We start from the raw sequence: 111843 nt of genomic DNA, 5'->3' as shown, positions 1-111843 counted from the left end.
CAGCAAGCCAAAGCCCTAACGGTGTAGCACGTACTGGCCGCTGAACTGCACAGCAGCCTCGCTGCTGCCGGCGTTGCTGACCTCGGTGTGCAGGTTCAGCCGTGCCCGGCCACGGCGCTGGTAGGTGGCGATGAAACGCTCCCAGATTTTGTCCTCCGGTGCCGCGCAGGTGGCAATGGCCGCGCCGGTAACCGGTAGCGGATAGCTGATCTGGCCTTCCTGGATGACGATATGCCCGTCATCGATCCCCGCTTCGCGCAGCCTCAGGTGCAACCAGCCCCAACCGACCAGCACCGCAGCGCAGTACAGGCTGCCGCCGAACATGGTGCTCTTGTGGTTGACGTTGGCTTCCAGCGGCAGTTGCAGGCGCAGGCAATGCTGTTGCCAGTCGAGCACCTGCAGGCCCATCTGCCGGGTCAGCGGGATGTCGCGGTGCAGCACCGATTCGAGGTAGTGACCGTCTGTACTCATGGCCGGTTGTCCTCCAGATCATCACTGTTGTGGTTGCTGTCGGCAAAGCTCAGGCCGTGTTTACGCAGCTTGTCGTGCAGGGTCTTGCGCGGAATGCCAAGGGCTTCGGCCAGGCTGCGCAGGGAGTTGTGCGAGCGGGCCAGTTCAGCGGCGATCAGAGAGCGTTCGAAATGCTCGACCTGTTCGCTCAGGCTGGCGTTGCCGACGGGGTAAGCGGTGTTGTCGCCAGCAGGCGGCATATCACCGTCCAGGGCCAGTTCCAGCCCCAAGGCGAAGCGTTCGGCGGCGTTCTGCAGCTCGCGCACGTTGCCTGGCCATTCATGGCGCAGCAGCAAGGCCCGTTGTGCGGGTTGCAGCGCATGGACCGGCAGGCCATGGCGCTCGCTGGCCGTATCGGCGAAGTGCTGGAACAGCACCAGGATGTCTTCGCCGCGCTCGCGCAGCGGTGGAATGCGCAGCGGCGCGACGTTCAGGCGGTAATACAGGTCGGCACGGAAGCGCCCTTGGTCGGCGGCTTGACGCAGGTCTTCCTTGGTCGCGGCAATGATGCGGATATCCAGCGGGATCAGCTGGTTGCCGCCCAAGCGTTCGACCACCCGCTCCTGCAGCAGGCGCAGCAGCTTGACCTGCACGTCCAGGCTCATGCTTTCGATTTCATCGAGGAACAGTGTACCGCCGTTGGCAAATTCGAATTTGCCGATGCGGCGTTTCTGCGCGCCGGTGAAGGCCCCAGGTTCGTGGCCGAACAGCTCGCTTTCGACCACCGATTCGGCCAGGGCGCCGGCGTTGATTGCTACGAAGGGGCCGTCACGGCGGCTCGACAGGTCGTGCAGGGCGCGAGCCACCACTTCCTTGCCAGCGCCGGTTTCGCCAAGGATCAGCACGTCGGCGCGGGTGCCGGCCAAGGCGCCGATCTGCTCGCGCAGGCGCAGCATTGGCGCCGAATGGCCGACCAGGCGCGTGCTCAGTTCTTGGCGATCGCTCAAGGCCAGGCGCAGGCTGCGGTTGTCCAGCACCAGGCGGCGCAGGGCCAGGGCACGGCGTACGCTGTCGAGCAGCGCATCGCTGGCGAAAGGTTTTTCCAGGAAGTCGTAGGCGCCATTACGCATGGCCTGCACCGCCAGGGGCACGTCGCCGTGGCCGGTAATCAGCAGCACCGGCAGTTCCGGGTCCTGGCCGCGAAGGTGTTGCAGCAGCTCCAGGCCGTCGATACCGGGCATGCGGATATCGCTGACCACCACGCCCGGCCAGTCGCGTTCGACACGCTCGGCCAAGCCCTGGGCATCACTGAAGGTCAGGACTTTCAGTCCGGCAAGGTCGAGGGTCTGGCTCAGGGCCTGGCGCAAGTGCGGGTCGTCGTCGACCAGGATCACCTGCGTGCGGCTGTCGATGAGCGGCTCGGTCGTCATGCCGATGGGTCCTCCGAAGTGGGTAGTGTGGCGCCGGGCTTGGCGATGCGCAGTTGCAGGGTGAGCAGGGCGCCGCCTTCAGGGTGGTTACCCAGCAGCAACTCGCCGCCCAGCGCACGCATCAAGGTATCGCAGATCGCCAGCCCCAGGCCAAGGCCCTGAGTGCGCGTCTTGGTGGTGAAAAACGGCTCTCGGGCGCGGGCCATGGCTTGGCTGGTAAAGCCCGGTCCGTTGTCGCGAATGTACAGGTAGACGTTGCCATCGCGCTGCTCGGCACTGAGCCAGAGTTTGCGCGGGTTGGCTTTTTCAGTCAGGGCATCCAGAGCGTTGGCCAGCAGGTTGCCGAGCACCTGGCGCAGACGGGTCTCACCGGCCTGGACCCACAAGGTCGCCTCGGGCAGGTCGCGCACCAGCTCCACGGCCATGGCCCGCCGGCGCTTGGCTAGCAGCGCCAGGGCATCGTCCAGAGCCGGCTGCAAGGCCACACTCTCTGGGGCATGGCGGTCGCGACGGGCAAAGGCGCGCAGATGCGCGATGATCGAGGCCATGCGCCCGGTCAGTTCGCTGATCAGCTTGAGATTGCTGCGGGCGTCATCGGTGCGCTGGTGATCGAGCAGGATCTCGGCGTTTTCCGCATAACTACGGATTGCCGCCAGTGGCTGGTTGAGCTCATGGCTGATGCTCGCCGACATGGTGCCCAGTACCGAAAGTTTGCCGGCCTGGACCAGCTCGTCCTGGGCGCGGACCAGTTCCTGTTGGGCCTGTTCGCGTTCCAGTACTTCGCTCTTGAGGCGGCTGTTGAGGCCTTCGAGGTCGGCGGTGCGCTCGATGACGCGCTTTTCCAGTTCCTGGCGGCCATGGGCTTCGAAGTCGATGCGGTCCATGTAGTGGCGCCGGCGCTGCATGATCAGCCCGAGCAGCAGCATCAGGACCAGCAAGGTCGCACCACCAATGGCCACCACTGTGCGCACCGAGCGATCGATCAGGGTGCGTGGGGCGAGGATGCTGACTTGCCAGCCGGTTTCCTCGATGGCCTGGGTTTGCGTCAGCCAGGCCTTGGGGTCCAGGCTCAGCGGTTTAGGTGACTGGGTCGGGTACGGCTGGATGGCGACGATGGCTGCGCGTTCGGCATCGCTTAGCGGCCGGGTGGCACGGAAACGCCAGTCGGGACGCGAGGTGAGGATGACCACGCCATTGTGGTCGGTCAGCAGCAGTTGCTCAGGGGTTTTGCCCCAGAGGGTTTCGGTGTGGTCGAGGTCGACCTTGACCACCAGCGCACCGATCACCTTGTCGCGGTCGCGCACGGCAGCGGCAAAGAAGTAGCCGCGCTTGGCCGAGGTGGTGCCTTGGCCGAAGAAACGCCCCAGGTGCCCGGCGATAGCTTCGCTGAAGTAGGGGCGGAAGGCGAAGTTGCGACCGACGAAACTGTCGCGCTTGTCCCAGTTCGAGGCGGCCAGGGTGTTGCCATTGGCGTCCATCAGGTACATGACCTCGGCGCCGGTCTGGGTGGCGATGTCCTTGAGCAGGCGGTTGGCGTTGGTCAGGGTTTCCAGGCGTAGCGGGTCGGCCAGCACCGCTCGCAGTGCTGGCAGGTCGCCGAGGATCTGCGGCAACGTCTCGTAACGATGCAAGGTGCCGAGCAGGTTGGCCACGTACAGGTCGAGGGTCTGGCGGTTCTGTCCGGCCAGCTCGTCCTGGTAGTAACGTTCAGCCAGGTGCTGCAATGGCCACAGCAAGGGCGCCAGGCATACGGCAAGCATGGCCAGGCTGCGCCAGCGAGGGCGGCGGGGTACGGGTGGGGTTATGTTCATCGCAACTGCGCCAGAATGATCTGGCGCATTATGCGCTACTTCAGGCAGTCGATCAGCGCCTGCTGCCAGTGCGCTTGGCTGACTTGCCACTCGCGTTGCAGGCGACTGCAATCGAGGCGCGAGTTCAGCGGCCGACGGGCGGGGGTCGGGTAATCACTGGAAGGAATCGGCAGCAGCTCGGCACAGGGCAGGCCCTGAGCCTTGAGTTGCTCACCGATAGCCTGGGCAAAGCCGAACCAGGAGGTTTCACCCTGGGCGGTCAGGTGATAGGTACCCCAGGCTCCGGCCTGGCCAGCCTGCCAGCGCTCGATCAGGGCGCGGGTGCTCTGGGCGATGGTGCCGGCCCAGGTCGGTGCGCCGATCTGGTCGGCAACGATGCGCAACTCGGGTTTCTCCTGCAGCAGACGCTGCATGGTCAGCAGAAAGTTGCGCCCATGGCGCGAATACACCCAACTGGTGCGCAGGATCAGGTGCTGACCAGCCACTGCGGTGATTGCCTGCTCACCGGCCAGCTTGCTGCGCCCGTAGACGCCGAGCGGGTTGGGCGCGTCGTCTTCGTTGTAGGGGCTGGCCTTGCTGCCATCGAACACATAATCGGTGGAGTAGTGGATCAGCGGGATGCCGAGCCTGGCGGCTTCTTCGGCAAAGATCCCCGGTGCCGTTGCGTTGATCGCAAACGCCAGCTCCGGCTCGCTTTCGGCCTGATCGACCGCAGTGTGGGCTGCGGCGTTGATGATCAGGTCGGGTTTGAGCGCTTGTACCTGCGCACGAATACCTTCTGGTTGCGCCAGATCCAGCGTGTCGCGCCCCACTACAAGCAGTTGGCCAAGATCGCCCAGGCGCTGTTGCAGCTCCTGGGAAACCTGACCGTGCTGGCCGACAATGAGTATGCACAGTGGAGTTTGAGTCACGGGAACAGCTCTGCTTCACTTAACAACTTGCCGACCTGATCCTTGGCAGAAAGCACAGGTGCGGCTTCGAGCTGCCAGTCAATACTCAAATCCGGGTCGTTCCAACGGATACAGCGTTCTGCAGACGGCACATAGTAGTCTGTGGTTTTGTAGAGAAACTCGGCAAATTCACTCAACACCACAAAGCCGTGGGCAAACCCCTTGGGTATCCACAGCTGGCGATTGTTCTGTGCAGACAGTCGGATACTGGTCCAGTGGCCGAACGTCGGTGAGTTGCGCCGGATATCCACGGCGACATCAAGCACTTCGCCCGCGGTTACCCGGACCAGTTTGTCCTGCGTATGCGTAATCTGATAGTGAAGACCACGCAGCACACCCTTTTGTGAGCCCGAGTGATTGTCCTGCACGAAGTGGGCATTGATACCCGTGGCTTCATGGAAAGAACGCTCGTTGAAGCTCTCGAAGAAGAACCCCCGTTCGTCACCGAATACTTTGGGTTCGATGATGAGTACATCGGGTAGCGTGCTGGGGATCACGTTCATTAGCGATTTCCTACAAGACCGAACAGGTACTGACCGTAACCGGTCTTACCAAACATTTTCGCTCGCTCGAGCAGATGTGCTTCATCAATCCAGCGTTGTTGGTAGGCGATTTCCTCAAGGCAAGCGACCTTCAGACCCTGACGATGCTCGATCGTCTGCACATACTGGGAAGCTTCCAGCAGGCTGTCATGAGTGCCGGTGTCAAGCCAGGCAAAACCACGTCCAAGCAGTTGCACATTGAGGTCGCCGCGCTTGAGGTAGGCGTTGTTGATGTCGGTGATTTCGAGCTCTCCGCGCGGCGAAGGCTTGACCGCCTTGGCGATCTGCACCACCTCGTTGTCGTAGAAGTACAGGCCCGTGACGGCATAGCTGGATTTTGGCTGGGCAGGCTTTTCTTCGATGGACAGCGCGCAACCCTTGGCATCGAACTCGACGACGCCAAAACGCTCCGGATCCTTGACCCAGTAGCCGAATACCGTTGCACCTTTATCACGCAGGATTGCCTGACGCAGTTGTGGGGTGAAACCCTGGCCGTGGAAAATATTGTCGCCGAGGATCAGGCAGACTGAATCGTCGCCGATGAACTCTTCGCCAATCAGGAATGCCTGGGCCAGGCCGTCGGGAGACGGCTGTTCGGCATAGCTGAGTTCGATACCGAACTGGCTACCGTCACCCAGCAGCTGTTTGTACTGCGGCAAGTCCTGTGGCGTGGAGATCAGCAGAATTTCGCGAATACCGGCCAGCATCAGCACCGAGATCGGGTAGTAGATCATCGGCTTGTCGTAGATAGGCAACAGCTGTTTGGAAACACCCAGGGTGATCGGGTGCAGGCGGGTGCCGGAGCCACCCGCCAGGACAATACCTTTGGTCATGCAATCAGATCCTTGAGTTCGCTGGCGCCCAGGCGCTGGCCTTGATAACTGCCGTCTTGTACCCGCTGGCACCACTCCAGGTTGTCCAGGTACCACTGTACGGTCTTGCGCAGGCCGGTCTCGAAGGTTTCTTCAGGGACCCAGCCCAGTTCACGTTCAATCTTGCTGGCGTCGATGGCATAACGCTGGTCGTGGCCAGGGCGATCCTGAACATAGGTGATCAGGTCGGCATAATTGGTAATGCCTGCCGGACGCTGTGGCGCCAGCTCTTCAAGCAGTGTGCAGATGCCGCGTACCACGTCGATGTTTTTCTGCTCGTTATGGCCGCCAATATTGTAGGTCTCGCCCACTTTTCCTTCGGTCACTACCTTGAACAGGGCGCGGGCGTGATCTTCGACGAACAGCCAGTCACGCACTTGCAGGCCATTGCCGTACACCGGCAGTGGCTTGCCCGCCAGGGCATTGAGAATCACCAGCGGAATGAGTTTTTCCGGGAAGTGGAACGGCCCGTAGTTGTTCGAGCAATTGGTGATCAGCACCGGCAGGCCATAGGTACGTTGCCAGGCGCGAACCAGGTGGTCGGACGCAGCCTTGCTGGCCGAATAAGGCGAGCTTGGCGCGTAAGGCGTGGTTTCGGTGAACAGGTCATCGACGCCATGCAGGTCGCCATACACTTCGTCGGTGGAAATGTGGTGGAAGCGGAACGCAGCACGTTCGTCGGCAGGCAGGGTCAGCCAGTAGGCGCGGGTAGCTTCCAACAAGCTGTAAGTGCCGACGATATTGGTGTGGATAAAGTCGGAAGGACCGTCGATCGAGCGGTCGACATGCGATTCAGCTGCAAGGTGCATGATCGCATGCGGTTTGAAACGCTCAAGCACAGCACTGACTGTAGCCTGATCGGCGATGTCTGCCTGGACGAACTCGTAGCGGGTATCGGTCGCGATGCTGGTCAGCGACTCCAGGTTACCGGCATAGGTCAGCTTGTCGAGGTTGAGCACTTCGTGCTCGGTATTGGTGATCAGGTGACGCACCAGCGCCGAACCGATAAAGCCGGCCCCGCCGGTGATGAGAATTCGCATGTCTGGCTGCCTTTCTTCCATAACTGACATTAAGCATAAAGTGCGTAGCTTGTGGCCGGGCGCAGGCGGGTGCAAGCAAAAAGCGCCGAAACGCTCGTTTATGCCTGGTTCAATCAGCCACTTAGCGGAATGTCAGCAATTTTACCTGTTGTTCTTGCTTATCGGCAGCCGCAATGGCGATATGAGCAATAAAAAACAGGTTTCTGCCCATGTCGCTCAGCACCCTGATTCATCGCTCCAGCCAGCCATGTCCTGACGTCAGCCCGCAGCAGGCAGCGACCTTGCTGCAGGACCATTATGGTCTCAACGGCTCGCTGCATGCGCTGGGCAGCCAGCAAGACCAAAACTTCCGTCTGCAGTCCCCGCAGGGACGCTTCGTGTTGAAAGTTTGCCATGGTGCCTACGCCGCTGCTGAGCTTGAGGCGCAACATGCCGCCCTGGGGTACCTGCGTGACCAGGGGCTGCCGGTGCCCGCCGTGCAGGTTGCTCGATCGGGCGAGCACCTGCTGGATGTCAATATCGACGGCCAGCCTCTGCGCGTGCGCCTGCTCGACTACATAGAGGGCCGGTCGCTGACCCGGATCAAGCACATGGAGCCGCGCCTGGTTGCGGAGTTGGGCCGTCTCTGTGCGCAAGTTGACCTGGCCCTGGCTGACTTCATCCACCCAGGCCTTGAGCGCACATTGCAGTGGGATCCACGCCATGCCCAGGCGCTGATAGGTCATCTACTGCCGGTACTGGACAGCAGTCCTCGGCAAGCGCGGGTCAAGGCCGCCGCTGATCAGGCTCGGGAGCACTTGCAACCGCTGATCGCGGCGCTGCCATGGCAGGCCGTGCACCTGGATATCACCGATGACAACGCCGTCTGGCTGCGTGACGAGCAACGCCAGTGGCAATTGCAAGGGCTCATCGACTTCGGCGATCTGCTGCACACCTGGCGTATCGCCGAGCTGTCCGTTACCTGTGCTGCGCTGTTGCATCACGCCGAGGGCGATCCGCTGCGGATACTGCCCGCTGTCGAGGCCTACCACGCACTCAATCCGTTGACCGAGGCCGAGCTCAAGGCGTTGTGGCCTCTGGTTGTGGCGCGCGCCGCCGTGCTGGTGCTCAGCGGCGAGCAGCAACTGAGCGTCGATCCGGGCAATGTCTACAGCCGCGACAACCTGGCCCATGAGTGGGAAATCTTCGATGTCGCCACCAGCGTGCCGTTCGAGCTGATGGAGGCGGCCATCCTGCAGGCTGCCGGGCAAGACCTGCCAGCCCTTGTGCTGCAAGACGCCGTTCCATTACTGACTGCTTCGCTCGCAGCCCAGGTGGTTACGGTAGATCTGGGAGTGCTCAGTGAGCATTACCAGGCCGGGAACTGGGAGCAGCCCGGCATCGATCAAAGGTTGCTGGCCGAGCAGGCTGCAACGTCAGGTGCGGCCTGCTCCTTGTTTGGCCAGTATCGTTTGTCGCAAACCCACATCGACAACCCGGCAGAGCCCGCGACTTTTGCTCTGCACGTGGATCTGCAGTTACCGTCTGCAACGCTGTTGCAGGTGCCTTGGGCTGGCACTTGGCGCCAATATGGCGAGGACAGTGGTTGCTTGGAAGGGCAGGCATGCAGCCTGTGGTTGCACGGCCTGGGCCAAGGCCCTGATGACGGTCAGGTGTTAGCCAAAGGGCAGTCGCTGGGTGCCAGCGGTGGGGTGTTGCGTGTGCAGTTGTGTCGGGTGATCGGGCTGTACCCGCCGGCATTTGTCGAACCTTCACGGGCCCGGGGCTGGCAAGCACTGTGCCCTTCACCGCAGGCGATCCTCGGCTTTGCCTGCGACGCCGAACCGCTGGCAGATGCCCAGGCGCTGCTGGCCCGCCGCGATGCCAGCTTTGCCCGCTCGCAGAAGCACTACTACCAGCAGCCACCGCATATCGAGCGCGGATGGCGCAATTACCTGTTCGACATGCAGGGCAGGGCCTACCTGGACATGCTCAATAACGTCGCGGTACTGGGCCACGGTCATCCGCGCATGGTTGCTGAATCGGCGCGGCAGTGGTCGCTGCTCAACACCAACTCGCGCTTTCACTATGCCGCTATCGCCGAGTTCTCCGAGCGCTTGCTGGCATTGGCACCCAGCGGCATGGACCGGGTATTTCTGGTCAACAGCGGCACCGAAGCCAATGACCTGGCGATTCGTCTGGCCTGGGCCTACAGCGGCGGGCGCGATCTGCTCAGCGTGCTGGAGGCGTACCACGGCTGGTCGGTGGCCACCGATGCGATTTCCACTTCCATCGCCGATAACCCGCAGGCCTTGAGCACCCGGCCGGACTGGGTGCACCCGGTGATTGCGCCCAACACCTATCGTGGTGCTTACCGTGGTGCCCAGAGCAGCGCTGACTATCTGCGCGATGTTGATGCCAAGCTCGACGCACTGGCTGCTGAGCAAAGGCAACTGGCCGGCTTCATTTGTGAGCCGGTGTACGGCAATGCTGGTGGCATCTCGCTGCCGCCAGGTTACCTGCAACAAGCGTACGCAAAGGTACGGGCAGCGGGCGGCGTGTGCATCGCCGACGAAGTGCAGGTCGGCTACGGGCGGTTGGGTACCTGGTTCTGGGGATTTGAGGAGCAGGGGGTGGTGCCGGACATCATTACCATGGCCAAGGGCATGGGTAACGGCCAGCCTTTGGGCGCGGTGATTACCCGTCGGGAGATCGCCGAAGCGCTGGAGGCGGAGGGTTATTTCTTCTCATCCGCCGGCGGCAGCCCGGTCAGTTGCCGCATCGGCATGGCCGTGCTGGATGTCATGCAAGAGGAGGGGCTGTGGGAGAACGCCCGGGAAGTCGGCGGCTACTTCAAGGCGCGGCTGCAGCAGTTGGTCGATAAACATCCGTTGGCAGGCGCTGTGCATGGCTCTGGTTTCTACCTTGGGCTGGAACTGGTGCGTGATCGCCACACGCTTGAGCCGGCGAGCGCCGAGACCACCCTGTTGTGCAACCGCTTGCGCGACCTGGGCATCTTCATGCAGCCCACGGGGGACTACCTCAATATTCTCAAGATCAAACCGCCGATGTGTACCACTCGGGCCAGTGTCGACTACTTCGTCGACAGCATCGATAGGGTGTTGTCGGAAGACCTGTAATACCTGAGCTAAAGCCGTCTAATTCGATTGTTATCGGATTAGACGGCTTTTTGTTGGATTTATTTTTATTTGTTCGCTTTTAAAGTCGATATTTATCGGATATAAACTTCTCTTGGTGCATGCTTTCGACCTCAATAAACTTGAGCACATTCGCAGTGCCTGGGGCACCTTCGGTGACCGTCGTCCGCATCTGTACGACCCGCTGAAGACCCTCGACGGCGCGCTGCAATCCTGACAGTCCAGCAAGGATCCTTTATGAAAACTCTCACCAGTACCCCGCGCGCCGACGGCTTTCACATGCCTGCCGAATGGGCACCACAAACCCAGGTCTGGATGGTCTGGCCCGAGCGCCCGGACAACTGGCGTCTGGGCGGCAAGCCGGTGCAGGCTGCCCACGTAACCTTGGCCAAGGCCATCGCCCGATTCCAGCCGGTGACCGTTGCGGTCTCCGCCGCACAGTACGATAACGCCCGAGCGCGCCTGGACCTGCCGAACGTCCGCGTGGTGGAAATCAGCAACGACGACGCCTGGGTTCGCGATACCGGCCCGACCTTCGTTATCAATGACAGCGGTGAAGTACGTGGCGTCGATTGGGGTTTCAACGCCTGGGGCGGCTTCGAGGGTGGGCTGTACTCGCCGTGGAATCGCGACGAGCAACTGGCCAGCAAGGTACTGGAGATGGAGCGCTGCCAGCGCTACCACACCGAAGGCTTCGTGCTCGAAGGTGGCTCGATCCACGTCGACGGTGAAGGCACGCTGATCACCACCGAAGAATGCCTGCTCAACCACAACCGCAACCCGCACCTGAGCCGCGAGCAGATCGAAGCGATCCTGCGCGATCACCTGGCGGTGGACAGCATCATCTGGCTGCCGGATGGCCTGTACAACGACGAGACCGACGGCCATGTCGACAACTTCTGTTGTTACGTTCGCCCAGGTGAAGTGTTACTGGCCTGGACCGATGATCCGCAAGACCCCAACTATGCGCGTTGCCATGCGGCAATGGCGGTGCTGGAAAACAGCCGTGACGCCCAAGGTCGTGCCTTTACCGTGCACAAGATGCCGATTCCTGGGCCGCTGTTCGCCACTGAAGAAGAGTGCGCCGGGGTCGATCCGGTGGCCGGCAGCCAGGAGCGCAACCCATCGGTGCGCCTGGCCGGATCCTACGTCAACTTCCTGATCGTCAATGGCGGCATCATCGCACCAAGCTTCGACGACCCTGCAGATGCTGAGGCTAGAGCGATTCTGGCGCGAGTGTTCCCTGACCACGAAGTGGTGATGATCCCCGGGCGGGAGATGCTTCTGGGTGGCGGCAACATTCATTGCCTGACCCAGCAGCAACCGGCGCCCGCCAAGGGCTGAAGTGCAGTACGCAAAAAGCCCGTCATTTGACGGGTTTTTTTTTGCGTGGACGACGACTGGCATGCGCTTCTGGCACACCTCTTGTATTTGTTTTGCATTGTATTTCAAACAGATAGGCCAGCATGGTTCTGTCACAAAGTTTGAGTAGGTTTGCCGCTCACGGCCCCAGGGAGTACGTGTGAAAATGAATGCAGCAAGTGAGCCGGCTTCGCCCCCATCAGCGATGAATCACGAGTCCCTCCAGCGCGTAGCGCAGTGGTTGAAACACCATGGAGCAAACCGGGTCAGGAAGGCCGACCAGCGTCGCACGCTGCTGGCGCGATATCCAACAGGCCTGCTTACCGAAGCAGAGCTGGAGGCGCTGTTGGGTGATGGCAGCCGCTAGGTGGTTCAGCAACAGAAATGAAAAGGGCGGCATTGTCTGAACAATGCCGCCCTTTTTCGTTGTTTGCGTTTAGAAGCTGTAGGTGCCAGTGACGATCAGGCTGCGTGGGTCACCGAACTGGATCTGCCCGGCGCTGGTGGCCGAACTGTAGTAGGTCTTGTCGGCGATGTTGTTGAGCGCCGCGCGCAGGTCCCAGTCCTTGGTGCGGAAACCGGCCAGGGCATCCCAGCGGCCATAGCCAGGCAGGAGCGCGGTGTTCTGGTTGTCGGCGTAACGCTCGCCGACCAGGGTCAGGCCGGTTTCACCGTACCAGCCCATCTCCGGCTTCCAGGTCACGAACAGGCTGCCGTTACGCTTGGCGACGTTGCTCACGCGGTTGCCTTCCTGGCCGTTGTTGTCCTCGACAATAGTTGCATCCTGAATGCCGATGCCGCCGCGCACATACCAGTTGCCAACGATGTTGCCCGTAGCGGTCAGCTCTACACCGCGCGAGCGCTGCAGGCCGGAGAGCAGGGTGATGCCAGGGTTGTTCGGGTCGCTGGTACGGCGGTTGTAGAGTTCAAGCTCGTAGACCGCCAGGGTGGTGCTCAGGCGCTCGTCGAGCCAGTCGCTCTTGACCCCGATTTCCTTCTGCCGGGTCTGCTCCGGGCTGGTTTCGTTGGTGTTGCCGGCTGCACCCGGGGTGATGCCGATCAGGCCACCGCCCACTGGCGAGAAGGTCTTGCTCCAGGAGGCATAGAACGAGTGTTCTTTCCACGGTGAATAGACCACGCCCAGGCGTGGACTGGTGCTGTTGCTGTCCTGTGTTTCGGCGATGCCGCGGACCTTGTTGGTGGTTTCCACCTCGAACTGGTCGAAACGCACGCCGGCCAGCACTTGCCACTGATCGTTCAGGCGCAGTTGGTCCTGCAGATAAAGGCCGCGGCTGTCGACCACGGTGTGGTTGTTGCTGGAGACCACCATGGTGCCGGTGTGCTGCAGGTTATGGTTGGGGTTGTACAGGTCCAGGCCTGGTACCGGGCGAGCGCCGGCGCCCGAGGTCGCTGCCGTGTAAAGAATCGGATCGCGGCGCTGGTTGCCGAACTCAAGGCCGGTGAGTAGGGTGTGCTGCAGGCCGAAGGTGTCGAAGTTGCCTTCCAGCTCAAGGTTGTTGAACAGGTTGCGGGTGTTCAGGTCCTGCTGCCAGCGCTGGCGGGCGACTTGCTTGGTGGTGGTGTTGTAGCCGGTCAGGTAGGTGTTGTCGAAGTCGCTGTTGAGCTTGAACAGGCCCAGGGTATGACGTACCTGCCAGTTGTCGCTGAGCTGGTAGTTCAGGCGCGAGCGCAGGGACTGCGCCTTGTCGTCGATGAAGTCGCGCTGGGTGTCGCCGTAGGTGGTGTCGCGGCCAACGTCTGCCGGGCGGCCATTGACGCTGGGAATGCCGCGATCGGGGGTGCGGTTGTAGCGACTGTACTCGTACTGCACCAGCCAGTTCAGATCTGGCGTCAGCTGCCAGCTCATCGACGGCGCGAACAACTGGCGGCTGCCATCGATACCGTCGCGAAAGCTGTTGTTGTCCTGGTTACCCATGTTCAGGCGCAGGCTGATGTTGTCGGTCGGGTCGGTGCTGAGGTCGGCGTACAGGCTGCGCAGGTCTTCGCTGCCGCCCTGGGCCTCGATGCTGGAGCGCCGGCCGGCTTCGGGCAGCTTGCTCACCCGGTTGACGATCCCGCCCTGGCTGCCACGGCCATAGAGTACGGCGGCGGGGCCCTTGAGCACTTCGATGCGTTCGATGTTGTGCAGGTCGCGTACGTATTGGCTGTCGTCGCGAATACCGTCCAGGTAAAAGTCGTTGCTGGCGTCGAAGCCGCGGATGCGCACGCTGTCAAAGCGGGTATCGGCGCCGCTGCTGACGTTGGGGATGCCGTTGAGTGCCTTGCCCAGGTCGTTGCTGCCGTAGTCCATTACGTTGCTGGTTTTCACCGAATCGATGGCCTGAGGCACATAGCGGGCCGGTGTGGCGGTACGGGTTGCGGTGCTGACTTCACGCACCCGCGGATCATCGCGCTCGCGATCAGACTCGGCGGTAACCGAGACTTCGGGCAACGTGGTGGTGGCAGCAGTAACCAGGCCTGAGCTGAAAAACAGCGACAAGCCCAGGGTCAGGGGGGAAAGGCGGCAGGGGGCAAACATGACGGACATCCGGGGATTTATTGGAGTGGGAAAATTTTGCGCGAATGATAATGCTTGCCATTTACTAACGTTAATTGTTTCTGACTTTGTCGACGAGCTGTATATTTCTAAATGTTTCTGTCTATAGGTCTTTAGTCTCACCTCTGATTTGTGTGGTTTTTCGCAACAAAGCTGTAACCCACGCAGCGTTTTTCGCAATCATCATCCGGCCTACCCTGATGCCATCACTTTTCCCTGGAGGCATCCATGCCGGTGCAAACCACGCTTCACTATGTTTTCGACCCGCTGTGCGGCTGGTGCTATGGCGCCGAGCCGCTGATCAAGGCAGCCAGCGGCCTGATGCCGATCGTGCTGCATGGCGGCGGAATGATGGCCGGGGCCAACCGGCAGAGGGTTTGCGCCAGCTTGCGCGACTTTGTCATGCCCCACGACCGGCGCATCGCCGAGTACACCGGGCAGCCTTTTGGTCGCGATTACTTCGAAGGCTTGCTGCGTGACAACGAGGCGCTGTTCGACTCGGAGCCGCCAATCGCCGCCGTGCTGGCGGCAGAGCAATTGGCAGGTCGTGGCTTGGAGCTGCTGGCGCGGTTGCAGCGCGCGCACTATGTCGAAGGGCGGCGGATTGCCGATGTAACCGTCCTTGCGGCCATCGCCGATGAGCTCGGCCTGCCAGAGCAGGCGTTTGCCAGCGCGTTGCGGGACGTCGACACCCAAGGCCATATGCAGGCCAGTCGCGCCTTCCTGGCCAATGTCGGCGGGCAGGGTTTCCCCACCCTGGTGCTGGAGCGCGAAGGGCGCTTGCAGGTGATCGACATCGGCCCCTATCTGGGCAAGCCCGAGGCCTTCGTGCAGTGGCTGGATCGAGAGTTCTACCTCAGCGCCGAGGCCGAGGCGTCAAGCGCAATGGTTTGCGCTGCGGATGGCTGCTACTAGCAGCCGGAAAGACTTCCTTTTCACGAAATTTTGACATGCTGATCCGCACGCGGATAGGATTCGGTCAACGCCTGTAGGTCCATCGGCCAAGAGTCCAGAAAAAAGGCCCCCTGCGAACATTCGCAGGTGGGCTTTTTATTTTCAGACCCGTGAGCGTCAACCCACGCAGGGGGCGTGGTTTTTGGCGTTTGGTCACAGAGCGTCTTTGACTAAGTAATAAGGAAAATAAAATGTTGAAAACCAGGATCAGTCTGATCGCGCTGGGGCTTATGGCAGCGACTCAGGCTATGGCCAATGACCAGGCCGAGGCCAAGGGCTTCGTGGAAGACAGCAAAGCCAGCGTTCTGCTGCGCAATGCCTTCATCAACCGCGACAAGAAGCACCATGCCAAGGACCAGAGCGAATGGGGCCAGGCCTTCATCGGCAAGTTCTCCTCTGGTTACACCCAAGGCACCGTGGGTGTCGGTGTTGACGCATTCGGTCTGTACGCTGTACGTCTGGACGGCGGCAAGGGCCGTAATGGCGGCGGCGGTATCGACTTCTTCAAGCCGGGTGAAGGCGACACGCAAGATAACCCGCAAAACTCCCCGCACAACCTGGCCCGTGGTGGCGCAGCAGTCAAATTCCGCCTCTCCAATACCGTACTGAAGTACGGTGACCAGATGCCGGAACTGCCAGTACTGAATTACGACGACGGTCGCCTGCTGCCAGAAAGCTTCACCGGTACCCTGATCACCTCCAAGGAAATCAAGGGTCTGGAACTGAACGCCGGTCGTTTCACCCAGGAAGCGCGTAAAAGTGCCGAGGGCCGTGACAGCGGTGGCCTGAAGTCGATCAACGTCTTCGGCGGTAGCTACAAGTTCACCGACAACCTGTCGGCTTCCCTGTACGGCTCCGATGTTGAAGACGTGCTTAAGAAGCAGTACCTGGGCGTCAACTACGTTCAGCCGATCGCCGATGACCAGTCCCTGACGCTGGACTTCAACGGCTACAAGACCAAGCTGGACAAGAAGTTCGCCACTGACGACCGTCGTGACAACACGATCTGGAGCCTGGCCGCGACTTACGCGTTTGGCCCGCACTCGGTCACCCTCGCTCATCAGCGCAGTACTGGCGACACCGGTTACAACTACAGCGGTTATCAAAATGCTGGTGGTGTAGGTGATGGTGGTTCGACCATCTACCTGGCCAACTCCTACTGGTCCGACTTCAACAACGAAGACGAGCGTTCCTGGCAGATCGCCTACGGTCTGGACTTCGGCGCCTTTGGCGTACCGGGCCTGACCTACAAAGTAGCCTACGTGCGTGGTGACAACATCAACACCCGTGGCTTGGGCGAAGGTACTGAGCGCGAGATTTTCAACCAGTTCAAGTACGTGGTTCAGGAAGGCCCGGCCAAGGATCTGTCCGTCAAACTGCGTAGCTCGTTCCTGCGTACTTCTGACAACCTGCGTCAGGCTGACATCAACGACGACGGCAACGAAGTCCGCGTGTTCATCGAGTACCCGATCAGCATTCTCTGAGTGCTGTTTGTGTCTCCAGCAACCCCGGCCTAGGCCGGGGTTGTTTTTTTTGTGCTGTCAGCCACGTCGCATCGTGGGTCAGTCGCGAGGATGCGCAGAAATTCATCGGCCGCCGGTGAGCGCCGATGTCGATGGCTCATGGCGAGCAGGTCGATACTGGCTGCGGCCTCGCTCAAGGGGCGATAGCACACACCGGGCAAGTGCAATGCCCGAGTACAGGCCGGCACCAGGGCGATGCCCTGGCCGGCGGCCACCAGCGCAATGATCGAGGTGATCTGCCGTCCCCTCGGGCCGCGCAGCAAGGGGAGTTGGCAGTGCTGGAACAGGCGCTCGATGGCATCGTTGAGCCCGGTACCCTGTTCGTCGCTGTACAGCACTACCGGATGCGCCTGCAACTGCGCAAGGCTCACACGCTCCAGGGCCGCCAGCGGATCATCTGCGGCCAGGGCCACCAGTAACGGTTCCTGATCCAGGGGCTGAACCTGCAGCGCGTCGAATTCCTGAGGCGGCAACAGCCGGCTCAGACCGATTTCCAGAGTGCCTTCGGCAATGTGCTGCCACTGCGCACTGGAGGGTTCCTCGACCAAGGTCAGGCGCACGGCGGGATAGGTGTGGGAAAACTGCTGGATGGCCTGGGTGAAACGTTCACTCAAGGCCACGGAGCTGGCATAGCCGATGCTCAATTGCCCGGCCGTCCCGGCAGCCAGCCTGGCGGCGAACTGCTCGCTGCGTAGCAACTGCTCCACAACGCCACGGGCATAGGGCAGGAACTGCTGGCCTTCGCAGGTCAGGTTGACACTGCGACTGCTGCGCTCGAACAGACGAAACCCCAGCTGGCTTTCCAGCGCCGAGATCTGCCGGGTCAATGCTGGCTGGGCCAGGTGCAGACGCGCAGCGGCGCGGCCGAAATGCAGGTCGTCGGCGACGGCAATGAAATAGCGCAGCTTACGCACATCGAGCATGGTGCACCCTGAGGTATCAATCGGTCGGGATTCGGTATTGGCCAGGCGGGACGACCTGGCCCTATAAAGACGGCTCTTTACTGTAACGAGTTTTGCCATGCCAGCGCATTCGTCTGCCGCCCGCATCGCCCTGTTCCTGTGCGGCTGCGCTGCGTTCCTACCGCTCTATGCAACCCAGGGCATTCTTGCTGAACTCGCCCGCAGCTTTGCCGTAGACACCCGGCAAGTGAGCTGGAGCATCACCTCGACCACCCTGGCCGTGGCCTTGGTCGCACCCTTTGTCGGGGTGCTGACGCGACGCTTGCGCCCGAAGACGGTACTGGTTGTGGCGTCGATGCTACTGAGTGTGCCGGGCTTGATGCTGGCGTGCGCCCAGGACCTCAACAGTCTGCTGCTCTGGCGCTTCGTGCAAGGCATGCTGATACCGGTGATCTTTGCCACCAGTGTCGCTTACATCGGCGAGCGCTGGCAGGGCGCGCAGGTTACAGAAGTCACCAGCCTGTATGTTGCCGGGACCATTCTCGGCGGTTTCGCCGGGCGCTTTGTCACCGGCCTGGTCACTCAATACCTGGGCTGGCGCGAAGCCTTCGTGCTGCTGGCGATGCTGACGGTGCTGCTTGGCTTGTGTATCCACTGGTTGTTGCCTGGCGCGGCGCGGCGGGTCGAGGATGCTGTGGGTGGCAACCGCCTGAGCACGCTGGGCAACCCGCAGTTGTTGGCTGCCTGCCTGGTAGGCTTTTGCGTGCTGTTTGCACAGATTGCCACCTTCACCTACGTCGGCCTGTATCTGTTGGCAGCCCCCTTCAAGCTAAGTGTCGCCGCCCTGGGTTCGGTGTATGCGGTGTTCCTCCTAGCGCTGGTGGTTACGCCAATTGCCGGGCGTTTGGCGGGCGCCAGGCCGCCTGCGCATTTGGTGGTGATCGCGGGTGTTTTAGGGCTAGTGGGGTCGTTGCTGACGTTACTTGCCAACCTGTGGTGGATCATCCTCGGGCTGGCACTGAGTTCCACCGGCGTGTTTCTGGCCCAGGCCGCCGCCAATGCGTTCATCACCACCACCGCCAGGCACAACAAGGCCGGCGCCGTAGGTTGCTACCTGACGTTCTACTACCTGGGCGGCAGTGTCGGGGCGCTGCTGCCGGCGCTGTTGTGGGCACGTTGGGGTTGGACGGGTTGTGTGCCGCTGATCATGGGCGCGCAATTGCTGGTGATGGTGATTGCCTGGTTTGGCTGGCGGCGCCGCGATGCAGTTGCTACAGCGCAACTGCATTAACCGCCGAATGCGTTGTTACTGGTCAGGCGCGATGGCAAACATCAACTGGTCGACTTCCAGATAAACGATGGCTTCGCGGCCATTGACGTCTACCGGGCGGGCGGCAACGGCTTCATGCTCGGGGACGATTTTCTCCAGGCGCTTGCTGACCAGGTCGACCCGCCAGACACAGGCGAAACCACCGTTGTTGTCGAAGTACAGCACTGGCCGGGTCGGGTTCCAGGTCGGGTTTACCAGGCTCCAGCCGCCGGCGTCCTTGTCCATCACCCGGTCGTAAGGATTGTCGCCCTTTACATGCGGGTAGTAGAGCAACAGGCCGGAGTTATCCTGGTTCAGGTCGCCGCTGATCCGCGCCTTGGCGAAGCGCGTGCTGTTGGACTGGGCCGCGTACAGTTGCGTCGAGGGCTGCGGCGTGGCCTTGGAGCCCAACTTATAGGCCATGCTCTGCTGGGCTTCGCCGGTGGTCTTGTGTCGGTAGTAGAACATGCCGTCAATGATCCCGGCGTAACGCTGGCCCTGGTCATTGGCGGAGATATTGCTCCAGCCGTCGAAGCGTACATCGTGGGCGAACGCGTGCAGGCCAGGGCGGGCATCGGAGTATTCGTAGAGCGTGCCGACAGGACGGCTCTCGTAGATATTGCCCGGATTGCTGGCCTCTTCATCCTGCTTTTCGGCGACAAACAGCACCACGTTCAGCACGCCATCCAGGGTGACGGCGTCCACCAGATAGACAAAATGCTCGTCGCTCTTGTTCGGGACGGTGGCCAGGGCAAAGCGCTGCCACGGCTCATCTTCGATCTGCGTATAGCGCTGTTCGCGAGAAAGAGGCTGGAGGGACTGTGGATCGATGGGCGTCACGGCCGGAGCGGGCGTCAGCAGTTTGATCTGTTGATCGTAGGCAACGTCCAGGCAGTCGGCTTTCTCGCAACGGTTGCGCACTTCCTGCAGCCAGAAGCTCTCCAGTTCACGGAAGATCTTGCGATCCTTCAGCGGCTTGTAGAGTTCGTTGAGCTTATCGTCCTTGGCCGACAGCGATGGCGTGGTACAGATGGCGGTTTCCACCAGGGTGCTGGCCTTGCTGCAGTCAAAGCCTGCGGCGACGGTGGTGGGGCTGTGCAGGCAGGCAGCGAACAGGGCAGCAGGAAGCAGGCGCGCGGCGGATTTCATCGGACGTCCATGTGAGTTTGAGCGGGGTGCGGATGATACTTCAGCGGCAGCGGCGAAGGAATTGGGCCGTTGTAGCGTTAGATAACCTCGAGGCTTACCGACTAATTTTGTCCAGGTTCCCCAAGGCATAGCTGCACGTCCCTTTGGCGCCAGGTTCAATCTTCTGCAGGTGGGTAAAAAATTGGCGGGCGTGTTCACTCATGACCCTGACAAACTCATCTGTATCGACTGTAACCGAGACCTCGCGGTGGCAATTGACACTCAGCTGCAGGCGACCCTTGCTGGGCGTCAGTTTGACTTCGATTGGCTGGTCAGGGAAGAAACAGCTGAATGCTTTACCCTCACTGACGTGCTGCAATCCTTCCGACAAGTAACTCCACAGGTCATCGACATAATCAAACATGCTCTTGTCGATCAGCGACGTACCATTGATGGAGAGAACCAGTGCGCCCTCAATGGAGTCTTGGCTATTGAACCCTCCTTCGTACTCGAAGAAGTCGATAAAGCGTTCACCCGTCTTTACATAAGTTTCAATTGTAATTCGATTTTTCATTTGGGATACAGTTGTCCTACTCTGCCGTTATTGAATCCGACCACATATTCTACGCCGTTCGAAGTGCCACTGATCTGGTACTTACCTACGGTGCCCTTGTTTGTCAGCACGCCTCGGTTTTGTTGCATGACATCGCGCACAACATTCGAAACATCTTTGATCGACAGTTTCGGGGACAGGAAACTTTGCCGCGCCTTTACAGAACCATCCCAGTATTTAGGGTGATGGCGCTCAAGAATATGCTTCATGCCACTCTTGTCAAGTTTGAACGTATTGCTGCCAAAGCGGAAACGTTTACCGCTAAACGCTTTAAGGTCATTAACTACTTTTGACGGGTTCGCGGACTTTCTCGGCGTGCCGCAACTGGTCAGGCCGAACGGGTCGAGCCAGGTAAAAGGATTGGGCGCGTAATAGTATAGGTTCAGCCCGCCTTCAAGCCCGATCGGATCGGGCTGGGTAAAACGCCCGATATCCGGATCATAGAAGCGAAACGTGTTGTAGTGCAGCCCGGTCTCGCGGTCCAGGTACTGGCCCTGGAACCTCAGGTTCTGCTCTTCGATGTACTGCGCTTCTCGCCTTTCCTCCAGGGTATTGCCCCAGACCTGGTAACGCGCCTGCCAGACAGTTTCGCCGCTGGTGTCGGTCAGTTGTTCGGGCAGGCCGTTGAGGTCGTTGTGGTAGTGGCGCACTTGCTGGTGCGCCCCGACACCGTCCACCCGGGCCAGCGGTTCATGGCTGTCTTCGACGTACAGGTACAGGCTGGTCTGGCTGTGCCGGTGTTCTTGCAACAGGCGCAGGCCGTCCCAGATGAAGCGGGTCTGGCCGAGCAGGTTGCCCTGGTCATCGTACTCACGCTTCTCGATACGCCGGCCCAACGGGTCGTAGCGCATGTTCAGCACACGCTCGCGACCGCCGTGCTGGCTGCGTACCTGGATCAGGCGATGCTCGGCGTCGTAGCTGAAGTGCTGGGTGCCGCGCCGGCTGCTGCGTTTTTCTATCAGGCGGCCAAAGGCGTCGTAGCGGTAGCGTTTGTCCTGATAGGTCAGCAGGCGGTTGTGGCGAACCAGGCCCACGCCGGCCTGGGTGCTGTCGAGCAAGTTGGCGGCGCCGTCGTAGGCGAAAGCTTCGCTTTGGCCGCGGCTGGCCTCTTGACTGGCCATGACTCGACCGCTGGCATCGTAGTGCAGTAACTGCTGATGCTGGCTGCCAGGTTGTTGCTGGAAGCGGTTGATCAGGTTGTCGGCCGGATCGAAGTCGAAGCGTTGCTGCACGGCGGCCGGCAGTTGCGGCGGTTGCTGGCCGGGGCGGCGCAGGCGCGAGCGCAAGCGGCCGCTGCGGTCGTACTCGCTGCGGGTGCTGATGCGGCCCTGGCTGCGCAGTACCTCACGGTGCAGGCGGTCGCGTTCGAAGTCGCTGATCAGCGTGCCGTCGAGGTTGATCTGGTGCAGGTGACCGCTGCCGTAGTACAGGCGGTTGAGCCAGCGGCCATCGGGCAGCTGGGTCTGGCTCAGGTTGCCGAGTTCGTCGTAGTGATGCTGTAGCACACCAGCGGCGCTATGTTCTTCCAGCAGTTGGCCAAGCGCGTCATAGGCGAAGGCCAGTTGTTCGGTTTCCCCGACCGTGTCGGTGAAGCTGATCGCCGTGAGCTGATCCTCGTCGTCATAGCGATACTGCGTGTGGCCATCGTCGGTCTGCTTGTTGATCAAGCGGCCAGCGGCATCGTGACTGAACTGGTGGATGATGGGCGGCAGGGCTGGGGCGTCCGCCGACGGTGCAGGGACAAACGCCAGGCGGCTGATACTGTCCAGCGCTCCGTAGGCATAGCGTTTGATGCTGCCGTCCAGATCCTGCTGCTCGATCAGACGATCGAGCAGGTCCCAGCTGAACCTGTAGCTTTCGCCGTTCTCGTTGCTCAGGGTTTGCAGGCGACCATAGGCGTCATAGCTGAACTGCACCAGCCGGCCATGGGGGTCGATACGTTGTTGGACCTGGCCGCGACGGTTGTAGCGGTAGCGGGTTGTGTGCCCGGCGGGGTCGGTATAGCTATTGAGCTGGCCATCGCGTTCAAGCTGGTAGTGCTCGCTGCGCCCGTCCGGCATTTGCGTGGCAAACAGCTTGCCTTGGGCATCGTACTGGTACTCGGTGCGCTCGCCGAGTGCGTCGGTAACGGCCTGCAGATGCCCGCGCCGGTCATAGCTCAGGCGGGTTGGATACCCTGAGCAATCGACCTGTTCAACCAGCAGGCCCTGCTCGTTCCAGCGCAGGTGCTTGTGCTTGCCCGCTGCATCGATAATCTCCACCACCTGGCCGCGTTCGTCATAGCGGTAGCGGGTAATGTTGCCCTGTGGGTCGGTCGTGCTGCTGCAGTTGCCACGCTGGTCGTAGCGGTAGCGCCAGCGATTGCCGGCCTTGTCGGTCTGTACCCGGGGCAGCGACCAGTGTTGCAGCCACAGGGTTGATTCGCTGCGGCCCAGCGGGTCGATGCTTTGGCTGAGGTTGCCGGACTCGTCGTAGTGGTATTGCCATTGCCCGCCTTGCGGGTCGGTAGCGGCCAGCAACTGGCGTTCGTCGTTCCACTGGAAGTGCCAGGTCTGGCCAAGGGCGTCGGTGTACTCGGTGATCTGGTACTGCGGATTCCAGTGACGGCTGCTGACCCGTTGCAAGCCGTCGGTGACCCGGGTGATACCCGCTTCGATGTCATAGTCGAAACGGTACTCGTCACCCTCGTCGGTCCAGTGCCGGGCCACGCGCCAGTCATCGGCAGTCCACAGCCACTCATAGAAACAGCGCAGGCCGCCTGGCAATTGGTGCTCGACCATGCGCCGGCCCTGGTCATAGGCGAAGCGCCGTTGCACCTGGTCATTGGCATCGCGTACTTCGGCAAGATCGCCCGCGTTGTCGTAGCTGTAGCTGGCCAGCCGCTCGCTCGAATCGTCGCTATAAAGGCGTTCGATCTGGCTGACCCGTCCCGGCCATTGGGCACTGTAGATCAGCTGTACACGGACCTGGTCGAAGGTGTCGCGCAGTGTGTACAGGCGGCCACTGGCGTCGTAGTCCAGGTAAAGGCGATTGTCGTTGCGGTCGCCCAACTGTGTCAGGCGCAGGCGCTGCGGGTTGCTCGGGGTAGGCTGGAACAGGCGGTAGAGGCCGTCGGCGCTTTCGATCAGGAGCTCGCCATTGAGGGCGCGGCGTACGCTCAGGCCTTCGCCAGCGCTGAACACCGCCTCACCCCGGGGGATGTCGCCCATGTCGATCACACGTGCCTGTTCGTCGGTGAACAGCAGGCGCTCGCCGCCTTCGGGGTGGGCCTCAATGGCCACGAAGACTTCGTAATCAACGCTCCAGCCAGCACCGAACAGGCCATCACGGCGCTCGTCACGGCTGTTGTAATAGCGCTGCCAGTCCAACGGGATCAGCCCTGGCAGGCTGAAGTCGAACTCTTCTTCACCACCGAGGATCTTCGCCCCGGTGGGCACATGTACCGGGTTGGGTGAGCCGGCGATGGCATTGGTTATTGCCCCGCTCACCTGGCTGGTGATCGCGCTGGCTATACCACCAATCGCCATGCAACCGAACTTGCTGTAGAACTTGCCGCCACGCCCGCGCAGCATCATCAACGCGGTAATCGCCAGGCCGATGCCCGGGGTCTTGCCGCTGCGAATCTCGCGGACCACGATCGAGCCGCCGCCAATGCGCACGTTGTTGGAGATCAGCCCGGCGTCGACGATCACTGCCTCGCAGGTGCTGCGATCACCACTGCGACAGGCCGGGTGGCCGTTGATGGTGACCTTGCTCGAGCCTTCGGCCAGGTACTGCGGCGGCATGGGCGGGTGCTTGCTGCAGAGGATCTTGTCGTCGTCGGCAGGCTCGGTGTTGGGCGCTGGGCTGGTGACCGTTGGCCGCCACATCTGCGAGAAAAAGCCCTTGGCCATGTCCAGGAAACTTTCTTCTTCCTCTTCGCCAGGCGGCTGAGCGGCATCACTGCCTGCGGGCGCTGCGGCTGCAACGATGACGCCAGCAGCGCGGGCGGCCGGCTTGCCATTGGTGTGGGTATTCTTCGAACCGGTGAGGATATTGGCCTGCACCGAGGGTGGGAACAGGGCGTTGCCGATGCCCTCGCATAAACTGCTCAAGCCTTTGTCGGCTCCGGTCTTGCTCATGGCCACGCCAACCACGATCCCGACCACTGCGCCAAGCACGAAACAGCCCAGGCCGCCGGTCACTACGGTCAGGCCCAGCGCTGCGGTCACCGCTGCGGTAGCGACGATGCCGATGGCGACGTTGGCCGCGACTTCCAGCACGCCGCTGACGATGTCGGCCATCATCGAGGTGTGCATCAGCGCATCGCCTTGGCGGGCGGCCCATAGAGCGTCAGACATGCAAGGTGCTCATCAGGCCGTGGCGTCGAAGTTCAGCGATTGCTTGATTGCCGCCCAGTGCGCAGCTTCTGCATCGCCCAGTGGCTGGCCCTTGACGTAACTCAGGGCGAACATCTTGCGGGTACCTGGCAGCACCAGGGCTAGCTGGTACTGGTAGACCTTTTCATTGCCCTTGCTGAACTGGCTACGCAGCTCGATACCCTCCACCGACTGATCGACGCCCAGGCGCACGGCCTGGCCGGGTTGAAAGCGCAGGTCCTTGACCTGCTGCTGCAGACGTTCGAGTTGGCCGTCGAAATTGCTCTGCAGGGTTTCGCCGTCAGCCAGCAGGCTGCGGCTGACGATCAGCGAAGTACCCAGCTCGGCAAAGCGCAGGATGTTGATCGTCGTGTCCTGCACCTGAGCGTCGGGCAAGGCAAACTGGAATTCGTTGAGGCGATAAGTCATGACGCAGGGATCTCGTTATTGGCTGGCTTTGGGCTTGGGGAAGATCGCTTCCACGGCACCATCGATGGTGCCTTTGACGCCTTGCCCGTCCGCTGTGGCGCCGGGGGCGCCGCCGATGTTCAGGTCAAGGGTGCCGCCGGTGTTGAACTGGGCGTTGCCTTCGGCGTTGAGGTTGAACTGCACGCCGGTGAGGTTGATCTGGCCGCTGGCGTTGAGCTCAAGCACGCTTTTGCCGCAGACCAGGCGCAGGTTCTCGCCGACCTCGATCAGGTAGCTGCGGCTGATGCTGTCGGTCTTGGTCGAACCCACCAGCAGGATGTCATCGCGCTTGACCGCGCGAATGCGGTCTTCGCCGATGGTCGCCACCTCGCTGAAGTCCACCACCTTGTTGCGGTTGTGCCCTACCCAGTGGCTCTCGTCGTTCTCGACGGCGATGTCCTGGTTGCGCTCTGCATGGATGTACAGCTGCTCGGCGCCCTTCTTGTCTTCCATGCGAATTTCGTTGAAGTTCGCAGGCGTGCCGCCCTTGCTCGAACGGCTTTTCATCCCGCTCTGGGTGGCATTGGCCGGCAGGTCGTAAGGCACGGTCTGCTCGGCGTTGTACACCCGCCCGGTGATGATCGGGCGGTCCGGGTCACCTTCCAGAAAGCTGACAATCACTTCCTGGCCGATACGCGGGATCTGCATCGAGCCCCAGTTCTTGCCGGCCCAGGCCTGGGATACGCGAATCCAGCACGAGCTGTTTTCGTTGGACTGGTCATGACGGTCCCAGTAGAAGTGCACCTTGACCCGACCATACTGGTCGGTCCAGATCTCTTCACCGGCCGGGCCGACCACGATTGCCGTCTGCGGGCCCCTGACCTGGGGGCGCAGGGTACTGGCCAGGGGGCGAAAGCTTTGCTGCCCGTCGATGCAACTGAGGTTGCTTTCGAACTGGGCGTTGCCGCCACCGCCGCCGGTTTCCAGGCGCTCCTGGACAATGTAGTAACGGGCGCCGACGATCAGGTATTCGCGGTTCTGGTCCTGGCGGCTGAAGCCGCTCATGCTGAACAGGTTGCCTGCCGCGAGGCCCCGGGCGTTGCCGCGCAGTTCGATGCGTTCATGCAGGCTTTGCAGCGCCTCGATGCGGGTGCGGGCGTAGTGCTCGCCGTCCTCGCTCTGCACGTAGGTGCCGGGGTAGTCGTACAGCGGATAATCGCCTGCGGTGTGCGGCCGCGGCATTTGTGAGCGCACGTCGATGCGTGCGCTGGGGCGCTGGAAGTCGTAGTCGTTGAGCTCCAGCGAGCCGGATTGCACCTCCTGGGCCAGGTGCCAGTCGTTGAGGTGATCACGCTCGCGGTGCTGGCCATCGGGCGGAAAGTACGGCACCGACTCGTAACCGGGCACCACCTGGTGGGCGCCATAGGCATCGGCCAGGACCAGCACGTGGCGGTCCTTTTCATGGCGGAAGTAGTAGTAGATACCTTCCTGCTCCATCAGCCGGCTGACGAAGTCGAAGCTGGTTTCGCGGTACTGCACGCAGTATTCCCACTCGCGGTAAGGCCGGCTGAGGCTGTCTTCGAAGTCGGAAAACCCCAGGTCGCGAAACACCTGCTTGATGATCTGCGGGATGGTCTGGTTCTGGAAGATGCGGCAGTCGGTCGTCTTGCTCAGCAACCACAGCCACGGCCGCAAGGTCACCCGGTAACTGGCGAACTGGCCGCGGTCGATGCTCTGGCTGCAGCGCGAAACGATGCCATGAAAGTACCGCGAACGGCCCAGGCCCAGCTCCAGGCTCAAGCTCATGGGCTTGCCCAGCAGTTGGTTGAGGTCGATTGCCGAGTTGTCCGAGGTCAGCTGCAATTCGTAATCGAACAGCCGCCCCAGCTCTTCGCCGCCGCCCATTTCCGCCAGGATCAGCGCATCCGGGCCCAGGGGGCTGTTGATCTGCGCCAGTCGGGTGAATTGCTTGAATAGCATCGTCTATCTCGTTGAACTCGCCATCACGGCGCGTCGCTGAAGTGGTAGTGCAGGTCGTTGTCGCGGCGGCTGATGCGCACCCCAGTCAGGGCTTTGCCTTCGAGCATGCGGGTGAGGAACTCGCGGCTCATGTCCGGCAGCAGGCTGTTGGTCAGGATCGCGTCAATCATCCGCCCGCCGCTTTCGGTCTCGCTGCAGCGCGAGACGATCAGCTCGACCACCTCGTCGTCGTAATCGAAAGCGACCTTGTGGGTGCCTTGCACGCGCTTGCGGATGCGTTCGAGCTGCAGGCGGGTAATGGCCTTGAGCATGTCGTCGCTGAGCGGGTAGTAGGGGATGGTCACCAGGCGTCCGAGCAACGCTGGCGGGAAGATCTCCAGCAACGGTTGGCGCAGGGCAGTGGCGATGGCCTCGGGTTGCGGAATGTTGTGCGGATCCTTGCACACCTGGGAAATCAGCTCGGTACCGGCGTTGGTGGTGAGCAGGATCAGGGTGTTCTTGAAGTCGATAACCCGGCCTTCGCCGTCTTCCATGACGCCCTTGTCGAACACCTGGAAGAAGATTTCGTGCACGTCCGGGTGGGCTTTTTCCACCTCGTCCAGTAGCACCACGCTGTAGGGCTTGCGTCGCACCGCCTCGGTCAGCACGCCACCTTCGCCGTAGCCGACATAGCCAGGCGGGGCGCCCTTGAGGGTCGAGACGGTATGGGCTTCCTGGAACTCGCTCATGTTGATGGTGATGACGTTCTGCTCACCGCCGTACATGGCTTCGGCCAGGGCCAGGGCGGTTTCGGTCTTGCCCACCCCGGAGGTGCCAGCAAGCATGAACACACCGATTGGCTTGTTGGGGTTGTCGAGGCCGGCGCGCGAAGTCTGGATGCGCTTGGCGATCATCTGCAGGGCATGGTCCTGGCCAATGATGCGCTTGGCCAGGTGCTGGTCGAGCTTGAGCACGGTTTCCAGCTCGTTGCGGGCCATGCGCCCAACCGGAATGCCGGTCCAGTCGGCAACCACCGAGGCCACCGCCTGGTAGTCGACGGTCGGCAGGATCAGCGGGCTTTCACCTTGCAGGTCGCTCAGGCGTTGCTGCAGGTCGAGCAGTGTTTCGCGCAGCTCATGGCTTTGTGCGCTGCCTGTATCGCGGTCGACTTCGCCGACGTTTTCGCGCAACTGCGCGCGGGTGGCCAGCAGTTCGTCGACCAGGGTTTTCTCTTCGGCCCAGCGGCTTTCCAGTTCGAGCAGGCGCTCGCGCTCGGCAGCCAGCAGGGTGTGCGCCTGTTGCTGGCGGTTGCCGATGGCGATACCGATCGCCTGTTCCCGGGCGATGATCTGCAGCTCGGTGTCCAGCGCCTCGATACGTCGGCGGCTGTCGTCCACTTCTGCCGGTACGGCGTGCAGGCTGATGGCGACGCGGGCGCAAGCGGTGTCGAGCAGGCTGACGGACTTGTCCGGCAACTGCCGTGCAGGAATGTAGCGGTGGGAAAGCTTGACCGAGGCTTCCAGGGCTTCATCGAGGATCTGCACCTGATGGTGCTGTTCCATGGTCGAGGCCACGCCACGCATCATCAGCAGGGCTTTGTCTTCGCTCGGTTCGGCAACTTGCACCACCTGGAAGCGGCGGGTCAGGGCCGGGTCTTTCTCGATGTGTTTCTTGTACTCGGCCCAGGTGGTGGCGGCCACAGTGCGCAGGCTGCCGCGAGCCAGGGCTGGCTTGAGCAGGTTGGCGGCATCACCGGTGCCAGCTGCGCCGCCGGCACCGACCAGGGTATGGGCCTCGTCGATGAACAGGATGATCGGTTTCGGCGAGGCCTGCACGTCTTCGATGACCTGGCGCAGGCGCTGTTCGAACTCGCCTTTCATGCTCGCCCCGGCCTGCAGCAGGCCGACGTCCAGGCTGCGCAGTTCGACGTCCTTGAGCGATGGCGGGACATCGCCGGCAACGATCCGCAGGGCAAAGCCTTCGACCACCGCGGTTTTACCTACCCCGGCCTCGCCGGTGAGGATCGGATTGTTCTGCCGGCGGCGCATGAGGATATCCACCAGTTGGCGGATCTCTTCATCGCGGCCGACAATCGGATCAAGCTTGCCGCTGCGTGCTTGTTCAGTGAGGTCGACGGTAAAGCGCTTGAGCGCTTCCTGCTTGCCCAGGGCGCTGGGGGCCATGGCGCCGCTGGCTTCGCCCGGCACGGCGCCGGCATTGAAACCGTCGCTGGCGCCCAGGGCGTTTTCTGGCGAATCGCCGACGTACTCATCAAAGCGCTCGCTGAGGGCTTCGACCTTGATCTTGGCGAACTCCGACGACAGGCTGAGCAAGGCATTGCGCAGGCTCGGGGTCTTGAGGATGCCCAGCACCAGGTGGCCGGTGCGCACCTGGCTTTCGCCGAACATCAGGCTGCCGTATACCCAGCCACGCTCCACCGCCTCTTCGACGTGGGACGACAGGTCGGTGATCGAGGTCGAGCCGCGCGGCAGGCGGTCCAGGGCATCGGTCAGTTCGCGGGCCAGGCGCGCCGGCTCAAGGTTGAACTGGCGGATGATGCGGTGCAGGTCCGAATCCTGTAGTTGCAACAGTTGATGGAACCAGTGGGCCAGTTCCACATAGGGGTTGCCCCGCAACTTGCAGAACACCGTGGCGGCTTCGATGGCCTTGTAAGCGACGCTGTTGAGCTTGCCGAACAGCGCGGCGCGGCTGATTTCACCCATGTTCCGGACTCCTTGTGGATTGCGATGCGCTTGTCTGCTCGGCGTAGTACCGAGCCAGTGTCAGGTCGCGGGCATCGTGTTGCGGGCGGCCGAGCCAGGTATCGAAACCCAGGCGCCGGCCAGTGTTGAGTTGCAGGGCGGGAATTTCGTCCTGTTGCAGAATCAGCTGCAGGTCCCAGTCCAGCTCATGCCCCTGGTGCTCGGCGACCCAGGCCACCAGTTCGGCAAAGGCAGCGCCGTCGGGCAACAGCGACAGGTACTGGTCCAGGCTCAGCGGCCCCAGGCAGATGCGAAATTTGTGCTGGCGGTCCCAGACGTGGCTGCCCAGGCACAGGTCCACCCCCAACTGGTTGGCGCTCGCGCCCAGGCGGCTGCGCTCGGGCAACTGCAACCATTGGCCGACATATTCCTCGATGCTCACCGGCACGCCGAAGTACGTCCCGAGAATGCCGCGCAAGCCATCGGGGTAGCGGGTCTGGGCTGAGAGGTGGCCGCTGTAGTGCAGTTTGGCGTTGTCCGGCAACGGTCCCTGATCGCGTAGCGCCGGGGTGCCGCGCCCACTCAGGGCGGCCAGGCGAGCAGCCCAGTAGTCCTCATCGGGACGGTCATGGCTGACGGTCGGCCGTGCCTCGGCCCAGGCGCGATAGAACAGGCTCAACAGGCGATGGTGAAACACATCGAGAAAGCGTTTGCTGGTGCTGTCGGCGTTGTTGCGCTGGCGCTCGCGCATGTATTCGGTCAGGTGCAAAGGCAACGGGCCGTTGGGGCCGCCCAGGCCGAAGAAAAACTGCTCCAGGCGCGCCGGGCCCTGATCGCTGGCCGGTGTCAGCGCCGCCAGGGTCGCCGGTGCAAACGCACAATCGAGCTGCTGGCCAAGGCGAACAGGGTCATCGACCAGGCGCAGCGAATGGCCGAAGCGTGGCAACTGCGGCGATTGGCACTCAAGCCGGCGCAGGGCCTGGAAGAAATCATGCTTCCAGGGCGCGGCCTGCATCTGGCTCAAGATATTCACAGGGTCGGACGGCGTCCGGGCTTGGCTTTCCATCGCATGATCTCGCCGCGTTCGGTGGTACGGAGCACCGTTTCGGTAAAGCTGTTGATCGACACGTAACGTGCCAGGAAACGCTCGAACACCGCACCCAGCAGGAACACGCCGGTGCCGCGGAAGGCGTTCTCATCGAACTCCAGGGTGATTTCCAGGCCACGGCCAAAGACGATCGGCCCGGGCATCGGCAGGCGTCGTGTGCACGCCTTGCTGCTGACCTCGCGCAGGCCGTCGATCTGCAACTGCAGGGCGGCGTCATGGCTGTCGCCATACAGGCGCAACAGCTCACGCAAGGCGGCCGGGCCCTGGCCCTGTTCGGTCAGCGACAGGTAGTTCAGCGACAGTTGGCTGATCAGGCGCCATGCCTTGTTGTCATGGGCGTGGCTGGCGCGCGGCCGGCTCGGCCCGGCCAGGCAGCGAATGGCCGCTACCGGCGCGCTGTCGGCCAGGGTGAAATCGCTGCGGCCGTCGCCAACGTTCATGAACAGCGGCAAGTCGCGGTTGGTGCACAGGGCGCTGACGCCCAACTGGCGCAGGTCGTGGCGATGGGGAGCCTGCTGGCCATCGACCAGGCTGATGAAGGTTTCGCTGCCCATGTAGGTCGAGCGGGTGCCGTTACGGCGTTGCTCGCTGGACAGCATGCGCGGCTCACGGCGGACGATGTAGTAAGCCTGGTCACGACCATAGCGCGAGGGGTCGCGCACCGCATAGAAGGGCAGGAAGCTTTGGTCGGGGCCGGTGCCGTGGCCGGTCACGCTGCTCAGCGAATGGATTTCGAAGTCGGTCGGCCGGGTGCGGTCGGCGATCACATGGTGTTCGTTGACCCGCTCGCTCAGGTGAATACGGTCGACCCGACGCGGGAACAGGTTGATCGCCGGGGTACAGAAGGGCACGAACTGCTCGGCACCGACGCTGCCTTCCAGGGTATGGTCGTAGCGCTCGAACAGTACGATCAGTTCCAGCTCCTGACCGTCGCAGCGTTTCACTGCGCGATCGAGCTCGGCGAATTCGACGAACAGGAAGCGCTGCGGCAGGGCAAAGTATTCCTGCAGCAGGCGGTAACCCTGAAACGCCTGCGGGACTACCGGCAGCGCCGCTTCGCGGTCATCGAAGCCATAGGGGCGCAAGGCTGACAGCGGAATGCGCTCGACCCAGTCGCGACCCGGCTGACGGGCGAACACCGCGCAAGCGTTGCCCAGCAGCTGCTCGTACAGGCGGAACGGCAGTTCATCGGCACCGTTCAGGTACAGCGGCAGGCTACTCAGGCCAAGGCTGTTGAATGCCAGCTCAGCGCCGGTACGCAAGGTGATACGCAACCCGGCGCGAGCTTTCGGCTCGCTGGCGGCAAGGCGCCCGAGGCTGGCTGCGGGGTTGCCGAAGTATTCGGCCTGGGCGACTTGCAGTGGCCACAAGGTAACCGGATGCGCGCTGCGAAATTCGCACGGTGTTTGTGAGTCACGGCCAAGGGTGGCGCGCAGCACAGTGCCACGCGGCAGGGTGAAACCGGCACTGAGCGAGCCTTCGTCCGGGTCGGCCTGCATCTGCACCACGGTCATCGATGGCGTCGGTGCCAGGTAGTGCGGGTAGGCGATTTCCAGCAGGTTGTGGGTGAAGGTCGGGTACTCGGCATCGAGCTTGAGCTGGACCCTGGCTGTCAGGTAGGCAAAACCTTCGAGCAGGCGCTCGACATAAGGGTCGGCGCAGTCGATGCCGGACAGGGTCAGGCGCCCGGCGATCTTCGGGTATTCCCGGGCAAATTCTGCCGCGCTTTCGCGGATGTGCTGCAGTTCCTGGTTATACAGCTCGAGCAGGCGCGGGTTCATGAACGTCTCCGGCGCTCGGCAGGGGCAACCCGGACATGCCCGGATTCCAGGTCAAGGTCCGTGCGCAGCAACAATGGCAGCGCCGCCGGCTGGGCCCAGAGGTCGCCTTCGATCTCGAAGCTCAGGGCATTGTTGTTCATTTCCCCCGCCGCGACCTGGGCGCGAACTCGCAGACTGTTGCGCAGGATGCGTGGCTCGAAGGTGGCGATGACCTGGTAAATGATGCTCTCCAGTGCACTGATATCGATGTTCGAGGCGCTGTTACCCGCCAGTGCCGGCAGCCCGTAATTGACCACCGAGGTGCCTGCCGGGGTGTTCAGCGTGGTGGCGGCATCGAGCAGCGATGTGGTGTTGAGCAGCCAGGTGAGGTCGCGCAGTACCGAGGCCTTCAGCTGGTTCAGCGACAGCACGCGTTTGTCATTGGCTTCTTGCAGGTTGCCGGGCTCATCGTCGGTCAGACGATCGAGCAGCGAAGGCTGCAGGCGGTCACGTGCAGCGATTTCGGCTACCAAGGGGCGGCTCCGGTGGCGGGGTTCGGGATTGCGTCGCGCCTATCGCGGGGCAAGCCCGCTCCCACCTTTTTGTAGGAGCGGACTTGCCCCGCGAAGAGGGCGAAACGCATCAGGCCTTGATGTTCTGGCGCACGTTCCAGCCGTACTTGACCGGGCCGCCGTCTTTGGTGCCGTCAGCTTTCTGCGGCTGGTAGTCGACCTTGACGATGCCGAAGTTCAGGGTGACGTTCTCGGTCAGGCGGTCATCGCTGCCCGAGCCGCCGGTGCTCAGCGAGGTGATCAGCACCTCTTCGAGGTTGATGACCAGGTAATCGACCTGACTTTCGCCGCCGGCCTTGCGCACGGTCAGCGTGACCTTGTCGATGTGCTTGCCGCTGGAGCAGTGCATCATCAGGTTAGGGCTGGATTTGTCGACGTACTTGGTCAGCGACAGGTCCTGGATGTTGACCTTGCCGGCACCGCCGCCACCACCCATGTGCATGTTGCCGGACTGGGCCATGCCCCAGCTCCAGTTCAGTACATCGATTTCGTCCTTGTGGGCCTTGTCCATGGACTCGCCCTTGATGTCGCCAATCTTGATGAAAATATCAACTGCCATGTTGTCTCCAGAGTGTGGCATCTACCACATTGTTTTTCAGTGCACGCCCCGCAGTACGGGGCGTTTTAGCGAGCCTGGGCTCAGGCGCCCTTGGCCGATGGCAACTTCGAGACCAGGCGCAGCGACACGGTCAGCCCTTCGAGCTGGTAGTGCGGGCGCAGGTAGAAGCGCGAGTTGTAGTAACCCGGGTTGCCTTCGACTTCTTCCACCACCACTTCGGCGGCTGCCAACGGGTGCTGGGCCTTGGTGGTCTCGGTGGAGTGGGTCGGATCGCCATCGACGTAGTTGAGGATCCAGTCCTGCAGCCAGCGCTGCATCTCGTCCTTCTCTTTGAACGAACCGATCTTGTCGCGCACGATGCACTTCAGGTAATGGGCGAAGCGGCAGGTGGCGAACAGGTACGGCAGGCGCGCGGCCAGGTTGGCGTTGGCGGTGGCGTCCGGGTCGTCGTACTCGGCAGGCTTTTGCAGCGACTGGGCGCCGATGAAGGCGGCGAAGTCGGTATTTTTCTTGTGCAGCAGCGGCATGAAGCCGTTCTTCGCCAGTTCCGCTTCACGGCGGTCGGAGATGGCGATCTCGGTCGGGCATTTCATGTCTACGCCACCGTCATCGGTGGGGAAGGTGTGCGCCGGCAGGTTCTGCACTTCGCCACCCGACTCGACGCCGCGAATCCGCGAGCACCAGCCGTAGTACTTGAACGAGCGGTTGATGTTCACCGCCATCGCATAAGCGGCATTGGCCCAGGTGTACTTGGCGCTGTCGGCGCCGTCGGTGTCTTCTTCGAAAGCGAAGGCTTCCACCGGGTCGGTCTTGGCGCCATAGGGCAGGCGCGCCAGGAAGCGTGGCATGGTCAGGCCGATGTAGCGCGAATCTTCCGACTCACGCAGCGAGCGCCAGCCGGCGTACTCGGGAGTGGTGAAGATCTTGGTCAGGTCGCGCGGGTTCGACAGCTCCTGCCACGAGCCCATGCCCATCACGGTCGGCGAGGCCGCGGCGATGAACGGCGAGTGCATGGCGGCGCACACCTTGGACAGCTCGCCCAGCAGCTCGACATCCGGTGGCGACTGGTCGAAGTAGTAATCGCCGACCAGGCAGCCGTAAGGCTCGCCGCCGAACTGGCCGTATTCTTCTTCGTACATCTTCTTGAACAGCGGGCTCTGATCCCAGGCAGTGCCCTTGAATTTTTTCAGGGTCTTGTGCAGGTCAGGCTTGGAGATGTTGAGCACACGAATCTTCAGTTGCTCGTCGCTCTCGGTGTTGTTGACCAGGTAGTGCAGGCCACGCCAGGCGCTTTCCAGTTTCTGGAACTCGGGGTGGTGGATCACCTGGTTGACCTGGGCGGTGAGCTTGGCGTCGATGGCGGCGATGATCGATTCGATCGACTTGATCGCGTCATTGGACACCAGGTCGGTTTGCGCCAGGGCCTGTTCGGCCAGGGTGCGAACCGCAGTTTCGACGGCTTCGCGAGCACGCTCGGTCTTGGGTTTGAATTCTTGCAGCAACAGCGAAGCGAATTCGCTGGCTTGCTCGGTGGCCGCGGGCAGGGCCTGGGTATCACGCATCGGATCGGTCATGAGGCTATGTCCTGGTTAAGCGTTCGGCTCGGCGTCCTGGGGCTTTGGCGCACTGGCCAAGGCCTGGAGCAGGGCCGGATCCTTGATGGCTTTCATGATGATTTCTTCGGCGCCAGTCTTGCCGTCCATGTAGGTCAGCAGGTTGGCCAGCTGGGTCCGCGCTTCGAGCAACTGGTTCAGCGAATCGACCTTGCGCGCTACGGCGGCAGGGCTGAAGTCGTCCATGCTTTCGAAGGTGATGTCCAGGCTCAGGTTGCCTTCGCCGGTCAGCTCGTTGGGCACGTGGAAGGCCACCCGGGGCTGCATGGCCTTGAGGCGCGAGTCGAAGTTGTCGACGTCGATTTCCAGGAACTTGCGCTCGGCAACCGGCGCCAACGGCTCGGCAGGCTTGCCGGCGAGGTCGGCCATAACGCCCATGACGAATGGCAGCTGGACCTTCTTTTCGGCGCCGTAGAGCTCGACGTCATACTCGATCTGCACCCGCGGCGCGCGGTTGCGCGCAATGAATTTCTGAGAACTGGGGTTCGCCACGTTGTTCCTCCTGGTCGCAGGTGCGACGGTATTGGCGTCATCGATCGTTGCCGGTAACGGTGGTGCGTAATTGCGTTGGATCTTGCCCGCAGGCGTCAGTCGGTCTCGGGGCCACGCAAGGTTTCGAACTGCGACAGCCCATCGGGAATCAGGTCGCGGACGATTGCGGCAAAATCGGCGTTCACCAGATTTTTCGCGCGGTTCAACAGTACCGGCAGCGGGCTCGAGGGCTCGTGACGGGCGTAGTACTTGAGAATTTGGTCGAGGCTGCGCAGCACCTCGTCACGGCTGGCGATATCGGCCGAAGAACGGGCAACGGCGGGCGTAGGCGCAGTGCTGGCAAGCTCTGTCGGGCTGGCGTCGGGGCTGCTGGTTTCGCTGGCGTCGTTGGCGGCTGCCGGCGCATGCTCTGCAAGAATCTGTGCGGCCTGGCGCAGCGGTTGCTTGAGGGCACTCAAATCAACTCCGCTGGCCGAACCGACCTGCTCGTTGACGTACTGCTCGATTGCCTCGGCGGCCTCACGGGCTTGCTGTAGCGCCTCGCGGATGGCCTGCAACTGCTCGCTATCGCTGTCGCGCAGGGCACCGCCGAGCTCGTCGGCGTTCAGTGTCTCGCTGGCAAAGTGCTGCAGGCCGCTGGCGTGCAGGGCCGCGCGCAGGCTGACCGGGCCAAAAGCACGGGAGCGGGTCAGCAGGCTTTCGCGCAGCAGGGCAATATTGCTGTCGCAGACCAGTCCGGCGAGGGCGTTGATACGCACCGTGGGGTCGTTGTCGTCATCGGCGTCGAGCTGCGGATGAACCTGCGGCCAGTATTGGCGCAACAGCTCGTTGATCAGTTGCAGAGTGCTGGCCAGGCCGGGAATACCGTGCAGGGCGAGGGCACTTTGCACCAGAAAATGGGTGACACGCAGGTCTTTGCTGCGTTGCAGCAGGGCGGTGCAGGACTGTTCGATCTGCCGCCATTGGGGAGTCTCGGCAGGCTGGATGGCATCCCCCATGACACGCTCGGGCCGGCCTTGGGCATCACGCTCCAATTGCAGGAAATCCGGGTCGTATTCAAGGTCGTCGCCGCAGGGGAAGTTTTCCGAAACGGCAGCGAGCAAATGCACTGAGTTCACCAGATATCGATCTCCATATCGTCCCGTGGCGGGGGTCACTAATGTGCGCAAGTTGGTTTTGTGACATAGCGCACATTATTTGCCGAGTTATCCTTAATTGATATCAAAGTGATATCACTGTTGTTCAGCAAGTTGCGCATTTTTGGTTTATTTCCAATTGGCTGTCAAGGTAAGCTATTGGCCCACCGTGACCTGCATACTGGGCCAAGCAAGCTTACTGACCTGCTGGTCAGGGCGGCGGTGGATGCCGTTTGCACGTGACACTGTTCAGTTAAAAGCGGTGAAAATTGGAAGATCGGTAGACTTTTTCAGGGATTTGAAGCGAATCGCGCTATGTGTGGCAGGCCTGCGACGGGTCAGCGAGCGATTCGGGATGTTGCTAAGGAGGCGTGATGTCGCTGAGTCTTACTATTACCAGTTATCACAAGATTACCCCTGGCCAATGTCCTGAGAAGTTCATCGAAACGGGTGCCATCAGTATTGGGCGCGGCCCCGGTAATGACTGGGTGTTGCCCGATCCGGAGCGCCTGGTTTCTTCGCAACATTGTGTTGTTCAATATAAAGATGGCCGCTATTACCTGACCGATAACAGCACTAACGGTGTCGAATTAATTCACGCCGGTATTCGCTTGCGTCGTGGTAACAGCGAACCGCTGATGGACGGAGAGGTTATCCGCATTGGCGAGTACGAGATCCAGGCGCGGATCGATTCCAGCTTTCAACTGGGCGACAGCCATCTGCCTGGCGCGGACGCCGCCAACAGTTTCGAGGCCCTGATGGCCAACCAGGCCAGTACGGCCCCCCTGCCAGCAGGCGATAGCGCACCGGCATTCATCCACGGCGCTTCGAGCAACGATACCTTGCCGGACCTGTTCGACTTTCTGGCACCGGCAAGCATTGCGCCGGTCACCCAGGCCGATCATGTACCGGCCCAGCAGCATGACTTTCGCCCGCCAACGCCTGTCATGCCTGCTCCTGTACCTGCGGCGCCGAGCCCTGGCGTCATTCCCGAAGACTGGGACCTGTTTGCCGAACCTGCGGCCCCCGCACCCGTGCCTGTGGCCACACCTGCCGCAACCGCTATGCCCAGCCCGGTGGCAATGCCCGAAGCGCCTGCGCCGGCCAGTGACTCAAGTGCACTGGTGCAGGCGTTTCTACGCGGTGCAGGCCTTGAGCACCTGCGCATCGACAGCGCCCAGGTTGAGGCGCAGATGGAAGCGCTCGGCCGCAGCTACCGCTTGATGGTCGAGGGCCTGATCGATGTGTTGCGCGCACGCAGCAGCCTCAAGGGCGAGTTCCGCATGCAACAGACCATGATTCGTCCGGCCGAGAACAACCCGCTCAAATTCGCTCCGAATGCCGATGAGGCCTTGCTGTTGCTGCTGCGTCACGGCAATCACGCGTTCATGGCTCCGGATCAAGCGGTACGCGACAGTTTTGACGATCTGCGTGCGCATCAGCTGGCGGTAATGGCCGGGGTGGAAGCGGCGATCAAGCACTTGCTCGGCCGTTTCGAGCCTACGCAGCTGGAGTCGCGCCTGGGCGAGCCGGCCGGTCTGTCGAAGTTGTTCGGCAGCTCGCGCCAGGCGCAGTACTGGCAACAGTTCACCGAGCTGTACAGCAAGATTTCCCAGGAAGCCGAAGACGACTTCCAGGACCTGTTCGGGCGCGAGTTCAGCCGCGCCTATGAGGCGCACAGCGCGCGTTTGCAGCGCTCCTGAAACAAACGGAAAGTGCCACGTCATTGAGGACGCAGGATGATTCGAACAATGCTGATGGCAGCGGTAGCCGCACTGCTGCTCAGTGGTTGTAGCAAGGATGAAGTCGTAGCACCGGTCCAGCCTGAACTGGCAGGGCCTACCAGCATCACCTTGTACTTCAGTGCCGCCGCGGGGCTCAACCCGGGCGCCAACGGTCAGGCCGCGCCTGTGCGCGTGCGTATCTACGAGTTGAAGAACAGTGCCAATTTCAATCGTGCAGATTACTTCGCCCTGGCCGAACGGGCGTCCACGACCCTGGGCCCGGACCTACTTGACCAGGATGAAGTGCTGGTGCAACCGGGCGAACAACTGCGTATCGAACGTGCGCTGAGCCCGGCCACCCGTCAGATCGGCCTGGCCGTGGGCTATCGCGAAATCGACCAGGCGCAGTGGCGCAGCCTGTTGCCGGTGCCGCCGCTGGACTACCAGATCAGCCTCGATGTTCGTGCTGTGCGCAGCGCTGTCCATTCCTCCCCAACCAGCACCGCCCAATAGGCAATCGGAGAAACCATGTCCTGGAACAATCGTGTGGTCTGGTCGGAAGGCATGTTCCTCGCAACCCAGCACTTCCAACAGCATGACCGTTACCTGGAGAACCTTATCGATGCCCGCAGCCGGCCGTTGTCGGCGGGCGCCTGGGGTTTTTCCGAACTGTTGATCGACCAGGGCCTGCTGGCCCAGGGCAAGCTGGCCATTATCTCGGCCCGCGGTCTGCTGCCAGATGGCACACCGTTCAACATCCCCCAGGATGACCTGGCGCCGAGCCCGCTGAGTATCGATGACAACCTGCGTGATGGCCTGGTGTACCTGGCGCTGCCGCTCAAGCGCGCCGGAGCCCGCGACACGGTGGACGAGGGTGAGCTTGCTGGTGGTGCGCGCTATGTCAGCCGGGTGGCCGAAGTGCGCGACGACAACGCCCCGTTCGAGAACCGGGCGCCGGTCGCGCTTGGCTCTCGCGCCCTGCGCCTGATCACTGCCGAAGAGGGCCTGAGCGATTACGCCGCGCTGGGCCTGGTGCGTATCAAGGAAAAGCGTGCCGACCGTGCCCTGGTGCTGGATGACAGCTACATCGCGCCGGTGCTGGATGTGTCGGCGAGCAAGAGCCTGTCGGCCTTTCGCAGCGAATTGCTGGGCCTGCTGCATCAACGCGGCGAGGCCCTGGCTGGGCGGGTGGTGGCCTCGGGCGCGGGCGGCGCCTCGGAAATTGCCGACTTCATGCTGCTGCAACTGGTCAACCGCGCCCAGCCCCTGGTCGAACACTTGAGCCAGGTCAGCCCGCTGCACCCGGAGCGGCTGTACAGCGAACTGCTTGGCCTGGCCGGTGAGTTCGCCACCTTCTGCGCCAGCAATCGGCGCCCGGGTGAGTTCCCTGTTTACCAGCATGATGACCTGGCCGCGAGTTTCACCCCGGTCATGCAGGCGCTGCGCGAAGCCCTGTCGATGTTGATCGACAGCAAGGCCACGCCGATTCCGATTGTCGAAAAAGCCTACGGCATCCATGTGGCTATGCTTGCCGACCGCAGCCTGCTCGATAACGCCAGCTTCATCCTTGTGGTGCGCGCCGATGTGCCGAGCGAGACCCTGCGCGGGCGTTTCGCTCAGCAAAGCAAGATCGGTGCGGTCGAGCACATCCGTGACCTGGTCAACCTGCAGTTGCCGGGCATCGGCCTGCTGCCATTGCCGGTGGCACCACGGCAGATTCCGTTCCACGCCGGTTCCACCTACTACGAACTCGATCGCGGCAGTGAGCATTGGCAACAACTGCAGAATGCCGGGGGCTTTGCCTTCTACGTCGCCGGCGAGTTCCCGGGGCTGAACCTGGCCTTCTGGGCCATCCGAGGATAAGCCGCGATGCAGCCTAACGACCCGTCGGCGCCACCGGCCAACGACCGCACCCAGTTCATGCCGCGCCCCGGTGGCCGCAGCCCGCAGGCGAACACGCCAGAGCCGGCAGCAGCGCCGTCGATACCGGCACAACCGTTGCCCGACGGCCAGGCCCTTGGCCTGAACCCGCTGGAAAGCGCCGCCGGGCCGTTATTGGCGTTGCTCACCCGCTTGCGCAGCACCATCGCCCATCCGGCCCCGGCCAGCCTGCGTGCACAGCTGCTGGCTTATCTGCGTCAGTTCGAAGAGCGCGCCGAAGCCGCTGGTGTGGCACGCAACGAAGTGCTGCTGGCCCGCTACGCCCTGTGCACCGCGCTCGATGAAGCGGTGCTCAGCACGCCCTGGGGCAGCGGCAGTGATTGGGGCAAGCAAAGCCTGCTGATCACTGTGCACAACGAAGCCTGGGGCGGCGAGAAAGTCTTCCAACTGCTTGAACATTGCCTGCAGAGTCCGCGCGAGCGCCTGTACCTGCTGGAGTTGTTGTACCTGTGCATGTGCCTGGGCTTTGAAGGCCGCTACCGGGTGATGAACGGCGGCCGTGCCCAGCTTGAAACGCTGCGCGAACGCACTGCTGCCGCCATTCGCAGCGCCCGTGGCGAGTTCGAGCGTGAGCTGTCGCCGCACTGGCGCGGGGTTAGCGTCAGCCGCGATCGGCTGTCGCAGTTCATGCCGCCGTGGGTAGGCCTGGCCATTGCCCTGGCGTTGCTGCTGGCCTTGCTGTTCGCCCTGCGCTTGATGCTCGCTGCAGACGCCGAGCCGGTATTCAAGAACATTCATGCCCTGGGCGAAATCCCGGTACAGGCCATCGACCGTCCGGTGACCCAGCCCAAACCGGTGGAACGCCCGCGTCTGGCGGGCTTCCTGGCCAGCGATATCAAGGCCGGGCGGGTCAGTGTCGAAGACGCCGTCGATCGCTCGGTGGTGACCATCCGTGGCGATGAGCTGTTCGCATCGGCCAGCACCAGTATCAACGACAGCCTGCAGCCGTTGATGCTGCGCATCGCCGACGCCATCGGCCAGGTCAAGGGTCAGGTGCGGATCACCGGCCACAGTGACAACCGGCCGATTGCGACCTTGCGCTTCCCGTCCAACTGGGCGCTGTCCCAGGCCCGTGCCGAGCAGGTCCAGCAGATTCTGGCCGCCAAGACCGGCCAGCCGGCACGCTTTAGCGCCCAGGGCCTGAGCGACACCGAACCGCTGGCGCCGAACAACACGGCCGAAGGCCGGGCAAAGAACCGCCGGGTTGAAATCACTGTATTGGCGGAGGGGGTCGAGTGAAGGCGTTTTTCGGTTTTGTCATTCGCTGGGTCATCCCGCTGCTGGGTCTGATCGCCCTGAGCCTGATCATCTGGTTTGTCGGCCCGTTGTGGGATGTGCTGGTTCCGGCGGGGCGCCGCTGGGCGCTGATTGCACTGCTGTTTGCAGGGTGGCTTGGCTATCGCCTGTGGCGCTTGATCCAGGCCCGTCGCCAGGCAGCAGAAGTCATGCGCAGCCTTGCCGCAGAAACCGCCCCCGACCCTGCCAGCGTCGCCACCGCCGAAGAGCTGGCCACCCTGCGCCAGCGCATGGACGAGGCCCTGGCGTTACTGAAAAAGGCCCGCCTGGGTGGGGATGAACGGCGCAGCCTGTACGAGCTGCCGTGGTACGTGATCATTGGCCCGCCGGGCTCGGGCAAGACCACGGCACTGGTCAATTCCGGCCTGCATTTCCCTTTGGCCGCACAGCTTGGCGCAGGGGCGATTCGTGGCGTTGGAGGCACCCGCAACTGCGACTGGTGGTTTACCGATCAGGCAGTGTTGCTCGACACCGCTGGCCGCTACACCACCCAGGACAGCCATGCCCAGGTCGACAAGGCGGCTTGGCTGGGTTTCCTCGGCCTGCTGAAAAAGCAGCGCGCGCGCCGGCCCATCGATGGCGCTTTCATTGCCATCAGCCTGTCCGATCTGTTGCTGGGCAGTGACGCCGAGCGGGCCGCCCATGCCGCAGCCATCCGCTCGCGTATTCAGGAACTGTACAGCCAGTTGGGCGTGCGCTTTCCGATCTACCTGATGCTGACCAAGCTCGACCTGGTGCCGGGCTTCATGGAGTTTTTCGACACCCTGAGCAAGGAAGAGCGTGCCCAGGTCTGGGGCATGACCTTCGGCCTGGACGACGGCACCTCGGCGCAAGGGCCGCTGGCGCAGTTCAACAGCGAGTTCGCCGGTCTCGAGCAGCGCCTCAACCAACGCTTGGTCGAGCGCCTGCAGCAGGAACGCGACCCTGCGCGACGCGACCTGGTCTATGGCTTTGTCCAGCAGTTCGCGGCCTTGCGCTCGAACCTGCAGAGCTTTCTCGACGGCGTGTTCAAGCCCAACGCCTATGAAGAGCGCGCGCTGTTGCGCGGCGTGTACTTCACCAGTGGCACCCAGGAAGGCAGCCCGATCGACCGCCTGATCGGTGCCATGGCCCAGAGTATGGGCCTGGACCGGCAGCACCTGGCGCGCCAGAGCGGTACGGGTCGCAGCTACTTCATCGAAAAGCTGTTCAGCGCCGTGGCCTTTGCCGAGCGTGGCCTGGTCGGGGTCAACCCGCAGGTCGAGCGCCGACGCAAGTGGCTGGCCCGCGCAGCGCTGGCTGCAAGCGTTGCCCTGGTGGTGCTGGTTGGCACCCTGTGGGCGGTGAGTTATCGCGCCAACCAGGCCTACATCGCCCAGGTCGAGCACAAGCTCCAGCCGCTGGGGCCGGCCCTGCAAACCCTGAGCCCGGCCCAGCGCGACGTGCTGGCCGTGCTGCCGCTGCTCAATGCCGTGCGCCATCTGGCCGAAGATCCGCCCGGCTGGGCCGAGGGCCTGGGGCTGTACCAGGGCGACATGCTCGAAGCCGAGTCGGCCAGCGTCTACCGCAAGTTGCTGATCGCGGTGTTTGCCCCGCGCCTGGTCACGCGCATTGAAGAGCAACTGCACAGCGGTGGTGGTTCCGACTTCCTCTACGAAGGCCTCAAAGCCTACCTGATGCTGGCCGATGGCGAGCACTACGACCCGGATTTCATCAAGGCATGGGTCAGCCTCGACTGGGAACAGAGCTTGCCGCGCGACCTGGCCCCCGAGCAGCGCGCAGCCTTGGGTGAGCACCTGCAGGCGCTGTTCGAAAAGCGTCCGCCCAATGCGCGCCTGGATACCAGCCTGATCGAAGACCTGCGCCGCCAGTTGCAACAGTTGCCAGTGGCCCAGCGCGTTTATGACCGGGTTAAACGCCAGAAACTGCCGGCTGGCGTCAGCGATTTCCGTCTGAGCGAAGCCGCTGGCCGCGATGCTGCACTGGTGTTCAGCCGCAAGAGCGGCAAGCCGTTGGGCGAACCCTTGAGCGGGTTGTTTACCGTCGAGGGCTACCGCAAGGCGTTCCTCGCCACCAGCCTGCAACACAGCAATACCCTGGCCGAAGAGCGTTGGGTGCTGGGCCGCGAGCAGGCCGATGAAGGCGATGTCAGCAGCCTTGCCGCCGATGTGCGCCGCCTGTATTTCGCCGACTACATCCGCCACTGGGACGCGCTGCTGGCTGATATCGACTTTGTGCCGATTACCAGCGTGGCCCAGGCTGCCGATGTGCTGCGGGTGATTTCCGGGCCGACTTCGCCGCTGAAAAAGCTTCTGAGCGCCGTGGCCAAGGAAACTAACCTGCAACAGCAGGACCCGCTTGCCGCCGCCCAGGCCAAGGCTAGCGAGGCCGGTGTCGACCAGCTCAAGCAGCGGCTGGGCAACTTGCTGGGCCAGGATGCACCCGCCGATACTCGTCAGGCCCAGGTGAATGAGGATCCGGTCAGCGCGCACTTTGCCGACCTGGCCAGCCTGGTCAGCAAGGGTGAGGGCGAGCCTGCGGCAATCGACGGCCTGCTCACCGACATGAACGCCTTGTACGTGCAGGTCAGCGCCATGGTCGGTGCCAGCGGCGATGCCTTGCTCGGCGAGGCCAAGAACCAGGCCACTGCCGCCGCCAGCCGCGTCAGCCTTAGCGCACAGCGCCAGCCACCGATGGTCCAGGGCTTGGTCAAGTCGGTGGTCAACTCGACCACCAACACCATGATGGGCGGGGTGCGCAATCAACTGAACGCGGCCTGGACCAGCGAAGTGGTCAACGTTTATCGCCAGTCGCTAAGCGGCCGTTATCCGCTGGCAGCGGGCAGCTCGCGGGATGCCACCCTGGACGATTTCGGCCAGTTCTTCGGGGTCGGTGGGGTGATGGACAGCTATTTCCGCAAGTACCTGCAGCCGTACGTCGATACCTCGGCCAACCCGTGGCGCTGGCAGCCGGGCGCGGCGCAGAAGCTTGGCATCGGTCCTGGTGTGCTGCACACCTTCCAGCGTTCGGCGGCGATTCGTGATGCGTTCTTCCGCTCCGGCGGCATGCAGCCAACGGTACGCTTCGAGCTCAAGCCGGTGGCCATGGACGCCTCGATCACCCAGTTCCTGCTTGATCTCGACGGCCAGCAGATCAGCTACGACCACGGCCCGAGCCGCCCGGTGGCGATGCAATGGCCGAACCCCAACAGTATCGGTGTGGTGCGCCTGTCGATCATGCCGCCGGCAGCCAGTGGCCGTTCCGGCTTGACCCTGGAAGGGCCGTGGGCCTGGTTTCGCTTGCTCGACCAGTCCGATCTGGTCGCCGGCAACGGCCCGGACCGTTTCAGCCTGCGCCTGCGGGTCGATGGTGCCAGCGTGTCGTACGAGTTGCGCGCCAACAGCGCGTTCAACCCGTTCAAGAGCCGCGTGCTCAGCGGCTTCAGCCTGCCGGAGCGGTTGTGATGGGTGAGGTTGGCTTCTACGGCAAGCTGGCTAGCCGTGGCGACTTTGTCAGCCGCGGCTTGCCGCACAGTTTTATTCAGCCTTGGGATCAGTGGCTTGCGGCGGGGCTGGTGGCCAGCCAGCAGCAACTGGCCGAGCGCTGGTTGCCGGCGTATCTGGTCAGCCCTTTGTGGCGCTTTGCCTTGGCCCCGGGCGTGTGCGGGCCGCAGGCTGTGGTGGGCGTGCTGATGCCCAGCATCGATCGGGTAGGGCGCTACTTCCCTCTAACCCTGGCCCAGCTTCTGGCGTCGGATGAGTCGCTGGCGGCGGTGGTCAGTGGCCCGGATGACTGGTTCGAACACTGCGAAGCGCAGTTGTTGGCAACCCTGGAGCCGCACGCTGCGTTTGAAGCCTTCGACGAGGCGCTTCGAGGTGTTGCCGTGCCGCGCCTGAATGTGCTGTCGACCCCGGCGGTGGCCGGCTTGCAGCGTTTCGCTGCAGTGACTCCCGAGGCTCGCCAGGCGGCCCTGGCCGAAAGCGCCTGCGCTGGCATGAGCCTGTGGTGGGGGCGCGGCTCGGAACGTATCGAGGCGGGGTTGTTGCGTTGTGCCGGCTTGCCGCGCAGCGAGGATTTCGCCAGTTTTCTTTTGGGTAGTGAGGCGGCGCGCTAGATGACGGCTTTGCATTACACCGCAGCCAGCTACAGCCATGTTGGCATGGTGCGCAGCATCAACGAGGACGCCTGCCTGGACCTTGCCAGTGAAGGCCTGTGGGCGGTTGCCGATGGCATGGGTGGGCATGCGGCCGGTGATTACGTCAGTTGCCTGATCGTCGATACCTTGCGCCGGTTGCCGGCCACGCCGTCCCTGGATGAATACACGCAGGTGCTGCGCGAGCGGCTGTCGGCGGTCAACGCGGCAGTGCGTGAGGAAAGCGTCCGGCGTGGCGTGGCGATGATGGGCAGCACTCTGGTGTTGCTGGCAGTACGCGGTGATCAAGGCATCTGCCTGTGGGCCGGTGACAGTCGCCTGTATCGCCTGCGCGACGGGCGTCTGGAAAGCATTTCCCGCGACCACAGCTACGTCCAGGAACTGCAGGACAGCGGCCTGCTCAGCGAAGCCGAAGCTCGGGTGCACCCGCGCGCCAATATCGTCACCCGGGCCATTGGAGTCGAACCTGCGCTTGAGCTTGAGGCCGTACCCCTGCAGATCTTCCCCGGCGATACCTACCTGCTGTGCAGCGACGGTCTGAACAAGACCGCCGAAGACCATGAAATCCGCGAAGTGCTGGGCCACAGCGACCCCTACCAGGTGGTCCGCAGCCTGGTGCACCTGGGCCTGACCCGGGGCGCCCCCGACAACATTACCGCCGTCGTCATCAAGGCCGGCTGAAGACCCTGCACATGGACAAAGTGATCCCCGGATACGACATCGACGGCGAGATTGGCGAAGGCGCCATGGCCACCGTCTACCTGGCCACCCAGCGTTCATTGGAGCGCAAGGTGGCCTTGAAGGTCATGGCCGCCGCCTTGGCTGCCGACCCGACCTTCTGCGAGCGCTTCTTGCGTGAAGGCCGCACCCTGGCGCGGCTGTCGCACCCGCACACGGTGACCATCCACGACATCGGCAATGTCGGCGAGCTGTACTACATGGCCATGGAGTACCTGCCCAACGGCACGCTCAAGGAACGTATCGCCGCCGGGATCACGCCGGAGCAGGGCCTTGTGTACATCCGCCAGATTGCTTCGGCGCTGGGTTATGCCCATGCCCAGGGCCTGGTGCACCGTGATGTGAAACCGGCCAACATTCTGTTTCGCGCCGACGGCAATGCAGTGCTGTCGGATTTTGGCATTGCCAAGTCACTGGATGACCGAACCCAGTTCACTCAGGCCGGCTTTGCTGTCGGCACCCCCAGTTACATGAGCCCGGAGCAGGCGCGCGGCCAGGAGATCGACGGCCGTGCCGACCTCTATGCCCTGGGTGTGGTGTTTTACGAGATGCTGGTGGGCAAGCTGCCGTATAGCGGCAACGATGCGCTGTCGACGGCACTGGCGCATTTGACTGAGCCGTTGCCGGAGTTGCCGATCGAGCACGGTCGATACCAGGACATCCTGTGCGGCCTGCTGGCCAAGGACCCGGCTGAGCGCTTTGCCGATGCCCGGACCTTGCTGGCGGCGCTCGACCGCTTGCCTGTGCAAGAGGCTGAAAGCACCTTGATCCAGCCCCTGCCGATTGCCGGCCCGGTAGCCGTTGAGCCGCCACAGGCGCCTCCCGCACCGAAGCCGGACCCCATCGCCAAGGCTGCGCCACCTGCCGCCCCACGCAAGCGTCCGGCACTGGCTTTGCTCGCCATTGCCGTTGCCGCCGCGCTTGGTCTGGGCGGGATTGGCTATTGGGCCATGAATGATGATGAACAGGTGGTTGAGGCGCCGCCGGTGCAAACCCGCGAGCCAGTGCCGCAGACACCTGTAACCGCGAGCAACGACGGCAATCGCCCGCTGCTGATGGCCGGTAAGAAAACCCTGTTCCAGCGCGTGCTGAGCAGGCCCGGCGCGCAGGTGGTCAGCCAGCCGGGGGCCACGCCCAGCGACACCTTGCCGGCCTTCACCGTGCTTTACGTCTACCAGCGCCAGGACTTCAACGGCAGCCCCTGGCTGCAGGTTGGCACCGCCAGTGACGGCCGTCGTGATGGCTGGTTGCCGGCCTCCCAGGTCAGCGACTGGAAGCAGAGCCTGGTGCTCAAGTTCACCGAGCGCTCGGGGCGTGCGCCGGTGATGTTCCTGCGCCAGGCCGATGAGCTTGAGCGCTTGCTCGGCGATACCTCGGCGGCCCGTGCCGAATTGCTCAAGGCGCAGAACACGCCGGAGCAAGTGCCGCAGGTGATAGCCCTGGAACCCAGTGCCAGCGCTGTGCCACAGGATCAGTTCTACCTGATGCCGATTTTCGAGGCGCGCGAGAGCTTCGACGAAAACGGCCAGCCGTTGCAGCTGCTCAATGTTGCCTCCATCGATCCGGGCAGCAGTGCCCGCAGCAGCGAGCCCAAAGCTGCTGGCGTGGCCACCTCCAGCGATGCCTTCCGTACAGCCGTGGTGCTGGTGGTGGACACCTCGGTATCGATGCAGCCCTATATCGATCAGGTACGCCAGGTGGTGCACGAGCTGCACGGGCAGATCTCGCGCCGTGGCGAGCTGGACAACGTCAGCTTCGGCCTGGTGGGCTTTCGCAACAACACCACGCGAACCCCGGCCCTGGAATACCTGGCCAAGACCCTGGTGACCCTGGACCAGGGCCGCGATCCGGAGCGTTTTCTGAAGCTGGCCGAACAGGTGAAAGCCACCAACGTCTCCAGCCACTCGTTCAACGAAGATGCCTTCGCCGGGATCATGCAGGCAGTCGATGGCATGGAGTGGTCCGGCTATGGCGGGCGCCTGATTTTGTTGGTCAGCGACGCCGGCTCGCTGCGCAAGAACGACCGCTACAGCAGCACCCAGATGAACGAAGCCGAAGTGCGCCAGGCGGCCCTGAGCAAGCAGATCAAGATCTACGCCCTGCACCTGCGCACCGACGCCGGCAAGAAGAACCACGCGTACGCCGAGCAGCAGTACCGGGTGTTGACTGCTGACGCCAACCCGAAGATCGGCGACCTGTACGTCTCGGTGCCCGGTGGCGATGTGAACAAGTTCGGTGAGCGGGTGCGCGAAATCGGTTCGAGCTTCGCCGACCTGGTCCACCAGGTGCGCAGCAACCCGACGCAACCCGCACCGTTGCTGGCGGCTGCGCCAAGCGTTGTGGATAAATCAGCGGCCATTGGCTATGCCATGCACATGGACTTTCTCGGCCGCAAGAGTGCAAGCCAGGCCCCGCAACTGGTCAGCGCCTGGACTTCCGACCGCGACCTGACCAACCCGGCGCTACCTACCCTGCAGGTCTGCGTGATGCTCACCAAGCTGCAACTGAACGATTTGCAGCAGTCGCTGAAACTGATCGTCGATGCAGCGCGCAAGACCCGTACCTCGCCCAGGGACTTCTTCCAGGAAATCGCCAGCGCGAGTGCCTACATGAGCCGCGACCCGGCCGCCCTGCGCAAGGGCGCCAACCTCGCCGAAGGCGGTGTACTGGGCGAATACCTGGAGGGCCTGCCATACCGCAGCAAGTCCCTGAGCATGACCCAGGACCTGTGGTTGTCGCTCAGCGTGGCCGAACAGGAGGACTTTATCGACGAGCTGGACTCGAAAATCCGCCTGTACGAAACCTTCCACAACGACATGGCCAACTGGGTGCGCTTCGGCAACGCCGAGCCGGGTGACGCCTTGTACCGTGTACCGTTGTCGACGCTGCCGTGATGATCAGTCTTCAGGCGCTGCGCAAGACCCGCGGCCTCGGTACCCAGCGCTTCAGCCTGGAAATCGAGCGCCTGGAGCTGCGCGCCGGTCAGCAGTTGGCCCTGGTCGGCCCCAGCGGTTGCGGCAAGAGCACCTTGCTCGACCTGCTGGCCATGGTTCTGCAGCCAGACCATGCGCAGCAGTTTGTGTTCAGCAGCGACTCGCAGGCCTTCGATGTTTGTCAGCTCTGGCAGGACCAGCGCCAGGACCCGTTGGCCCAGCTGCGCCGGCGGCATCTGGGCTATGTGCTGCAGGCGGGCGGCCTGTTGGGGTTTCTTGATGTGCGCAGCAACATTGCCCTGCCGCGCCAGGTGCTTGGCCTGGGCGACGACGGCAGCGTGCAGCGCCTGGCCGAGCAACTGGAGATCGCTGATCAGCTGGACAAGAAACCGGCGGCGCTGTCGATCGGCCAGCGCCAGCGGGTCAGCTGCGCCCGCGCCCTGGCGCACAACCCCGAGCTGCTGCTGGCTGATGAGCCGACCGCAGCCCTGGATCCGGTCAATGCCGAGCGGGTGATGCAGTTGTTGCTGCGTCAGGCCCAGGCGCGGCAGGTGGCTTGCCTGATCGCCACCCACGACGAGACACTGGCCCGCGCTGCCGGGCTGCAAGTGTTGCGCATGGTCTGCCGCCGCGATGCCGATGGCGGTGTCACCGCCACGCTGGAGCGCCAGCCATGATGCGCCCGCTGCTGATCGCCGCCCTGGCCTGGCAGGACTATCGTAACGACGCACGCCTGTCCGCCTGCAGCGTACTGGCGTTGGTGGCGGTGATCGCGCCGTTGCTGGTGCTGTTCGGTTTGAAGTTCGGCCTGGTCAGCAGCTTGACCGAGCGACTTGAGCGCGACCCTATGGTGCGTGAAATCATTCCGCTGGGTGGTGGCCGCTTTAGCGCCGACTTCGTTGCCGAACTGGCCGAACGCGACGATGTGGCCTTTGCCTTGCCGCGCACCCGGCAAATTGCCGCGACTGCCGACCTGGTGTTGCCGGCGCGCAAGGTGCTGGTCAACGTCGAGATGATTCCGACGGCGCTTAACGACCCGTTGTTGCAGGGGCTTCAGGTACCCAGCGCTATCGATCAGATCGTCCTTAGCCGCACGGCGGCAGAAAAGCTCGGCGCGCAGGCGGGCGATCAACTCGATGCCGCGTTCACCCGTCAGCTGGCGGGGCAGCTTCAGGTGCAGCGCAGCACGTTGCGGGTGCTGGCTGTTTTGCCATTGGAGGCCTTTGAACGTGATGCGTTGTTTGCCCCGCTGGCACTGCTGGAGGCCGCAGAAGACTACCGCGATGGCCGCGCTGTACCGGCGCTGGGCTGGGAAGGCGAGACTGATGTTGGCAAGGCGCATCGAGCCTATCCAGCCTTTCGCCTGTATGCGCGCAACCTCTCTGACGTCGAGCCGCTACGCCGCTTCTTTGCCGACCGCCAGTTGCTGGTCTCGACCCAGGCCCCGGCCATTGCCCAGGTGCAGTCGTTGAGCCGCAACCTGACCCTGGTGTTCTGGATCATTGCCGCCCTGGCGCTTGCCGGCGCGTTTGCCGCGGTTTGTGCTAGCGCCCTGGCGGCGGTCGAGCGCAAGCGCCGCGAGCTGTCGGTAATGCGCCTGCTGGGCTTCAGCACAGCGGCCTTGCTGGCATTCGTGGTGCTGCAAGCGCTGTACAGCGCCGTGTTTGCAGCCGGCATTGGCGCTGCGCTGTACGCCCTGGCCGAAAGCGGCCTCAACCAATTGTTCATGCAGATGCCCGGCGAGTACGCCAGCCATCTGCTCCCGTCGCATTACCTCGTCGCCCTGCTCGCTGTGCTGCTGGCCAGCGCGGCCGCTGCTGCCCTGGGGGGCTGGCGCGTGGCGCGAATAGACGCTTGTGAAGGAATTCGAGATGTTTGACCGTCGCCTACCCGCCCTGGCGCTGATCGTTGCCGCCCTGAGCCTGGTGTCTTGCGCTCAGGCCGAAGACGAGCCCAAGCCCGCCAGCAGTAAACTGGACAACCCCAAGCCCCTGGCTGACGACATCAGCCTGCCGTTGCCCTGCGACGGAGAGATGGTGTTCCGCCACGTCTATGTCCTGGCCCAGGGCAGCCTGGATGATCGCGAAGTAAGCCTGGGTTACCCCTTCAGCGAAGGCGAGGCGGGTTACAAGCAGTCGTTTATTTCCGGTTATCGCCGCGACTTCATCAACGGCCAATTTAGCCTGCAGGACCTGTCTGCAGAGTGGAAAAAACGTATCAGCCCGAGCTTGCCGAAAACTGATGCCGGCAGCCCGCTGAAACCGATGATGTACTTCATCGGCAAGTACGAAGTCACGGCCCAGCAGTACGCCCAGGTGATGGCCCAGGCCCAGTCGCTGGCCAGCGGTGAACCGGCGCCGGCCTGTGAAGCGCCGAGCGGCATGGCCGGGCGCCTGCCCAAGGTCAAGCTGTCGCGCTTTGAAGCCGAGCGTTTTTCGGCGGTCTACAGCGCTTGGTTGATGAAGAACCACCGTGACCTGCTGCCGGTCAGTGGCCGGGGCAAGCAGGCTGAAGACGGCGGTATCGGCTTCGTCCGCCTGCCGACCGAAGTGGAGTGGGAGTTTGCTGCCCGTGGTGGCTCCGCCGTCAGCCGTCAGGAACTCGAAGGGCGGTTGTTCCCGCGACGTCTTGAGGGCAGCGAAAGCGACGGCCCGCTGGCCGACTGGGCAGTGTTCAACCAGGTCGCCGGCGGTACCGGCCAGGCCGCACGGCTGACCCCGATCGGCACCAAACTACCAAACCCCTTGGGGCTGTTCGACGTGATCGGCAACGCTGCGGAAATGGTTCAGGAGTCGTTCCAGCTGGTGCATGCCGGACGCCGTCAGGGGGCCTATGGCGGCTTCGTGGTCAAAGGTGGCAATTACCTGGAGGGCGAGGGCACGTTGTTCACCGGCATGCGCCGCGAGTACCCGTTGTTCGGCGCCGATGGCACTGAGCAAAGTAATGAAACCACCGGTTTTCGTGTCGCCATCGGCGCCCTGTCGGCGCCGCGCTCGCGCTACGAGGAACTGTTCGAACAGTGGCAGAAAGAAGGCCGCCTGGCGGCGCTGACCGACGCCATCGACGACGCCCAGGACCCGACCAAGCGCCTGGACAGCATCATTGCTGCGAGCGTCGACCCACAGCTGCAAGCCGAGCTTGGCCTGGTCAACGAAGAGCTCAAGCGCAACGTCTCGCTGATCGCCCAGCAACGCGAAGAAGCGGCCGGCAACCTGATCCAGTCCGCCGCCCTGGTGGCCGAAACCATCAACAACTACAACATCCGCCTGACCAACCTGCAAAAGACCCAGCAGCAGGCCAAGGCCTCCGGTGACGAGACCAGCGCCAAGCTGTTCGCTGCCGCGATCAACAACGGCCGCAGCGCTCTCGACGGCGCCGTGGCGATCTACATCGACAACCTTGCCACCGGCACGCGCTACACCGACGCAGTGATCCAGGCGCAGTTCCAGCGGGTCAAGGAAGAACTCAATCGCAAGCCGGTACTGGGCAAGAGTCTGCTCAGCCGCGCGACCCTGTTCGTTCGCCATGTCGGGGATTATCGCCAGCAACGGCGTGCAGACCCGGCGACGATTTTGAAAGAACTGCTCGCATCAGCCGCTGTGCAACCTTGAGTGGCTGTGGAGCGAACATCGTAGTGACCGGGGCGGCATGAGGCAGTCCCGAGCGTGTTTCAACAGAGAGAGAACCTGACCATGCTTTCAACTCGCAAGCCCTTCTTCACAGCTTCCAACGGCCGGGCCGCGCTGCTGCTGGCGGCCGGTTTCAGCACCGTCTTGCTGACTGGCTGCGCCAGCTCGCCGGCATCCAAGGTCGGTGCGACGACCAAGGTCGAGTACTACCCGAGCTGCTACGAACCGGTCCAGCACCTGCGTTCGACTGATTCGGACATGACCAAGTCAGTCGCCACCGGCGCCCTGATCGGTGCAGTCGGCGGTGCCCTGACCGGCGCCCTGACCGGCGACTCCGACACCCGTGGCCGAAATGCCGCCATCGGTGCTGCTGGCGGTGCCCTGGTTGGTGGTGCAGCGGGTTACTACACCGAGCGCCAGAAGCAGATCAGCGACGACAACCAGCGCATCGGTTCCTACGCCACCGACATCAACAAGAGCGCGGCCGACATGGACCGCAGCACCGCTTACGCCAAAGCCTCCCAGGCTTGCTACCAGCGTGAGTTCGCCAACCTGATGGACGGCCGCAAGAGCAACACGATCAACGACAGCGAGGGCCGCAAACGCCTGGCAGAAATCATCGCCGGCCTGCAGGAGTCGAACAACCTGATCAGCGCGGTCAATGGTCGTCTGGGTGAGAACCTGAACAACTACACCCAGGCCTACGAGCAAGACCTCAAGCAGGTCGGCGTTCAGCGTAACGACGTCGTGGTGGTTGCCGAAGCCGAAGCGCCAGTACTGGCCACCGGCAACGCCAAGAAAGCTACCCCTGCCAAAGCCAAGACCAAAGCCCCGGCCCAGGCGAAGAAAAAGCTGCCTGAAGTGCCGAAGGAAGCCGTTGCCACCGAGAAAACCCTGCAGGACGCCAACGCCAAGAAGGCCGAAAGCCAGAAGGTTGCCAGCGCCGGTCAGAGCCAGGTCAACAACATGTGCAAGAACCCGGACATGGGTGACTGGGCACCGGTGCCTTGCCCTAACGTGTAAGGCTTGAGCAGCGCGGTTGCCCGCTACCTTGGAGGCAAGGCGGTGGGTGACCGGTGCTGCAGGTTCAAGGAAGCGAATCAATGAGCAGCTCCATCCCCCGTTTTGGCTACATCGATCCCCAGTTCAACGCGCGCCAGCGCATTCAGTCCACCATCAACCTGCCCAGGTTGTTTGCCGGCATCGATGCCGACCCCTCGATCGTCGGTGCTGGCGTGGTGTACATCGACCTGGACTACAACGTTGTTGTATTGCGCGAGTTTCAGCCGATTTGCAGCATCCGGCCCAAGCGCATCATTTTGCGTGAGCTCAAGCGTTACCAGACACCTGACCAGTACACCCAACAGCTACAGAGCAACCCGCGCGAATCGAAGGCACTCAAGGAAGGCGTCAACACCACCTTGTCCTGTGCGGGTGCGGTACTGGGCTGGATGGTGGTGGTCAGCGGCACTATCGCCGCGCCATTTTCCGGGGGTGCGAGCATGGTTGTGACCTACATCGGCATCGCTGCGGCCACGGCCAGTAGCGTGCAGTGCGGTGTCGGGGTCATGCGTACCGTGCGTGAAGCAAACAACCCAGGCGCCAACGACGCGCTCGACCAGGAAGAGTGGTACCAGAACGCTAGCATGGTGCTGGATGCGGTGTCTTTGCTGGGCGTCGGCACCTCAGGGCTGACCACCTTCAAATACCTGCAGATGCACAAGGCCGCCACCGGACGTAAGTGGTTCGAGCTGAGCAAGGGTCTGAGTCGTCAGCAACGCAAGGCGCTTACCGATGAACTGTTGTCGGTCAAGCACCCGTCACTGACCGCCAAGCAGCTCAAGTTGCAGCAGAGCGCAGGCTTGCTGACCAAACGCTACACCCCGACCGAAATCAGCCATGCGACCAAGACTCTGCTCAAAGACTCGATCGGAGCCGGTTTCGGCCTGGCTGGGAGTTCTTCCGTACAGGGGGTTGTAACCTCCGCGAGCAGCGAGATCAAAACCATCGCCATCGGTTTGTACGAGGAGTTCTGAGCATGAGTGTGAGTCAGGATTACGCCGCGTTCATGACCCGTTACTTTCCGACGTTCATCTGTACGTTCTTTCTTTCGCTGTTTTCCCTGGCCTGCGCAGTGACCTTGTGGACCGACACTCACTTGCGCAACCACCCCGATAATTCGGCCTACAGCGTTGGCTTGATGGCCGGCAGTATCGTACTGCTGTGCCTGGGTAATTTCCTGATCATTCGTGGCAGGGCCTGGAGCCTCTGGCTGGTCGTGTTGTTGTTGCTACTCAGCCTGCTGACAGTCATCAGCCTGTTCGATGAGCGAATCAACAAAGGTCTGTTTGCTTTTGCCTTGTTGTTGCCGCTGCTGGCCGGGCTGATGCTCAATGGCAAGCGTCATCGGCAGATGCGCGAGTACCTGGTCGAGCTCCGGCAAAAACGCCAGAACCATTGACCCTGGTTAATAGTTGCGCAAAAGCCACCCCCTAGACTGAGGTCTCTGCACCCTCAAAGGGGGACATGGCATGACCATAATCGTCACCGGCGCCGCCGGCTTTATCGGTAGCAACCTGGTTCAGGCCCTCAACCAACGCGGCGAAACCGAGATCATCGCCGTTGATGACCTGAGCGATGGCGACAAGTTTCGCAACCTGGCTGATTGCGAAATCGCCGACTACCTGGACAAGGACGACTTTCTCCACCGCTTTCGCGCCGGCCAGTTCGGCAAGGTACGCGCCGTGCTGCACCAGGGCGCTTGTTCGAGCACCGTCGAAAGCGACGGGCGCGTGATGATGGACAACAACTACCGCTACAGCCGCGACCTGCTCGACGCCGCCCAAGGCCTGCAAGTGCCGCTGCTGTATGCCTCGTCGGCGGCGGTGTATGGCGCCGGGCGCGATTTTCGCGAGCAGCGTGAATGCGAGCGGCCGTTGAATGTCTACGGCTACTCGAAATTCCTCTTCGACCAGCGCGTGCGCCGGCAACTGCCCCAGGCCCGCAGCCAGATCGTCGGCTTGCGTTACTTCAACGTCTACGGCCCCCGCGAACAGCACAAGGGCGCCATGGCCTCGGTGGCCTTGCACTGCTTCAACCAGTACCAGGCCGATGGCAAGGTCAGCCTGTTCGGCAGTTATGGTGGCTATCCCAGCGGTGGCCACCTGCGCGACTTCGTCGCGGTCGAGGATGTGGTCAGGGTCAACCTGTTCTTCCTCGAACGGCCGCAGCTGAGTGGCCTCTTCAACGTTGGCAGCGGCCGCGCCCAGCCGTTCAATGACTTGGCCCTGGCAGTGATCAACCGCCTGCGCGAGCAACAGGACCAGCCACCGCTTTCGCTGGAGATGGCCCTGTTGGAAGGCGTCCTTGAATACAGCGAATTCCCCGAACACCTGCGCGGCAAGTACCAGTGCTACACCTGCGCCGACCTTGAGCGCTTGCGTAGCGTTGGCTATCAGCAGCCAATGCTGACGGTGGAGCAGGGTGTGGCGCGTTACTGCGCGTGGTTGCAGGGTTCGCAGTGTTAAAGGTCAAGAGACTGCACCGGGATGCCGAGGGCTGCAGCGATCTTCTCGCGTGTGGCCTTGCGTGGCCGCTCGGCGGCTTCTTGCTGAGCGTAGGCTGACTGGGATATGCCCAGGCGTTCGGCTACCTCTGCTTGCGTCAGGTCCAAGTGCTTGCGCCATGCGGCTATGGCGCTCAGCCCTTCCTTGACCATGTACCCCACCACTGCATTGGGCACCAGGTCCTCCTGGGGACGGCTTGCAATGTAGTCGGCATAAGGCAGCACGACAAAGGCGGGGCGGCCATCTGGCCCGTTGATGATCTGTACGTTAGTAGGTGTGTTCATCGCGTTTCTTGACCTCCTCGATGTTTACAATCTTCACCCCGCCATCCCAATCGAAAAGGATGCGGTAATTGCCCACTCGGAGTCGGTAGCCGTATGGGTGGTTGACCAGTGTCTTGATGTTCTGGAAGTGCGGCATATGGGCCGGCGCTTGGGCGGCATCGTAGATCTTTGGCTGATCGGCCTTGTTGACCTTCCTGAACTGCTTGACTGCTTTGCGAGACCAGTTGATTACATTCATGTCCGCCCCGTTTACAATAAGTAAATCATAAGTATTTTATAAGTATTGGCAAGAGGGTAGGGGGCAGGTGTAACGTAAAGCTGCTGAGCGGCTGGATTCCAAGCATGCCCACCTGATGGGCTGAATTTGCTGACTTGAGAGGTTGGGTGTTACGCCCTCGAGCTCATGCGCCAAGCGCTGCAGTACGTCGCCGAGCGCGGGCAACTGCCCTTTAACCTGGCACTGATGACCGATGAGAATGAAGCGCTGCTTGCGACCGTTCGCGAGCGTCTTGCCGACCCTCAGCGTGTGAAGGTTTCTCTGGATGACCTATAGCCTTGAGTTCGATGCGTGAGCGCTGAAGGAATGGCAGAAACTGGGGGATACGGTCCGGAAGCAGTTCAAGAAAAACTCATTTCATTTTTGCTCAACCCGAGAGTCGAGGCGAACCGGCCTTTCGTAAAGCGACAGACGACGAAAAATCGTGAAATATCGTCGCGACGACCTGCTAATCCAAGTGAGTGCTTGCCGGTGTAAGATGCTTATCAACCGCTCACCATCGAGGCTGCCATGACCGGGATATCCCTGAACCTTCCGGAAGACCTGTCGAACTCGCTATCCGATCTGGCTAAGACGAATGGCCAAACCGTGAGCTACCTGGCGATGGATATTCTTCGCGACTACATCGAGCACGAGAGGGCTTTGACTGCGCAGATTGAACTGGCGGTAGAAGAGGCTGATCAAGGTAAATTTGCCAGCGATGACCAGGTTGCTGCAATGCGTGCCCGCCGCTGGAGCAGGAATGCGGGTTGAGTGGCTTGAAAAAGCCCTCAAAAACCTGGAAGACGAAGCGAGCTACATAGCCCTTGAAAACCCCAAGGCTGCTGATGACTTCTCAGATGCTATTTTCGCCAGCGTAGACAAACTGGCCCGGTTTCCCGCCATGGGCCGTGAGGGTCGAGTGAAAAATACGCGTGAATGGGCAGTGCCCAACTGGTCCTATCTCATCCCCTATCAGGTACGTGGTGACCGCCTGCAAATCCTTGGGGTCTTTCATACGCGGCAACGCCCTCGTACGCAGTGGTGACGGGGCGTAAAGCTAGGACAAAGTACTTCCTCCAGACTCATCTAAAGGTTGAGTTGCCAGGACTTCCTAACCGTATCGTAAGCAACCGCACCGTCAGCACGAAGTAATAGCGTGTCCATTCCGCATGCTCATTCAGGTGGTGATTTAAAAAGCCACACTAGGTGCTTCTGCTGCCCTGGAATATCTCTTTGAACCACTCTGAACGCTGCGAGGCCGCATGATCCATGGTTAAAACTGTCCGTTTACCCAAACCCGCACCGGATCTGTTGCTGCTGCACATTGAGCTGAAGTGGATCACTCCGACAATCTGGCGTCGGTTCGCGGTGCCCGAAAACATCACCTTGGGCAAACTGCACCATGTCATCCAGGTCGTGATGGGCTGGAGTGACAGCCATTTGCATGAGTTTGAAATCGCCGGTGAGAATTACGGTATGCCCGATCCTGAGGGCTGGGGGCCGCCGGTGAACCCGGAAGCCCGTAAAACGCTGATCAAGGCGCTGAACGGAAAGCGGACATTCAACTATCTCTACGACTTTGGTGACAGCTGGCATCACAGTATCAAGGTCGAAAAAATTCTACCCGCTATTGCCTGTCCTCAGGTGCCGTATTGCATTGAGGGCGCCAATGCTTGCCCACCGGAAGACGTGGGTGGCGGGCCTGGTTATGAGGATTTTCTAGAGGCGATGGCCAACCCCAAGCATCCAGAGCACGACGCGATGGTTGAATGGCATGGAGATGTTTTTGATCCAGCAGCATTTGAGTGCGAACGCGTGAACCAGTGGTTTAAACGAATTTAAGTTTGAGTGGCACGTCGGCGTGCTCGGACGCTTACCTTGCTTGTTGCACCGGACAAAATATCGACCAAGGCTGGTGTGTGCCTCTGGGTTGTTGAACGTGACACTAAGGGGACTCCCTTTAAATCGGTTGGCGCCCCCCTCCCCGGATTCCGACGGAACGCCAAAACGAAAAAACCCGCCAGAAGGCGGGTTTTTCGGGGGTTCCAGAGATTTTGAAAGCTTTCTATGGAACCTTGTATGGTGCCGGCACCAGGAATCGAACCCGGGACCTACTGATTACAAGTCAGTTGCTCTACCATCTGAGCTATACCGGCACAGGGGCGTCATTATAGCGATCAGTTTGCGTCTGTAAACTACTTCTGCAACTTTCCTCGCGATACCTGCTTTGGGCGGGTATCGCGGGGTGTTTTCTTACCAGTCGCGGTGCATTGTCGTGGCGCTGGGTTCGGCTTTGGTGGGGTCGAATATCAGCGGTTTGTAGCGGCAATCGTGCTTTTTACAGTGCTCTCGGCAGCCGTGCTTTTTCTTGCAGGTGTAGGCCGGGCCCGAGTAGCCCTTGTCGCCGTATAGCTGCATCTGCGGGATTTCCCAGCCGGACATGGGGGTGTAGTCGCCGTTGGTGCAGCCGCTCAGGTACAACGCGCACGTCAGCAGGATGAAGGATCTGATGATAGCCACAGGCAATTCCGTTTGGTCGAAGTGTCAGTGTTTGTGTGTGTCGAGGTAGCGCTGGATGGCCATGTGGTCTTTGCTGAAGTCCGGCCCGGGGAAGCTGCTGGTGCCGTACGTCTGCAACGGCGGTTGCCAGCCGGACTGGGGAGGCGGGAACTGCCAGTCGGACATGAGGGAGCAGCCGCTTAGGTAAAACGCGCACGCAAGCAGGGCGATGGATCTGATGATATCCACAGTCAATTCCGTTTTATCGAGGTGTCAGTCTTTGTTGAGGATGCGCTGGATGGTGCCGCCGCAGGCCTGGTAGCAGCTGTCGTAGTCGCTGCCGCACGAGTAGCTCGAACCACTGCTGAACGGGTAGCTGGGGTAGTAGCAGCTTTTGCGCGCTTCCTTCTTGCTCTTGCCGACCTGGCAATGCTGGTAGCTTCTGAGGTTGGCCTGGTACAGGGCCTGGTCGCTGTTTTCCTGCAGGCGCGCCATCTGTTTGCAGTGGTTGCGTTCCATCGAGCAGGAGTTGATGCAGTTCATGCCCGCCATGCTTGGCGGAGGGGAGTATCTATAGGTGTAGCTGGGGCCGCAGCCGCCGAGCAGGCCGACGGCCAGCAGCAGCGCGGCGCGCCACTTGAGTGAATTGCTCACGAGTTGCCAGTTCCTTGTTCATTCCTCGCTGAACTCCAGCAGGTCACCTGGCTGGCAGTTCAATGCGCGACAGAGCTTCTCGAGGGTTTCCATTTTGAAACCCTTGATCTTGCCGTTTTTCAGCAACGACAGGTTCGCCTCCGTAATACCGATAATCTCGGCCAGATCCTTGGAGCGGATCTTGTTTTTGGCCATGACTACATCGAGTCGAATAATTATCGGCATAGGGGCAAGCTAGACATAACAGTTGTGTTCATCGCTGATGGTTTTGGCGTCACGCATGAGGAGTGAAAAGGCGCACAGGAAGATGCCTTTCATGATCTCGTAAACCGCCTGGGATGATACACCGATCGATACGCTGAAGCTTCTTTCGCCTTTGGGCAGGTCGATGGAGAACGCCAGGCCCTGCAAGGTGCCGATCATGGGCCAGACCATCGGCAAGCCGATGCACAGCAAGCCCACCCACCAGAGCATCTTGATGTTCTGCGTCGTCCAGGTTTCGCCCCGGGACAGGCGCAAAAAGAACAACCCGGTCAGGTACAGGGCAAAGGCCGAGAGGCTGGCGGGGATGAGTTCCAGGCCGATGACCAGGCCCAGGGCCAGGTGCGAGGGCTGGTAGTCCGGGGCCAGCAGCAGCGGCATGTTTTCGCCGAAGCTTTGCAGGTAGGCGCCTTGCACCTGGGCTTTTTCGAACACCCACAACAGTACGTTGCCGCCGAACTCGACGATCGCTGTACCCCAAGCGAGTACCGCGGCGAATGCACCGATCACTCGCAGACGCGATCTCGCGTAAGCCACTGTTTTACTGTTCATGGTTTCCCTCCGTGCTAGTTGAGCGGGGCACATTATTTGTGAAAAATTATCGTATTACAATAATTAATTATGTTTTTGATGAGGGTGCGACGTTTTGACACGAGGGGGAGCAGAGGAGTGCCAGGGGCTACGAGGTGGCTGCATCGCTGGCAAGGCCAGCTCCCACAGGGTGCAATGTGCCATTACTGTGGGAGCCGGCCTTGCCGGCGATGGGGTGCGCAGCAGCCCCAGAATGGCCGGGTAATATAATTTACGAACCTTTCTGCAACCTTTAAGGGCTTTCAGCTAAATACGGAATAAAAGACAGGAAAATTAATTAGCCATTTTCTATCGATTTGACTTTAACGATGCCTTGAGCTAATTTGTTGTTCATTATGTTGAACACTAAAGCGTTTCCGCTCTTCACCTCCCGCCTGGTTTCCCGTGAACGTCACTGGACTGGCGACCTCTAGCGCCTCCCCCGACAAACAGCCTCGTTTCTCTATTTGTCTGCAGCCGTCAGCGTGATTTCGCTCGGCTTGTGTCGCCCGTGGGAGGGCATCATGCGTTCCTGGATCTATCTGTTTATCGCCATCACCGCCGAGGTGATCGGCACCGCGTCGATGAAATTCGCCGCCAGTCATTACCCGATTCTTGGCCACGGGTTGATGTACCTGATGATCGGCCTGTCGTACTTCTTCCTGGCGCTGGCAGTAAAACGCGTGCCAGTGGGCGTGGCCTACGCCCTGTGGGAAGGTATCGGCATCGTTCTTATCACCCTGATCAGTGTCACCTGGCTTGGTGAAAGCCTGGGCCTGCTCAAGGCCGCCGGCCTGGGTGTGATGATCGCCGGTATCTTGCTGATCAAGTCGGGTACCCGCGCCGCACCTGCCCCGCGTAACACGGAGGCCCTGCCATGCTGAGCATGAACTGGATTCCCTTCGCCTGGCTGGGCCTGGCGATAGTGCTGGAAGTGATCGCCAACCTGCTGCTCAAGTACTCCGACGGCTTTAAGAAGCGCGGCCTGGGCATTGCCTCGATTCTCTGTGTGCTGGCCGCCTTTACTGCGCTGGCTCAGGCTGTGCGAGATATCGAACTGTCGCTGGCCTACGCCATCTGGGGTGGTTTTGGCATTCTCGCCACCGTGGCCATGGGCTGGGCGTTGTTTGGTCAACGTCTGGTGGGCCGTGGCTGGTTGGGGCTGGCCTTGCTGCTGGTGGGCATGAGCCTGCTGAAACTGGCCTGATTCGGTCTGTTTAGCGCGATTGGTTCGAAGGCTTATGCACAAGGCGCATGCCAAACGTGAGGGCTTTGCATCGGAGCAACGCCCGCCGTTGGTCTTTGCGCAAATGGCTGTTTTTGCTCGTGATTAGTTAATGAACAAAAAATGACCAGCCTGTTAAAGCGCTTGGATCCACGAATTTGCAGGGGTTTAGCGCAAGTTTGCGCACAGACTTATCCACAGGCTGCGAGCTATTACGAGCGTTCAGCCAGCAGCAGCAAATTGCGTGGAGTGAGAGGCTGTTCACAAAACACGCCGAGCTGTACCTCGTAGGACTGTTCCTGCAGAAACAGTGCACGGTCGAGCACCAGCCACAGTTCCAGCGGGCGGCGGAACAGATTGCGTAGCAATTCCAGGTTGCGCACCTGGGCCAGGCGTTGCCAGCCGGCAGCTTGCAGCGCGTGCCAATCAGGCTCGGTACTTACCGGCAAGCCCTTGAGTTGGGCCAGGCCCAGGCAGTAGTCGGCATAGGGCTTTTGCAACCAACTGACTGCAAGCGACGGTGTCGGCAGGTAGTCATCCACCCCGCGCACCTGCCGTTGCCACAGATCGAAACCCAGGCGCCTGGCCATGGACTCATCACGCTGGCGACGTACCCGTGCACCGGCGGTCACCGTTTCGCTCAGCGGCAGGCCAAGATCATCGATCGACAGCTGCAGGCCAGAGGTTTTGGCGGCGGTGGATAACGGCTGGTACTGCGAAGCCTGGATGCGGTTGTAGCAACACGGCGCAATGGCCAGTTGGCGGCAACCCTGGCGGCTGGCCAGTTGCATCAGCCGTACATGCAAATCGCCACAGGCGTGCAGGGCCACTGCCGTGTGCCCGGCATCCAGGTGCAACGCGGCATCCTCGGCCAGTACATCCTGCAGGTGGTGCTCGGCAGGCAGGTGGTGATGCTGGCTCAGGGCGATGCCGGCCTCGACCAGCGCTGGGTCGTATTCCAGGCAGGTCATTTGTTGGCTGTGCGGCTGCAGCAAGCGCCGGCCCAGGTGACCTTTGCCAGCGCACCAGTCCAGCCAGTGCCGTGGGCTGTGGATAAAACCCAGGTGGCTGGCGAAGGCTTCGATCTGCTGCCATTTGCGCCCTGGTACGTCGACGTTCAGGCGCTGGCCCGCCGCCGGCAGGGCCACGGTGGGTAACTCGCCGACTGCAGACAGCGCTGTGGCCATGCGTGCCAGGTGTGGAAAAGGCGCTGGTGCGTCCAGTTGCCCGGGATCATTGTGCGCCGCTTCCGCCTCGCTCAATGAGCGCTGGCGCAACCAGCCGGCAAGGGTTGGATGCTCGGCTTCCCAGGGCAGCTCAAGCTGGGTGAAAGGCCGTGGCCGCCAGAGTGCCTGATGCTCGCGCAGAAAATCGTCCAGCGCCTGGAAGCGGCTGAGCAGTTGAGCGCCTGAGAGAGGAAGAGGGGAGGTCATGGGCAGAGACGAAAACGGGGCTGAGATCAGCCCCGTTATACAGGTTTATCGACCCTGGCAGGCATCGACGCGTAGCCAGCGTTCCAGTTGTTTGAAGGCTTGCACCAGCAGGAAGGAGATCAGCAGGTAGAACAGCCCCGCAGCGAAAAAGATCTCCACCGGCAGGTAGGTTCGAGCAATGATGGTCCGCGCCATGCCGGTCAGTTCCAGCAAGGTGACGGTGCTCGCCAGGGCGCTGGCCTTGAGCATCAGGATCACTTCGTTGCTGTAGGCCGGCAGGCCGATGCGCGCGGCGCGTGGCAGCATGATATAGAGCATCGCCTTGGCCCGTGACATGCCCAGGGCTCGGGCTGCTTCAATCTCGCCACGGGGAATGGCCTGCAAGGCGCCACGCAGGATTTCGGCAATGTAGGCCGCTGTATGCAGGGTCATGGTCAGCACCGTGCACCAGAACGGGTCCCGCAGGTAGGGCCACAAGGCACTGCTGCGCACGGCATCGAACTGGGCAAGCCCGTAGTACACCAGAAACAGCTGGACCAGCAGTGGCGTGCCGCGGAAGAAAAAGATGTAGCCAAACGGCAGGGCGCGCACGTACCAGTGCCGCGAGGAGCGGGCGATACCCAGCGGGATGGCGATGATCAACCCGGCAATGACCGCGATGGCGACCAGCTCCAGCGTCAGCGTGGCGCCTTGGGCCAGGCGCGGCAGCCATTTGATGATGATTTCCCAGTTCATTGGTTGGCCCTCGCGAAGCCGCGACCGGCGCGTTTTTCCATGAAGTGCATGCCGATCATGGCCAGGACGGTCAGGCCCAGGTAGATGACGGCGGCGACCATGTAGAAGGTGAAGGGCTGCTTGCTCACCGTCACGGCGATTTGCGAGTGACGCATGATTTCTTCCAGGCCGATGACCGAGACCAGCGCGGTATCCTTCATCAGGATCATGAACAGGTTACCCAGCCCCGGCAGCGCGATGCGCCACATTTGCGGCAGAACCAGTTTGGAGAAGATCCGCCCTTTGGACAGGCCGAGTGCCAGGCCGGCTTCCCGGTGGCCCTTGGGGATGGCCAGGATCGCACCACGGAACACTTCCGTGGCATAGGCGCCGAAGCACAGGCCCAGGGCAATGACCCCGGCGGCAAATGCATTGAGCTCCAGGCCAGGCATATTCAGAAGCTCGCCAAGCCGGTTCATCAGGCTGACGGTGCCAAAGTAGATCAACAATACCCAGAGCAGTTCGGGTACGCCGCGAACGATCGTCGAGTAGAAGCCACCCAACCATTGCAGGGGTTTGTACGGCGAGGTCTTGGCCAGGGCGCCAAGCAGTCCCAGTACCAGCCCCAGAAGCAGGGCCGACAATGCGAGTTTGACGGTCATCAGTGTCCCGGCCAGCAAGGCCGGACCGAATCCGTAAAGATCAATATTCATGGGCAGGTTTGTTCAAGGGACCGGCATTGCCGCCAGGGCAATGCCGGTCGGGGCGAATCAATAGATGCTGAACGGGAAGTACTTGTTGTTGATCTTCTCGTAGGTGCCGTCGGCAACGATTTCTTTCAGTGCGGCGTTCAGCTTGTTGCGCAGTTCAGTGTCGCCTTTGCGCACAGCGATGCCGACCTTGTCGCTCTCGTTGACCGGATCGCCTTTGAACTCGTAGTTCTTGCCAGCTTCGGATTTGAGCCAGTCGTAGTTGGCGTATTTGTCGGCGAGGATGGCATCGACCCGGCCCGAGGTCAGGTCCAGGTAGGCGTTTTCCTGGCCGTCATAAAGGTTGACCTTGAACTCACTGTCGAAGCCGCCGTTGTCGTCCAGCCAGGTTGCGGCTTGAGTGGCGCGCTGGGTGCCAATGGTCTTGCCCTTGAGTGAGGCGCGGTCGGTCTTGAAGTCGACGTTTTTCGGGGCGATGAACTGTTGCTTGTTCGAATAGTACGGGTCGGTGAAGTCTACGGCCTGCTTGCGCTCGTCGGTGATCGACAGGGACGAGACGATGAAGTCGGATTTTTTCGCGTTCAGGGCAGGAATGATGCCGTCCCAGTCAGAGACCACGACTTCACACTCGACCTTCATCTTGGCGCACAGGGCGTCGCCGATGTCCTTGTCAAAGCCAACTACCTGGCCGCTGGCATCCTTGTTGTTGAACGGCGGGTAGGCCGCCTCGATGCCCATCTTCAGTTTCTCGGCAGCCATGGCATTGGCCGAAAACACCAGCGTGGCGGCAGCGGCCAGGAGGAATTTCTTATAGCTCTGCATGCGTGTTGCTCCGTTAGCGGTTGCTGGACATGAATTGTTTACAACGCGCCGAGGTCGGGTTTTCAAAAACCTGCTGCGGCGTTCCTTGCTCTTCGACCAGCCCCTGGTGCAGGAAGACGACTTCGCTGGACACCTGGCGGGCAAAGCCCATTTCGTGGGTAACCAGTAGCATGGTCCGGCCTTCTTCGGCGAGGGCGCGGATGACGTTGAGCACTTCCTGGACCATTTCCGGGTCCAGGGCCGAGGTCGGTTCATCGAACAGGATGACCTTGGGCTTCATTGCCAGGGTACGGGCGATGGCCGCACGCTGTTGCTGGCCCCCGGACAGTTCGGCCGGGTAGCTGTGACGCTTGTTGTGGATGCCGACCTTGTTCAGCAGCGCTTCGGCATGCTCGATGGCCTCGGCCTTGCTCTGGCCCAGCACCCGGCGCGGCGCCTCGATGATGTTGTCGAGGATGCTCATGTGCGGCCACAGGTTGAAATTCTGGAAGACGAAGCCGATCTCGCTGCGCAGGCGATTGATCTGCTTGTTGTCGGCGGCCACCAGCTCGCCGTTTTTGGCCGCTTTGAGCTTGAGCTCTTCGCCAGCCACCAGGATCTGGCCCTGGTGCGGGTTTTCCAACAGGTTGATGCAGCGCAGCAGAGTGGACTTGCCGGAGCCGGAGGATCCCAGGATCGAGATCACGTCGCCATCACGCGCGGTCAGCGAAATTCCCTTGAGGATTTCCTGGTCGCCGTAGCGTTTGTGCAGGTTGCGGATTTCCAGCGCGGGCGTGGCCTCAGCCATGTGCGGTCCTCATGTGTTCTGGTGCGCTCCTGCTGTTAGCGGCCTTCCTGGCGAGGCGCCAAGCTAGCATAGCGGTCCGAAGACAGCCAATAACGTCGGGAGAGGCAAGCGGTTGGTAGGAGGGCGGTTGTCGCATCGTTGCAGTGGACTGTCGCGCGGATGTCCGCCTGCCCTCGTTTCCTGGGCCGGAGCCTTGATGAAAAAAGGCGCGATGGTGCCAGTTTTGGCCGGTGCTGGGAAGTCGTTTCTGTCTTTTACGCTTGAGGTTAACCCGCGCAACAGACGCCAGTTGCGCCTTCGGGTTGCGCCTTTTTGTCCTGGATTTGTGCACGGGTGTTACCTATGGATTCATTTGGTGCATCTGTAACTGGGTATTTCAGTAATTAATTATTACCAGGTATTTTTAAGGGGCTTTCGGTCAAGGAGTGGCAGAAAGGCCTGTAAGCCTTGTTGCACGGGGGCGTGAGAAATTCCGAACGAACGGTCGTGCACATGGCGCAGTTATTGCCTTCTAGGTAGCCCACAGGATGTAGCACTCTTTTACTGGAGCCTGCGACCCCGGTTGCTGGCTCGGAACGCCATTCCTTTAAAGGTAGTTTTATGAGCGGTACGCACAATTCCAATGACCTCGCTCAGGGGCTCAAACAGCGGCATGTCACCATGCTGTCCATTGCTGGCGTAATCGGTGCCGGCCTGTTCGTCGGCTCCGGCCACGCCATTGCTGCCGCCGGCCCGGCGGTGCTGTTGGCCTACCTGGGGGCTGGCACCCTGGTGGTGCTGGTGATGCGCATGCTGGCCGAGATGGCCGTGGCGTCGCCGGATACCGGCTCGTTCTCGACTTACGCTGACAAAGCCATCGGCCACTGGGCCGGCTTTACCATCGGCTGGTTGTACTGGTGGTTCTGGGTGCTGGTGATTCCGCTGGAAGCCAACGCCGCAGCGACCATCCTGCATGCCTGGTTCCCGGACATCGGCATCTGGGTGTTTACCCTGGTCATTACCTTGCTGCTGACCGCGACCAACCTGTTCAGTGTGAAGAACTACGGTGAGTTCGAGTTCTGGTTCGCCCTGCTCAAGGTCGTGGCGATCATCGGCTTCATTGTCTTGGGTGTAGCGGCTGTTTTCGGCCTGCTGCCTAACAGCCAGGTCAGCGGCGTCAGCCACCTGTTCGACACCCAGGGCTTCATGCCTAACGGCATGGGCGCGGTGCTGGCTGCGATGCTCACCACCATGTTCTCGTTCATGGGTACCGAAATCGTCACCATTGCTGCTGCTGAGTCGAAAGATCCGGGCAAGCAGATCACCAAGGCCACCAACTCGGTGATCTGGCGGATCTTCCTGTTCTACCTCGTGTCGATCTTCCTGGTCGTGGCCCTGGTGCCGTGGACCAACAGTGACCTGGCCGAAGTCGGTTCGTACCAGACCGTGCTGAACCTGATGGGCATTCCCAATGCCAAGCTGATCGTCGACATCGTCGTGCTGGTCGCGGTGACCAGTTGCCTGAACTCGGCCCTGTATACCTCCTCGCGCATGCTCTTCTCCCTGAGCAAGCGTGGTGATGCCCCGGCCATGGCCCAGCGCACCACCTCCAGCGGTACTCCGTATGTAGCGGTGGTGCTGTCGACTGCGGCCGCGTTCCTCACCGTAATCGCCAACTACCTGGCGCCTGCCCAGGTGTTCGAGTTCCTGCTGGCAAGCTCCGGCGCCATTGCCTTGCTGGTGTACCTGGTGATTGCCGTGTCGCAACTGCGCATGCGCCGTCAGCGGATGCAGCGTGGCGAGAAGATCGCCTTCAAGATGTGGCTGTTCCCGGGCCTGACCTGGGCGACCATCGCGTTCATCGTTGGCATTCTGACCGTGATGCTGATCCGTCCGGATCACCGGATCGAGATCGTTGCGACCGGATTGCTGTCTATCGCTGTAGTGGCCGCAGGGCTGCTGGTGGCGCGCAAGCGCAAGGCTGCAGCAGCCGGGCAGGTCGTGCTGGATAACTGATGCAGTGTTGCTGAAATGAACAAGGCCGCGATCTGTGAGGATCGCGGCCTTGTTTTTGTGGGCGCCCGCTCACTCTTGAACTGCCTACACCCAATCTGTGGGAGCTGGCCTTGCCAGCGATTCGTGCGCGCAGCGGTCGCAATCCCGGCAACACCCGATGTGTTGACTGTACCGGCCTCATCGCCGGCAAAGCCGGCTCCCACAAGGGCTCTAGCTGTCCCTGCGCCTTCAGCCGAACTTCTTCTGCTGCTTGGACACCGCTTCCGATGCTGCGATATAGGCTTCCTGGAACTCGTCGCTCTCGAGCCAGGCCATGGTCGTGGCTTCGTCGGTGCCGTCCAGCCAGGCGCGGTAGGCGGTGAAGACCATGACGATGTAGTCGGTGGCGTGTTCTTCCTTGTGGCCCTTGAGCACCAGCGTCAGCAGCGGGTCGACCAGGAACACCGAGATCAGCGCCACCAGGCCGTTGTCCTGGGCTTGCTTCATTTTTTCGAACAGGGCGTCGTAGCTGCCCGATTCCATGGCCTTGTTGAAAACTTGTTCAACGCTGGCGCTGGAGCTCTCGCCAGAGCTCTTGACCGCCTGACCGCTACGCACCATGCGGTTTTCACGCGCTTTGTTGGCGGCGCGTTTGGCGCGTTTCTGTTGTTTGCTGCTGGAGGCCATCAGTGAACCCTTGTGCTGAGCCGGATAAATTCTGCGTATTGAATCGCAGTTGGCCGGGAAACCCAAGTGCCGCCGATGGCCTGGGTCAAGCTCAGGCCGGCTGGGCCAGTTCGCCGCGGTCCTCTTCTGCCAGTACGCGTGAGGCGCGGTCTACCAGCAGCGGGTCAGGCTGATGGGCGACGCTCAGGTCCTTGCCGGGGTAGTCCAGCGAATTCAGGAAGTGGCGGATGCAGTTGATCCGTGCGCGCTTCTTGTCGTCGGACTTGATCACCGTCCACGGTGCGTCGGCGGTGTCGGTGTGGAAGAACATCGCTTCCTTGGCGGCGGTGTATTCGTCCCACTTGTCCAGCGACTTGATGTCGATCGGCGACAGTTTCCAGTGCTTGAGCGGGTCGTCGCGGCGCGAGATAAAGCGGCGCAGCTGTTCTTCGCGGTTGACCGAGAACCAGTACTTGAACAGCAGGATGCCGCTGTTGCACAGCATGCGTTCGAGGTCCGGCGCCTGGCGCATGAACTCCAGGTATTGCAGCGGCGAGCAGAAGTCCATGACCCGCTCAACCCCGGCGCGGTTGTACCAGGAGCGGTCGAAGAAGACCATTTCACCGGCTGTGGGCAGGTGCTGGACATAGCGCTGGAAATACCACTGGCCCTTCTCCTGCTCGGACGGCTTCTCCAGGGCGACGATGCGTGCACCGCGTGGGTTCAGGTGCTCCATGAAGCGCTTGATGGTGCCACCCTTGCCCGCAGCGTCGCGGCCTTCGAACAGGACGACGATGCGCTGGCCGGTTTCCTTGACCCAGCTTTGCACCTTGAGCAGCTCGATCTGCAGTTCGTGCTTGGCCTTCTCGTACTCGGCGCGGCGCATGCGGTTGCGATACGGGTAGCTGGCCGGCAGTTTGGCCAGGGCGCTGTCTTCGTTGGAGCCACGTGGCGCCGAGGCGACCTTCAGCGCTGCCGGTTGCTGGCTGATGGCGCTGATTTCAGCGTCTGCGGCGGCAGGTTTGCGCGGGGTGCGCGGACGGCGTGGGCGGGTGCTGGCAGCTTTGCGTGCTGGGCTTGGGCTGGTGCTCGCGGGTGTTTCAACGGTAGGCGAGGGCAGAGGCAGGGCAGTGGATTCTTCGCTCATGGGGAGGCCTGTTGGTTCCTTCTAATATCCTCAGAGCATTTTATCGGGGCGGGCCAAGGGCATATTGACGGTGGTCAACAGCCCGTGGCGTTGCGCTATCAGTACCAGTATTTCGGGTAGCTGTTGGCCTGGCGTGCATTGTTCAGGCACCAGGCCACAGCGACGATCACCAGCGAGCCGGCCAGTACCGGGGTCACCACGAAGCTTAAAGGGGCATGGCTGGCGATCACCACCAGCGGATTGGCCCCGGCGGGGGCGTGCAGGGTGCGGGTCTGCTGCATGGCGGCCAGGGCCAGACCCACGGCCAGGGCTGCGCTCCACCAGCTGTCGCCAAGGCTGTACAGCACTGCCAGGCCCACCAGGGTGGCAATCACGTGCCCGCCGATGATGTTGCGTGGCTGCGCCAAGGGGGAGTCGGGCATGCCGAAGGCCAGCACGCAACTGGCACCGAACGGCGCCATCAGCCACAGGGCGCCGGACACCTGGCTGAGCCAGCCAGTGGCGCCGATCGCCAGGGTCGCACCAAGCAGTGACAGCAGGCTGAAGTGCAGGGAAGGGGCGGCGGGCGCCTTGGATTTGAACGGCATGGGCACAGTCTCCGGTTGGGCAATTTGCGCCGAGGATACCGATCGGTTTACCTGCAAGTCAACCGATCGGTATACACTGCTCGCAACTGTCCTGAGCCAAGGTGTGAAATGAGTACGTCCGAGAAAATCGCCGAGTCGGCGCTGCAACTGTTCTACCGCCAGGGTTACCACGGTACCGGGGTCGAGCAACTGAGTCAGGAAGCCGGGGTAACCAAGAAAACCCTGTACCGGCATTTCCCCAGTAAGGAGTTGTTGATCGAGGCAGCGCTGCAGCGGCGTGATGTGGATTTCATGACGCGCCTGCAAAGCGCTCTGGCGGCCGCTCCGGCAAAAGCACGGCCGCTGGCCTATATCGACTTCATCGAGGCCTGGGCGCGCTCTGAAGGCTTCCATGGTTGTGCCTTCATCAATGCCTCGGCCGAGTATGCCGGGCCGGGCGAGCCGCCCCATGAGCTGGCGAAGCAGCACAAGCACAAGGTGATGGTGGCACTGGAGCAGGCGTGCATTGACGCAGGATGCAAGCCGCAGGCAGCGCAGCAGCTGTTTCTGCTGGGTGAGGGGCTGATTGTTGCGTCCCAGGTCAGCGGGCCGCAGGCGCCGCTGTTCGAGGCGGCGCGGTCGATGGTGGTTGCGCTGGCTTAGCGCATCATCCCGCAGATCTGATTGCCTTCGTAACCATGGATGATCGGCGCGAGGATCATCATCGGGCCGCATGCGTACATGGGCGAGCTGATGGTCTGCCGGGCGTTGAACAGCACGACCTGGTCGCCATCGATATCAGGGCCGTAGGCCACTTCGCTGTAGGTCCTGCACACCGGCAGTAGCAAAGGCACCGGCACGACCACTGCCCAGAGGGTGACGCCGCACCATTCGCGGGTGACGTTATATTTCTCTGATTTGCTGACCTTGGGGGTGATGTTCTTCAGGCGCAGGATGCGATGGGCCGCAGTGGGAGAGGTCTGTTTTTCCGGCAGCACGACGGTGGCGCCGACGCAGCCAGTCAGGCTCAACAGTATGGCGACGACAACGGCAATCGATTTCATCCCTGGCTCCGATAGGCTCGCGGTATTTCCGTGCGCGAGTAAGGCCTGCGTTCGCGGATAAATCGCAGGCATGAAAAAAGCCCCAAGGAATCAATTCGCTTGGGGCTTTTCGGTATTAGTGGTGCCCAGAGACGGAATCGAACCGCCGACACGGGGATTTTCAATCCCCTGCTCTACCGACTGAGCTATCTGGGCAACGGGGCGCATTAAAAGACTTTTTCGGGGTTACGTCAACGACTTTTTGAAAATTTATTAAATTAATTCCGTCGCTTACGATTTTCCGGGGTTACTCGGCAGGTGGAACGTAACCTTCGGCCTTTTCGTAATCCTGACCGGAGAAGAACTTGTCCATCTCGCCCTGGAGGAATTTGCGGTCCTCGGCGTTCATCATGTTCAGGCGCTTCTCGTTGATCAGCATGGTCTGTTCTTTTTGCCAGTCGGCCCAGGCCTTCTGCGAGATGTGATCGAAGATGTCCTGGCCCTTGGCGCCCGGGTAGGGTGGACGCTCCAGGCCTGGCAGTTCTTCGTTGTACTTGCGGCACATTACGGTGCGGGTCATCGCGACTCTCCTGTAAGCAATACGTCGGCCGCGCGTTTGAGCAGTTTTTTCACCGGGGCGGCAAGGCCCAGGCGCGGCGGGGTGGCGAGGTTATACCAGAGCCAGTCGGCCTCGGCCACGTGCTCGGTGGCGCTGTCGACGCGTACCAGCCAGGGTTCGATGGCCAGTTGGAAATGGCTGAAGGTGTGGGTCAGGCCGTCCAGCGCCTGGCTGCCGGACAGATGCAGGCCGTGCTGGTCGGCCAGGTCATCGATCTGTTCGAGGGTGTCCAGCTCCGGCAGGCTCCACAGGCCGCCCCACAGCCCGGTGGAAGGCCGCCGGTAAAGCAGGATGGCGCCTTCATGGTTGGCCAGCAGCGGCATCAGGGTGCGCTTGCGCGGCAGTTCCTTGCGCGGTTTGGGCACCGGGTAGCGGATTTCCTGGCCGAGCATGTGTGCCTCGCAGCCCACCTTGAGCGGGCACAGCAGGCAACTGGGCTTGCTGCGGGTACACAGGGTGGCGCCGAGGTCCATCATTGCCTGGGTATAGTGATTCACCCGGCTGTGCGGCGTATAGCGTTCGGCATTGGCCCACAGCGCCTTGGCCACCTTCGGCTCGCCCGGGTAACCCTCTTGCGCGGTGTAGCGGGCCAGCACGCGCTTTACGTTGCCGTCGAGGATCGGCGCACGCAGGCCCATGCTGATGCTGGCGATGGCGCCGGCAGTGGACAGGCCAATGCCGGGCAGGTCGGTGAGCTTCTCGACATCGCGCGGAAACTCGCCTGCATATTGCTCGACGACGATCTTCGCGGTTTTTTGCAGGTTGCGCGCCCGGGTGTAGTAGCCCAGGCCCGTCCACAGGTGCAGCACTTCGTCTTCGGGTGCCTCGGCCAGGGCCTGGACCGTGGGCAGGGCGTCCATGAAGCGGCCGAAGTAGTTGAGCACGGTGCTCACCTGGGTCTGCTGCAACATGATCTCCGAGACCCACACCCGGTACGGGTTGATGCCCTGTTGCCAGGGCAGGTCGTGGCGGCCGTTGCGGTCGTACCAATCCAGCACGGCGCTGGAAAACTGCTCGGGACTCATCGCTTGAACAACCCCTTGAGCGCGTCTTTAAGTTCAGGGCTGACCTTGTCGCCGAGCTTTTCGTCGATCTTCTCGCTAAGTTTTTCACTGACCTTGTCGCCAGCAAGTTTGGCCGCGACCTTGCCCAGGCCGTCCTTGTCCAGGCGGCAGGCTTTGGCGCCCAGCTCCAGCGGGCCACGGCAGCGCAGCGGCAGCTCAAGGCCGACATAGCGTTCGCCCACCTGGCAGGCCGGGTCGGGCATGTCGCGCTTGTCGCCTTCGACAATAACGCCAATGCGGTAGTCCATGCCCAGCACGCGCAAGTCGAGGTCGCCATGGCCGTTGACGGTCAGGCCCGGAATGCGTGCCTTGAGGTCAGGGTTGCTGGCTACGCCGTTACGCATTACCAGGCTGCCTTTGAGCTCCTGGAACGGTGTGTCCTTGCCACGTGGTTCACCGCTCAAGGCCTTGCGGTTGAGGGTGGCGATGGCCTGACACAGCTGCTGTTCGAGGTTGGCGTTGACCAGGATGCCGTCGTTGATGACGAAGCTGGCGTTGCCATTGAGGGTGTCGACCAGGGCCTTCTGGCTGTTGCCGGTTGCGGTCAGGTCGCTGCTCAGGGTCAGCAGGCCCTTGACCGGTGGTGTGCCGCTTTCACTCTTGATGAAGTGCTCGACCGGTACCCGGTTGATGCGGGTATTGAGGCCGATTTGCGGCACTGCGGGGCGCACGTCGAGGGTGCCCTTGGTTTCGAAGTCGCCGTTGTACAGGCCGCCTCGCAGGGTTTCCAGGGTGATCAGGCCACCCTGGCCCTGCGCCTTGAGGTGGGCGTTTTCGATCGGCAGTTTGTCCAGGGTCAGTTGGCCAAACGTCAGGTCGGCCTGCAGGTCGATTTTGCGCAGGCGATCAACCGGCAGCAACTTGTCGCTGCTCCAGGCCACCTGGGTCGGCGCGTCGGGCAGTGGCGTGGTGCCGGCTCCGGCCAAGGCCCCGGCTTCTTTGCTCTGCACTTCGGCCTGGCGCGCGGCCTTGGCGCCTTTGGCCGCATCGCTCTTGGCCAGCGCGTAGCGATCGGCATCGAACTTGTCGGCCTTGAGTTGTACGCGCAGGGCTTGCTTGGCGAAGTCTTCAATCGCCAGGCGGCCGCTGAAGGTGCTGTCATCAAGCTTGATCGCCAGGTCTTCCAGGGCCAGGCTGTTTGGCGTGCCCTGCAGGCGGGTGACCAGCTCGACTTTGCCCAAGGTGCTGGCGTCGGCCGAAGCCGGCAGCGGGTGGCCGATGCTGTCGAGGAAATTGCGCAGGTCGAACTGGGCAATCGACAGGCCGCCGCTCAGTTGCGGGGTTTTGTCGAGATCGCGCAGGTTCAGCTCGCCAAGGGCGCGCAGCTGGTTGGCCGAGAGCTTCAAACCATTCCATTCGGCGACGTTGGCTGCCAGATCAACCAGCAGTTGGCCTTGGGCTGCGAAGGTCATGGTCTTGCCTTGCAGCGGCTCGCCCGAGGCTTCGCCGCTGAGCTTCATGTCTTCGAACTGATAGCGCTTGAGCTTGCGGTCGAAGCGCAGTTCGCCGTTAAGCTCGGTGCGCGCCTTGACTACTGGCTGTCCGGAGCTGAGGAAGGCGGTCATCTTCAGTGGGATGTTCACCCCTTCATGTACCGCACCGGTGCTCAGCTGGATGCTTTCGGCGCCGAAACTCTGCCCGGTGCGGGCATCGTTGTACTGCACACGGGCGTTGTTGACGGTCAGGCTGTCGATATCGAGTTTGACCAGGCGCTCGCTGGCATTGTCGCTGCTGGCTGGTGCCGGGGCGTTGGCGGGGGTTGCGCTGCCCGTCTCGGCCGGGGCCGCTGTTGTGGCGGGCAGGGGCTTGCCGATGTCTTCCCAGTTGCCGTGACCTTTTTCGTCGCGGCTCAGGCTCAGGTTGAGGCCCTCGACGCGCACGTCGCTCATCTGCACCTCACGGCGCAGCAATGGCAGGACGCGCACCGACAGGCCGAGCATCTGCAGGTCGGCAAACGGCACTTTCGGGTTGTTCAAGGTGGCGATGCTGGCTTCATGCAGCTCAAGGCCGAGCCAGGGGAACAGGCTCCAGCCGATGTCGCCATTGAGCGTCAGCTCGATGTGGGCCTTGTCGCGTGCCAACTGGCGAATCTCGTCTTTATAGTCGTTGGGATCGAAGAGGTGAGTCAGGGCAAAGCCCAGAGCCACAATGATCAGCAACAACCCGAGAAGCACCAGCCCCAGGATTTTGCCGAACGCTTTCATGGGCGAGTCCTTGTAGTCCGATTTCTAAATTCAGCCGCAGAGTATAGCGCTGCGGTTATCACCACTGTGTGATATGGCCCGAAGGTTTAATCCTGCAAATGTGTCGGATTCGACAACAGGGGGGCGCACAGTTCCTCGCCAGGGAGATCAGTTGCTGCGCAAACGAGGGTATCAGTTGCCCAAACCGGCTGGCGCAAGTGCTACTCTCTCGCCGCTCTCAGGCCCTGCTGCGGCTATTTGCCGCGCACAAGGGCCGTTCGCCAAGAAAAAACGACCAGTTGCCAGTGGGTCAAGGTCGAGGGCGGTGAGCGCTTCATTCCTACGAGGGGAACACAACAATGAACAGCAGCATCACGGCTGGAGCCATCGCCAACGCGCCCGGCTTCCTGTCCAAGGAGCGGATCATCGCCCGTCCGGGCTTCAACCGCTGGCTGGTGCCGCCAGCGGCCCTGGCCATTCACCTGTGCATCGGCATGGCCTACGGTTTTTCGGTGTTCTGGTTGCCGCTGTCGCAGGCCATCGGCGTCAGCGCGCCGGTTGTCTGTTCGGAACAGACCAACTTCCTGATGCGTATGTTCACCACCGAGTGTGACTGGCCGATCTCGATGCTCAGCTGGATCTACACGCTGTTCTTTGTCTTCCTGGGTTGCTCTGCAGCCATCTGGGGCGGCTGGTTGGAGCATGCCGGGCCACGCAAGGCCGGGGTGGTATCGACCCTGTGCTGGTGCGGCGGCCTGCTGATTTCTGCCTTTGGTGTGTACACCCACCAGCTGTGGTTGATGTGGCTGGGCTCGGGGGTGATTGGCGGCATCGGCCTTGGGCTGGGTTATATCTCGCCGGTCTCGACCCTGATCAAGTGGTTCCCGGACAAGCGTGGCATGGCCACCGGCATGGCGATCATGGGCTTTGGCGGGGGCGCCATGGTCGGTGCACCGCTGGCCGCCGCGCTGATGAACCACTTCGCCAGCGCGCAAGATGTCGGCGTCTGGCAGAGTTTCGTGGTGATGGCGGTGATCTACTTCGTGTTCATGCTCGGCGGCGCCCTGGCCTATCGCGTACCGCCCACCGGCTGGAAGCCTGAGGGCTGGACCGCACCGCTGAAGAAAGCCAAAAATGCGATGATCACCCATCGCCATGTACATGTCAGTGTGGCGTGGAAAACCCCACAGTTTGTACTGATCTGGCTGGTTCTGTGCCTGAACGTGTCGGCAGGCATCGGTATTCTCGGCATGGCTTCGCCGCTGTTGCAGGAAGTGTTTGCCGGCAAGCTGCTGGGCAATGATTTGAGCTTCAGCCAGCTTAATGCCGCGCAACTGGGCCAGATCGCGGCGATTGCCGCTGGCTTCACTGGCTTGCTTAGCCTGTTCAACATTGGTGGGCGTTTCTTCTGGGCGTCGTTCTCTGACTATATCGGGCGCAAGAACACCTATTTCGCCTTCTTCGCCCTGGGCGTGGCCCTGTATGCGCTGGTGCCGAACATGGGCCACCTAGGCAACATCGCCCTGTTCGTGGCGGCGTTCTGCATCATCCTGTCGATGTACGGTGGTGGTTTTGCCACGGTGCCGGCGTACCTGGCCGACCTGTTCGGCACGCAGATGGTCGGCGCCATTCACGGTCGCCTGTTGACTGCCTGGGCCGCGGCCGGGGTGCTGGGCCCGGTGCTGATCACCTATCTGCGCGAGTACCAGCTGGCGCTGGGCGTTCCACGGGCGGCGGCTTATGACATCACCCTGTACATCCTTGCCGGGCTGCTGGTGCTGGGCTTTGTCTGCAACGCCCTGGTCAGGCCGGTGGCCGACAAGTACTTCATGACCGATGCCGAGCTGGCTGCCGAGCGGGCCCTGAGCCATGACCAGGGCAGCGTCAGCGAGCGGGTACTGGAGTGGAAGGCCGATCCTGCCAGCAACCCCTTGGTGCTGGCGGCCTGGCTGCTGGTCGGGGTGCCGCTGGCCTGGGGCATCTGGGTAACGCTGCAGAAAACTGCAGTGTTGTTCAACTAGGTCTGCTGTGCAGACCATCGCCGGCAAGGCCGGCTCCCACAGGGTTCACCGATCCATGTGGGAGCTGGCCTTGCCAGCGATGGGCCGCAACGCGGCCCCACTAAATTCCCTGCCACGCGTCATCTGCGTTTCAAGCTGTGCGCTTCTGGGCCTATAATGATCACCTTTTTCGCCCAATGATTTTGCGGAGCTGGTGATGGTCGAACGTAAGGCTTCCGTCGAGCGCAATACTCTGGAGACCCAGATCAAGGCCTCGATCAACCTGGATGGCAGCGGCAAGGCCCGATTCGATATCGGTGTGCCTTTCCTTGAACATATGCTCGACCAGATCGCCCGACATGGGCTGATCGACCTCGATATCGAGTGCAAGGGCGACCTGCATATCGACGATCACCATACCGTCGAAGACGTCGGCATCACCCTGGGCCAGGCCTTCAACCAGGCCATCGGCGACAAGAAGGGCATCCGTCGTTACGGCCACGCCTATGTGCCGTTGGACGAAGCGCTGTCGCGGGTGGTCATCGACTTCTCCGGCCGTCCGGGCCTGCAGATGCACGTGCCGTACACCCGCGCCTCGGTGGGCGGCTTTGATGTCGACCTGTTCCAGGAGTTCTTCCAGGGCTTTGTCAACCACGCCAACGTCAGCCTGCACATCGACAACCTGCGTGGGCACAACACCCACCACCAGATCGAGACCGTGTTCAAGGCCTTCGGCCGCGCGCTGCGCATGGCCATCGAGCTGGATGAGCGCATGGCCGGGCAAATGCCATCGACCAAGGGTTGCCTGTAATGCAGACGGTTGCCGTTATCGACTATGGCATGGGTAACCTGCACTCGGTGGCCAAGGCCCTGGAGCACGTAGGCGCCGGCAAGGTCCTGATCACCAGCGACGCTGATGTGATTCGTGAAGCCGACCGCGTGGTGTTCCCAGGCGTCGGCGCGATCCGCGACTGCATGGCTGAAATCCGCCGCCTGGGCTTCGACAGCCTGGTACGTGAAGTCAGCCAGGACCGGCCGTTCCTCGGCATCTGCGTCGGCATGCAGGCGCTGCTCGATCACAGCGAAGAGAACGACGGCGTAGACTGCATCGGCCTGTTCCCGGGCAATGTGCGCTTCTTCGGCAAAGACCTGCACGAAGACGGCGAGCACTTGAAGGTGCCGCACATGGGCTGGAACGAAGTCGCCCAGAGCATCGAGCACCCGTTGTGGCACAACATCCCCGACCTTGCGCGCTTCTACTTCGTGCACAGCTACTACATCACCGCCGGCAAGCCAGGCCAGGTGGTCGGTAGCGGTCACTACGGCGTCGACTTCGCCGCCGCATTGGCCGAAGGTTCGCGCTTTGCCGTGCAGTTCCATCCGGAGAAGAGCCATACCCATGGCCTGCAGTTGCTGCAGAACTTCGCTGCCTGGGATGGGCGCTGGTAATGGGCAAGTCCAGGGCCAAACCGCCGATCCTCACGCTGGCACCGGAACAGGAACGCGAAGCGCTGGCGACCCTCAAGCGCTTTCTCGAAGACCGTTTCGAGCTGCAGCTGGGGTCGTTCGAGGTGGCCGAGGTCCTGGAACTGTTCACCAAAGAGATTGCCCCGCACTACTACAACAGGGCGATTTTCGATGTGCAGAACCACCTCAAGGAACGGTTCGAGAGCATCGAAAGCGACCTGTGGGCGCTCGAGAAGAACTGACTTTTCGAGCATCACTGTTTACCGAATAGACAGGTTTTGCAGATGCTGATTATCCCCGCTATCGATCTCAAGGACGGTGCTTGCGTACGCCTGCGCCAAGGCCGCATGGAAGACTCCACCGTATTCTCCGATGACCCGGTGAGCATGGCCGCCAAATGGGTTGAAGGGGGCTGCCGCCGGCTGCATCTGGTTGACCTCAATGGCGCCTTCGAAGGCCAGCCGGTCAACGGTGAGGTGGTCACCGCGATCGCCAAGCGCTACCCGAACCTGCCGATCCAGATTGGTGGCGGTATTCGCTCGCTGGAAACCATCGAGCACTACGTCAAGGCCGGCGTCAGCTACGTGATCATCGGCACCAAGGCGGTCAAGGAGCCTGAGTTCGTCGCCGAGGCCTGCCGCGCCTTCCCGGGCAAGGTCATTGTCGGCCTGGATGCCAAGGACGGTTTCGTCGCCACCGACGGCTGGGCTGAAGTCAGCTCGGTACAGGTCATCGACCTGGCCAAGCGTTTCGAAGCCGACGGCGTTTCGGCCATCGTCTACACCGACATCGCCAAAGACGGCATGATGCAGGGCTGCAACGTGCCCTTTACCGCTGCCCTGGCTGCGGCCACGAAGATCCCGGTGATCGCCTCCGGCGGCATCCACAACCTGGGTGACATCAAGGCCCTGCTCGACGCCAAGGCACCGGGCATCATTGGCGCGATCACTGGCCGTGCCATCTACGAAGGCACCCTGGATGTCGCCCAGGCGCAAGCCTTCTGCGACAGCTACACAGGCTGAGGACTCCCACATGGCACTGGCCAAGCGCATCATCCCTTGCCTGGACGTGGATAACGGCCGGGTGGTCAAGGGCGTCAAGTTCGAGAACATCCGCGATGCCGGCGATCCGGTAGAAATCGCCCGGCGCTACGATGAGCAGGGCGCTGACGAGATCACCTTCCTCGACATCACCGCCAGCGTCGATGGCCGTGACACTACCCTGCATACCGTCGAGCGCATGGCCAGCCAGGTGTTCATCCCGCTGACCGTGGGCGGTGGCGTGCGCTGCGTGCAGGACATCCGCAACCTGCTCAATGCCGGTGCCGACAAGGTCTCGATCAACACTGCCGCAGTGTTCAACCCGGAGTTCGTTGGCGAAGCAGCCGCGCATTTCGGTTCACAGTGCATCGTGGTGGCCATTGATGCCAAGAAGGTCTCGGGCCCGGGCGAAACTCCGCGCTGGGAAATCTTCACCCATGGCGGCCGCAAGCCGACCGGCCTGGATGCCGTGGAGTGGGCCAAGAAGATGGAAGGCTTGGGCGCCGGCGAGATCCTGCTGACCAGCATGGATCAGGACGGCATGAAAAACGGTTTTGACCTGGGGGTAACCCGGGCCATCAGCGATGCCCTGGGCATTCCAGTGATTGCTTCGGGTGGTGTGGGCAATCTGCAGCACCTGGCTGACGGGATTATCGAAGGGCATGCCAGCGCGGTGTTGGCGGCGAGCATCTTCCACTTCGGCGAGTACACGGTGCCGGAGGCCAAGGCCTTCATGGCCAAGCAGGGTATCGTCGTTCGCTGACGGTCCTCTATCGCGGGGCAAGCCCGCTCCCACAGGATTTAGATAATCTCGGTGGGAGCGGGCTTGCCCCGCGATAGCTGTCAGCCCAGGTTCTTGCCCAGCAGTGCGTGGTACAGCTCGCTGTCACCAAGAATCCCGACCACTTTATTGTCTTCCTGAAGCACCAGCTTGTTGCCGGTCTGGTAACGGATCTGCAAGGCTTCGCGCATGCCGATATTGACGCTGACCAGGGTCGGTTTGCGGCCCAGGCCTTCCACGGCTTCCCCCGGCGCCCAGTTTTGCAGGTCCATGCCGTTGGCGCCCTGGCGCGCGCCCTTGATCGTGTTGCCTTCGGCCAGGTCCAGCCAGGAGTCGCCGCCCGGGTCCAGGCATACCGAGCCGTTAATACGCTTGCACTTGTCCAGGGTGCGCATCAGGCTGCGACCACACAGCACGTTGAGCGGGTTGGTGTGGGCGACGAAGGTGCGGACATATTCGTCGGCCGGGTTGAGGACGATCTCTTCAGGCTTGCTGTACTGGATGATCTTGCCGTCTTTCATGATCGCGATGCGGCTACCCAGCTTCAGCGCTTCGTCCAGGTCGTGGCTGACGAACACGATGGTTTTGCTCAGTTTGCGCTGCAGTTCCAGCAGCTCATCCTGCAGGCCCTGACGGATCAGCGGGTCGAGGGCCGAGAAGGGTTCGTCCATCAACAGGATGTCGGCATCCATGGCCAGCGCCCTGGCCAGGCCGACCCGCTGTTGCATGCCGCCCGACAGCTCGTCGGGCTTCTTGTTGCGCCACTGGGTCAGGCCCACCAGTTCGAGTTTTTCATCGACCAGCTTGCGCCGTTCCTTCTCCGGGCGGCCCTGCATTTCCAGGCCGAAGCTGATGTTCTCGCGCACCGTCAGCCAGGGCATCAGGGCGAATTTCTGGAACACCATGGCGATGCGCTTGGTGCGCATCATCTTCAGTTCCGCCGGGGTGCAGTGGGCGATGTCGATGTGCGAGCCTTCGTGTTCGACGAACAGCTTGCCGCGGCTGACGGTGTTGAGGCCGTTGATGCAGCGCAGCAGGCTGGACTTGCCCGAACCGGACAGGCCCATGAGTACGCAGATCTCGCCCTTGTTGATATCGAGATTGGCTTTCTCTACCCCGACCACCAAGCCGGTCTTTTTCAGGATCTGCTCCCGCGAAAGGCCTTGGTCAAGCAGGCTCAGGGCCTCGCGCGGTCGGCTGGAGAAGATAACGTCTACGTCTTCGAAGCGAATAATGCTCATGCTTCACTCCTTACCGGCGCGTCGGGTTGTTTGCAGATGCGGTCGAGCATGATTGCCAGCAACACAATTGCCAGACCTGCTTCAAAACCCAGGGCGATATCGGCGGTGTTCAATGCGTTGACCACGGGCTTGCCCAGGCCGTCAGCACCCACCAGCGCGGCAATGACCACCATCGACAGCGACAGCATGATGCATTGGGTAACGCCGGCGGCGATGCTCGGCATGGCGTGGGGCAGTTCGATGCGCGACAGTAACTGGCGGCGTGAGCAGCCAAAGGCCTTGCCGGCGTCGAGCAGTTCCTGGGGCACGTCACAGATGCCCAGGTAGGTCAGGCGGATCGGTGCTGCGATGGCGAACACCACCGTCGAGATCAGCCCGGGCACCACCCCCAGACCGAACAGGGTCAGGGTCGGGATCAGGTAAACGAAGGTAGGTACCGTCTGCATCAGGTCGAGGACCGGGCGCATGGCGGTGTAGAACATCGGCTTGTGCGCGGCGAGGATGCCCAGTGGTACGCCAATGGCCACGCAGACCAGGGTGGCGAACAGCACCTGGGCCAAGGTCTCCATGGTTTCCTGCCAGTAGCCGAGGTTGAGGATCAGCAAAAACGACAGTACGCAGAATGCGGTCAGCGCCCATTTGCGCTGTATCAGGTGCGCGATCACTGCAATCAGGCCGATCAGGACGAAGGGATTGAACCAGGTCAGTGCCCCGGTCACACCATGAATCATGTATTCCAGTGCCGCAGCGAAAGCATCGAAGTAGTTGGCGCCGTGTTGCGTCAACCATTCAACGAAGCCTGCGATGTACTGGCCCAGAGGGAGTTTTTCATCGATCAGCATGATAGCGAGCATCCACCTGCAAAAGTTTGAAGACTCACCTGCGGCGGGGCCAGCCCGCCGCAGGCAGTGCTTACTGCGTGAGTTTGGCTTTGGCTGCCTCCAGGCCAGGCTTGCCGTCTACGGTGGTGACCCCGGCCAGCCAGGTGTCGAGCACCTGAGGGTTGTTCTTCAGCCAGGCCTTGGCAGCAACGTCGGGTTTCATCTTGTCGTCCAGGACATTGCCCATCAGCTTGCTTTCCATGTCGAGGGTAAAGGACAGATTTTTCAGCAACTGACCAACGTTGCTGCATTCTTGCGCATAGCCCTTGCGGGTGTTGGTGAGGACAGTGGCCTTGCCATATTCGGGGCCGAAGAAGTCATCGCCGCCGTCCAGGTATTTCATCTTGAAACGGGTGTTCATCGGGTGCGGTTCCCAGCCCAGGAACACCACGGCGGTGTCACGGCGCTGGGCGCGTTCCACTTGCGAGAGCATGCCGGCCTCGCTGGACTCGACCACCTTGAAGCCGGCGTCCTTGAGGCCGAAGGCGTTCTTGTCGATCATGCTCTGGATGGTACGGTTGCCGTCGTTGCCCGGTTCGATACCGTAGATCTTGCCATCCAGTTCCTTTTTGAACTTGGCAATATCGGCGAAGTTCTTCAGGCCCTTGTCGTACAGCGCCTGGGGCACCGCCAGGGTGTACTTGGCGTTCTCAAGGTTGGCTCGTACGGTTTCCACGGTGCCGGCATCACGGTACTGCTTGATGTCGTTCTCCATGGTCGGCATCCAGTTGCCGAGGAACACGTCCATGTTCTTGCCATCGGCCAGCGACTTGTAGGTCACCGGGACTGAAATCATCGTGGTCTTGGTTTTATAGCCCAGCGACTGGAGCACGACGCTGGTGACTGCGGTGGTCACGGTGATGTCGGTCCAGCCGACATCGGAGAAGTTGACGGTGTGACACTGCTCAGGCTCGGCGGCCTGGGCCAGCACCGGCAGACTCAGCACTGCGGCCAGCAATAGCGAGGGTGAACCTTTCATTCGATGGACTCCTGGGTTTTTTTTCGGATGTCCCACGGGACCGCCGTGCTTTATGGTTTGCATTCGGTCGGGCCTGACTATCGGGCGATAGCGGGACGGCTGCCGTGCAATCGAGTCGATACCGATCATCTAACAGCGAAAATCAAACGCCTACAGGGTGCGTCGTATCCAGTACAGACAGGGTCGCATCCAGTGTCGATGAGGTCGTTTACAGGTTTATCCCACCCGGTAAACGCAGTTTCGACACCTGTGCACCGCAAAAAAACGGCGCACGAGCACGGCTGTCAGTTGGCGGCGTTGCTGGGCAAGAGCGCGTCGGTTGCAGACGTCAGAAGTCCTGACAAAAGCCTGATGATGCGCGGAATCGGCGGATTGCCGCCTATTTAGCGTAGCAGTTGCGGCGCCCTTGGCTTGAGCTGCGGGGCCGCCTACTCAGGAGGTAGATGGCATGGCCATCAGTGTGTTCGACCTGTTCAAGATCGGCGTTGGCCCATCCAGTTCCCATACCGTCGGGCCCATGCGCGCGGCGGCCTTATTCGTCCAGGGCCTGAGCCTGCGCGGCGAGCTTGCGCAGGTGCGGCGTGTTGAAGTACGCCTGTACGGCTCGCTATCGGCCACCGGTATCGGCCATGGCAGCGACAACGCGGTAATCATGGGCCTGATGGGCGAGTGGCCGGACGCCATCGACCCGGCGCAGATCGGCCCGCGCATCGCTGCCCTGCGCGAAACAGACACCTTGCTGCTCGATGGCCGGCTGCCAGTCGGCTTCGTCTGGGCCCGCGACATGCTGCTGCTTGACGAGAACCTGCCGTACCACCCCAACGCCATGACCCTGATTGCCGAAGGCGCTGCTGGCGAGCTGCACCGCGATACCTATTACTCGGTGGGTGGCGGCTTCGTTGTCGACGCGGCCCAGGCTGCAAGCGGCGTGCTTGACGCGGACAACACCGTGTTGCCCTACGACTTCGACAGCGCAGTGCAACTGCTGGAGCTGTGCAAGCAAAACGACCTGCGTGTGTCGCAATTGATGATGGAAAACGAGAAGGTCTGGCGCAGCGAAGCGGAAATTCGTGCGGGCCTGTTGAAGTTGTGGCGCGCCATGCAGGACTGTGTTGAAAACGGTCTCAAGTACGAAGGCATCCTGCCCGGCGGGCTCAATGTGAAACGCCGCGCGGCTAAGCTGCACCGCAGCCTGCAGGAGTTGGGCAAGCCCAATGTGATCGGCTCGACCCTGAGCGCCATGGAGTGGGTCAACCTCTATGCATTGGCGGTCAACGAAGAGAATGCCGCTGGCGGGCGCATGGTCACCGCGCCCACCAATGGCGCGGCGGGGATCATTCCGGCAGTGCTGCACTACTACATGCGCTTCAGCGACGAAGTCAGTGAGGCCAACGTCGTCGACTTCTTCCTCGGTGCGGCGGCGGTGGGCATCCTGTGCAAGAAGAACGCTTCGATCTCTGGTGCCGAAGTCGGTTGCCAGGGGGAGGTCGGTTCGGCGTGCGCCATGGCAGCGGCCGGCCTTGCCGAAGTGCTCGGGGCGACCCCGGGGCAACTGGAAAACGCCGCCGAGATCGGTCTTGAACACAACCTGGGGCTGACTTGCGACCCGGTCGGTGGGCTGGTGCAGGTGCCGTGTATCGAGCGCAATGCGATAGCGGCGGTCAAGGCCATCAACGCCGCGCAGATGGCCTTGCGTGGCGATGGCGAACACTTCATCTCCCTGGATCGGGTCATTCGCACCATGCGTGATACCGGCGCCGACATGCACGACAAGTACAAGGAAACCTCGCGCGGGGGCCTTGCGGTCAGCGCCATCGAATGTTGAATCGACGAAGCGGCCTGCGCCGTTTTCGTTCACCTTAGCGCTGTGCGCTGCCTTTTGGCGCGCGGGTCGATTCGGCCTTGAATAATCGGCTGTTACCCCCGGGCCTGGCGCCTTGGGTGACAGTTGCCGCTGTCGCTTCTGGGCATCCTTCACACAAGTGCTACCGAATTGCTCACGCGTCCTACAGACCGGCATTAGGCCGGTCGTTTGCGTTTATAACCGGGTATTGGAACAAGGGCCATATAGACGCGGCGCGACGTCGTTTTTGGGTTTTATTGAATGGTCATTCAATTTCCGGCATGGCATTTGCGTTGTGATTGGCAAAGCCCCTGCATCCGAATTGGGGCCGTGACAAAAAAGCCCGTGCCTGCCTGAGGCACAACCTGCATTGTGTGAGGAGATACCGCGATGACGTCGTACAACTCCGGGACCCCAACCCAGAACCGCACACCTCAATCCATCGGCTTTCTGCTGCTGGACAATTTCACGCTGATTTCCCTCGCCTCTGCAGTTGAGCCGCTGCGCATGGCCAACCAGCTGTCCGGTCGCGAGCTGTACCGCTGGAGTACCCTGAGTGTGGATGGCGGTCAGGTCTGGGCCAGCGACGGCTTGCAGATCACCCCCGATGCGGCCATGCACAAAGCACCGGCCATGGACACCGTGATTGTCTGCGGCGGTATTGGTATTCAACGCACCGTGACCCGCGAGCACGTCACCTGGCTGCAAAGCCAGGCGCGCCAGTCCCGTCGCCTGGGTGCGGTGTGCACCGGTAGTTGGGCCCTGGCCTGCGCCGGCCTGCTCGACGGCTTTGATTGCAGCGTGCACTGGGAATGCCTGGCGTCCATGCAGGAAGCCTTCCCGCGGGTGAGCATGAGCACCCGTTTGTTCACCCTCGATCGCAACCGTTTCACCAGCTCCGGCGGCACCGCGCCGCTGGACATGATGCTGCACCTGATCAGCCGTGATCATGGCCGCGAGCTGTCGGCGGCGATCTCCGAGATGTTCGTCTACGAACGCATCCGCAACGAACAGGATCACCAGCGTGTACCGCTCAAGCACATGCTTGGCACCAACCAGCCCAAACTGCAGGAAATCGTTGCGCTGATGGAAGCGAACCTGGAAGAGCCGATCGACCTGGACGAGCTGGCTGTCTATGTATCGGTGTCGCGGCGCCAGCTTGAGCGCCTGTTCCAGAAGTACCTGCACTGCTCGCCGTCGCGTTATTACCTGAAGCTGCGCCTGATCCGCGCCCGGCAACTGCTCAAGCAGACGCCGATGTCGATCATCGAAGTGGCCTCGGTGTGCGGCTTCGTGTCGACGCCGCATTTCTCCAAGTGCTACCGCGAGTACTTCGGCATTCCGCCGCGTGACGAGCGTGTGGGTTCCAATACCGCCCAGCAGGTGGCGATGATGCCGATTCCACAGGCCCTGGTGCTGTCGCCGCTGGCCGGGCCGATGTCGGCCTTGAGCCAGGCGCGCAACGAGTCGACCTTTGCCAGTGTAAGGCTGTAGGGCGGGGTGGATTTATCGCGGGGCAAGCCCGCTCCCACAGAGATCACCTAAACCTGTGGGAGCGGGCTTGCCCCGCGATGCTTCTAGCGATTCTGAAATTGCGCCAGCGCCGGCAACAGCTGCTGTTCGATAGCCTGGCGCACCGCCGGCAGAATGGTCGCGTTGCCGGTGTACATCTGCTCGACCATGCCCTTCAAGGCCTTGGCCCGCGGCTCGCTCAAGCCTCGTACCGCATACTCGCAGGCCTGCTCGGCACTGGCTCCGGCCGGCATTTCGAAACCCAGGGCGCGCAGTTGCCCCAGCAGGTCGTCTTGATCAATCAAATCCGCATGCATCATGGTTGTTGTCCTTGTTTGCAGGTGTGATCGTCAGTCGATTCTGTGGGCACTGCCGCACTGCGGCAAGGACAGAATGTCGCAATGGCTGCTTTACCTAAGAGCAGGTCGTTTTCGGGCAAATCGACAGAGTAGGGCTGTGGGCTTGCCCCGCGATAACGATCTTATGTTGGCAATCCAATCACCCGGCCAACAAACTCGGCCGCCGGCAGGTCCACCTGTTCATCGACCATCCCCTGCAAGCGCTCCACCACGGCGGGCGCGAACGGTGCCGACCTCGGCCCCGCCAGCTCCACATGCAGCAGCATCTGTTCACTGGCCGCCAACGCCTCGTCGAACCCCTCGCGGTGCAGGCTGTGGTACAGGTGCAGGCGCTTGCGGTCAAAGCCGATGATCTGGGTCTGCACCCAGACCTGGGTGTCGAGCTTCACTTCGTGCAGGTAGTTCAGGTGACACTCCAGGGTGAACAGTGAATTGCCGCTGGTGCTGCGGTTGTCGCTGTCCAGGCCTATGCGGTCCATCAAGGCGTCGGTGGCATAGCTGAAAATCAGCAAGTAGAAGGCATCGCGCAGATGCCCGTTGTAGTCGACCCAGTCCGCCTGGACCGGGGTCTGGTAGGTGATCAATGCGGGCATCGCGGCGCTCCTGTCAGTCGCTGAAAACCATGCCGTGCTTGGCCTTGGTGGTTTTTACCGCATCCAGCACCGCCAGCAGGCATTCATCACGATAGCGCTCCAGCGCGCTGATGCTGCGTTCGCCCAGCTGTTCGCGGGTGCCCTCGACCACGGCATCGATCAGGCCGTCGGTCAGTTGCGGGGCTGGCAGGTAGGTCCAGGGCAGTTGCAGCGCCGGGCCGAACTGGGCCATGAAGTGGCGCATGCCGGCATCGCCACCGGCCAGGGTATAGGTGAGGAAGGTACCCATGAACGACCAGCGCAGGCCGGCGCCAAAACGAATCGCATCATCGATCTCGCCGGTCGTTGCCACACCGTCGTTGACCAGGTGCAGGGCCTCGCGCCAGAGCGCTTCGAGCAGGCGGTCGGCGATAAAGCCGGGCACTTCCTTGCGCACATGCAGTGGGCGCATGCCAAGGCGGGTGTAGACGGTTTTTGCCGCTTCGATGGCCTCAGGCGCGGTCTTGTTGCCGCCGACGATCTCCACCAGAGGTAGCAGGTACACCGGGTTGAACGGGTGGCCGACAACGCAGCGCTCGGGGTGGGTCGAAGACTCGTAGAACTCGCTGGGCAACAGCCCCGAGGTGCTGGAACCGATCAGCGCGTTGGGCTTGGCCGCGGCGCTGATCTTGCTGTGCAGCTCAAGCTTGAGCTCCAGGCGTTCGGGAGCGCTTTCCTGGATGAAATCGGCATCGCGCACGCATTCCTCGATGGTCGCGACAAAGCGCAGCCGGTCCTGTGAGGCGCCGGCGGCCAGGCCTTGTTGCTCCAGGGCTGGCCAGGCGTTGGCGATACGCTTTCTTAGGGCTTCTTCGGCGCCGGGGGCCGGGTCCCAGGCGATTACGTCCAGGCCATGGGCCAGGGCGCGGGCCACCCAGCCGCTGCCGATTACGCCGCTGCCCAAGGCTGCAAAGGTCTTGATCTCGGTGATAAAGCTCATCGGTTTCTCCAGCAATCAGCGACGGGTCAGGTTCATTTTGGCGCGGCCTTCGGCAGGGCTGAGCACCCGTGCTCCAAGGCGGCTGAGAATCTCGCTGGCGCGCTCCACCAGTTGGCCGTTGCTGGCCAGCACGCCTTTGTCCAGGTACAGGTTGTCTTCCAGGCCAACCCGCACGTTGCCGCCCAGCAGCACCGCTTGCGCGGCCATTGGCATCTGCATGCGGCCGATGCCGAAGCCGGCCCAGGTCACGCCTGCCGGCAGGTTGTCGACCATGGCTTTCATGGTCGTGGTGTCGGCCGGGGCGCCCCAGGGAATGCCCAGGCACAGCTGGAACAGCGGATCGTCGAGCAGGCCTTCCTTGATCATCTGCTTGGCGAACCACAGGTGGCCGGTGTCGAAGATTTCCAGCTCGGCTTTGACGCCCAGTTCGGTGATGCGCTTGGCGCCTGCGCGCAGTTGCGCCGGGGTCGACACGTAGATGCTGTTGCCGTCGCCAAAGTTGAGGGTGCCGCAGTCCAGGGTGCAGATTTCCGGCAGCAAGGCCTCGACATGGGCCAGGCGCTCCAGCGGGCCGATCAGGTCGGTACCGGCGCCGAACTCCAGCGGGGTTTCGCCCGGGCCGATCTCCAGGTCGCCGCCCATGCCGGCGGTAAGGTTGACGATGATGTCGACGTCCGACTCGCGAATGCGCTCCATGACTTCGCGGTACAACGCGACGTCGCGGCTGAAGCGGCCGGTTTGCGGGTCGCGGACGTGACAGTGGACGACTGTTGCTCCGGCTTTGGCGGCCTCTACCGCGGCTTCGGCAATCTGTTTCGGGGTGACCGGGACCAGGTGGCTCTTGCTGGCGGTGTCGCCGGCGCCGGTCAGGGCGCAGGTGATGATGACGTCGTGGTTCATGTGCGGTTTCCTTCGGGCGAGTTGGGGCCATCGCGGGGCAAGCCCGCTCCCACAGGGGCTGTCAGTTGGCAGTCAGTTGCAGATTGTCGGCGGCCGGCTTGCCGTCAAAAGTGGTCACCCCTTCAAGCCAGCGCTTCTGGTCTTGCGGGTGATCCTTGAGCCACTGGCGGGCAGATTCGAGGGCGTCTTTATGCTCGAGCAGCGGTTGCATCATGCGGCTCTCGTCCTCGGCGCTGAAGGTCAGGTTGGTCAGCAACTGGTGGACGTTCGGGCAACGCTGGGCATAGTCCGGGGCAGTGACGGTCCACACCGTGGCACGGCCTTCGTCCGGGCCCAGGGCGCCTTCGCTGCCGCTAAGGTAGGCCATGTCGATGTTGACGTTCATCGGGTGCGGCGCCCAGCCGAAGAACACCACCGCCTCGTTGCGCCGTACCGCGCGGTCGACGGCGGCGAGCATGCCGGCTTCGCTGGACTCGACCAGCTGGAACTTGCCCAGGCCGAACTGGTTCGTGCTGATCATCGCCTTGATCTGGGTGTTGGCACCGGAGCCTGGTTCGATGCCGTAGATCTTGCCGCCCAGCTCTTTCTCGAATTTGGCGATGTCGGCAAAGGTCTTCAGGCCCTTGTCGGCCAGGTACTTGGGCACCGCGAGGGTCGCGCGGGCATCATCGAGGCTGGGCTGGTCGAGGACCTTGACCTGCTTGGCGTCGATGAACGGGGTGATGGTTTGGGTCATGATCGGGTTCCAGTAACCGAGGAACATGTCCAGGCGCTGGTCGCGGATGCCGGCGAAAATGATCTGTTGCGAGGCACTGGTCTGCTTGGTCTTGTAACCCAGGCCATCGAGCAGGACCTGGGTCATGGCGCTGGTGGCCATCACATCGGTCCAGTTCACCACGCCAAGGCGCACGTTCTTGCAGGCGGCCGGTTCTGCGGCCATCACGTTGGAGCTGAGGATTGCGGTACCGACGAGCGTGAGCAGGCTACGACTGATCAATCTGTTCATGGTGGCTCCTCTAACGGCAGTTCTAATTGTTATAGGGGGCGGCCTCTGCGTGCCGTGTGATCAAACTACGCGGGTGCCCTGGGCAAAAGTCGCACAGTGGCGACCGGCACTTGCACAGTGGCGACCAGCGCGCTATTAACCCAGCATCGGTGGCCGTCGAGTTGTCGCTATGCCCCAGGATTTTCATTTCTTGCTGTTGCCTGGCTTCTCCGCCATCGGCTTTATTTCCGCGATAGAGCCACTGCGGGTGGCCAACCGCTTTCGCGGTGAGCTGTACCGCTGGCAGGTGCTGAGTATGGATGGCGGTGCGGTGCAAGCCAGCAATGGCATGTCGGTCAATGCCGACGCTGCGCTGCAACCCCTGGGCAAGGGCGCAACCTTGCTGGTGGTGGCCGGTTTCGAGCCGCTGCGCAGCTTCGGCCCGGCCTTGCAGCATTGGCTGCGCAAGCTCGATCACGAAGGCGTGGTATTGGGCGGTATCGATACCGGCACTGTGGTGCTGGCCGAAGCCGGCCTGCTCGAGGGGCACCGGGTGACCCTGCACTGGGAGGCGCTGGAAGCCTTCAAGGAAAACTACCCACAGTTGCAGGCAACCCAGGAACTGTTCGAGGTCGATCGCCGACGTATCACCTCGGCGGGCGGCACCGCCTCGATTGACCTGATGCTCGACCTGATCGCCCAGGCCCATGGCCCGGACCTGGCCATCCAGGTGTCGGAGCAGTTCGTGCTCGGGCGCATCCGCCCGCGCCAGGATCACCAGCGCATGCAGATCGCCACACGCTACGGGATCAGCAACAAGAAACTGGTGCAAGTGATTGGCGAGATGGAGCGCAACACCGAACAACCGCTCAACACTCTGGTGCTGGCGCAGGCGGTGCAGGTGACCCGACGCCAGCTGGAACGGCTGTTTCGCCTGTACCTGCACGACACGCCCAGCGGTTTCTACCTGCGCCTGCGCCTGGACAAGGCTCGGCAACTGCTGCGCCAGACCGACCTGAGCGTGCTGGAGGTGAGCATCGCCTGCGGCTTCGAGTCTTCGTCCTACTTTACCCGCTGCTACCGCGCGCGCTTTGCGCGTTGCCCGCGAGAAGACCGCAAGGTCGCTGTCAGCGGCGGTTGAGCAGTAGGGCGCAGGCGGTCTTGTAGGCTTCGTGCTGGTACTTGTTCAACGAAGCGGGCAGTTCAAGGTTGTGCTTTTTGGCCTGGGCGCTGACGGTCTGTGGTGAAACCAGCTCCACCGCGCAATTGTCCAGCAACTGCAGTACGCCTTCGATCTTGAAAGTCGTCGGGCCGCCAGCGAAGTCGCCTTTCTTGCTGCGTTTCTTGATCGCCAGCAGGCTGATGCCATGCTCAGCGACAAATTGCCGGGCCTGGTTGGCAAAGGCTTTGACGTTGTCTGCCTGCTCGTCATCGTCCAGACCGAGTTTTTTCAGGGGCAGGGCCAGATGCACAGGGCTGGCACCGTCAAGCGTGGCAACGGCGAGCAGCGCTTCGCTGCCCTTGATTTCAATTCCGCAGATTTTCATGCTGGTCTCAATCGGAGTTTTGCAGGCCAAGGGACTGCAGGTATTCAGAGCGATCGTCGCTACGTTGGGCAATGCAGGTGTTCAATGCCGCGTCAAAGGCCTTGCTAGGCTTTTCGTCAAAGGTTTCGACCTTGCAGTCGGCGTCACGCAGTTGCTTCCAGATGGCCTCGGCGTCACGCAGGCGCTTGCTCAGCTCGGCGACCTTGGCTGGTTGGCCATCGTACTGCTCGCCAATGCGCTGCAGCAGGTCATCGAAAGCGACACTGAGTTCACGTTCAGCGGTGGTGCGGCTGTACTGAGCGCATTCATAGGTCTGCTGGTCGGTTTCGACGTTGTCGCACGGGGTGCTTTCGTCGTCTTCGGCATGGGCGCCGAATGCCAGCAATACCAGGGCCAGCCCTACCATCGTTCTCATCTGCGACATCCTCCCAAAGCTTGCGCGAACATGGGCGCCGATTCTCGCTCAGCGCCGCAGCAATGAACAGGGTAGCTGCTGCTGTGGTGTCCCTTTGTCGGCCTTTGACGCTTTCGGCAATTCCCCTGTCGTTTTTGCATCTGGGCGACATTGCCCCTAGGCATATGCTGGCCCCAAAGCGCCGGCAGACGATTCGGCGCAGGTTTCACCAATAAAGGGGACAGCCTGATGAGCCCAGCCGAATTACACGCCGACAGCATCGTTATCGACGGGCTGATCATTGCCAAATGGAACCGTGAACTGTTCGAGGACATGCGCAAGGGCGGCCTGACTGCGGCCAACTGCACGGTGTCGGTCTGGGAAGGCTTCCAGGCAACGGTCAACAACATTGCCGCCAGCCAGAAGCTGATTCGCGAGAACAGCGACCTGGTGATGCCGGTGCGCACCACCGCCGACATCCGCAAGGCCAAGGAAGTGGGCAAGACCGGTATTCTCTTCGGCTTCCAGAATGCCCATGCCTTTGAAGACCAGATTGGCTATGTCGAGGTGTTCAAGCAGTTGGGCGTTGGCATCGTGCAGATGTGCTACAACACCCAGAACCTGGTCGGCACCGGTTGCTACGAGCGTGACGGCGGGTTGTCGGGCTTTGGTCGCGAGATCGTTGCCGAGATGAACCGCGTCGGGGTCATGTGTGACCTGTCCCATGTCGGTTCGAAAACCAGCGAAGAAGTCATCCTCGAATCGAAAAAGCCGGTGTGCTACTCCCACTGCCTGCCCTCCGGGCTCAAAGAGCACCCGCGCAACAAGTCCGACGAAGAGCTCAAGTTCATTGCCGATCACGGCGGTTTCGTCGGCGTGACCATGTTCGCGCCGTTTCTGGCCAAGGGCATCGACTCGACCATCGATGACTATGCCGAAGCCATCGAATACACCATGAACATCGTAGGTGAGGACGCCATCGGTATCGGTACCGACTTCACCCAGGGCCATGGCCAGGACTTCTTCGAGTACCTGACCCACGACAAGGGCTACGCCCGGCGCCTGACCAGCTTCGGCAAGATCATCAACCCGCTGGGCATCCGCACCGTGGGCGAGTTCCCCAACCTCACCGAGACCCTGCTAAAGCGCGGCCACAGCGAACGCGTGGTGCGCAAGATCATGGGTGAAAACTGGGTGAACGTGCTCAAGGATGTCTGGGGCGAATAAGCCGCCAGCCACCGTCTTCCGACCCCTGTCATCGGCGCAGGGGCAGCCAACCAAAATTTCTGGAGTTCAGTTTCCATGGCCAAGATCGCCCCGCAATTGCCTATCGAAGTCGACAGCGAAACCGGTGTCTGGACCAGCGATGCCCTGCCAATGCTCTACGTGCCACGGCATTTCTTCGTCAACAACCACATGGGTATCGAGGAAGTGCTGGGCGCCGACGCCTATGCCGAAATCCTCTACAAGGCTGGCTACAAGTCCGCCTGGCACTGGTGCGAGAAAGAAGCCGAATGCCACGGCCTGGAAGGCGTGGCGGTGTTCGAACACTACATGAAGCGCCTGTCCCAGCGCGGCTGGGGGCTGTTCAAGATCCAGGACATCGACCTGGACAAGGGCACTGCCAGCGTCAAGCTCGAGCACTCCGCATTCGTCTATGTCTACGGCAAGGTTGGGCGCAAGGTCGACTACATGTTCACCGGCTGGTTCGCCGGGGCCATGGACCAGATCCTGGCGGCCCATGGCAGCAGCATTCGTACGGTCGCCGAGCAGGTCTACGGCGGCTCAGAAGAAGGCCACGACGACGGTCTGTTCATCGTCAAGCCGTTGTAAGTCGAGGATCCCGCCATGGCTTTCGAAGCAATGTTCCAGCCGATCCAGATCGGCAAACTGACCATCCGCAACCGGGTACTGAGCACTGCGCACGCCGAGGTCTACGCCACCGACGGCGGCATGACCACCGAGCGCTATGTGAAGTACTACGAAGAGAAAGCCAAGGGCGGCATCGGCCTGGCCATCTGCGGTGGCTCCTCGGTGGTGGCCATCGACAGCCCGCAGGAGTGGTGGGCTTCGGTGAACCTGTCGACCGACCGCATCATTCCGCACTTTCAGAACCTGGCCGATGCCATGCACAAGCATGGCGCCAAGATCATGATCCAGATTACCCACATGGGCCGCCGCTCACGCTGGGATGGCTTCAACTGGCCGACCCTGATGTCGCCGTCCGGGGTACGTGAGCCGGTGCACCGTGCCACCTGCAAGACCATCGAGCCGGAAGAAATCTGGCGGGTGATCGGCAACTACGCGCAAGCCGCGCGCCGGGCCAAGGAAGGTGGCCTGGACGGCGTTGAACTGTCAGCCGTGCACCAGCACATGATCGACCAGTTCTGGAGCCCGCGGGTCAACAAGCGTACCGACGAATGGGGCGGCACCTTTGAGGGCCGCATGAAGTTCGGCCTGGAAGTGCTAAAGGCCGTGCGTGCCGAGGTTGGCCCGGATTTTTGCGTGGGCATGCGTATCTGCGGTGACGAATTCCATCCCGATGGCCTCAGCCACGAGGACATGAAGGAAATCGCCAAGTACTACGATGCCACCGGCATGCTGGATTTCTTCGGCGTGATTGGTTCGGGTTGTGACACCCACAACACCCTGGCCAACGTTATCCCCAACATGAGCTTCCCGCCCGAGCCGTTCCTGCACCTGGCGGCCGGCATCAAGGAGGTGGTCAAGGTCCCGGTACTGCACGCGCAGAACATCAAGGACCCCAACCAGGCCACGCGTATTCTTGAAGGTGGCTATGTCGACATGGTCGGCATGACCCGTGCGCACATCGCCGACCCGCACCTGATCGCCAAGATCAAGATGGGCCAGATCGATCAGATCAAGCAGTGCGTCGGTGCCAACTACTGCATCGACCGCCAGTACCAAGGCCTGGACGTGCTGTGCATCCAGAACGCCGCAACCTCCCGCGAATACATGGGCGTGCCGCATATCATCGAGAAAAGCACCGGGCCCAAGCGCAAGGTCGTGGTGGTCGGCGCCGGGCCTGCAGGGATGGAGGCTGCGCGGGTGGCGGCCGAACGTGGCCATGACGTCACCCTGTTCGAGAAGAAGGACGCCATCGGCGGGCAGATCAGCATTGCCGCCAAGGCGCCGCAACGCGACCAGATCGCCGGTATCACCCGCTGGTACCAACTGGAGCTGGCACGCCTGAAGGTCGACCTGCGCCTGGGCACTGCCGCCGACATCGACGCCATCCAGGACTTGCGCCCGGATGTGATCGTGCTTGCGGTGGGCGGCCATCCGTTTATCGAGCAGAACGAACACTGGGGCGCCGCCGAAGGGCTGGTGGTCAGCAGTTGGGATGTGCTCGACGGCAAGGTAGCGCCAGGCAAGAACGTGCTGGTGTACGACACCATTTGTGAATTCACCGGCATGTCGGTGGCCGACTACATTGCCGACAAGGGCAGCCAGGTCGAGATCGTCACTGATGACATCAAGCCGGGCGTGGCCATTGGTGGCACGTCGTTCCCGACCTACTACCGCAGCATGTACCCCAAGGAAGTGATCATGACTGGCGATCTGATGCTGGAAAAGGTCTACCGCGAGGGCGACAAGCTGGTGGCGGTGCTGGAGAACGAATACACCGGCGCCAAAGAAGAGCGGGTGGTCGACCAGGTGGTGATCGAGAACGGCGTGCGGCCGGACGAGGCGCTCTACTACGGGCTCAAGGAAGGTTCGCGCAACAAGGGCCAGATCGATATCGAAGCCCTGTTCGCGATCAAGCCGCAGCCGATCCTCAGCCAGCCGGGCGAAGGCTATCTGCTGTATCGCATCGGTGACTGCGTGGCGCAGCGCAATACCCATGCTGCCATCTATGACGCCTTGCGCCTGTGCAAGGATTTCTGATCGACCGGCAAGCCTGAAGGCTCGGCAATACCCCTGTGGGAGCTGGCTTGCCAGCGATGGGATCGATGCGGCGCCAGTTAATGCGCGGCGCCTGCATCGCTGGCAAGCCAGCTCCCACAGACACATCCCTTTTCAAGACCTGAAGTGTCTTTTGGGAGCTTCCCATGTTGAACACCCTTATCCCCATCCTCCTGTTCGCCGCCCTGGGCCTTGCCGCCTTCGGCGCGCTGCGGCGCGTGCGGATGTGGCGCCAGGGCCGGCCGTCGAAGGTCGACCTGCTCGGCGGCCTGCTGGCCATGCCACGGCGCTACATGGTCGACCTGCATCACGTGGTCGCCCGCGACAAGTACATGGCCAATACCCACGTGGCCACGGCTGGCGGCTTTGTCCTGGCTGCGGTGCTGGCGATCCTGGTGCATGGCTTTGGCCTGCATAACAGGATTCTTGGGTTTGCCTTGCTGTTCGCCACTGTGCTGATGTTTGCCGGTGCACTGTTCGTCTACAAACGCCGGCTCAACCCGCCAGCACGGTTGTCGAAAGGCCCGTGGATGCGTCTGCCGAAAAGCCTGCTGGTGTTTGCCGCAAGCTTCTTCATCGCCACCTTGCCGGTGGCCGGGATTCTGCCGGAGGGCTTCGGTGGCTGGCTGCTGGTAGCGTTGCTGGGGGTTGGTGTGCTGTGGGGCGTGTCCGAGCTGTTCTTCGGCATGACCTGGGGAGGGCCGATGAAGCACGCCTTCGCCGGTGCCCTGCACCTGGCCTGGCACCGACGCGCCGAGCGCTTCGGCGGTGGCCGTTCGACCGGGCTCAAGCCGATCGACCTGGAAGACCCGCAAGCGCTGCTGGGCGTGGAAAAACCCAAGGACTTCACCTGGAACCAGTTGCTCGGTTTCGATGCCTGCGTGCAGTGCGGAAAGTGCGAGGCCGCGTGCCCGGCGTTTGCCGCCGGCCAGCCGCTGAACCCGAAAAAACTCATCCAGGACATGGTCGTCGGCCTGGCTGGCGGCACCGATGCCAAGTTTGCCGGTAGCCCGTACCCTGGCAAGCCGATTGGTGAACACGGCGGTAACCCGCACCAGCCGATCGTCAACGGCCTGGTGGATGCCGAGACGCTGTGGTCGTGCACCACCTGCCGCGCCTGTGTCGAGGAATGCCCGATGATGATCGAGCACGTCGACGCTATCGTCGACATGCGCAGACACCTGACCCTGGAAAAAGGCGCGACGCCGAACAAGGGGGCCGAGGTTCTGGACAACCTGATCGCCACCGACAACCCCGGCGGCTTCGCCCCGGGCGGGCGGATGAACTGGGCGGCGGACCTCAACCTCAATTTGCTTGGCGACATCAAGAGCGCCGAGGTGCTGTTCTGGGTTGGCGACGGTGCCTTCGATATGCGCAACCAGCGCACCCTAAGGGCCTTCGTCAAAGTGCTCAAGGCCGCGCAGGTGGACTTCGCCGTGCTCGGCCTGGAAGAGCGCGACAGCGGCGATGTGGCTAGGCGCCTGGGTGATGAAGCGACCTTCCAGCAACTGGCCAGGCGCAATATCCAGACCTTGGCCAAGTACAGCTTCAAGCGCATTGTCACCTGTGATCCGCACAGCTTCCACGTACTCAAGAACGAATACGGCGCTTTCGGCGGCGACTACCTGGTGCAGCACCACAGCACTTATATCGCCGAGCTGATTGGCGCAGGTGCGCTCAACCTTGGCCAGCACAAGGGCGGCAGCGTGACCTATCACGACCCGTGCTACCTGGGCCGCTACAACGGTGAGTATGAGGCGCCGCGCGAGGTGTTGCGCGCCCTCGGCATCGAGGTCAGGGAGATGCAGCGCTCGGGCTTTCGCTCGCGCTGCTGTGGCGGCGGTGGCGGTGCGCCGATTACCGACATTCCCGGCAAGCAACGTATCCCCGACATGCGCATGGACGACATCCGCGAAACCGCTGCCGAGCTGGTGGCCGTGGGTTGTCCACAGTGCACGGCGATGCTCGAAGGCGTGGTCGAGCCGCGTCCGTTGATCAAGGACCTGGCGGAGCTGGTCGCCGACGCCATTCTCGAAGAACAGGCCCCGGCGAGCAAACCCGCCCCGGCAAAGCGTGAACCTGCGGAGGTGCACTGATGAGCGACATTATTCGCCGTGATCCGCGCGCCGAGTGGATCGCCCGCAACCGCCTGCACCCGTTGCACGCGGCCATGCAGCAGGGCCAGCAACACAGCTGGATGGGGCCCAACGGCATCATTCGCAAGAACCCCCACGGGGTTGGCTTCATTGGCCCCAACGGCATCAAGCGCATCGATCGCAGTGGCGCCCAGCAGGGCGGCAGCAGCAAGCGCACGGCTGCTGCTGCGGTGCAATTGCCGCTGCACCAGGTGTTGCAGCCAGCGTTCTACATTGCCGTGGTCCCGGATATGGTCGGTGGCCGCCTGGGCAGTCACGACCGTGACTTGCTGGGCCTGGCCCGGGGCCTTGCCGGCAGCGACGGTGCGGTGCTGGCGGTGGTGTTTGGCGAACACAAGGAAAACAACTTTTCCACAGCCGGCGTCGATCGCCTGCTGGTGATAGAAGGCGAGGAGTTCGCAGGGTATGCACCAGAGCAACTGGTGCAGGGCCTGCGCGCTGTGGATAACCAGTACAACCCTCGTCATTGGCTGCTTCCAGACAGCCGTACGGGGGGCGGTGAGTTGGGCCGGCGCTTTGCTGCAGCCGTTGGCGAACGCCCGGCGACCAGGGTCTGGCAGGCCAAGGACGGGCAATGCAGCGGCCGCGCCGGTGCTGGCCAGCAGGACCTGATCCGCGGCCTGCCTCGGTTGATCCTGGCGGCTGCCGAATGCGCAGAGCCGGTCAGTGAAACCCGCCACGAAGCCTTGCCGGTGCAGTTATCCACAAGCGCAGCGCGCAGCTTGTCGCGCATTGAAGACCTCGGTCCTGTAGCTGTTGACCCGGCAGCCATCGCCATGGCCGAGGCCGAGTTCATCGTCTCGGGCGGCAATGGCGTCAAGGACTGGGCCCTGTTCCACCGCGCCACCGTCGCCCTGGGCGCAACCGAAGGCGCCTCGCGGGTGGCGGTGGACGACGGCTTCATGCCGCGTAACCGCCAGGTTGGCGCTACCGGGACCTGGGTGACGGCGCGGGTTTACCTGGCTGTGGGTATCTCCGGGGCGATCCAGCACCTGCAGGGAATCGGTGCCTGCGACAAGGTGGTGGCAATCAACATGGACCCGGGCTGCGACATGATCAAGCGTGCTGACCTGTCGGTGATTGGCGACAGTGCGGCGATTCTCCAGGCGCTGATCGAGGCTGTGGAAAACTACCGCAACGACGCCAAGCGCGATGCGGCCTAAGGGCAGGGGATAACTATGCACACCAAGGTCATCAGTCTGGTTTCAATCGGTGCTCACCCCAGTTCCGGCCGCACCCGCCGTGCCGAGCAAGATGCCCGGGCAGTGGAACTGGGCCTGCAGCTGGCTGGGGATAACTTGCAGGTGCTGCACGCCGGCGACCCTCAGGAGCCGGCCTTGCGGGCTTACCTGGGCATGGGCCTGGAACATATCGACGTGCTGGAACAGCCACAGGGCGCCGATGCCTTGGGTGTACTGGGCGATTATCTGCGTGATGCCGGTGCACAGCTGGTGCTCACTGGCAGCCAGGCAGAAACTGGCGAAGGTTCGGGCATGCTGCCGTTCCTGCTCGCCGAGCGGCTGGGCTGGCCGCTGGTGGTGGGCCTGGCCGAAGTTGAATCTATCCACAATGGTGTGGCCCAAGTGCTGCAGGCCCTGCCCCGGGGTCAGCGGCGGCGCTTGAAGGTGCGCCTGCCGTTGCTCGCCACTGTGGATAATGCTGCACCCAAGCCGCGCCAGAGTGCGTTCGGTCCGGCGCGGCGGGGGGTATTAGCCGCGCGCCAGGTGGCAATCGTCGAAGACGAGTTATTCACAAGCGCCGAAATGCAACCGGCCAAGCCACGGCCCAAGCGCCTCAAGGTCATCAAGGCCAAGAGCGGCGCCGACCGCATGAAAGCAGCCACCGCCAAGGCCAGCGGCGGGGGTGGCCAGGTGCTCAAGGATGTGAGCCCACAGGACGGCGCACAAGCCATCCTCAAACTGCTGGTGGAAGAGGGCGTGTTGCGCTGACAGTTGCTCACAAAGTCTGTTGGCCGATCTGTGGATAAAGTGTTTGTGTATGGCTGGAGGGCACGCATTGCGTGCCCTTCGTCGTTATGATCAAAAAATGATCAGGTTAAGTTGTGGATTTTATGAGGTTTTGTTCCTTGGGCAGTGCCGAGTTTGCCCACAATCGCTGTTGGCGGGTCTGTGGATAATATGTTCGCCCATGGCTGAGAGGCCCGTTTGGCAAGGCCTGCGAAGGGTTGATTGAAAATTGATCAATTGACACCTATATGCCTACTCAAGCCTGGAATTTCGGTCGCTCAAGACCTTATCCACAGTAGCTTTTTGCCGCTTCCACTTTTGCACACAAAGTCTGTTGGCGTCTTTGTGGATAAGGTGTTCGCCTTCCGCTGTGGGCCTTGTATTTAAAGGCTCGTAGAGTTTTGATCAAATATTGATCAATTATTTTTTCGGGGAAAAACAAAGACTTGCCCACATTAGCTGTGGGCTGTCCTGTGGATAAAGTGTTTGCTGTGTGCAGGGGCCCAGTGGGGCCGGGGGATTGCGGAGGGTGGTTAAATTTTGTACAGCATCGCGGGGCAAGCCCGCTCCCACCGGTTTTGTGGGAGCGGCGATGCGGCGACCCGACTTGCCCCGCGATAGGGCCCTATTGCGCAGCCACACCTTTGAGATAAGGCGCCGGCGCTGCCCCCAGGTTGTTCAAGAGCCGCTCGCTGTACCAGTCGACAAAGTTCACCACCCCAAACTCATAGGTCTTCGAGTAAGGGCCAGGCTGGTAAGCGCTGGAGTTGATCCCGCGCTGGTTCTCTTCCGCCAGGCGCCGGTCCTGATCGTTGGTGGCGTCCCACACCTGGCGCATGCGCGCTGGGTCGTAGTCCACGCCTTCAACCGCATCCTTGTGCACCAGCCACTTGGTGGTGACCATGGTCTCCTGGGCGCTGATTGGCCATACGGTGAAGACGATAATGTGATCACCCATGCAGTGGTTCCACGAGTGCGGCAGGTGCAGGATGCGCATCGAGCCAAGGTCGGGGTTCTTGATCCGGCCCATGAGCTTCTGGCAGCCCTGCTTGCCGTCCAGGGTCATCGACACCGTGCCCTTGAGCAGCGGCATGCGCACAATGCGGTTGCGCAGGCCGAAGCTGGCGTGGGCGTAAGGGATCTTCTCGGCATCCCACGCCGCGGCCGAGGCGGCGACGTGGTCCTTGAACGCCTGGTCGGCGCGCGGGTCGGTGACATCGTCCCATTCCAGCAGGGTTTTCAGCAGTTCGGGGTGCGAGCCGCTGCAGTGGTAGCACTCGCGGTTGTTTTCCAGCACCAGCTTCCAGTTGGCCTTTTCCATCAAGGTGGTTTGCACCGCCACCTTGGTGTTCTCCATGTCATAGGGTTCCATGTAGTGGTTCAAGGTGGCGAGGAAGTCATCGATCGCCGGCGGATTCTCGGCCAGGCTGATAAAGATGTAGCCACCGGCGGTCTTCACGTTCACAGGCTTGAGCCCGTACTGCTTCATGTCGAAGTCGGCGCCCATCTCGGTGCCGGCGAACAGCAGGCGACCGTCCAGTTCGTAGGTCCATTGGTGGTAGTGGCAGACCAGCTTGGCGACCTTGCCCTTGTCGCTGGTGCACAGGCGCGAACCGCGATGACGGCAGACGTTGTGGAAGGCATGCACCTGGCCCTCGGCGCCGCGCACCACCAGGATCGGGTTCTTGCCGATCTGCAGGGTGATGAAGTTGCCCTTGGTCGGGATTTCACAGGTCATCCCGGCGATCAGCCATTCCTTCTGGAATATCTCCTCCATGTCGATCTGGAACAGGCGCTCGTCGCAGTAGAACGGCTGTGGCAGCGAGAAGGTCCGCTCGCGGCTCTGCAGCATCTCGGCGGTGGCCTTGCGTGCAGGTTCCAGTGGATCGCCCAGACTCAAAGTTGCGGTGACGTCCATCGTGTAGGTCCTCATGGCCAGTGCTTATGGCCGGTGAAAGTGGCTAATCGTTGTTATGGCGACGCAAGGCTCAAGTACAGCAGGATCATTTGCGTTGGAGTGTGCGTTCGAAGTGCGCGTGAACCATATCCATGGACGACATGATCAGATCCGTTTCCGACGCCCCAGCCCCGGTAGCCGGGGGCTGGTCGCGATAAGCACGCCAATGTCGCGGATAGGTAAGTGTCGCGCGCGTGCCTTGCGCAGAATCGCAGCCATCAGGCCGCAGTCGGCCGTGGAGACGAGCATGTCCAACAGCTTCCTCAATCCGGTCAGCACCCAGACCTGGGCCAACGGCCGCCACATCGTCCGCTGCGTCAAGGTGATCCAGGAAACCTGGGATGTGCGCACCTTCTGTTTCATGGCCGACCAGCCGATCATGTTCTTCTTCAAGCCCGGCCAGTTCGTCACCCTGGAGCTTGAGATCGACGGCGAGCCGATCATGCGCTCCTACACCATCTCCAGTTCACCCTCGGTGCCCTACAGCTTCTCGGTGACGATCAAGCGCGTGCCTGGCGGCAAGGTCTCTAACTGGCTGCACGACACCCTGCACGAGGGCCAGGAGCTGGCGGTGCATGGGCCGGTCGGGCTGTTCAACGCCATGGATTTTCCCAGCCCCAAGGTCTTGTACCTGAGCGGCGGCGTCGGTATCACCCCGGTGATGTCCATGGCCCGCTGGTTCTATGACACCAACGGCAATGTCGACATGGTCTTCGTCCACAGTGCGCGCTCGCCCAAAGACATCATCTATCACCGCGAGCTTGAGCATATGGCCTCGCGGATCGACAACTTCAGCCTGCACATCATTTGCGAGAAGCACGGGTTGGGCGAACCCTGGGCGGGCTATCGTGGCTACCTGAACCAGAAGCTGATGGAGTTGATCGCCCCGGACTACCTGGAGCGGGAGATCTTCTGCTGTGGCCCGACGCCGTACATGAACGCGGTCAAGCGCCTGCTGGAAAGCAGTGGCTACGACATGAGCCGCTACCATGAAGAATCGTTCGGCGCGACGCCGGCCGAGGTCAAGGCCGATGCCGTCGAGCACGCCGAACAGGCCGCCGAAGCGGCCGAGCTCGATGCCAGTGATTTGCACCAGGTGGAATTCACCGCCACCGGCAAGAGCATCCGTGTGGCCCCGGGCGAGACCGTGCATGCGGCGGCGGCCAAGCTCGGCCTGATGATCCCCAAGGCCTGCGGCATGGGCATCTGCGGTACCTGCAAGGTGCTCAAGCTGGGCGGCGAGGTGGAGATGGAGCACAACGGCGGCATCACTGATGATGATGTCGCCGAAGGCTACATTCTGTCGTGCTGCAGCGTACCCAAGGGTGATGTGCGCATCGATTACTGAGGCCGGTGTACGGCAGTCGGTACCCTAGCCGGGTGGCTGTGACTATCCGGCTAGGGCGCTGCGCCGCTTACTCGACCATTGTGTTGGTGTCGTTGGAAATCGGATGGTAGTACACGTCGAACCGCATTTCTGTGTTCGAGAAGTTCTGTGGGTTGGAGGCATAGAAGCCCCTCAGGTTTATGGGGCGGCTCATGGAAATCGAGTAGGCGGTATTGGCGCGTTCGATAACAATGCGACCGAATTGCGAGTCATTGCCCGGCAGGTCACCGCGCATGATCATGGAGCCGGTCACACCCTTTGATACCACGTAGTAGGTCCAGTTTCCCCTTGGCCCGGTGCCGATAAAATTTGGCCCGCTGCGATTGCTCTGACCCGGTAACACGGTGTTGCTGCTTTGTGCATTGCTGGCAAACAATACTGCGCCGGCGGGTAGGCCGGGGATGGATTGGGTTTCGATATTGATGTCTTGAAAAGTGCTCATGGTTGTTTCGTCCTTGACGTATTCAGTTATGTGCTCATTACGGCAACTGCCGCATTGGCACTATTGAACATCGGGTCACCAAGGGGTACTGGCAGAGTTGTGAGTAGGCACTCGTTGGGCACCGTGCTAGGCAGTGATAGGTCGATCTGGGCCCCAGCTGACGTGCTCACTTTTTATCTCAGGTTTTAAGGCGTGTTATCAGCCCATTGGGGGCAGCCGTCAGGCGCGATGAGTGAGTACCAAACCCAGGGCTGCACAACTCGTGATAGAGCTGCGGACGGCGGTCCTGGTGCACGTGGTTGTACTCGCTGATCCACTTGTTGTCGGCCTCGGCCAGATCGATATCGGTGACCAGCAGTTGATCTTCAGGATTGCTGCTGGCGCCGGCCAGGGGGAAACCGTCGGCATCGACGATAGTTGAGCCGCCCACCCAATCCATTCCACGCTCGTGACCGTGACGATCACAGCTGGCGATGAACATGCGGTTGACCGCAGCAGCAGCTTGCACGCGTACGATCTCGGCCGGCCGCTCGCCTGCCGGGCGCCCCAGGTCTGGCCAGTTGACCGGGGCGCAAAGCAGCTGTGCGCCGCCGAGGGCAGCCAGACGCACCCATTCGGGCAGTTCCAGGTCGTAGCAGATCATCAGGCCGATCCGGCCTTTGGCAGTGCGCACGACGGGAGGCGGTTGATCGCCTGGGGTAAAGATGAGTTTTTCCTGATCCCACAAATGGGCTTTGCGATAGAGGGATATCAACCCGCGAGGGTCGATCAACACGGCGCTGTTGGCGACTTCGTAAGGCGACAGGTATTCGCAGAACCCGCCAACGACGATGATGTCGAGCTCACGGGCCAGGTCAAACCAGCCGAGTAGTGTTTCGCCGTATAAACCCTCGGCAACACTCAGTGCCTCTTCGCGGTCATGGAACACGTAGCCGCTTTGCATCAGCTCTGGCAGTACCACCAGTTCGGCGTCCGCGTCGGCGGCCGCCCGGATAGCCGCATTGGAGACATTTCGATTGTGCACCACATCAGCAACTTTTGGTGCAACTTGAGCGCAAGCAATTCGCAAGGGTAATGATGAGTCGTGCATGTTTGCTCTCCTGAAAATCATGATATGGAGGCATAATGAAGTTTGCGTCAACTGGCATTTTTGCTAGTTCAAAAACCTGTTGTTTGATTGCCAAATACTATAATTGATTGTGTTTTATGACTCTAAGCTGAGGCTCTTGTGAACTTGTTGATCTGGAGCCTTGCATGTCCGCGATTCCTTCACGAATCCTGTCCGCCCAACGTGTCTTGGATAATCAGGTACGCGCCCTGATTCCCGACTTTCCTTTCGACTATGGTCAATACCTGATGGATAAGGGGCAGGCGCCACTTGGCCGTATTCAACCGCAGTACCACGGCCGGCAGGTGCTGGTGGTTGGCGCGGGAGTGGCCGGCCTGGTTGCCGCCTATGAGGCAATGCGCATGGGCCTGCACCCGGTGGTGGTAGAGGCCAGTGGGCGAATTGGCGGGCGCTTGTTTTCCAGCCCGGTTGACGCTGACGTTCCGTTTGAACGAGGTGCCATGCGCTTTCCCTTGTCCGGGCGGGCGCTGATGCATTACTTCAGTAAAGTTGGCATGCTCGAAAATAGCGAGGACTTTCCCAATCCGGGAAGTGCTGCGGCCGTGAGTACGGTGGTTGATTATGGCGATGAGAAGTTTTACTACGAAGTGGGCAACAGTAATTTTCCCAGGCCGCCGGCGTTTGAAAACATCGAAATCAAATTTTTCGAAGAGTTTCTGGAGCAGGCGCCTATTCATTTCCAGGAAATGGAACAGGCAATGTCTGCCGGCACAATCGATCAGGCCAAGATTAAACGCTTGTGGAACGCCATTTTGGCTGAAGGCTGGGACAACCTCAGCTTTCATGCCGCGATGGTCGAGCAGGCGCGTTGGTCCGACGAGGACATCAACCTGTTCGGTCAGATCGGTTTTGGTACCGGTGGCTGGAACACCGACTTCCCCAATTGTTTCCTGGAAGTGCTGCGCGTGTTGTACACCGGGCTCGATATCAACCACCTGTTGATGCGCGATGGTGCCGATCAACTGCCGCAACGGCTCTGGGAGCGATCAGCAGCCGCGTTCGGCGACGAGAGTGTGTTCTGGCCGCAAGACATGACGCTCAAGGAGCTGTCGCAAGCGTTCCCGGGTAATCCGCTACGCCAGGAAGTACGGCAGATCAGACGCCTGGGTGTCGACGAGGGGGGTGGTTTCGAAGTGCTGTTGCATGACCTGGAACACGGTCACGATCAACGGCTGCGTTATGACAGTGTGGTCTACACCCCCCATGTACGGGTCCTCGACAAGTTCCGCTACATGAATGGCGCCGAAGGGCTCGAGGCAAGCCGCTCGCTATTGACCCAGCCCCAGTGGGAAGCCGTGATGTATACCCACTATATGCAGTCGGCCAAGGTCTTCGCCGCTACCCGGGAGCCGTTCTGGACTGCGCGCGGGGAGGATGGCAAGCAGTTGATGAGCATTACCCTGTCCGACCGTTTGACCCGCGGCACCTACCTGGTCGACTACAGCCGCAGTACTGGAGACTACAAAGGGAGCGGGATCTTTCTGTCGTACACCTGGAATGACGACAGCCTGAAGTTTCTTGGCGATCGCCAAGGCCGCCTGCCGCAACACGGCGAACTGTGTACAGCCTTGCTCGATCAGGTGTATCCCGGCCTGGACCTGACCTCGCATTTTGCGGAGGCTGACCCCTTTGTCGAGATCAACTGGGAAGACGAGCCGTTCTACCTCGGAGCCTTCAAGATGAACCTGCCGGGGCAGTACGAGTATCAGCGGTTGCTGTTCAGCCAGTTCAAGGAGGGCAGTGACCGCACGGCAGTGGATGGCTTCATCCTGGCTGGAGACGATGTCTCCTGGACCGGCGGTTGGGCGGAGGGGGCTGTAACCACCGCGTTGAATGCGGTGGACAAGCTGGCCACCCGATTCAACAACGGCTTTTCTCCGCAAGGAGGTCCCATCTCACAATGGGAGCCCCTAAAGCCAATGACGCTGAATCAAGGCGGTCCACGTCAGCAGCCTGGCGTGTTGTGCCGGCTCATGCGTTGGCTGCAGAGCCGGCTGTGCCGACCGCTTAAACGCTGAAACGCGCCACCAGGCCGCTCAGGTCCACCGCCAGGCGCGAGAGCTCGGCGCTGGCCGCGCTGGTCTGGTGGGCGCCGGTGGCCGACTGCACCGACAGGTCGTTGATGTTGACCAGGTTGCGGTCCACTTCCCGGGCGACCTGAGCCTGCTCTTCGGCGGCGCTGGCGATTACCAGGTTGCGTTCGTTGATTTCGGCTACAGCGCCGGTGATGGTTTCCAGCGCCAGGCCCGCACCACGGGCGATGTTCAGGGTCGACTCGGCGCGTTCGGTGCTGTTGCGCATGGAGTTGACCGCCTGTTCGGTGCCGCCCTGGATGCTGCCGATCATCCGCTCGATTTCGCTGGTTGACTGCTGGGTGCGGTGGGCCAGGGCGCGGACTTCATCAGCCACCACGGCAAAGCCACGACCGGCTTCACCGGCGCGGGCCGCTTCGATGGCGGCGTTCAGCGCCAGCAGGTTGGTCTGGTCGGCCAGGCCGCGAATCACGTCGAGCACCTTGCCGATGTCCCGCGACTCTTCAGCCAGGTTGCCGATCAGCTCGGCGGTGCCCTGTACGTCGGTGCTCATGCGCTCGATGGCGCTGACGGTTTCCAGCACCAGGTCACGGCCATCGCCGGCCGAACGGGTGGCTTCTTTCGAGGCTTCGGAGGTGCTTACGGCGTTACGTGCGACTTCTTCCACGGCGCTGGTCATCTCGGTGACGGCGGTAGCGGCCTGTTCGATTTCGTTGTTCTGCTGCTGCAGGCCACGGGCGCTTTCGTCGGTGACGCTGTTCAGCTCTTCAGCCGCCGATGCCAACTGGGTGGCGGAGCCGGAAATCTGTTGCAAGGTATCGCGCAGCTTGTTCTGCATCTTGGCCATGGCCTTGAGCAGGCGCGCGGCTTCGTCCTGGCCATCGGCCTGAATGCTGCGGGTCAGGTCGCCTTCGGCGATGCGTTCGGCAGCCTGCAGGGCTTCCTCGATCGGCTTGACGATACTGCGGGTCAGCAGCAGGGCACAGATCAGGGTCAGGGCGGTGGCGGCCAGCAGCAGGCCGATTACCAGGGCGACGGCGTTGCCATACTGCTCGGCGGCGGTACGGTTGATCTCGCTGGTTTGCGTGGTGTTGATGCCGATCAGTTGCTCCATGACGCTGTTGATCTGCTCGGAGCTGTCGAGCATGTCGCGGTTGATCAGGTTGCGCAGCGTCTCCAGGTCATTGCTCTGCGACGCCAGGCGCATGCGGTTTTCCAGCTGACGGTACTGCCCCAGCAACTGTACGTACTGGTTGTAGGCTGCGCGCTCCTGGTTACCGGTGATGACTGTCTCATAGGTCCGGCGCGCGTCGTCGATCTGCTGGTTGCGCTGGTCGATCAGCGTGAGGGTAGCCTGCAGGGTGCCGGCTTCACGGTTGAGCAGCAGACGATAGGACAGGGTACGCAGGCGCAGGGTCAACTGGGTCAACTGGTCAAGGTTGGTGATGCTTGGCACCGTTGAGTTTTCGATGGTTTCGCCGGCCTGGCGAATCTTGCTCATCTGGTTCAGGGCGAACAAACCCAGGGCCAGCATCAGCGCACCGATCAGGGCAAACCCCAGGAGTGCACGCGGAGCGATGTTCATGTTGCGTAGGGACATGGTGGTCTCCAGGGAGGGGAAAGGGCACGTGATCCGTGCGACTGATTCAGGTCTGCCATGCCTATCGGTCGGCCGCGTGAAGACTTGAGAGGGCAAAGATGAAATTGCCAGACAGCGCACTTTTTTCCTGACCGGTGGCACCCACCACGGGGAACCGGATCCGGATTCCTGGGTCAATCTGCACCAGGCCGACGTGTCTAAACCCGATATCCCTGGCGAGCACGCGGACTTTTCTTTATCGTGTGCGCCCCCTGAAATACCCCGAGAAGGCAATCATGATGGAAACTTCCCTTAGTCAACTGGAGCAACTGGTCAGCGACCTGGTGCAAAAGAATCAGCAACTGACCGAGCGCAACGCGCAGATCAGCGCGGAACTGGCCCAGGCCAAAGATGAGAACGACAGCCTGCAACTGAGCCTGCTGGAGCAGGAAGAAAAGCAGGGTGCCACCGCTGCACGCATTCAGGCGCTGGTTGAACGTGCCAGCGCTGGTGCCGTGAACGCATGAAAACCTCAGCTCAGCCGATCAATGTCGTGTCGATCCTGGGCAGCGACTATTCGATCAAGGCCCCCGAAGGCCAGGAGCAGGCGCTGGCACAAGCGGTGCAGATGCTCAATGCCTCATTGGCCGACACCAAGCGTAAATACCCCACCCTGATCGGTGACAAGCTGCTGGTACTGGCAGCCCTCAACCTGTGCTCGCAGCAGATTGATCTGCAACAGCAGCACCAGCAGGCCCTCGACCGTTACCAAGAGCAAGTCAACGCCACGGTCGATGTGATTGCCCGGACCATCAGCAACAACTGATTGCTTCCAACCCTCGTCATACCTTTTGCCAGCTCACCACCTTCGGGAGGGTGGGCCGGCATTGCTGTGGATCACTGTAATTATTGTATTTTCTATTGTATACAATTGGCCTGTCTATTGCACTACAGAGCTTATTTACCCAGGGGAAATACATGCAGTTCTGGCGGCGCAGTATCCAGTGGCAATTGATCGCAAGCATGGGCGCAGCGCTGTTGCTGAGCATTCTGATCGTGGTCGGCATCTACAGTGTGGC

Annotated in this window: 102 protein-coding genes, 2 tRNA genes and 4 pseudogenes (2 of these 108 cut by a window edge); 51 read left to right on the top strand and 57 right to left on the bottom strand. The window is 61.8% G+C overall.

What is annotated here, in order from left to right:
- On the top strand, positions 1 to 27 hold the 3' portion of the coding sequence (gene cysQ / locus M5G17_RS01535; RefSeq protein WP_273891260.1) for a 3'(2'),5'-bisphosphate nucleotidase CysQ. 807 nt of this gene lie to the left of the window's left edge; only the last 27 of its 834 coding nucleotides appear in the window; its start codon lies beyond the left edge, outside the window; the stop codon is at positions 25 to 27.
- Here cysQ and M5G17_RS01530 read toward each other — a convergent pair.
- Genes M5G17_RS01530 through rfbB form a run of 7 tightly spaced genes read right to left on the bottom strand, consistent with a single transcriptional unit; the run spans position 16 to position 7095 of the window.
- On the bottom strand, positions 16 to 471 hold the full coding sequence (locus tag M5G17_RS01530; protein ID WP_273891259.1) for a YiiD C-terminal domain-containing protein: 456 nt from the start codon (positions 469 to 471) through the stop codon (positions 16 to 18). The two genes, cysQ and M5G17_RS01530, sit on opposite strands and share 12 nt — an antisense overlap.
- Complete coding sequence (locus tag M5G17_RS01525) at positions 468 to 1880, bottom strand: sigma-54-dependent transcriptional regulator (RefSeq protein WP_273891258.1); 1413 nt, start codon at positions 1878 to 1880, stop codon at positions 468 to 470. The genes M5G17_RS01530 and M5G17_RS01525 overlap by 4 nt, the downstream gene beginning before the upstream one ends.
- Positions 1877 to 3691, bottom strand: coding sequence for a sensor histidine kinase (locus tag M5G17_RS01520; RefSeq protein ID WP_273891257.1), 1815 nt, complete (start codon positions 3689 to 3691; stop codon positions 1877 to 1879). The genes M5G17_RS01525 and M5G17_RS01520 overlap by 4 nt, the downstream gene beginning before the upstream one ends.
- Positions 3692 to 3726: 35 nt before the next feature.
- On the bottom strand, positions 3727 to 4587 hold the full coding sequence (gene rfbD, locus M5G17_RS01515) for a dTDP-4-dehydrorhamnose reductase (RefSeq protein WP_273891377.1): 861 nt from the start codon (positions 4585 to 4587) through the stop codon (positions 3727 to 3729).
- Between the two features lie 11 nt (positions 4588 to 4598).
- Positions 4599 to 5144, bottom strand: coding sequence for a dTDP-4-dehydrorhamnose 3,5-epimerase (gene rfbC / locus M5G17_RS01510; RefSeq protein ID WP_273891256.1), 546 nt, complete (start codon positions 5142 to 5144; stop codon positions 4599 to 4601).
- Positions 5144 to 6016, bottom strand: a complete 873-nt coding sequence (gene rfbA / locus M5G17_RS01505; protein ID WP_273891255.1) for a glucose-1-phosphate thymidylyltransferase RfbA — start codon at positions 6014 to 6016, stop codon at positions 5144 to 5146. The genes rfbC and rfbA overlap by 1 nt, the downstream gene beginning before the upstream one ends.
- Positions 6013 to 7095, bottom strand: coding sequence for a dTDP-glucose 4,6-dehydratase (gene rfbB / locus M5G17_RS01500; protein WP_273891254.1), 1083 nt, complete (start codon positions 7093 to 7095; stop codon positions 6013 to 6015). Before rfbB ends, rfbA begins: the two co-directional genes overlap by 4 nt.
- 209 nt (positions 7096 to 7304) lie before the next feature.
- Between rfbB and M5G17_RS01495 the strand changes: the two genes are divergently transcribed.
- From M5G17_RS01495 to aguA, 3 genes and pseudogenes are all read left to right on the top strand, one after another.
- Positions 7305 to 10214: an aminotransferase gene (locus tag M5G17_RS01495; RefSeq protein ID WP_273891253.1), complete on the top strand. Its 2910-nt coding sequence runs from the start codon at positions 7305 to 7307 to the stop codon at positions 10212 to 10214.
- Positions 10215 to 10323: 109 nt separating this feature from the next.
- Positions 10324 to 10449: pseudogene (locus M5G17_RS01490) on the top strand (N-carbamoylputrescine amidase); the annotation flags it as partial.
- Between the two features lie 20 nt (positions 10450 to 10469).
- Positions 10470 to 11576, top strand: a complete 1107-nt coding sequence (gene aguA / locus M5G17_RS01485; protein ID WP_273891252.1) for an agmatine deiminase — start codon at positions 10470 to 10472, stop codon at positions 11574 to 11576.
- Positions 11577 to 12030: 454 nt separating this feature from the next.
- Here aguA and M5G17_RS01475 read toward each other — a convergent pair whose 3' ends face one another.
- Positions 12031 to 14133, bottom strand: a complete 2103-nt coding sequence (locus tag M5G17_RS01475) for a TonB-dependent receptor (protein WP_273891251.1) — start codon at positions 14131 to 14133, stop codon at positions 12031 to 12033.
- 246 nt (positions 14134 to 14379) lie between these two features.
- Between M5G17_RS01475 and M5G17_RS01470 the strand changes: the two genes are divergently transcribed.
- Together M5G17_RS01470 and M5G17_RS01465 are read left to right on the top strand one after the other, a co-directional pair.
- Positions 14380 to 15066, top strand: a complete 687-nt coding sequence (locus M5G17_RS01470) for a DsbA family protein (protein ID WP_273891250.1) — start codon at positions 14380 to 14382, stop codon at positions 15064 to 15066.
- A gap of 230 nt (positions 15067 to 15296) precedes the next feature.
- Complete coding sequence (locus M5G17_RS01465) at positions 15297 to 16589, top strand: OprD family porin (RefSeq protein WP_273891249.1); 1293 nt, start codon at positions 15297 to 15299, stop codon at positions 16587 to 16589.
- 29 nt (positions 16590 to 16618) lie between these two features.
- Here M5G17_RS01465 and M5G17_RS01460 read toward each other — a convergent pair whose 3' ends face one another.
- On the bottom strand, positions 16619 to 17551 hold the full coding sequence (locus tag M5G17_RS01460) for a LysR family transcriptional regulator (protein WP_273891248.1): 933 nt from the start codon (positions 17549 to 17551) through the stop codon (positions 16619 to 16621).
- A gap of 97 nt (positions 17552 to 17648) precedes the next feature.
- On the opposite strand from M5G17_RS01460, the gene M5G17_RS01455 reads away from it, so the two are divergent.
- A complete protein-coding gene (locus M5G17_RS01455) occupies positions 17649 to 18821 on the top strand; it encodes an MFS transporter (protein ID WP_273891247.1) in 1173 nt (390 codons plus the stop codon).
- 15 nt (positions 18822 to 18836) lie between these two features.
- On the opposite strand, the gene M5G17_RS01450 is transcribed toward M5G17_RS01455, so the two are convergent.
- The 13 genes from M5G17_RS01450 to tssA all read right to left on the bottom strand — a co-directional run bounded on the left by M5G17_RS01450 (position 18837) and on the right by tssA (position 37229).
- On the bottom strand, positions 18837 to 19988 hold the full coding sequence (locus tag M5G17_RS01450) for a lysozyme inhibitor LprI family protein (protein ID WP_273891246.1): 1152 nt from the start codon (positions 19986 to 19988) through the stop codon (positions 18837 to 18839).
- Positions 19989 to 20082: 94 nt separating this feature from the next.
- Positions 20083 to 20541 (bottom strand): hypothetical protein, encoded by a 459-nt coding sequence (locus M5G17_RS01445; RefSeq protein ID WP_273891245.1) that lies wholly within the window; start codon positions 20539 to 20541, stop codon positions 20083 to 20085.
- Entirely contained in the window at positions 20538 to 24920 is a 4383-nt protein-coding gene (locus tag M5G17_RS01440; protein WP_273891244.1) for an RHS repeat-associated core domain-containing protein, read from the bottom strand. The genes M5G17_RS01445 and M5G17_RS01440 overlap by 4 nt, the downstream gene beginning before the upstream one ends.
- A gap of 12 nt (positions 24921 to 24932) precedes the next feature.
- Positions 24933 to 25367, bottom strand: a complete 435-nt coding sequence (locus M5G17_RS01435) for a DcrB-related protein (RefSeq protein WP_273891243.1) — start codon at positions 25365 to 25367, stop codon at positions 24933 to 24935.
- A gap of 15 nt (positions 25368 to 25382) precedes the next feature.
- Positions 25383 to 27326, bottom strand: a complete 1944-nt coding sequence (locus M5G17_RS01430; RefSeq protein ID WP_273891242.1) for a type VI secretion system Vgr family protein — start codon at positions 27324 to 27326, stop codon at positions 25383 to 25385.
- A gap of 23 nt (positions 27327 to 27349) precedes the next feature.
- On the bottom strand, positions 27350 to 30028 hold the full coding sequence (gene tssH / locus M5G17_RS01425) for a type VI secretion system ATPase TssH (RefSeq protein WP_273891241.1): 2679 nt from the start codon (positions 30026 to 30028) through the stop codon (positions 27350 to 27352).
- A complete protein-coding gene (gene tssG / locus M5G17_RS01420) occupies positions 30021 to 31073 on the bottom strand; it encodes a type VI secretion system baseplate subunit TssG (RefSeq protein WP_273891240.1) in 1053 nt (350 codons plus the stop codon). Before tssG ends, tssH begins: the two co-directional genes overlap by 8 nt.
- Entirely contained in the window at positions 31037 to 32896 is a 1860-nt protein-coding gene (gene tssF, locus M5G17_RS01415; protein WP_273891239.1) for a type VI secretion system baseplate subunit TssF, read from the bottom strand. The genes tssG and tssF overlap by 37 nt, the downstream gene beginning before the upstream one ends.
- Positions 32893 to 33408: a type VI secretion system baseplate subunit TssE gene (gene tssE, locus M5G17_RS01410; protein ID WP_130266720.1), complete on the bottom strand. Its 516-nt coding sequence runs from the start codon at positions 33406 to 33408 to the stop codon at positions 32893 to 32895. The genes tssF and tssE overlap by 4 nt, the downstream gene beginning before the upstream one ends.
- A 109-nt stretch (positions 33409 to 33517) precedes the next feature.
- Positions 33518 to 34006 (bottom strand): Hcp family type VI secretion system effector, encoded by a 489-nt coding sequence (locus M5G17_RS01405; protein ID WP_130266719.1) that lies wholly within the window; start codon positions 34004 to 34006, stop codon positions 33518 to 33520.
- An 80-nt stretch (positions 34007 to 34086) separates the two neighbouring features.
- The gene (tssC, locus tag M5G17_RS01400) at positions 34087 to 35580 is read right to left on the bottom strand and encodes a type VI secretion system contractile sheath large subunit (protein ID WP_273891238.1); all 1494 of its coding nucleotides are present in this window, start codon (positions 35578 to 35580) and stop codon (positions 34087 to 34089) included.
- A gap of 15 nt (positions 35581 to 35595) precedes the next feature.
- The gene (tssB, locus tag M5G17_RS01395) at positions 35596 to 36111 is read right to left on the bottom strand and encodes a type VI secretion system contractile sheath small subunit (protein ID WP_010221277.1); all 516 of its coding nucleotides are present in this window, start codon (positions 36109 to 36111) and stop codon (positions 35596 to 35598) included.
- A 95-nt stretch (positions 36112 to 36206) separates the two neighbouring features.
- The gene (gene tssA, locus M5G17_RS01390; RefSeq protein WP_273891237.1) at positions 36207 to 37229 is read right to left on the bottom strand and encodes a type VI secretion system protein TssA; all 1023 of its coding nucleotides are present in this window, start codon (positions 37227 to 37229) and stop codon (positions 36207 to 36209) included.
- Between the two features lie 392 nt (positions 37230 to 37621).
- Here tssA and tagH point away from each other — a divergent pair, with 392 nt between their 5' ends.
- The 15 genes from tagH to rfaD all read left to right on the top strand — a co-directional run bounded on the left by tagH (position 37622) and on the right by rfaD (position 57167).
- On the top strand, positions 37622 to 38950 hold the full coding sequence (gene tagH, locus M5G17_RS01385; protein WP_273891236.1) for a type VI secretion system-associated FHA domain protein TagH: 1329 nt from the start codon (positions 37622 to 37624) through the stop codon (positions 38948 to 38950).
- A gap of 36 nt (positions 38951 to 38986) precedes the next feature.
- Positions 38987 to 39484 carry a type VI secretion system lipoprotein TssJ gene (gene tssJ / locus M5G17_RS01380; RefSeq protein ID WP_273891235.1) on the top strand — a complete coding sequence of 166 codons (498 nt, stop codon included), beginning with the start codon at positions 38987 to 38989 and terminating at the stop codon, positions 39482 to 39484.
- Positions 39485 to 39499: 15 nt separating this feature from the next.
- Positions 39500 to 40834: a type VI secretion system baseplate subunit TssK gene (gene tssK / locus M5G17_RS01375; protein ID WP_273891234.1), complete on the top strand. Its 1335-nt coding sequence runs from the start codon at positions 39500 to 39502 to the stop codon at positions 40832 to 40834.
- 6 nt (positions 40835 to 40840) lie between these two features.
- Positions 40841 to 42151 carry a DotU family type VI secretion system protein gene (locus M5G17_RS01370; protein ID WP_273891233.1) on the top strand — a complete coding sequence of 437 codons (1311 nt, stop codon included), beginning with the start codon at positions 40841 to 40843 and terminating at the stop codon, positions 42149 to 42151.
- A complete protein-coding gene (tssM, locus tag M5G17_RS01365) occupies positions 42148 to 45651 on the top strand; it encodes a type VI secretion system membrane subunit TssM (protein WP_273891232.1) in 3504 nt (1167 codons plus the stop codon). The genes M5G17_RS01370 and tssM overlap by 4 nt, the downstream gene beginning before the upstream one ends.
- The gene (tagF, locus tag M5G17_RS01360; protein WP_273891231.1) at positions 45651 to 46301 is read left to right on the top strand and encodes a type VI secretion system-associated protein TagF; all 651 of its coding nucleotides are present in this window, start codon (positions 45651 to 45653) and stop codon (positions 46299 to 46301) included. The genes tssM and tagF overlap by 1 nt, the downstream gene beginning before the upstream one ends.
- Positions 46302 to 47021 carry a PP2C family protein-serine/threonine phosphatase gene (locus M5G17_RS01355; RefSeq protein ID WP_273891230.1) on the top strand — a complete coding sequence of 240 codons (720 nt, stop codon included), beginning with the start codon at positions 46302 to 46304 and terminating at the stop codon, positions 47019 to 47021.
- An 11-nt stretch (positions 47022 to 47032) separates the two neighbouring features.
- Entirely contained in the window at positions 47033 to 49972 is a 2940-nt protein-coding gene (locus M5G17_RS01350; RefSeq protein ID WP_273891229.1) for a serine/threonine-protein kinase, read from the top strand.
- Positions 49972 to 50688 (top strand): ABC transporter ATP-binding protein, encoded by a 717-nt coding sequence (locus M5G17_RS01345; protein ID WP_273891376.1) that lies wholly within the window; start codon positions 49972 to 49974, stop codon positions 50686 to 50688. Before M5G17_RS01350 ends, M5G17_RS01345 begins: the two co-directional genes overlap by 1 nt.
- The gene (locus tag M5G17_RS01340; protein WP_273891375.1) at positions 50688 to 51890 is read left to right on the top strand and encodes an FtsX-like permease family protein; all 1203 of its coding nucleotides are present in this window, start codon (positions 50688 to 50690) and stop codon (positions 51888 to 51890) included. Before M5G17_RS01345 ends, M5G17_RS01340 begins: the two co-directional genes overlap by 1 nt.
- Complete coding sequence (locus M5G17_RS01335) at positions 51883 to 53622, top strand: formylglycine-generating enzyme family protein (protein ID WP_273891228.1); 1740 nt, start codon at positions 51883 to 51885, stop codon at positions 53620 to 53622. Before M5G17_RS01340 ends, M5G17_RS01335 begins: the two co-directional genes overlap by 8 nt.
- A gap of 81 nt (positions 53623 to 53703) precedes the next feature.
- Positions 53704 to 54663 (top strand): type VI secretion system-associated lipoprotein TagQ, encoded by a 960-nt coding sequence (gene tagQ / locus M5G17_RS01330; RefSeq protein WP_273891227.1) that lies wholly within the window; start codon positions 53704 to 53706, stop codon positions 54661 to 54663.
- Between the two features lie 80 nt (positions 54664 to 54743).
- Positions 54744 to 55676: an Ssp4 family T6SS effector gene (locus tag M5G17_RS01325; protein WP_273891226.1), complete on the top strand. Its 933-nt coding sequence runs from the start codon at positions 54744 to 54746 to the stop codon at positions 55674 to 55676.
- Between the two features lie 2 nt (positions 55677 to 55678).
- On the top strand, positions 55679 to 56101 hold the full coding sequence (locus M5G17_RS01320) for a hypothetical protein (protein WP_273891225.1): 423 nt from the start codon (positions 55679 to 55681) through the stop codon (positions 56099 to 56101).
- Between the two features lie 70 nt (positions 56102 to 56171).
- Positions 56172 to 57167 (top strand): ADP-glyceromanno-heptose 6-epimerase, encoded by a 996-nt coding sequence (gene rfaD, locus M5G17_RS01315; RefSeq protein WP_273891224.1) that lies wholly within the window; start codon positions 56172 to 56174, stop codon positions 57165 to 57167.
- Here the strand turns inward: rfaD and M5G17_RS01310 are convergent.
- Both M5G17_RS01310 and M5G17_RS01305 read right to left on the bottom strand, forming a co-directional pair.
- On the bottom strand, positions 57164 to 57490 hold the full coding sequence (locus tag M5G17_RS01310) for a helix-turn-helix domain-containing protein (RefSeq protein WP_273891223.1): 327 nt from the start codon (positions 57488 to 57490) through the stop codon (positions 57164 to 57166). The two genes, rfaD and M5G17_RS01310, sit on opposite strands and share 4 nt — an antisense overlap.
- Complete coding sequence (locus M5G17_RS01305) at positions 57474 to 57728, bottom strand: type II toxin-antitoxin system RelE family toxin (RefSeq protein ID WP_273891222.1); 255 nt, start codon at positions 57726 to 57728, stop codon at positions 57474 to 57476. The genes M5G17_RS01310 and M5G17_RS01305 overlap by 17 nt, the downstream gene beginning before the upstream one ends.
- Before the next feature lie 133 nt (positions 57729 to 57861).
- Here M5G17_RS01305 and M5G17_RS01300 point away from each other — a divergent pair.
- The 5 genes and pseudogenes from M5G17_RS01300 to M5G17_RS01280 all read left to right on the top strand — a co-directional run.
- Positions 57862 to 58043 (top strand): annotated as a pseudogene (locus tag M5G17_RS01300) (type II toxin-antitoxin system RelB/DinJ family antitoxin); the annotation flags it as partial.
- Positions 58044 to 58065: 22 nt separating this feature from the next.
- Positions 58066 to 58160 (top strand): annotated as a pseudogene (locus tag M5G17_RS01295) (type II toxin-antitoxin system mRNA interferase toxin, RelE/StbE family); the annotation flags it as partial.
- A 117-nt stretch (positions 58161 to 58277) separates the two neighbouring features.
- Positions 58278 to 58520 carry a CopG family ribbon-helix-helix protein gene (locus M5G17_RS01290; protein ID WP_273891221.1) on the top strand — a complete coding sequence of 81 codons (243 nt, stop codon included), beginning with the start codon at positions 58278 to 58280 and terminating at the stop codon, positions 58518 to 58520.
- Positions 58510 to 58794: a type II toxin-antitoxin system RelE/ParE family toxin gene (locus tag M5G17_RS01285; RefSeq protein WP_273891220.1), complete on the top strand. Its 285-nt coding sequence runs from the start codon at positions 58510 to 58512 to the stop codon at positions 58792 to 58794. Before M5G17_RS01290 ends, M5G17_RS01285 begins: the two co-directional genes overlap by 11 nt.
- 224 nt (positions 58795 to 59018) lie before the next feature.
- Positions 59019 to 59591, top strand: a complete 573-nt coding sequence (locus M5G17_RS01280; RefSeq protein ID WP_273891219.1) for a plasmid pRiA4b ORF-3 family protein — start codon at positions 59019 to 59021, stop codon at positions 59589 to 59591.
- Positions 59592 to 59829: 238 nt separating this feature from the next.
- Here M5G17_RS01280 and M5G17_RS01275 read toward each other — a convergent pair.
- The 6 genes from M5G17_RS01275 to M5G17_RS01250 form a co-directional block, all read right to left on the bottom strand.
- Positions 59830 to 59905: transfer RNA gene (locus tag M5G17_RS01275), tRNA-Thr, on the bottom strand.
- Between the two features lie 97 nt (positions 59906 to 60002).
- Entirely contained in the window at positions 60003 to 60269 is a 267-nt protein-coding gene (locus M5G17_RS01270; RefSeq protein ID WP_273891218.1) for a hypothetical protein, read from the bottom strand.
- 24 nt (positions 60270 to 60293) lie between these two features.
- Complete coding sequence (locus M5G17_RS01265) at positions 60294 to 60434, bottom strand: hypothetical protein (protein ID WP_273891217.1); 141 nt, start codon at positions 60432 to 60434, stop codon at positions 60294 to 60296.
- 87 nt (positions 60435 to 60521) lie between these two features.
- Positions 60522 to 60902 (bottom strand): hypothetical protein, encoded by a 381-nt coding sequence (locus M5G17_RS01260; protein WP_273891216.1) that lies wholly within the window; start codon positions 60900 to 60902, stop codon positions 60522 to 60524.
- Between the two features lie 18 nt (positions 60903 to 60920).
- Positions 60921 to 61127, bottom strand: a complete 207-nt coding sequence (locus tag M5G17_RS01255) for a helix-turn-helix domain-containing protein (RefSeq protein WP_010221299.1) — start codon at positions 61125 to 61127, stop codon at positions 60921 to 60923.
- Between the two features lie 9 nt (positions 61128 to 61136).
- On the bottom strand, positions 61137 to 61715 hold the full coding sequence (locus M5G17_RS01250; RefSeq protein ID WP_273891215.1) for a hypothetical protein: 579 nt from the start codon (positions 61713 to 61715) through the stop codon (positions 61137 to 61139).
- A gap of 542 nt (positions 61716 to 62257) precedes the next feature.
- Between M5G17_RS01250 and M5G17_RS01245 the strand changes: the two genes are divergently transcribed.
- Complete coding sequence (locus M5G17_RS01245; protein WP_273891214.1) at positions 62258 to 62617, top strand: SMR family transporter; 360 nt, start codon at positions 62258 to 62260, stop codon at positions 62615 to 62617.
- Positions 62611 to 62940 carry a multidrug/spermidine efflux SMR transporter subunit MdtI gene (gene mdtI / locus M5G17_RS01240; RefSeq protein ID WP_038998274.1) on the top strand — a complete coding sequence of 110 codons (330 nt, stop codon included), beginning with the start codon at positions 62611 to 62613 and terminating at the stop codon, positions 62938 to 62940. The genes M5G17_RS01245 and mdtI overlap by 7 nt, the downstream gene beginning before the upstream one ends.
- 230 nt (positions 62941 to 63170) lie before the next feature.
- On the opposite strand, the gene M5G17_RS01235 is transcribed toward mdtI, so the two are convergent.
- Genes M5G17_RS01235 through M5G17_RS01215 form a run of 5 tightly spaced genes read right to left on the bottom strand, consistent with a single transcriptional unit; the run spans position 63171 to position 67424 of the window.
- A complete protein-coding gene (locus M5G17_RS01235; protein WP_273891213.1) occupies positions 63171 to 64391 on the bottom strand; it encodes a methyltransferase in 1221 nt (406 codons plus the stop codon).
- A gap of 45 nt (positions 64392 to 64436) precedes the next feature.
- The gene (locus M5G17_RS01230) at positions 64437 to 65126 is read right to left on the bottom strand and encodes an ABC transporter permease (protein WP_273891212.1); all 690 of its coding nucleotides are present in this window, start codon (positions 65124 to 65126) and stop codon (positions 64437 to 64439) included.
- Positions 65123 to 65818 (bottom strand): ABC transporter permease, encoded by a 696-nt coding sequence (locus M5G17_RS01225; protein ID WP_273891211.1) that lies wholly within the window; start codon positions 65816 to 65818, stop codon positions 65123 to 65125. The genes M5G17_RS01230 and M5G17_RS01225 overlap by 4 nt, the downstream gene beginning before the upstream one ends.
- 57 nt (positions 65819 to 65875) lie before the next feature.
- A complete protein-coding gene (locus M5G17_RS01220; RefSeq protein ID WP_273891210.1) occupies positions 65876 to 66637 on the bottom strand; it encodes an ABC transporter substrate-binding protein in 762 nt (253 codons plus the stop codon).
- Between the two features lie 13 nt (positions 66638 to 66650).
- Positions 66651 to 67424, bottom strand: coding sequence for an ABC transporter ATP-binding protein (locus tag M5G17_RS01215; RefSeq protein ID WP_095163137.1), 774 nt, complete (start codon positions 67422 to 67424; stop codon positions 66651 to 66653).
- A gap of 600 nt (positions 67425 to 68024) precedes the next feature.
- Here M5G17_RS01215 and gabP point away from each other — a divergent pair.
- Complete coding sequence (gene gabP, locus M5G17_RS01210) at positions 68025 to 69419, top strand: GABA permease (protein ID WP_273891209.1); 1395 nt, start codon at positions 68025 to 68027, stop codon at positions 69417 to 69419.
- A gap of 228 nt (positions 69420 to 69647) precedes the next feature.
- Here the strand turns inward: gabP and M5G17_RS01205 are convergent, their stop codons facing one another.
- The 3 genes from M5G17_RS01205 to M5G17_RS01195 all read right to left on the bottom strand — a co-directional run bounded on the left by M5G17_RS01205 (position 69648) and on the right by M5G17_RS01195 (position 71798).
- Positions 69648 to 70085: a hypothetical protein gene (locus M5G17_RS01205; RefSeq protein WP_273891208.1), complete on the bottom strand. Its 438-nt coding sequence runs from the start codon at positions 70083 to 70085 to the stop codon at positions 69648 to 69650.
- 91 nt (positions 70086 to 70176) lie between these two features.
- Entirely contained in the window at positions 70177 to 71211 is a 1035-nt protein-coding gene (gene ppk2, locus M5G17_RS01200) for a polyphosphate kinase 2 (RefSeq protein ID WP_273891207.1), read from the bottom strand.
- Positions 71212 to 71309: 98 nt separating this feature from the next.
- Complete coding sequence (locus tag M5G17_RS01195) at positions 71310 to 71798, bottom strand: HPP family protein (RefSeq protein WP_273891206.1); 489 nt, start codon at positions 71796 to 71798, stop codon at positions 71310 to 71312.
- 108 nt (positions 71799 to 71906) lie between these two features.
- Between M5G17_RS01195 and M5G17_RS01190 the strand changes: the two genes are divergently transcribed.
- Positions 71907 to 72440, top strand: a complete 534-nt coding sequence (locus M5G17_RS01190) for a TetR/AcrR family transcriptional regulator (protein WP_273891205.1) — start codon at positions 71907 to 71909, stop codon at positions 72438 to 72440.
- On the opposite strand, the gene M5G17_RS01185 is transcribed toward M5G17_RS01190, so the two are convergent.
- The 5 genes from M5G17_RS01185 to M5G17_RS01165 form a co-directional block, all read right to left on the bottom strand.
- Positions 72437 to 72841, bottom strand: coding sequence for a hypothetical protein (locus tag M5G17_RS01185; protein ID WP_273891204.1), 405 nt, complete (start codon positions 72839 to 72841; stop codon positions 72437 to 72439). The two genes, M5G17_RS01190 and M5G17_RS01185, sit on opposite strands and share 4 nt — an antisense overlap.
- Positions 72842 to 72960: 119 nt before the next feature.
- Positions 72961 to 73036 (bottom strand) — tRNA-Phe (locus tag M5G17_RS01180).
- Positions 73037 to 73127: 91 nt separating this feature from the next.
- A complete protein-coding gene (locus M5G17_RS01175) occupies positions 73128 to 73400 on the bottom strand; it encodes an oxidative damage protection protein (RefSeq protein WP_273891203.1) in 273 nt (90 codons plus the stop codon).
- On the bottom strand, positions 73397 to 74464 hold the full coding sequence (mutY, locus tag M5G17_RS01170) for an A/G-specific adenine glycosylase (RefSeq protein ID WP_273891202.1): 1068 nt from the start codon (positions 74462 to 74464) through the stop codon (positions 73397 to 73399). The genes M5G17_RS01175 and mutY overlap by 4 nt, the downstream gene beginning before the upstream one ends.
- On the bottom strand, positions 74461 to 76707 hold the full coding sequence (locus tag M5G17_RS01165) for an AsmA family protein (RefSeq protein WP_273891201.1): 2247 nt from the start codon (positions 76705 to 76707) through the stop codon (positions 74461 to 74463). The genes mutY and M5G17_RS01165 overlap by 4 nt, the downstream gene beginning before the upstream one ends.
- 338 nt (positions 76708 to 77045) lie before the next feature.
- Here M5G17_RS01165 and M5G17_RS01160 point away from each other — a divergent pair, with 338 nt between their 5' ends.
- The 6 genes from M5G17_RS01160 to hisF all read left to right on the top strand — a co-directional run bounded on the left by M5G17_RS01160 (position 77046) and on the right by hisF (position 81956).
- The gene (locus tag M5G17_RS01160; RefSeq protein ID WP_273891200.1) at positions 77046 to 78707 is read left to right on the top strand and encodes an OFA family MFS transporter; all 1662 of its coding nucleotides are present in this window, start codon (positions 77046 to 77048) and stop codon (positions 78705 to 78707) included.
- A gap of 196 nt (positions 78708 to 78903) precedes the next feature.
- Positions 78904 to 79497: an imidazoleglycerol-phosphate dehydratase HisB gene (gene hisB, locus M5G17_RS01155; RefSeq protein WP_130266685.1), complete on the top strand. Its 594-nt coding sequence runs from the start codon at positions 78904 to 78906 to the stop codon at positions 79495 to 79497.
- Positions 79497 to 80135 (top strand): imidazole glycerol phosphate synthase subunit HisH, encoded by a 639-nt coding sequence (hisH, locus tag M5G17_RS01150; protein WP_273891199.1) that lies wholly within the window; start codon positions 79497 to 79499, stop codon positions 80133 to 80135. The genes hisB and hisH overlap by 1 nt, the downstream gene beginning before the upstream one ends.
- A complete protein-coding gene (locus M5G17_RS01145) occupies positions 80135 to 80395 on the top strand; it encodes a DUF2164 domain-containing protein (protein ID WP_273891198.1) in 261 nt (86 codons plus the stop codon). Before hisH ends, M5G17_RS01145 begins: the two co-directional genes overlap by 1 nt.
- 42 nt (positions 80396 to 80437) lie before the next feature.
- Entirely contained in the window at positions 80438 to 81175 is a 738-nt protein-coding gene (hisA, locus tag M5G17_RS01140; RefSeq protein ID WP_130266682.1) for a 1-(5-phosphoribosyl)-5-[(5-phosphoribosylamino)methylideneamino]imidazole-4-carboxamide isomerase, read from the top strand.
- 10 nt (positions 81176 to 81185) lie between these two features.
- Entirely contained in the window at positions 81186 to 81956 is a 771-nt protein-coding gene (hisF, locus tag M5G17_RS01135) for an imidazole glycerol phosphate synthase subunit HisF (protein WP_130266681.1), read from the top strand.
- Positions 81957 to 82036: 80 nt separating this feature from the next.
- Here the strand turns inward: hisF and choV are convergent, their stop codons facing one another.
- The 3 genes from choV to M5G17_RS01120 form a co-directional block, all read right to left on the bottom strand.
- On the bottom strand, positions 82037 to 83215 hold the full coding sequence (gene choV, locus M5G17_RS01130; RefSeq protein WP_273891197.1) for a choline ABC transporter ATP-binding protein: 1179 nt from the start codon (positions 83213 to 83215) through the stop codon (positions 82037 to 82039).
- Positions 83212 to 84060 (bottom strand): choline ABC transporter permease subunit, encoded by an 849-nt coding sequence (gene choW / locus M5G17_RS01125; RefSeq protein WP_176794313.1) that lies wholly within the window; start codon positions 84058 to 84060, stop codon positions 83212 to 83214. The genes choV and choW overlap by 4 nt, the downstream gene beginning before the upstream one ends.
- Positions 84061 to 84127: 67 nt before the next feature.
- Positions 84128 to 85075 carry a choline ABC transporter substrate-binding protein gene (locus M5G17_RS01120; protein ID WP_130266679.1) on the bottom strand — a complete coding sequence of 316 codons (948 nt, stop codon included), beginning with the start codon at positions 85073 to 85075 and terminating at the stop codon, positions 84128 to 84130.
- A gap of 448 nt (positions 85076 to 85523) precedes the next feature.
- Here M5G17_RS01120 and M5G17_RS01115 point away from each other — a divergent pair, with 448 nt between their 5' ends.
- Positions 85524 to 86900: an L-serine ammonia-lyase gene (locus tag M5G17_RS01115; RefSeq protein WP_273891196.1), complete on the top strand. Its 1377-nt coding sequence runs from the start codon at positions 85524 to 85526 to the stop codon at positions 86898 to 86900.
- A 408-nt stretch (positions 86901 to 87308) separates the two neighbouring features.
- A complete protein-coding gene (gbdR, locus tag M5G17_RS01110) occupies positions 87309 to 88412 on the top strand; it encodes a choline metabolism transcriptional regulator GbdR (RefSeq protein WP_130266677.1) in 1104 nt (367 codons plus the stop codon).
- Positions 88413 to 88495: 83 nt separating this feature from the next.
- Here gbdR and M5G17_RS01105 read toward each other — a convergent pair whose 3' ends face one another.
- The 5 genes from M5G17_RS01105 to choX all read right to left on the bottom strand — a co-directional run bounded on the left by M5G17_RS01105 (position 88496) and on the right by choX (position 92267).
- Positions 88496 to 88750, bottom strand: coding sequence for a hypothetical protein (locus tag M5G17_RS01105; protein ID WP_273891195.1), 255 nt, complete (start codon positions 88748 to 88750; stop codon positions 88496 to 88498).
- Positions 88751 to 88911: 161 nt separating this feature from the next.
- Complete coding sequence (locus M5G17_RS01100) at positions 88912 to 89382, bottom strand: thioesterase family protein (protein ID WP_273891194.1); 471 nt, start codon at positions 89380 to 89382, stop codon at positions 88912 to 88914.
- A 13-nt stretch (positions 89383 to 89395) separates the two neighbouring features.
- On the bottom strand, positions 89396 to 90361 hold the full coding sequence (locus M5G17_RS01095; protein ID WP_273891193.1) for an L-carnitine dehydrogenase: 966 nt from the start codon (positions 90359 to 90361) through the stop codon (positions 89396 to 89398).
- A gap of 15 nt (positions 90362 to 90376) precedes the next feature.
- The gene (cdhC, locus tag M5G17_RS01090; RefSeq protein ID WP_273891192.1) at positions 90377 to 91261 is read right to left on the bottom strand and encodes a 3-dehydrocarnitine:acetyl-CoA trimethylamine transferase CdhC; all 885 of its coding nucleotides are present in this window, start codon (positions 91259 to 91261) and stop codon (positions 90377 to 90379) included.
- A gap of 61 nt (positions 91262 to 91322) precedes the next feature.
- The gene (choX, locus tag M5G17_RS01085; RefSeq protein WP_273891191.1) at positions 91323 to 92267 is read right to left on the bottom strand and encodes a choline ABC transporter substrate-binding protein; all 945 of its coding nucleotides are present in this window, start codon (positions 92265 to 92267) and stop codon (positions 91323 to 91325) included.
- 169 nt (positions 92268 to 92436) lie between these two features.
- On the opposite strand from choX, the gene M5G17_RS01080 reads away from it, so the two are divergent.
- Entirely contained in the window at positions 92437 to 93387 is a 951-nt protein-coding gene (locus M5G17_RS01080) for a GlxA family transcriptional regulator (RefSeq protein WP_273891190.1), read from the top strand.
- Here the strand turns inward: M5G17_RS01080 and M5G17_RS01075 are convergent.
- Complete coding sequence (locus M5G17_RS01075) at positions 93374 to 93793, bottom strand: DUF3010 family protein (RefSeq protein WP_273891189.1); 420 nt, start codon at positions 93791 to 93793, stop codon at positions 93374 to 93376. The two genes, M5G17_RS01080 and M5G17_RS01075, sit on opposite strands and share 14 nt — an antisense overlap.
- Before the next feature lie 7 nt (positions 93794 to 93800).
- On the bottom strand, positions 93801 to 94208 hold the full coding sequence (locus M5G17_RS01070; protein ID WP_273891188.1) for a lysozyme inhibitor LprI family protein: 408 nt from the start codon (positions 94206 to 94208) through the stop codon (positions 93801 to 93803).
- A gap of 228 nt (positions 94209 to 94436) precedes the next feature.
- Here M5G17_RS01070 and M5G17_RS01065 point away from each other — a divergent pair, with 228 nt between their 5' ends.
- The 6 genes from M5G17_RS01065 to etfB all read left to right on the top strand — a co-directional run bounded on the left by M5G17_RS01065 (position 94437) and on the right by etfB (position 102219).
- Positions 94437 to 95414 (top strand): dipeptidase, encoded by a 978-nt coding sequence (locus M5G17_RS01065; protein ID WP_056853892.1) that lies wholly within the window; start codon positions 94437 to 94439, stop codon positions 95412 to 95414.
- Positions 95415 to 95489: 75 nt separating this feature from the next.
- Complete coding sequence (locus M5G17_RS01060) at positions 95490 to 96020, top strand: DUF5943 domain-containing protein (RefSeq protein ID WP_273891187.1); 531 nt, start codon at positions 95490 to 95492, stop codon at positions 96018 to 96020.
- A 15-nt stretch (positions 96021 to 96035) separates the two neighbouring features.
- A complete protein-coding gene (gene dgcA / locus M5G17_RS01055; RefSeq protein WP_273891186.1) occupies positions 96036 to 98096 on the top strand; it encodes a dimethylglycine demethylation protein DgcA in 2061 nt (686 codons plus the stop codon).
- 164 nt (positions 98097 to 98260) lie between these two features.
- Positions 98261 to 100210 carry a dimethylglycine demethylation protein DgcB gene (gene dgcB, locus M5G17_RS01050; protein WP_273891185.1) on the top strand — a complete coding sequence of 650 codons (1950 nt, stop codon included), beginning with the start codon at positions 98261 to 98263 and terminating at the stop codon, positions 100208 to 100210.
- Positions 100210 to 101433, top strand: coding sequence for an electron transfer flavoprotein subunit alpha (gene etfA / locus M5G17_RS01045; RefSeq protein WP_273891184.1), 1224 nt, complete (start codon positions 100210 to 100212; stop codon positions 101431 to 101433). Before dgcB ends, etfA begins: the two co-directional genes overlap by 1 nt.
- 15 nt (positions 101434 to 101448) lie before the next feature.
- A complete protein-coding gene (gene etfB, locus M5G17_RS01040) occupies positions 101449 to 102219 on the top strand; it encodes an electron transfer flavoprotein subunit beta (protein ID WP_273891183.1) in 771 nt (256 codons plus the stop codon).
- A 643-nt stretch (positions 102220 to 102862) separates the two neighbouring features.
- Here the strand turns inward: etfB and gbcA are convergent.
- Positions 102863 to 104155 (bottom strand): glycine-betaine demethylase subunit GbcA, encoded by a 1293-nt coding sequence (gene gbcA, locus M5G17_RS01035; RefSeq protein ID WP_273891182.1) that lies wholly within the window; start codon positions 104153 to 104155, stop codon positions 102863 to 102865.
- Positions 104156 to 104441: 286 nt separating this feature from the next.
- Here gbcA and gbcB point away from each other — a divergent pair, with 286 nt between their 5' ends.
- A complete protein-coding gene (gbcB, locus tag M5G17_RS01030) occupies positions 104442 to 105542 on the top strand; it encodes a glycine-betaine demethylase subunit GbcB (RefSeq protein WP_273891181.1) in 1101 nt (366 codons plus the stop codon).
- Between the two features lie 67 nt (positions 105543 to 105609).
- Here the strand turns inward: gbcB and M5G17_RS01025 are convergent, their stop codons facing one another.
- On the bottom strand, positions 105610 to 106023 hold the full coding sequence (locus M5G17_RS01025) for a hypothetical protein (RefSeq protein ID WP_273891180.1): 414 nt from the start codon (positions 106021 to 106023) through the stop codon (positions 105610 to 105612).
- A gap of 178 nt (positions 106024 to 106201) precedes the next feature.
- On the bottom strand, positions 106202 to 107113 hold the full coding sequence (locus M5G17_RS01020; RefSeq protein WP_273891179.1) for a nitrilase-related carbon-nitrogen hydrolase: 912 nt from the start codon (positions 107111 to 107113) through the stop codon (positions 106202 to 106204).
- 164 nt (positions 107114 to 107277) lie between these two features.
- Here M5G17_RS01020 and M5G17_RS01015 point away from each other — a divergent pair, with 164 nt between their 5' ends.
- Positions 107278 to 109170, top strand: a complete 1893-nt coding sequence (locus M5G17_RS01015; protein WP_273891178.1) for a flavin monoamine oxidase family protein — start codon at positions 107278 to 107280, stop codon at positions 109168 to 109170.
- Here M5G17_RS01015 and M5G17_RS27785 read toward each other — a convergent pair.
- The gene (locus M5G17_RS27785; protein WP_273891177.1) at positions 109160 to 110785 is read right to left on the bottom strand and encodes a methyl-accepting chemotaxis protein; all 1626 of its coding nucleotides are present in this window, start codon (positions 110783 to 110785) and stop codon (positions 109160 to 109162) included. The genes M5G17_RS01015 and M5G17_RS27785 overlap by 11 nt on opposite strands.
- 275 nt (positions 110786 to 111060) lie before the next feature.
- On the opposite strand from M5G17_RS27785, the gene M5G17_RS01005 reads away from it, so the two are divergent.
- From M5G17_RS01005 to M5G17_RS27485, 3 genes and pseudogenes are all read left to right on the top strand, one after another.
- Positions 111061 to 111291: a hypothetical protein gene (locus tag M5G17_RS01005; protein WP_273891176.1), complete on the top strand. Its 231-nt coding sequence runs from the start codon at positions 111061 to 111063 to the stop codon at positions 111289 to 111291.
- A complete protein-coding gene (locus tag M5G17_RS01000; protein WP_273891175.1) occupies positions 111288 to 111590 on the top strand; it encodes a cell division protein ZapA in 303 nt (100 codons plus the stop codon). The genes M5G17_RS01005 and M5G17_RS01000 overlap by 4 nt, the downstream gene beginning before the upstream one ends.
- A 152-nt stretch (positions 111591 to 111742) precedes the next feature.
- Positions 111743 to 111843 (top strand): annotated as a pseudogene (locus M5G17_RS27485) (cache domain-containing protein); its annotated part runs 976 nt beyond the window's last position; the annotation flags it as partial.

Source organism: Pseudomonas rubra (genome assembly GCF_028656935.1).
GTDB classification, from domain to species: Bacteria; Pseudomonadota; Gammaproteobacteria; order Pseudomonadales; family Pseudomonadaceae; genus Aquipseudomonas; species Aquipseudomonas rubra.
The sequence above is the reverse complement of the archived record's forward strand: the minus strand, read 5'-3'. Positions and strand labels throughout refer to the sequence as shown.

Bases quoted from the DNA above. Each gene is read 5' to 3' on its own strand.
- M5G17_RS01530 (WP_273891259.1), bottom strand. From the start codon at position 471: ATGAGTACAGACGGTCACTACCTCGAATCGGTGCTGCACCGCGACATC.
- M5G17_RS01525 (WP_273891258.1), bottom strand. From the start codon at position 1,880: ATGACGACCGAGCCGCTCATCGACAGCCGCACGCAGGTGATCCTGGTC.
- M5G17_RS01520 (WP_273891257.1), bottom strand. From the start codon at position 3,691: ATGAACATAACCCCACCCGTACCCCGCCGCCCTCGCTGGCGCAGCCTG.
- rfbC (WP_273891256.1), bottom strand. From the start codon at position 5,144: ATGAACGTGATCCCCAGCACGCTACCCGATGTACTCATCATCGAACCC.
- rfbA (WP_273891255.1), bottom strand. From the start codon at position 6,016: ATGACCAAAGGTATTGTCCTGGCGGGTGGCTCCGGCACCCGCCTGCAC.
- rfbB (WP_273891254.1), bottom strand. From the start codon at position 7,095: ATGCGAATTCTCATCACCGGCGGGGCCGGCTTTATCGGTTCGGCGCTG.
- M5G17_RS01495 (WP_273891253.1), top strand. From the start codon at position 7,305: ATGTCGCTCAGCACCCTGATTCATCGCTCCAGCCAGCCATGTCCTGAC.
- aguA (WP_273891252.1), top strand. From the start codon at position 10,470: ATGAAAACTCTCACCAGTACCCCGCGCGCCGACGGCTTTCACATGCCT.
- M5G17_RS01475 (WP_273891251.1), bottom strand. From the start codon at position 14,133: ATGTTTGCCCCCTGCCGCCTTTCCCCCCTGACCCTGGGCTTGTCGCTG.
- M5G17_RS01470 (WP_273891250.1), top strand. From the start codon at position 14,380: ATGCCGGTGCAAACCACGCTTCACTATGTTTTCGACCCGCTGTGCGGC.
- M5G17_RS01465 (WP_273891249.1), top strand. From the start codon at position 15,297: ATGTTGAAAACCAGGATCAGTCTGATCGCGCTGGGGCTTATGGCAGCG.
- M5G17_RS01460 (WP_273891248.1), bottom strand. From the start codon at position 17,551: ATGCTCGATGTGCGTAAGCTGCGCTATTTCATTGCCGTCGCCGACGAC.
- M5G17_RS01455 (WP_273891247.1), top strand. From the start codon at position 17,649: ATGCCAGCGCATTCGTCTGCCGCCCGCATCGCCCTGTTCCTGTGCGGC.
- M5G17_RS01450 (WP_273891246.1), bottom strand. From the start codon at position 19,988: ATGAAATCCGCCGCGCGCCTGCTTCCTGCTGCCCTGTTCGCTGCCTGC.
- M5G17_RS01445 (WP_273891245.1), bottom strand. From the start codon at position 20,541: ATGAAAAATCGAATTACAATTGAAACTTATGTAAAGACGGGTGAACGC.
- M5G17_RS01440 (WP_273891244.1), bottom strand. From the start codon at position 24,920: ATGTCTGACGCTCTATGGGCCGCCCGCCAAGGCGATGCGCTGATGCAC.
- M5G17_RS01435 (WP_273891243.1), bottom strand. From the start codon at position 25,367: ATGACTTATCGCCTCAACGAATTCCAGTTTGCCTTGCCCGACGCTCAG.
- M5G17_RS01430 (WP_273891242.1), bottom strand. From the start codon at position 27,326: ATGCTATTCAAGCAATTCACCCGACTGGCGCAGATCAACAGCCCCCTG.
- tssH (WP_273891241.1), bottom strand. From the start codon at position 30,028: ATGGGTGAAATCAGCCGCGCCGCGCTGTTCGGCAAGCTCAACAGCGTC.
- tssG (WP_273891240.1), bottom strand. From the start codon at position 31,073: ATGGAAAGCCAAGCCCGGACGCCGTCCGACCCTGTGAATATCTTGAGC.
- tssF (WP_273891239.1), bottom strand. From the start codon at position 32,896: ATGAACCCGCGCCTGCTCGAGCTGTATAACCAGGAACTGCAGCACATC.
- M5G17_RS01405 (WP_130266719.1), bottom strand. From the start codon at position 34,006: ATGGCAGTTGATATTTTCATCAAGATTGGCGACATCAAGGGCGAGTCC.
- tssC (WP_273891238.1), bottom strand. From the start codon at position 35,580: ATGACCGATCCGATGCGTGATACCCAGGCCCTGCCCGCGGCCACCGAG.
- tagH (WP_273891236.1), top strand. From the start codon at position 37,622: ATGTCGCTGAGTCTTACTATTACCAGTTATCACAAGATTACCCCTGGC.
- tssJ (WP_273891235.1), top strand. From the start codon at position 38,987: ATGATTCGAACAATGCTGATGGCAGCGGTAGCCGCACTGCTGCTCAGT.
- tssK (WP_273891234.1), top strand. From the start codon at position 39,500: ATGTCCTGGAACAATCGTGTGGTCTGGTCGGAAGGCATGTTCCTCGCA.
- M5G17_RS01370 (WP_273891233.1), top strand. From the start codon at position 40,841: ATGCAGCCTAACGACCCGTCGGCGCCACCGGCCAACGACCGCACCCAG.
- tagF (WP_273891231.1), top strand. From the start codon at position 45,651: ATGGGTGAGGTTGGCTTCTACGGCAAGCTGGCTAGCCGTGGCGACTTT.
- M5G17_RS01355 (WP_273891230.1), top strand. From the start codon at position 46,302: ATGACGGCTTTGCATTACACCGCAGCCAGCTACAGCCATGTTGGCATG.
- M5G17_RS01350 (WP_273891229.1), top strand. From the start codon at position 47,033: ATGGACAAAGTGATCCCCGGATACGACATCGACGGCGAGATTGGCGAA.
- M5G17_RS01345 (WP_273891376.1), top strand. From the start codon at position 49,972: ATGATCAGTCTTCAGGCGCTGCGCAAGACCCGCGGCCTCGGTACCCAG.
- M5G17_RS01340 (WP_273891375.1), top strand. From the start codon at position 50,688: ATGCGCCCGCTGCTGATCGCCGCCCTGGCCTGGCAGGACTATCGTAAC.
- M5G17_RS01335 (WP_273891228.1), top strand. From the start codon at position 51,883: ATGTTTGACCGTCGCCTACCCGCCCTGGCGCTGATCGTTGCCGCCCTG.
- tagQ (WP_273891227.1), top strand. From the start codon at position 53,704: ATGCTTTCAACTCGCAAGCCCTTCTTCACAGCTTCCAACGGCCGGGCC.
- M5G17_RS01325 (WP_273891226.1), top strand. From the start codon at position 54,744: ATGAGCAGCTCCATCCCCCGTTTTGGCTACATCGATCCCCAGTTCAAC.
- M5G17_RS01320 (WP_273891225.1), top strand. From the start codon at position 55,679: ATGAGTGTGAGTCAGGATTACGCCGCGTTCATGACCCGTTACTTTCCG.
- rfaD (WP_273891224.1), top strand. From the start codon at position 56,172: ATGACCATAATCGTCACCGGCGCCGCCGGCTTTATCGGTAGCAACCTG.
- M5G17_RS01310 (WP_273891223.1), bottom strand. From the start codon at position 57,490: ATGAACACACCTACTAACGTACAGATCATCAACGGGCCAGATGGCCGC.
- M5G17_RS01305 (WP_273891222.1), bottom strand. From the start codon at position 57,728: ATGAATGTAATCAACTGGTCTCGCAAAGCAGTCAAGCAGTTCAGGAAG.
- M5G17_RS01290 (WP_273891221.1), top strand. From the start codon at position 58,278: ATGACCGGGATATCCCTGAACCTTCCGGAAGACCTGTCGAACTCGCTA.
- M5G17_RS01285 (WP_273891220.1), top strand. From the start codon at position 58,510: ATGCGGGTTGAGTGGCTTGAAAAAGCCCTCAAAAACCTGGAAGACGAA.
- M5G17_RS01280 (WP_273891219.1), top strand. From the start codon at position 59,019: ATGGTTAAAACTGTCCGTTTACCCAAACCCGCACCGGATCTGTTGCTG.
- M5G17_RS01265 (WP_273891217.1), bottom strand. From the start codon at position 60,434: ATGTCCGACTGGCAGTTCCCGCCTCCCCAGTCCGGCTGGCAACCGCCG.
- M5G17_RS01255 (WP_010221299.1), bottom strand. From the start codon at position 61,127: ATGCCGATAATTATTCGACTCGATGTAGTCATGGCCAAAAACAAGATC.
- M5G17_RS01250 (WP_273891215.1), bottom strand. From the start codon at position 61,715: ATGAACAGTAAAACAGTGGCTTACGCGAGATCGCGTCTGCGAGTGATC.
- M5G17_RS01245 (WP_273891214.1), top strand. From the start codon at position 62,258: ATGCGTTCCTGGATCTATCTGTTTATCGCCATCACCGCCGAGGTGATC.
- mdtI (WP_038998274.1), top strand. From the start codon at position 62,611: ATGCTGAGCATGAACTGGATTCCCTTCGCCTGGCTGGGCCTGGCGATA.
- M5G17_RS01235 (WP_273891213.1), bottom strand. From the start codon at position 64,391: ATGACCTCCCCTCTTCCTCTCTCAGGCGCTCAACTGCTCAGCCGCTTC.
- M5G17_RS01230 (WP_273891212.1), bottom strand. From the start codon at position 65,126: ATGAACTGGGAAATCATCATCAAATGGCTGCCGCGCCTGGCCCAAGGC.
- M5G17_RS01225 (WP_273891211.1), bottom strand. From the start codon at position 65,818: ATGAATATTGATCTTTACGGATTCGGTCCGGCCTTGCTGGCCGGGACA.
- M5G17_RS01220 (WP_273891210.1), bottom strand. From the start codon at position 66,637: ATGCAGAGCTATAAGAAATTCCTCCTGGCCGCTGCCGCCACGCTGGTG.
- M5G17_RS01215 (WP_095163137.1), bottom strand. From the start codon at position 67,424: ATGGCTGAGGCCACGCCCGCGCTGGAAATCCGCAACCTGCACAAACGC.
- gabP (WP_273891209.1), top strand. From the start codon at position 68,025: ATGAGCGGTACGCACAATTCCAATGACCTCGCTCAGGGGCTCAAACAG.
- M5G17_RS01205 (WP_273891208.1), bottom strand. From the start codon at position 70,085: ATGGCCTCCAGCAGCAAACAACAGAAACGCGCCAAACGCGCCGCCAAC.
- ppk2 (WP_273891207.1), bottom strand. From the start codon at position 71,211: ATGAGCGAAGAATCCACTGCCCTGCCTCTGCCCTCGCCTACCGTTGAA.
- M5G17_RS01195 (WP_273891206.1), bottom strand. From the start codon at position 71,798: ATGCCGTTCAAATCCAAGGCGCCCGCCGCCCCTTCCCTGCACTTCAGC.
- M5G17_RS01190 (WP_273891205.1), top strand. From the start codon at position 71,907: ATGAGTACGTCCGAGAAAATCGCCGAGTCGGCGCTGCAACTGTTCTAC.
- M5G17_RS01185 (WP_273891204.1), bottom strand. From the start codon at position 72,841: ATGAAATCGATTGCCGTTGTCGTCGCCATACTGTTGAGCCTGACTGGC.
- M5G17_RS01175 (WP_273891203.1), bottom strand. From the start codon at position 73,400: ATGACCCGCACCGTAATGTGCCGCAAGTACAACGAAGAACTGCCAGGC.
- mutY (WP_273891202.1), bottom strand. From the start codon at position 74,464: ATGAGTCCCGAGCAGTTTTCCAGCGCCGTGCTGGATTGGTACGACCGC.
- M5G17_RS01165 (WP_273891201.1), bottom strand. From the start codon at position 76,707: ATGAAAGCGTTCGGCAAAATCCTGGGGCTGGTGCTTCTCGGGTTGTTG.
- M5G17_RS01160 (WP_273891200.1), top strand. From the start codon at position 77,046: ATGAACAGCAGCATCACGGCTGGAGCCATCGCCAACGCGCCCGGCTTC.
- hisB (WP_130266685.1), top strand. From the start codon at position 78,904: ATGGTCGAACGTAAGGCTTCCGTCGAGCGCAATACTCTGGAGACCCAG.
- hisH (WP_273891199.1), top strand. From the start codon at position 79,497: ATGCAGACGGTTGCCGTTATCGACTATGGCATGGGTAACCTGCACTCG.
- M5G17_RS01145 (WP_273891198.1), top strand. From the start codon at position 80,135: ATGGGCAAGTCCAGGGCCAAACCGCCGATCCTCACGCTGGCACCGGAA.
- hisA (WP_130266682.1), top strand. From the start codon at position 80,438: ATGCTGATTATCCCCGCTATCGATCTCAAGGACGGTGCTTGCGTACGC.
- hisF (WP_130266681.1), top strand. From the start codon at position 81,186: ATGGCACTGGCCAAGCGCATCATCCCTTGCCTGGACGTGGATAACGGC.
- choV (WP_273891197.1), bottom strand. From the start codon at position 83,215: ATGAGCATTATTCGCTTCGAAGACGTAGACGTTATCTTCTCCAGCCGA.
- M5G17_RS01120 (WP_130266679.1), bottom strand. From the start codon at position 85,075: ATGAAAGGTTCACCCTCGCTATTGCTGGCCGCAGTGCTGAGTCTGCCG.
- M5G17_RS01115 (WP_273891196.1), top strand. From the start codon at position 85,524: ATGGCCATCAGTGTGTTCGACCTGTTCAAGATCGGCGTTGGCCCATCC.
- gbdR (WP_130266677.1), top strand. From the start codon at position 87,309: ATGACGTCGTACAACTCCGGGACCCCAACCCAGAACCGCACACCTCAA.
- M5G17_RS01105 (WP_273891195.1), bottom strand. From the start codon at position 88,750: ATGATGCATGCGGATTTGATTGATCAAGACGACCTGCTGGGGCAACTG.
- M5G17_RS01100 (WP_273891194.1), bottom strand. From the start codon at position 89,382: ATGCCCGCATTGATCACCTACCAGACCCCGGTCCAGGCGGACTGGGTC.
- M5G17_RS01095 (WP_273891193.1), bottom strand. From the start codon at position 90,361: ATGAGCTTTATCACCGAGATCAAGACCTTTGCAGCCTTGGGCAGCGGC.
- cdhC (WP_273891192.1), bottom strand. From the start codon at position 91,261: ATGAACCACGACGTCATCATCACCTGCGCCCTGACCGGCGCCGGCGAC.
- choX (WP_273891191.1), bottom strand. From the start codon at position 92,267: ATGAACAGATTGATCAGTCGTAGCCTGCTCACGCTCGTCGGTACCGCA.
- M5G17_RS01080 (WP_273891190.1), top strand. From the start codon at position 92,437: ATGCCCCAGGATTTTCATTTCTTGCTGTTGCCTGGCTTCTCCGCCATC.
- M5G17_RS01075 (WP_273891189.1), bottom strand. From the start codon at position 93,793: ATGAAAATCTGCGGAATTGAAATCAAGGGCAGCGAAGCGCTGCTCGCC.
- M5G17_RS01070 (WP_273891188.1), bottom strand. From the start codon at position 94,208: ATGAGAACGATGGTAGGGCTGGCCCTGGTATTGCTGGCATTCGGCGCC.
- M5G17_RS01065 (WP_056853892.1), top strand. From the start codon at position 94,437: ATGAGCCCAGCCGAATTACACGCCGACAGCATCGTTATCGACGGGCTG.
- M5G17_RS01060 (WP_273891187.1), top strand. From the start codon at position 95,490: ATGGCCAAGATCGCCCCGCAATTGCCTATCGAAGTCGACAGCGAAACC.
- dgcA (WP_273891186.1), top strand. From the start codon at position 96,036: ATGGCTTTCGAAGCAATGTTCCAGCCGATCCAGATCGGCAAACTGACC.
- dgcB (WP_273891185.1), top strand. From the start codon at position 98,261: ATGTTGAACACCCTTATCCCCATCCTCCTGTTCGCCGCCCTGGGCCTT.
- etfA (WP_273891184.1), top strand. From the start codon at position 100,210: ATGAGCGACATTATTCGCCGTGATCCGCGCGCCGAGTGGATCGCCCGC.
- etfB (WP_273891183.1), top strand. From the start codon at position 101,449: ATGCACACCAAGGTCATCAGTCTGGTTTCAATCGGTGCTCACCCCAGT.
- gbcA (WP_273891182.1), bottom strand. From the start codon at position 104,155: ATGGACGTCACCGCAACTTTGAGTCTGGGCGATCCACTGGAACCTGCA.
- gbcB (WP_273891181.1), top strand. From the start codon at position 104,442: ATGTCCAACAGCTTCCTCAATCCGGTCAGCACCCAGACCTGGGCCAAC.
- M5G17_RS01025 (WP_273891180.1), bottom strand. From the start codon at position 106,023: ATGAGCACTTTTCAAGACATCAATATCGAAACCCAATCCATCCCCGGC.
- M5G17_RS01020 (WP_273891179.1), bottom strand. From the start codon at position 107,113: ATGCACGACTCATCATTACCCTTGCGAATTGCTTGCGCTCAAGTTGCA.
- M5G17_RS01015 (WP_273891178.1), top strand. From the start codon at position 107,278: ATGTCCGCGATTCCTTCACGAATCCTGTCCGCCCAACGTGTCTTGGAT.
- M5G17_RS27785 (WP_273891177.1), bottom strand. From the start codon at position 110,785: ATGTCCCTACGCAACATGAACATCGCTCCGCGTGCACTCCTGGGGTTT.
- M5G17_RS01005 (WP_273891176.1), top strand. From the start codon at position 111,061: ATGATGGAAACTTCCCTTAGTCAACTGGAGCAACTGGTCAGCGACCTG.
- M5G17_RS01000 (WP_273891175.1), top strand. From the start codon at position 111,288: ATGAAAACCTCAGCTCAGCCGATCAATGTCGTGTCGATCCTGGGCAGC.